Origin of the sequence: Streptomyces lasalocidi, from assembly GCF_005280215.1 — a bacterium.
GTDB classification, from domain to species: Bacteria; Actinomycetota; Actinomycetes; order Streptomycetales; family Streptomycetaceae; genus Streptomyces; species Streptomyces longwoodensis.
Genome location: NZ_SZNQ01000001.1, coordinates 4,013,844 through 4,126,090, shown reverse-complemented (window position 1 = coordinate 4,126,090; position 112,247 = coordinate 4,013,844). Strand labels below are relative to the sequence as shown.

Below are 112,247 nucleotides of genomic sequence, written 5' to 3'. Positions count from 1 at the left end.
GAAGACCGACGGCGTCTTCGGGCGGCGACCCCATCCCCACGGGAACGGTGGATACGACGATGTACGACCAGACACGCGCCCAGCAGCCCGCCGACCGGCCCCCCGGCCCCGCCGGACGCCACGCCCAAGGCCCGGAGCCGCTGCTCCCGTCCGACGAACGGGACAGGATCGTCCGGCGCCTCGGACACGCCGTCAACACCTTCGCGGACGCCCCGAGCGAGGCCCTGGAGGAGGCCGAGAACGCCTTCGACGAAGCCACCAAGGCGCTGCTGAACGCCCTTGCGGCACGTCGTCGCGTCCTGCGCGCCGGCTGGCAGGACCGGGACCCCGAGACGCAGTCCACCGAACTACGGCTCGCGCTACGGGAGTACCGGGAGATCACCGGGCGGCTGCTGCGAGCCTGAACGGATGCCGCGTGCCCCGGGACGCCGGGCGCGGCGGCTGATCACCCTTCCGCCTGCTGGGCGGGGGTGCACCCGGCCCACGACGACGCGTTCCCCGTCTCGGGGACGATCACCCGGCGGGCCCCCGCGCCCACGGGCGCTGATCTCCGTCCACCGGTCAGCGGAGCACCAGAAGTCGGCCGGGAGCGAGAGGCGACGCCTGGCGGGTGTCGGCCGGCAGGCAGCGCCAGCCCCAGGACAGCAGTGCTTCGAGCATGTCCGCATGGTCCCGGTCGACCATCGTGACACCGATCGCCGCTGCGTGATCGCTCAGCAGCCGCTTCTGCAGGCGCCGCGCGAGGTTCCACTCGCGGCCTTGATCGCGGATGCGTACCCGTCGCTCCACCAGGATGTCGGCGATCACGAAGAGCCCGCCGACGGCGGCGACCCGGAGCAGGCTCTCCGAGAGGTACCCGTCGGTGTCCTCCCACCAGGGCCGGTCGCCCCGCACGGGGAAACCGTAGGCGCACGCGGTGAGACCGGTGGCGCCCGAGGGGCCGGCGGTCTCCGCCACGAGCAGCTCGAACCCCGGTCGCCGCATGTGGCCCGCGAGCCGTCGCCGGAACACGGCGGACCGGCCCTGCCCCGAGGCGTCCGAGGCCCGCACCTGGCGGGCAGAGGTGTTCATGTACAGCTCGCCGAGCTCTTGCATGCGGTCGTCGATCTGGCACCGGGTCAACGGACGGACGAACTCGCCCTGCTCGGGTGAGGGCCCCTTGTTCACGGTCATGGGCGAACCTTGCTCCGGGCCGGACGGGCCGGGCCCGGCATCGTCGTTCGCCGAGAACGGCGCCGGCGCGGGAGCCGGCACACGAAGGGCCCTCGGTGCCTTTGAGCGTACGCCCGCCGACCTGGCCGGCACGTTGCTCGGCCCGGGTCAGGGGCCGCTGCCGGTTGTGCGCTGTCCGCTGCGGCTCGGGCGCCCGGGTAGACCGGCGTCTTCAGCCGTTGGCCGGCTCGTAGCGGCCGGTGCGCGGGTTGGCGGTGGTCTGCCAGGGGGCGGTCCCGCCCTGGGTGCGCTGCCCGAACACCGGCTTGGCGCTGAGCACTTCCGTGCTCCGCAGGCCGACGGCCGGGTCGACGGTCCTGCTCTGGTCCACGGTCGAGACGACCCGGCCGTTCTCGTCGAACAGCTTGGCCGACGCTTCTGACGGGCCGATCTCCCCGACCAGCAGGAATACGCTGTGGATCAGCCATCCCGGAACCGTCGGTACCGTGCCACAGGCGGGTGACGGCCGCGGGACCCCTGAAGCCCCGCCCACGGTCGCATATCTGTTGTCGTGACGTGAGAAATTCGGTTCGGGGATCGTGACTATTACTGGGCCGACAACTGGGAAAGAATTACTCAGCGTGCACCTTCCGGGGCGACATGCTACTGTCGGTGTCAGTTGCAGGTGTGGTTGCCAGAAGGTTTTTCCGACGGCTGATCAACACGGCGACACGGAATGCGCACAGGGTGCATTCCTGAAACCGTCTCCGGAGGAGAAACAACATGGCTACTGGCACCGTGAAGTGGTTCAACGCGGAAAAGGGCTTCGGCTTCATCGAGCAGGACGGCGGCGGCGCCGACGTCTTCGCCCACTACTCGAACATCGCCTCCTCGGGCTTCCGTGAGCTGCTCGAAGGCCAGAAGGTGTCGTTCGACATCGCGCAGGGCCAGAAGGGTCTGACCGCGGAGAACATCGTTCCCGCCTGACCCACCCGCGCTCACGCGTACTTGCGAGCCGGGCCCGCACCTTGGGGTGCGGGCCCGGCTCGTTGCCTTTTGCTGCCGGGTGCGGACCTTGGGCCGCCATCCGGTCGCGCCGCGCTGCTACTGCCGCATTGCAGCATTTGCCGCACCAACGACGTGGTTATTGCCGCCGTGGTCATTACCGCCCCGGTTCATTGCCGCATTACCGCCACTCCCGCCATTCCCGCTGCCGCTCCGAAGGAGATCCCCTTGAGGGTGAATGACGACATGACCGTCGAGGTCGCCCTGGCCGTCATGGCGGGGGCCCGGGTCGAGTACCTCACCGTGTGCGACGGGGACGATGAAAGCACGGGGTCCGTCTCACTGGTCCGGCTCGCCGACCTTCGGGAGAGTGCCGCGTACACGGACCGGATCCAGCTGCGCGACCTCCTGGACGGCGGAGTCCTCGCCCCCTCGCACTGACGGCGCCACCGCGTCGCACCGCGTCGCCCCGCGCCGCACCGCGTCGCACAGTGTCGCCCCATGTCCCCCTCCCGCGACTTCTCCCCTGTGAGGCATCATGCGCTGCGTCATCGCCCGGTACCCCTTCGAGCTGACCCGGACCGGGGTGCTCGCCTCCATGAAGGGGGTCAGGCCCGAGCTCATCACCACCGAGTCCGTGACGGTCGGCCGGCGTCGCTACCCCGTCATGCAGGTGGGCCAGGTCCTCACCCGGCAGGACCGGCGCGACTTCACGGCCGGCGAGGTCCTGCGGGCCATGACGCGGCTCGGTTTCACCTGTCACGAGCGGCCCGGAAGCGCGGGCCCCGGGCAAGCGGATGCCCCCGGCGGGGTCTCCGCGCTCACCGCGGCGTCCCGGCTGCTCGGCGGCGCCGGGCCCATGGCCGCATGACACCGGGCGGGTGACCGCCTTCACAGAACCCAGTGGGGCCCTGCCGACGCGCGTCGGCAGGGCCCCACTGTCATGTCCGCGGAGGATCCGGTTCCCCCTCCGCCGAGCGAGTGAAATCTGTCCTTGCCGGTGTAGGTTTTCGCGCCCTGGCGGGGTATGGTTCTTCTCGTAGACAACGGTCGAGCGAGAACCGCCAGACATGAACTGGCGGGTGACTGAAGACGAAGTACCAGGTCAGCAGTCCGTTCGGAAGAAATGGAGGAGCAGACGCCATCAGGATCGCCCGGTCCGAGAACGTTCGGTCCGGGTACCGCAAGACCCCGGAATGGATGGTGGTCCCCGGTCAAGCAGCTGCGATCCCCCGCTCCGCCCTGCCGGGCCGGGTAGCGGAAACAGAAGGTCGGCACCGCACTAGGGCCGACGGATGGTGTTGAATTTCCTTCGGGGCCTTGGTGCCGTACGGCACCAAGGCCCCTCGACGCGTTCGCACAGCGAGGTGACATGACATCGGACCACCCTCTGAATGATCGTCTGGACGACGACGACTATCCGGCGTACACGATGGGCCGGGCAGCCGAGATGCTCGGCACCACTCCGGCGTTCCTGCGTGCCATCGGCGAGGCCCGTCTGATCACGCCGCTCCGTTCGGAGGGTGGACACCGTCGGTACTCCCGCTACCAGCTGCGGATCGCCGCCCGCGCCCGGGAGCTCGTGGACAAGGGGACTCCGATCGAGGCAGCGTGTCGCATCGTCATCCTGGAGGACCAGCTCGAGGAGGCGCAGCGCATCAACGCCGAGTACCGCCGCGCCGCCAGCGGGTCGTCGGCGGGCAGCGCCGGCTCGGGTGCGAGCTCCCGCTGAGAACTGCCCGCCGGCTCGGCCGGCCGTAGGCCGTGAGGACTACCAGCTGACCGCGTCGTCCATCGACTGCTGCCAGTACGTGACCTTCAGCGAGTCGTCGACGTAGACGCCCTGCGCGGGCAGGGACGGCTGGGCCGCCGTGCCGACGCTCCCGTTGCCGGAGCGGCCCTGGAAGTGGACGGTCAGGGACTTCACCGTGTGGCCGTTCGTGCCGCTGCCGTCGGCGGCGGCCAGACTCACCGAGGCGTAGCCGGACTGGCCCGGCTCCAGCGTGACCACCGCCTGCGGCTGCGAGTCCTCGATGACCGGGGGCACGGCCTGGGCCTCGCCGAAGCGGACCGCCGGGTAGCCGTAGAGGAAGCACGTCCGGCTGCCGGTGTTGGTCACGGTGAGCAGCATGTGGTTCACGGGGCGGGTCAGCGGAGCCGCGGTCGTCCTGGTGACCGATCCCTCGCAGGTGACCGGCTTGCGGGACGCACCGGTCCCACTGGACCCACCCGATCCGCCGGACGCGGCGGGTGCCTTCGTCCCGGAGTCCTTGCCCGCCGGGCCGTTCGCCGCCGGTGCCGAGGCGTCCGTCCCCGAGTCCTGGGTGGTGCCGGCCGCGGGCTCGTCCTGCGGCGGCGCGGTGGCGGTGCCGTTCGCGGTCGAGGGGGTCCCGGTCGTCCTGCCCTCGCTCTCGACGCCCGTTCCGTCGTTGCACGCGGTCAGGGAGAGGGCGGCGAGTACGACGGTCGCGGCGGCGCCGACGAGGCGGGCGCGGGGAGTGCGGGCGGTGCGGAAGCTGGACATGTGGCTGAGCCCCTTCGGTGTGCGGGTTGCCGTGGTGATTGGATGACCGAAGCTTGTGCGGCGTTCCGTCCCACCCGCCACGACCAGCGGGCAGTTCGGGACGCTGGAACGGTGAAACAGGCTCTGAGCTGCAGAAATACCGACGTCCTGGAACGCTGTGCTGGGACACGAGGGGACGGGGGAACGGGGTGCCGGGGGCAACGGGGGCAACGGGGGCTGAGGGAACGGAGGCGTTCGCGCGGCTGCTGCGCGAGCTCAAGGACCGCTCGGGGCTGAGCTACGGGGCGCTCGCCAAGCGGATGCACATGAGCACGTCCACGCTGCACCGCTACTGCAACGGCACCGCGGTGCCCGTCGACTACGCACCCGTGGAGCGCCTCGCCCGCGTCTGCAAGGCGACGCCGGACGAGCTGGTGGAGCTGCACCGGCGCTGGATCCTGGCGGACGCGGCGCGCGGGAACAAGGGGGAGCGGGAGCAGCCGGGTGCGGCGGCAGCCGCGGTCACCGGGACGGGGGCGGAGGCGTCCGAAGGGACGGCCGGGACCGGCGACGCGCCCCTCACCGACGCCCCCAGCACCGCCGGCCACACCTCGCACCACCCCACCCACGCCGACCCCGTCGTCTCCGACGTCCCCCGCGACCCCGCCCCGCCACTCCGCCGCCGTCAACGCCGTACCGCCCTGGTCGCCGCCTGTGTCGCCGGTGTCGTCGCGCTCGGGGCCGCCGTGTTCGTCGTTCCTCCGCTGCTGGGCGGCGGGGACGACGACTCGGGCGACCGCCGGGCGGTGGCCGGTGCGACCGCGCCCGGCAGCGAGGCGCCGGACGACGGGAAAGCGACCGCCTCCCCGTCCCCGGGCGCGACGCGGCCCACGCCGTCCCCGTCCGCCTCCCCCACCGCCGCCCGCTCCCGTGCGCCGCAGGACGACGGCGGCGCCGCCCCGCGCGACGACGACCGCGGCACCGCTGCCGTTCCGCTCACCGTCGGGACCCGGCCGTACGTCTACGACAGCCCGTGCAGCCAGCACTTCCTCGTCGACAGCGAACCGGAGCAGGTGGGTCCGCCGGCGGATGAGCAGGACGCCGTGCGCTGGGCGGCCGCGTACGGGGCGGTGTCCTCGGACGAGCAGGAGATCGCGCTCACCGTGCAGGGCACGGGTGAGGACACCGTTGTCCTGGAGGCACTGCACGTGCGGGTCCTGAGCAAGGGCGCGCCGCTCGCCTGGAACGACTACTCGATGGGCGTCGGCTGCGGCGGTGGTGTGGGGACCAAGGTGTTCGACATCGACCTCGACGACGGCAGCCCCACGGTCGGCGTCAGGAACGGCCAGCGCCCCTTCCCCTACAAGGTCAGCGAGTCCGACCCCGAGGTCTTCTACGTCACCGCCCGCACCGCCGCCCACGACGTTCGGTGGGACCTGACCCTGGACTGGTCCAGCGGGAGCCGCCGGGGGACGGTCCACATCGACGACTCCGGGTCGCCGTTCCGCACGAGCGCCGGCGCGGGCCGCCCGGGCTACGACTACCCGCTGGGCGGCGGGGAGTGGATCAAGCGCGAGGGCGGCTGACCGCGGGGCGTTGTCAGTGCCGTCTGCTCTACTTCCCCCAGGGCTTGACCGGGGGTTCGGGGGATCGACATGGGTGTGCTGTGCGACTACTTCCACGCGGCCGACCGTGCGACGGCGGTGGAGCTGGCCATCGGTCCGGACGGCGACTGGCTGAGCGGGACGTCGCTGGAGGACACGGGCGCGGACTGGATCGACGCCAAGGGCATCGACCCGGACGTGGTGCTCGCGCAGCTGGTCGCCTTCGTGGAGGGCGCCGCCTCCGGCGCCTCCGTGAACGGCGGTCCGGCGGACGGGCCCGAGCTGGTCTGGCCCGACGTGCCGTACCCGCGGGGCGGGTTCGAGGAGCCCGGCTCTCCGTGGAACACCGGGCTGATACTCCAGCAACTCCCCGACCGCTGGCGGGACCTGCTCGCCGCGCTTCCCGAGGACGCGGTCCCGGGAGTGGCGGCCCGGTGGTCCGGGATCGAGGAGCTCCGCTTCGCCGATCCGCGCGACGCCGAGGACGCGGTGGTCACCTTCGTACGCCTGGCCGACCGGGCGCGCGCGACGGGGGCCCACTTGTACTGCCGGTGCTGCGTGTGAGGCGGGTCGGCGTCCGTCGAGTTGTTCCCGGAGTTCCCCGGAATTGTCCGTAGTCCGTAACGGACGGATCCTCCCGGGCCCCGCTGTCGTCCTGCCGGGTGGTCGTTCGAACAAACGGGGCAACTGTGGGAAGGCGGGGCGGGCATGGCGCGGCACGGGGGCAGGCGGGGCTGGTACGGCAAGGTCGTCGGTGCGGCGCTCGGGGTGACGCTGGTCGCCGCCGGGGCCTCGGTGTGGGCGGCGCAGGCCGGTGCCGCGGGGGGCGGTCCGTCGAAGGCGGCCGCGTCCGCCACGCCGGTCAGCGAGGTCAAGGCCGTCGACGTGAGCATCGTGCACGCCTCCGACCGGGGCCCGCGGGGCGTCAACATCACCATCGACGACGGGCCCGACCCGCGCTGGACCCCGCAAGTGCTCGACGTGCTGCGGGAGTACGGCGTGAAGGCCACGTTCTGCATGGTGGGCACGCAGGCGCAGGCCCACCCCGACCTGGTGAAGCGGGTCGTCGCCGAGGGGCACCGGCTGTGCGACCACTCGGTGTCGCACGACACCACCATGGACAAGCAGTCCGAGGCGTACCAGAAGCAGCAGGTCCTCGACGCCGAGCGCATGATCACCGAGGCGTCCGGGGGTGTCCGGCCGATGTACTACCGGGCGCCCGGCGGTGCGTTCACGCCGTACAGCCGTACGCTCGCCGCCTCGCGGGGCATGCGCCCGCTGGGCTGGAACGTCGACACCAAGGACTTCGAGCGGCCGGGCACGGACGCCATCGTCGCCACCGTCCAGCGGGAGGTGGCGAACGGGCCGACGCTGCTCTTCCACGACGCGGGCGGCGACCGCTCCCAGACGGTCGAGGCGCTGCGCCGGGTCCTGCCCTGGCTCAAGGACCAGGGCTACTCGTTCGGCTTCCCGGTGCGGTGAGTCGGCGGTGAGCCGGCGGTGAGGCGGACGCGCGCCGGAGCCAGGAACTTATCCGCCGCGTCGCTAGTTTCTACGGTGCTGTAGATCTGACGACCACGCACACACATGGAGTTCTCATGGCCCTGTGGGACCGCATCAAGGAGTCCGCGTCAACGATGCAGACCCAGCTCGTGGCGAAGAAGAACGACCTGAAGAGCGGCGCCTTCCGCGATGCGAGCATGGCGATGTGCGCCCTGGTCGCGGCCGCCGACGGCACGATCGACCCGGCCGAGCGGCAGCGCGTGGCCCAACTGATCGCCACCAACGAGGTGTTGCAGAACTTCGACGCCGACGACCTGCGCCGCCGCTTCGAGGCGAACCTCGACAAGCTCACCGCCGACTTCGCCTTCGGCAAGGTCAGCGTGTTGCAGGAGGTCGCCAAGGCGAAGAAGAAGCCCGCCGAGGCACGGGCCGTGATCCAGATCGGCATCGTCATCGGCGGCGCCGACGGCGACTTCGACAAGACCGAGCAGGCCGTCGTCCGCGAGGCGTGCTTCACGCTCGACCTGCCGCCGCACGAGTTCGACCTCTGACCGGTCCGGCGGCACCCCCTACAAGGGTGTCGCCGCCCGCAGGACGAGGGCCAGCGTGACGGCGGAATTCGCGGACGACATGGCCGACAAGGCCGTCCCCGCGGCCGCCGTCCAGGCCGCGAGACCCACGGCGGTGAACGCCGACGGCCACGCCCGGGTCACCGGGGCCGGGGCGAGGAGCGCGGCGACCCGCCGCGGCACCGGGCCGGGCGCGGCCAGGCCCGCGAGGGTCGGCACCGGCGTGCCCCGGGAGACCAGCGCCGCCCTGCCGATCGCGCGGGCCACGGCGCGGCGGCTGCCGACGGCCTCGGCCGCCGCCTCGTCCGCCCAGCGCTCCGTCGTGTAGGCCACCGCGGCCCGCAGGGGGCGCAGGAACGGGTTGGCGCGGGCGGCCAGCCGCACGGTGAGCAGGTACCGGTGGTGGCGGGCCGTCAGGTGCGCCCGCTCATGGGCGAACAGCGCGCGGCGTTCGGCGGGTTCGAGGTGCGCCAGCAGGGCCGTCGTCACGACGACCCGGCCACGCGGCCCGCCCGGCAGCGCGTACGCGTAGGGCTCGCCGTCGGGCAGCACGGCGACCTCGGTGTCCGGCAGGCCGGCCAGGGCCGCCTGGCCCCGGCGGCGCACCCGCCCATGGCGCCAGAGGGTGCCCGCGCACGCGGCGAGCACCACGAGCAGCGTGGGCACGGCCGCCCGGCCGGCCACCTCGTCGTACGGCACCGCCGCGCGGACCTCGGGGTCGGACCAGCCGTCGGGCAGCGGGTTGCCGGGCAGTTGGGCGGTGCCCACCACCATCAGCAGGGCCAGGCACACCGTGCTGCACGTCGCCATGACGGCGGCCAGCGCGGTCAGCAGCCGGGTGGCCGTGCGGGGGTGCAGGTGCTGCGCGGCGAGCCGGGCGACCGGCCACGCCGTCAGCGGCAGGACCAGCGGGAGGAAGACGAACACGCCCACGCGGCCTCAGTCCTCCCCCTCGGGCCTCGCGCGCTCCAGCAGGTCCCGCAGGAGGCGTTCGTCGCCGGCGTCGAGCGAGGTGACGAAGCTGGCGAGGACCGCCTCCCGGTCGCTCTCCCGGTCGAGCAGCTTGCGCATCTTGTGCGCGGCGAGTCCCGCCCGGTCGGACACCGGCGTCCAGGCGAAGGACCGGCCGGCGCGCTCCCGGGTCACCGCTCCCTTGGCCAGCAGCCGCGTGAGGATGGTGATCACGGTGGTGTAGGCGAGGTCGCCGCCGAGGCGTTCCTGCACCCAGCCCGCCGTCGCCGGGCCGTCGGCCTCCCGCAGGGCGGCCAGGACCAGCCCCTCCAGTTCGCCCTGGGCCCGGCGCCGGGGGCGCTGCCGCCGGTCGCGCCGGGCGGGTTCCCGGTCGTCCGTCACCCTCTCTCCCCTCCGCCGCGCCGCGGTCCCGTGCGGGACCGGTTCCGTGAGCGGTCCATCGTAGGGACCCACGAACGGCCGAGGCGCCGGGAGTGTCGCGGGGAACGCACAGAAATGACTTGGGCGCGAGAGGAAATCTGCCGTGACGCGTGCAGATTGGCTGGTGTGGCGCAGTCGACCGCCCGGCCCACGAGTCGGCCACCGGCGCCGCGCCCGGCGCCAGTTGTGCGGCGTCCGGCCCGGGAAACGGCTCGCCGGGACGGCCGGCCGGGAAGCGCGGGCCCGGAGGGTGCCGTCGGACGCGACGAATATCTCATGCCACCGGTACAGATTTGCGGTGGGTGCGTGGATCAGAATATCCGGGCGCGGGGGAAACGCATGGCCGCGTGCCGGTGACCTGTGTTAGCGTGATAACTGTTGCAGTTTTGGTTGCCAGAGATTCAAGTCTTTGCAGTGCTTTCCGGATTCTTCCGGAGGGGTGATCATCGCGGCGACGCGGATTCCGTAAAGTGCGGAGTCCGGTACTGCCCCCCAAGGGAGATTCAACATGGCATCTGGCACCGTGAAGTGGTTCAACTCGGAAAAGGGCTTCGGCTTCATCGAGCAGGACGGTGGCGGCGCTGACGTGTTCGCCCACTACTCGAACATCGCCACGTCCGGCTTCCGTGAGCTTCAGGAAGGCCAGAAGGTTACCTTCGACGTCACGCAGGGCCAGAAGGGCCCGCAGGCCGAGAACATCGTTCCTGCCTGACGCTGACGCGTACGCGGGCCTCGTGCCCGCGACATCTCATGTGGCTGGGGCCCGCGCTCTCGGGGTGCGGGCCTCCGCTCATTCCCGGATTTTCTTTCGGCTCATTCTTGTGAATCCTCGTGCGGTCGAGCGTCGCGTCACCACGCCCCCGGAGGAATTCCTCGATACGTGCCGCATCGAGGAAGGTTCCCCCATGAACCGCGCCCGCCCCGCGCGTGGCAACCGTTTTCGCTCCCCCGACTCGCACCACCGCGGTTCCCGTCCCACCGCCGGCACCGGACGCCCCAACGGGCGCAAGGGCCAGGGCGACCGGGGCCGCAGCTCGGGCCAGGCCCAGCGCCCGCAGGAATTCGCCCTGCCGGAGACCATCACCCCGCCGCTGCCGCCCGTCGAGGCGTTCGCCGAACTCGACATGCCCCAACGGCTGCTCGCCGCGCTGGACGCCGAGGGCGTCGTCGAGCCGTTCCCCATCCAGGCGGCCACCCTGCCGAACGCGCTGGCCGGCCGGGACGTCCTCGGCCGCGGCCGCACCGGCTCCGGCAAGACGCTGGCCTTCGGGCTGCCCGTCCTCGCCCGGCTCGACGGACAGCGGGCCCAGCCCCGCCAGCCGCTCGCGCTGGTCCTCGTGCCCACCCGCGAGCTCGCCCAGCAGGTGACCGACGCGCTCACCCCGTACGCCCGTGCGCTGCGGCTGCGGCTCGCGACCGTGGTGGGCGGCATGTCGATCGGCCGTCAGGCGGGCGCCCTGCGCGCCGGCGCCGAGGTCGTCGTCGCCACGCCCGGCCGCCTCAAGGACCTCATCGAGCGCGGCGACTGCCGGCTCGACCAGGTCGGCACCACCGTGCTCGACGAGGCCGACCAGATGGCCGACATGGGCTTCATGCCGCAGGTGACCGCGCTGCTCGACCAGGTCGCGCCGGGCGGGCAGCGGCTGCTGTTCTCGGCCACCCTCGACCGGAACATCGACCTGCTGGTGCGCCGCTACCTGCACGACCCGGTCGTGCACTCGGTGGACTCCTCCGCCGGCAGCGTCACCACCATGGATCACCACCTGCTCCACGTGCACGACACGGACAAGCACGCCACGGCCACCGAGATCGCCGCCCGCGAGGGACGCGTGATCATGTTCCTGGACACCAAGCACGCGGTGGACAAGATGGCCAAGCACCTGCTGTCCGTGGGTGTGCGCGCCTCGGCGCTGCACGGCGGCAAGTCCCAGCCGCAGCGCAACCGCACGCTCGCCCAGTTCAAGGACGGCCAGGTCACGGCGCTGGTCGCGACCAACGTCGCCGCCCGCGGCATCCACGTCGAGGGCCTCGACCTGGTCCTGAACGTCGACCCGCCCGGCGACCACAAGGACTACCTGCACCGCGGCGGCCGTACGGCGCGGGCCGGCGAGTCCGGCACCGTCGTCACCCTGGTGCTGCCGCACCAGCGGCGCGCGATGGACCGGCTGATGGCCGACGCCGGCATCACGCCCAGCAGCGCCCGGGTGCGGCCCGGCGAGGCGGAACTCGGCCGCATCACCGGCGCGCGGACCCCGTCCGGCGTGCCCGTCGTCATCCCCGTCCCGGCCCCGGCGGCCCCGTCGGCCGGACAGCGGCGCGCGGGCGCCGGCACCGGGTCGGCGGGCGGGCGCAGCCGCGGCCGGCGGGGCGCGTCGCGTCCCCGGCGCTCCGCGCCGCGGGACGACCGCTGACCCGCCCCCCTGCTCCAGCTCCCCCTCGCGGCCCCGGTCCCGGCCGGGGTCCTTCCTTCCCGTACTCCCGTGGAGGCGTCATGCGCTGTGTCATCGCCCGGTTCCCCTTCGACCTGACCAAGAGCGAGGTCGAGCACTCGATGCGGGACGTCACGCCCGAGCCGGCCGTCGGCACGTGCGTGACCGTCGGGAGTGAGGTCTACCCGGTCAAGCAGGTCGGCGAGATCGTCACCCGGCAGGACCGGCGCGACTTCACCGCCGCCGAGATGCACCGGGCGCTGACCCGGCTCGGCTTCACCTGCCACGACGCCGTGGTCACCCCGGCCGCCGCGCCGGCCGGCGAGGTGTCCGCCGAAGGCTGGGGCTGGTAGCCCTTCCCCCGTGAGGCCCCGGCACCTGGTGGTGCCGGGGCTTCGTCGTGCCACGGCTCACGCGGCGGCTTCGGCCGGGGCGGTCCCGGCGGACGCCGGCTGCTCGACGACGGCGCGGCGGCGGGTCGGCATGCCGAGGGTCGGGTGGGCGACGGCCCAGACCGCGCCCTTGCAGACCAGCTCCTTGTAGACGGCGGCGATGCGTCCGGCCAGGGCGCGCGGGACGGCGCGGTCGTCGGCGGTGACGTACTGGATGAGGCCGTCCTTGCGGCCCAGCGAGACGCACTGGTTGAAGTAGCGCAGCGGGACGTCCTTCCGCTTGCCGCCGGTCAGGCGGGCCGCGATGGCGTCGGCGGCCTGCCAGGCCGAGGGGGTGCCCGAGGCGCACGACATGCGCAGCGGCTTGTCGCCGGGGCCCATCGCCCAGGCCGCGTCGCCGACGGCGTAGACGTCCGGGTGGGAGACCGAGCGCATCGTGCCGTCGACGACGATCCGGCCGGTGTCGGTGACCTCCAGGGTGGTGGCCCGCGCGATCGGGTGGACGGTGAAGCCGGTGGTCCACACGGTCGCGGCGGACGGCAGGACCGTGCCGTCGGCGGTGAGGACCAGGTCGGCCTCGACGCCGACGACCGCGGTGTGCTCGTGCACCGTGACGCCCAGCCGGTCGAGGACCTCCCCCAGGTGCCGGCGGCCCTTGTCGGACAGCCAGTCGCCGAGACCGTCGCGGGCGACGAGGGCGACGTCGAGGTCCGGGCGGGCCTCGGCGATCTCCGTCACGGCCTCCAGGCCGGTCAGGCCGCCGCCCACGACCACGACGGGCCGTCCGGCGTCCAGCGCGGCCAGGTGCTCGCGCAGCCGCAGTGCGCCGGCGCGGCCGGCCAGCTCGTGGGCGTGGTCGGCGGCGCCGGGGACGCCCTGGTCGTCCCAGTGGCTGCCGAGGGCGTAGACGAGGGTGTCGTACGGCAGTTCGTCCGGGCCGTCGGCGGTGGTGAGGGTGACGGCCTTGCGGTCGGCGTCCACGGCGGTGACCCGCGCGACCCGGAGGTCGACACCGGTGCCCTCGAACATCTCGGCGAGCGGCCGGTGCGGGAGGTCGCGGCCGGTGGCGAGCTGGTGCAGCCGCACCCGCTCGACGAAGTCGGGCTCGGCGTTGACGAGGGTCACGGAGACGTCTTCGCGGCGCAGGCGCTTGGCGAGCCGCCCGGCGGCGCTGGCTCCGGCGTATCCGGCTCCGAGGACGACGATGCGGTGCTGCATGTCGGTGCTCCTGTCTGGTCCGTTGTCGGCGGTTCGCCCCTTGAACCGGACGGCGCGCCGATTCCTGACAGCGGAGTGGTGTGAAGCAGGTCACATCGCCGTGGAGCTGCGGTGCGCCGGGCTCAGAAGGCGGTGAGCAGGGGCTCCCCGTGGTCGTCGGCCGCCCAGGCGCGGGTCGCCCGCCCGAGCTTGGCGGGGTTGACCTGGTTGCGGAACGCGGCGATGCCGTCCGGGGTCACCTCCAGGCACATGACGCCGATGACCCGGCCGTCGAGCACGGCGACCAGGGCGGGACCGCCGTTCGCGGTCGTCGCGTACACGTCGGGCGAGCCGCCGACCAGGGCGCGCTTGGCCTTGCCGGGCTTGAACAGGCCCCGCAGGAAGGTCGCCACGGCGAGCGCTCCCCGGAACCCCTTGGCGCGGGCGGGGATCACACCGCCGCCGTCACCGACCGCGACCGCGTCCGCGGTGAGCAGCCGGACCAGCGGCTCGGTCCGGCCGCTGGTCGCTGCGGCGAGGAACTCGTCGACGATCCTCCGGGCCGCGGACTCGTCGATCTCGGCGCGGGCCCGGCCCTCGGCCACGTGCTTCTTGGCGCGGTGGTAGATCTGCTGGCTGGCGGCCTCGGTGAGGTCGAGGATCTCGGCGATCTCCCGGTGCGGGTAGTCGAACGCCTCCCGCAGCACGTACACCGCCCGCTCGTTGGGCGACAGCCGCTCCATCACGGTGAGCACCGCGTACGACACCGACTCGCGCTGTTCGGCGGTGTCGGCGGGGCCGAGCATCGGGTCGCCGGCCAGGAGGGGCTCGGGGAGCCACTCGCCGACGTAGGTCTCGCGCCGGGCGCGGGCCGAGGTGAGCTGGTTCAGGCACAGGTTGGTGAGGACCTTGGTCAGCCACGCCTCGGGTACCTCGATGCGCCCGGGGTCGGCCGCCTGCCAGCGCAGGTACGTCTCCTGCACGACGTCCTCGGCCTCGCTCGCGGACCCGAGCAGCCGGTAGGCGATGGCCTCCAGCCGCCCCCTGGACGCCTCGAACCGTTCCACGTCACCGACGGTCGTCGCCATGGGCGCGATCCTAGTCCGCGCCGGTCGGGGCGGCGCGGGGACCGGGGCCGACGGGGGCGGGGCACCGGTGCGGCGGACCGGTGGGGGACGGCTCACGGGGCGGGCGCCGCCGCGACGCGGTCCCGGCAGGCACCACCCGGTGCGGTCGGCTCTCCCCACGGGTCCCCCGCGGACCCCCCACGGGTCCGTCCGGGGGGCCGGGACGGGACGGACGTTTGGAACCGGCCGGATCGCCCCACTCGTCCCCCGCATCCGCGAGGAGGACAGGACCTTGATGACGAGAACCGTGGGGGTCGAAGAGGAGTACCTCCTGATGGACGCGACCACCGGACTCCTGGCCCCGCACGCGGAGAAGGTGCGCTCCGCGGCCGGCCTGGAGCCCTTCGTCGCGCCGCAGGAGATCCAGGCCGAGCTGCTGCAGGCGCAGGTGGAGGTGGTCACGCCGATCTGCGGCGCGCTGGAGGAGGTCGGCGGCCACCTGCTGCGGCTGCGGCACGCGGTCGCCCAAGCGGCCGCGGCGCACGGCTGCCGCGTGGTGGCGAGCGGCACCCCGCCGCTGCCCAAGGGCGCGCCGGTCACCGTCACCGAACTGCCCCGCTACCGGGCGCTGGAGCGGCAGGCGCCGCAGCTGGTCGCAGAGCAGCTGGTCAACGGCATGCACGTGCACGTGGCGGTGCCCGGCCGGCACGTCGGCGTGCAGGTGCTGAACCGGATCCGCGTGTGGCTGCCGGTGCTCACCGCCATGGCCGCGAACTCACCCCTGTGGGAGGGGCACGACACCGGGTTCGCCAGCTGGCGCACGGTCGTCTTCGACCGCTGGCCGGTCAGCGGCATCCCGCCGGCCTTCGCCGACGACACCGACTACGACCGGCGGATCGGCCGGCTGGTGGAGACCGGCGTGATCGGGGACACCGGGCAGCTGTACTGGCAGGCCCGGCTGTCCGAGCGGTGCCCCACGGTCGAGGTGCGCTGCATGGACGTACAGCTGCGCACCGAGGACGCGGTGATGTTCACCGGGCTGGTGCGCGGCCTGGTGGAGACGGCGGAGCGGGAGGCCGCGGCCGGGCGGCCGGCGCCGGACACCCCGCCGGAGCTGTTGCAGGTGGCCATGTGGCAGGCCGCCCGGCACGGGCTCGGCGCGGAGCTCGTCGACCCGGAGGGGCGGCGCTGCCGGGCGGGCGACGCGGTGTCGATGCTGCTGGAGCACGTGGAGCCGGCGCTGGAGGTCGCCGGTGACACCCGCGAGGTGACGTCCCTGGTGCACCGCCTGTTCCAGGAGGGCACCGGCGCGGACCGGCAGCGCGAGGCGCTGGCCCGGGGCGGTCCGGCGGGGGTGGTCGACCTGGTCACGGACACGGGGGCGTTGCCCTGACGGGGACCGCCCGTGCCCTCACTCCCTGACGTCCACCGTGGTCACCACCCGGGCCAGACCCGGCTTGCGCGGGACCGAGCCGAAACCGAAGCGGACCGGTGGGGTCACGGGGGTGAGGGTGCCGAGGTCGTCGCCCTCGTGGGCCGCCGACGCGGCGGCGATCGCGTGCAGGTCCCGCACCCCGTACCACTCCCGGCGTCCCCCGCCCGCGCTGCCGCGGGTCCGCACGCCGCCCGGCAGCAGCCGGGCCGGTCCGTCGGTCAGGGCGCACCACGCCGGACGTGTCGCGAGCGCCCCCGGCACCGCCCGCAGCAGCAGGCCCAGACCGCCCCGTCGGCCCACGGTGAAGCGCAGGGCGAGGGGTCCCGCCGTGACCGACCAGAGCCGTCCGCCGGCGCCCGCGTCGGCATCGCGACCGCCACCGCCGCCGCCATCGCCGTCTGTGTCCACCTCTACGTCCACGGGCACGATCCGCACCGTGTCGAAGACGTACGTGGCCGCCACGAAGTCGGCGACCTCGCGTGAGGGTGCGAGCAACAGCCGCTCCCCGTCCGGCCGTTCGACCATCACGTCGCTGAACGGGCCGAGCGGCGTCCGGGGCCAGTGCCCCAGCACGACCCGGGTGCCGCCGGAGAAGCCGAGCCCCGCGATCCAGCCGTCGAACCGCAGGCGCCGGCGTCCGCGCTCACCTCGGGCCCGCTGCCGGGCCGACGGGCCGGGACGGACCGAACCGTACATGCCGTACCCCCTCCGAGTAGTGCACCAGCGGTGCCGAGGCGGGCGCGGGCAGGCCGGCCGCCCTGGTCAGGGTCTCCTCCAGCACCTCGACGGACGCCTCGGCGAGCGGCCACGGCTCGTGCTCCACGGGCGTCTCCCACAGCAGGCCGAGCCGGCGGGTGTAGGCGCGCCGGCGGGAGGTGAGCCGACCAGCACCCGCTGCTCGGCTCCGTAGGCCACCACGCCCGCCGGGTTCCCGCCGCCTCCCGGGAGAAACGACGGGCGGGAGCGGAGGACGGTCACCCGGTGCGGACGCGTGGGGACGCCTGCGGACACCTGCGGACCGGCGTGGACGCCCGCGCGCCCCCGGCCCGCGTCAGGCCTGGCGCGGGTTCGGCTTCAGGACCGCGAAGACCGCCTCGCAGGGGTCCGCCAGCCAGGCGATGCGGCCCACCTCGGGCACGTCGGAGGCCGGCATCACCACCGTTCCGCCGTGGCTCCGCACCAGGTCGGCCGAGGCGTCCGCGTCGGCGACGGCGAAGTACGGCACCCAGCGCACGCCCTCCGGCTCGCCCCGGTGCTCGGCCACACCGCCGAACGCCGTCTGCTGCCGGTCGCCCTCGGCCAGGCTGAGCACCCGGTACGTCATCCCCGGCGCCTGCATCACCTCCGAGCGCCAGCCGAACAGCCCGCTGTAGAAGTGGATCGCGGCCTCCGGGTCCTCGGTGTGCAGTTCGACCCACAGCAGCGTGTCGTCCTCGGCCGCCCGCTCCAGGCCCTGGTCGGACTTCAGCACGGCGAACTGCGCGCCCTGCGGGTCGGTGAACTGCGCCATCGAGGAGTCGCCCATGCTCATCGGCTCGGCCCGCACCGTCCCGCCCGCCGCGACCACCGCCCGCGTGGTCGCATCGACGTCGTCGCTGCGGAAGTACGTCATCCACGCCGACCGCGCGCCCCGCTCGGTCAGCCGGCCGACGGCGCCGACCGTCCGGTCGCCCTTGCGGAAGACGCCGTACCCGCTGCTCTCCGGCCCGGCGGTCTCGTACGTCCACCCGAAGACGGCGGAGTAGAAGGCGGCCGCCGTCGCGGTGTCCGGGCTGCCGAGGTCGATCCAGACGGGTGATCCGGTGCGGAAGCGGGTGCCGAGCATGGGGTTCTCCTGCCGGTCGGAAGCGGGGGCGCCCGCCACTATGCCGACGGCGGCGTACGACACGGCCCACCGGGCCCGCGTGGTGCGGGGGTTTCACCCGTGGCGCGGAGCCCGGCGCGGGAACGGACGGCGGGCCGGGCGGCGACGGCGCGTGCGCGGGGCGGGACGGTACGGAGCGGTCCGGCGCGGTCCACGTGAGCCGCCCGGAATCCGCGCAGGAGCGCCACACACGCTGCACACGGCCTGGCGAAAGCCCCGTTAGCGTGACTGGCCGCTCGGCCTCCCGTGCGAGCGTGACCAGGCCGTGGACCCGGTGGGCCCACGACGCAGTCGAACCAGGAAGACCGCAGATGGACTACTGCTCCGCGTGTCGCCGGCACCTCAACGGCGCCCTGGTGTGCCCCGGGTGCGGCGCCTACGCCCCGGACATCGCCCCACCCGGCACGGAGGGCCGCCGGCCGTTCGCGGTGGGGGACGCGGGGGACGCAGGCGGTGCGGCAGGAGGCGACGGCGGCTCCGGGGCGTCCGGACGGCCCGATCGGGCCGACTCCACCGTGCCGGGGCCCATGGGTCCTGCGGGTCCCACGGCTCCCCCACGCCCCCGGGGCGCCTGGGACGACGTGTCGCGGGGGACCGGGTCCGTCCTTCCGCAGTCCTGGCACGAGGACCGGGCGGACGACGCCCACGCGCCGGAGACCGGCGACGTCTCGGACGCGCCGCCCGCCCCGCGGGGCCGGGCCGCGCGGCGCCGTCAGCGGGTGCGCTGGAGGAAGAGCCAGCGCCGGGCCGTGGTGGCGACGGCCGTGGCGCTCGTCGGTGGCGGTCTGACGCTCGCCTCGCTCGACCGGCACGCACCCGACCGCACCCGGGCGGCAGCGGCACCGGACGACCGGGCCATGGGCGCGGCGCGCGCACAGGTGCGGGACGACGACGCGGGCGGTGCGGTGGCGGCCGTACCCGCGGCCTCGGTCTCCGCCCCGGCCCGCACCCTGCCCCGCACGCAGTCACCGGCCGCGGGCACTCCGGCGAGCGCCGCCGGTCCCTCCGCCCCGGGCACCCCTGCCCCCACCGCGGCCCGCCCGGACTCCGCGGCCGAGCCGCGCCCGGTCGGCTCGGACGCCGCCGGTCCGGGGACGGCCACCACCGTGCCGATGACCGGTGAGGCTCCCCGTACGACCCCGGCCGACCAGTCGGCGACGGCCACCGACCCGGCGCCCCAGGCCCCGGCGTCCACCCAGCCGGCGCCCGATCCGGCGGCCACCTCCCCGAGCCGGCCGGACCGGCTCTGCCTGCTGGTGGTGTGCCTGGGCTGAGCCCGCTCCGGATCAGGTGTCGTCGCCTACCCCAGCGCGCGCAGCTCCGCCACGGCCTCGGCCAGGGTGCGCCGGCAGAACGCCAGGTGGTCACCGACGTAGCCGCGCGGGCCGCACTCGACCACGAGGAGCAGGCCCAGGTAGAGGCGGTACAGCGCCAGCCGGTGCCGGACGGCCGGGGTGAAGTCGAGGTGGCCGCCGGCCTCGGTGTACCCGGCGACCAGGTCGCTGTCCGGGCCCGTGTCGCCGCCGAAGGCGAGGGAGACCAGCTCGGCCACCGGGTCGCCCCAGAACGCCCGCTCGTGGTCGATGATCCCGGTGATCCGGGGTGCCCGTGGGCCCTCTCCGCCGCCGGGGACGTCGACGAAGACGTTGCCCGGCCACAGGTCGAAGTGGACCAGGCGGGGCTCGGTGACCTCACCGAGGACGCCCTTGCCCTCGGCGACGAGGGCGCGGATGACGGCGGGCGGCACGTCGAGCGGGGATGTCAGGGGGGCGGCACCGGCGGCGTCTTGGGCATCTGCGGCGTCCTGCAGAAGTGCGTCCACCATCGCCGTGAAGGCCGTCGGCCAGTCGGGCGCCGACAGCGCGGCCTCGGGGGCCGGGTAGCCGAACCGGCCGTCCGGTGCGGTCAGGGTGTGCAACCGGGCGGTGACGGCGCCGAGTTCACGGCGCAGCGCGTCCTGCGTGACCGGCGGCAGGCCGTCGGCCACCTTGTCCCAAGGGGTGCCGTCCAGCACGGAGAGGACCACGAACTCCGGCCCGGAGTAGAGGAGTTCCGGGGTGGGGACCTGCCCGGGCGGGAGGGCCGCGAGGCGGCCGTAGACCATCGCCTCCGTCGCCGTGATGCCGCGTTCGTAGCGCAGCACCGGGGCGTCCGGCGGCGGGGCGAGTTTGACGACGGCGGGACGGCCGTCGTCGAGGACGACCCGGTAGGCGGCGGCGAACCAGCCGTCGGTCAGCTCCGCCTCCACCCGGCACCCGACCCCGGTGGAGGCGCGCAGCAGGGCGTCGAGGTCGGCGGGGGACAGGTGGCGCTTGGTCCGGCTCTGCATGGCGGCCCGCTTTCGGCTTCGGCCGAGACGACGGCGACGACGGCGATGACGGCGATGACGGCGACGGAGATGACGGCCCGGACGGCGACGGCCCCGGACACCGCGCCCGGGAGCGCTCCCACCCTGCCGTCGCCCCGCGGCCCGGTCAAGGGAGGGTGCGTCAGTGGACGGAGAGCCCGCCGTCCACGAACAGGGACTGCCCGGTGACGTAGGCGGAGGCCCGGCTCGCCAGGAAGACCGCGGCCCCGGCGAAGTCCTCCGCGAGGCCGTTGCGGCCGACCATCGTGCGGGCGGCGAGGGCGGCGACCCGCTCGGGGTCGGACGACAGGCGGGCGTTGAGCGGAGTCATCACGAAGCCCGGCACGAGGGTGTTGCTGGTGACGCCGTACGGTGACCACGCCTCGGCCTGGGAGCGGGCCAGCGATTCGAGGCCGCCCTTGGAGACGCCGTAGACGCCGCTCTGCACGAAGGCGCGGTGGGCCTGCTGGGAGCTGATGTGGATGATCCGCCCGAAGCCCCGCTCGGCCATGCCGGGGCCGAACCGCTCGCCGAGCAGGAAGGGCGCCTCCAGGTTGACGGCCAGGGTGGTGTCCCAGACGTCCTCGCCCACCTCGCCCATCGGGGGGCGCAGGTTGACGCCGGCGCTGTTGACGAGGATGTCCGGCTCCCCGAAGGCGGCGGCCGCCTCCTCGGCCGCCGCGCGGACCCCGGCCCGCGTGCCCAGGTCGGCGCTCACCCAGGCCGCACGGGCGCCCAGGGCCTCCAGCTCGCCGACGGCTCGCGCCAGTTCGGCTTCCCTGCGGGCCACGATCACGACCCGCGCCCCGGCCCGCGCCAGCGCCTCGGCCACGGCCCGCCCGATGCCGGAACTGCCCCCGGTCACCAGGGCGACCCGGCCGTCGAGGGAGAACAGTTCGGAGAGGTACGCCTGCGAGGTGGTCATGGCCGCACCCTAGGAGACGCGCGGGGCGGGACGGCACCCGGGGCGGGGGCGGGCCCGGCGCCCCTCAGGGCCTGCTCCCGTCCCCGCCCCCGCCGCCGATGACCACCGTCCGTGCCCAGGCGGGCGGCCCGTCCGGGACGTAGTCGGGGTCGTCCTCGCACCAGGTACCGCCCGGTTCCTGGCGGGGGAAGAGGCCCACCACCGTCCGGCACGGCGGGCGGGTGTCCGGCCAGGGGGTCTGGCCGTCGGTCAGGACCACGACGACGTCCGGGGCGGGCCGGCCGCGCAGTGCCGTCGCGAAGCCGGTGCGCAGGTCCGTGCCGCCGCCGCCCACCAGCGGGATGCCCTCGGCGCGGCACAGCGGGTGCACGCTGCGGGCCGCCGCGTCGCAGGGCACCACGCCGACCTGGTCGCGCCGGCCGCCCACGGCCCGGGAGATGGCGGTGACCTCCAGCAGCGCGCTGCCCAGTTCGGCGTCGCTGACCGAGCCCGAGGTGTCGATGACGACGGCCACCCGCGGCGGTCTGCGCCGCAGGGCGGGCAGGACGACCCCGGACAGCCCGGCCGAGCGCCGGGCCGGGCGGCCGTAGCTGTAGTCGTCGCCGGTGCCCGCCCCGAAGGCGGCCGAGCGGATCGCCGCGCCCAGCAGTTCCCGCCAGGGCTGCGGCGGGTGGAACGCCTCCTCGGCCCACCGCCGCCAGCCCCGCGGCACGTCACCCGGGCGGCCCTTGATGCCCCGGGCGACGCGGAAGCGCACCGCGTCCCGCTCCTGGTCGCTCAGTCCGTCCGCGCCCTCGGGGCCCAGTTCCCATTCGCGCTCCAGGCCGTCGGCGCCGCTGCCGCAGTCCAGCCAGGCGAGGTGCTGGGTGAGCGGCCCGAGCCTGAACCGGCGCAGGTAGTCCTCCATGACCTTGCCCTCAGGCAGCCGCAGGTCGTCCGGCCGGACGGCGCCCTCGGGGCGGGCGAGGCCGTCGCCGTACACGTCGTCGTTGATCTCCAGGTCGGCGGCGATGTTCATGCGCAGCCGCTCCCCCGCGCCGGTCAGCCCCCGCTCGCGGGCCACCCGGTCGCCGCGCCCGTGGTGGTCGCGCAGCAGGTGGGACACCTCGTGCACCCACACCCCGGCCAGTTCCTCCAGGGGCGTGCGGTCCACGAACGCCGGGGAGACGTAGCACCGCCAGTGCCGGTCGACCGCCATCGTCGGCACCCGCCGCGACTCCACGGTGTGCAGCGCGAACAGGGCGGTCGCCAGGTACGGCCGCACGCGGACGGCGTGCAGCCGGGCCGCGTACAGCTTGCCGACGTCGAGGGCGCCGGCGCCGGCCCCCGGGGACGCCTGTTCCCGCTTCACCGGCGGACCCCGGCGCCCGCCGCGCTCGCGCCCGCCGTACGGGCCACCCGGTCCGCCCGCCGTGACAGTGCCACCACGCCCGTCAGCCGCTCGATGGACGGCGGGACGTCCCAGTCCTCGCGGCGCAGGGAGGCGAGGGTGGTGGCGGGGACGACGACCAGGTCGGGGGCGCCGGTCTCGGCCGCGCGCACGAGCAGCGCCCAGGCCGCGTCCCAGCGGTCCCGGCCCGGGCGGCGCCGGACGGCGTCGACCACGCCGTCCAGTACGGCCTGGCGCAGGTCACCGCGCCGGGGCAGCTCGGCGGCGACCGGGTCCGCGAGCAGCGTCTCGGGGTCGGGCAGGTCCATCCGGTCCACGCTCGCCAGCAGTTCGAGCCCCGGACCGTCCCCCACGGTGCCCCTGACCAGCAGTGACAGCACGTCTCGTGACACGTCCGCCGCGGTGGCGAAGGCGACCAGCCGCAGGGTCGACTCCCAGCTGCGCGGCGACGGCCACGGCCCGCCCCGCCGGCCCTCGCCGGACGGCAGCCGGTGCACGAGCTCCGGCCGGGCGGCGAGCAGCCCGCACACCGCCCGCCGCGCGAAGTCCACCGCGTCCGGCAGCCGCCGCGGGTCGAGGCGGGGCAGGGTCGCGCGGGGCCAGGTGCCGCCGAGCCCGCGGACGACGACCTCGGGGTCGTGGACCCACTGCAGGTGCACGAACCGGTTGGCCAGCGGCGGGCTCAGCTCCCAGCCGTCGGCCGCCGAGGACCGCGGGTTGGCGGCGGCCACGATCCGCACGCCCGGCGGCAGCCGCAGCGCACCGATCCGCCGCTCCAGCACCAGCCGCAGCAGCGCCGCCTGCACGGCGGGCGGTGCCGTGGACAGCTCGTCCAGGAACAGCAGCCCCCGCCCGGCCCGCACCAGCCGTACGGCCCAGTCCGGCGGGGCCAGCGGTACGCCCTGCTCGGCCGGGTCGTCCCCGACGACGGGCAGCCCCGAGAAGTCGGACGGCTCGTGCACGCTGGCGATCACCGTGGTCAGCGGCAGCTCCAGCGCCTCGGCGAGCTGCGTCAGCGCGGCGGTCTTCCCGATCCCCGGCTCACCCCACAGCAGGACGGGCAGGTCGGCCGCGACGGCCAGGGTGAGCGCCTCGAGCTGGGTGTCGGGGCGGGGTTCGGTGGCGGTGTCGGCGAGCAGCGCCAACAGGTCCCGGGCGACGTCGAGTTCGGGGGGTTCGGGGGCGGTGGACGACGAGTGGGTGGACGACGGGCGGGCGGACGGCGAGTGGGTGGACGGCGAGTCTGCGGCGGGGGTCGCGTGCGCGGGCATGGGCATGGGCATCACCTTGGGGTCGTGTGGGGGTGACGGACGGCGTCACCCGGGCGGAGAGCGTGGGAAGTGAGGTCGGGGCCGGGGCCCGCTCAGGGAAACCGGTTGGCGTGGCGGGGCCGGAACGGGTGCTCCCGGCTGCGGCGGTGGCCCGGTCCGGCCCGGTCGGGCAGGGGCCCGGGGACGACCGGTGTCCCGGTGGGCCTCGGGTGCGCGCGCCACCCGGTGCGGCTCCCGCCGCCGGGTTCGGCGAGGCCCGCGCGGAACAGCCCGTGGGCGACGCGTCGTTGCGCGGCCGTCTCCAGCTCGTCCCGCAGGGCCCCGTCGGGCAGGTTCGCGCCCGGTCCGAGCAGGTCCTCCACGACGGCCAGCGCACCGGCGAGGTCCCCGTGGTCCAGGCGCTCGCGGATCAGGCCGAGGTCGTCGGGCCTGCGGTGGGCCTCGGCGACGACCCGCAGACAGGGGAGCGGGGTGCCGGTCAGCGCGGCCAGCAGTTCCTCGCGCAGGATCTCCTCGGGCGAGTGGTCCAACGGCACGAGCACGCCGTCCGCAAGCCCGATGCGGTGCCGGTCCCCCCGGCACTCGACGAGCCTCGGTCCACTGGCCCCCGCAGGTGACGGGCCGTCCCCGGCGCCCTGCACCCGCTCCGGTACGAGTGCCGACGCGACCAGCGGGTGCAGCGCACGCGCGTCCAGGAGCCCGGTGCGCAGCAGGTGCAGGTCGGGCAGGACCCAGGTGGCCGCGTCGGGCAGGGCGGGGAGCGCACCGGCGCGGCCGGCGGTCGCCGGGGTCACGCCCCGCAGCACGGGCGCACCGCTCGCGTCGAGACCCACGTCGAGCACCAGCCGACGCCGCCCGCCGAGCCGTACGGCGACGGCACCGCCGCCGCCCCGCCCCTCGGCGCGGAGCACCAGCGCCGCTTCCTCGGCCCACCGGTCGACGGCACACCACCGGTCCGTGGGCAGGAGGCGGGCCAACTCCGGCGGTGGCGCGACCAGCTCGCCGTCGGGTGCGTCGACAGCGCCCGCCCGGGCGGCCAGTTCACCGGCCCGGCGCGCGTCCCACAGGTGTCGGTGCAGGTCCAGCCGGAACCACCGGCTGGGCCGGGGATGGGGATGGCCGCGGGACGGGGACAGGGACGGGTGCGAGGGCGTGGCGGCCGGTCGCCGGTCCTCCGGCCCGTCCCACAGCGCCAGGCTGATCCGCTGCCCCCCGTCCGCCCAGGCCGGTGCGGTGCGGGCGACGAGGTGCACCGGGGACGGGTCGCCGGGGCCGGCGGCGTAGCGGGCCAGGGTGAGGGTGAGGCCGGGACGCAGCAGTCCGTCGGGGGCGATCCGCGGCAGGTGCCAGCGCAGCAGGTCGGGTGCGAGGTGCCGCAGGTCGTCGCGCAGACGGGCGGCGAGGTCGTGGCCGTGGGTGCGAGCGACGGCACGGGGCCGGACGTCGACGTCGACGCCGGCCGCGGCGCAGGCGCCCGCCCAGTCACCGGCACGGCGCCGGGCGGTCGCGGCCTCGATCACGGAGGGCGGCACGGCGAACGCGCGCACGCGCTGCCAGAGGGAGAACCGGGTGTCCCCGTTCGCGGGGGGAGTGGCCGTCACCACTCACCTTGCGCGGACGGGACCCCCATTCCTTGAGCGAAGTGAGTCGTCATCGCCGGCGAGGCTAGCGCCCGGAGTCCGTGGGCCGCCAGGGGTTTTCCCACCCGGTGGCGCCGCGGCCACCGTACCGGCGCGAGCGGGCTCGCCCCCGCCACCGCCACCGCCACCGGCTCAGCCCCCGGCTCAGCCGAGCGGCGCGTCCCGCGGCACGAGCATGACGCGCCGCAGGTTGCACTCCGGGGTGGGCGGCGGCACGGTCGGCTCCTGGCTCGGGCGTCCGGCGGTGGCCTGGGCGGGGACCGCGTCGAGCGGCTGGGCCGGGACGCCCGCGGGGCCCGGACCCTGGTGGGCCTTGAGGGCCATGCTGACCAGGCTCATCAGCAGGTGCTGGTCGGCCTCGCAGTCGAGCCGTACGGTCACCCAGCGGGAGCCGGGCAGCAGACGGATCGCCGTCGAGGCGCGCAGGTCGGCGGCGATGCGCCGGATGGCCCCGCCGGTGAGGTGGAGGTCCACCTCGTGGTCGGTGTGGAAGTGGACGATCTCCGCGCGCGGGGTGCGCAGCGCCCGTCCTGTCCCGCAGGCGGCCGGACCCTCGGTGAGGTCGGGCCAGGCTTCGAGGCGGGCGAGGGCGCGCTGGGCCGGGGTCATGACCCCATCGTCGCGCCCTCATCTCGCGGCCACCGGGGATTGAGGGTTCCGTAACCTGGACGTGAGGTTCGCGGGCGGGCTGCCATGCGGCCCGGTCGTTCATGTCCATGAATTCCGATCACGTACACGTCTCTTGACGTGTTCGGAGCGACGCCCTTACGGTCCCGGAGAAAGCGCTTTCCCATCGTACCGACGCACCCGCTCCAGCGCAGCCGGGAAGCACGGACCGGCGCGCGTTCACGCACCCGAACGCACCACTCCCCGGGGACGCGCGGTCGCACGCCGTCCCCGGCACCGCACGGCACCACCCCCACCCCGCCGTACTCACCACCCCCTGGAGACGAACGATGCACCTGAGACCAGTCATCGCGTCCGTCGGCCTCCTGGCCGGCGCGCTCGTCGCGCTGTCCGGCCCCTCCGCGCAGGCCGCGTCCACGCGCTACGAGGCCGAGAGCTCCCCCGCGGTCTGCAAGGGCACCATCGACTCGGACTGGACGGGCTACTCCGGCTCCGGCTTCTGCAACGGCACCAACTCCACCAGTGGCTACGCCCAGTTCACGGTCAACGCGGCGAGCGCCGGCCCGGCCACGCTCTCCGTCCGCTTCGCCAACGGCTCGACGACGGCGCGCCCGGCCGCGCTGGTCGTCAACGGCACGACGGTGCAGACGCCGTCGTTCGAGGGGACCGGGGCGTGGTCGGCCTGGGTCACCAAGACGCTCACGGTGTCCCTCGACGCGGGCGCCAACACCGTCCGCCTGAACCCGACCACCTCCGGCGGCCTGCCGAACGTCGACTACCTGGACGCGGAGACCAGCGGCACCACCACCCCGCCGCCGACGAGCGGCGCGCTGTACGTGGCGCCGGGCGGCACGGACGGCGCGGCGGGCACCCAGGCGGCGCCCACCACGCTGCCGTCGGCGATCAGCCGGATCGCCCCGGGCGGCACGATCTACCTGCGCGGCGGCACCTACTCCTACGCGTCCACGATCACCGTCCCGGAGGGCAGCAACGGCACCTCCTCGGCGCGGACCACGCTGTCGGCGTACCCGGGTGAGACGCCGGTCCTCGACTTCTCGGCGCAGACGGAGAGTCCGGCCAACCGCGGCCTCCAGCTCAACGCGTCGTACTGGCGGGTGTACGGCCTCGTCGTCCAGCACGCCGGGGACAACGGCATCTACGTCGGCGGCAGCCACAACGTGATCGAGCGGACCGTGACCCGCTACAACCGCGACACCGGCCTTCAGCTGGGCCGGATCGCGTCGACCACGCCGAGCAGCCAGTGGCCGTCCGACAACCTCGTCCTGAGCGCCGAGTCGCACGACAACGCCGACTCCGACGGCGAGGACGCCGACGGCTTCGCGGCCAAGCTCACCACCGGCACCGGGAACGTCTTCCGCTACGCCGTCTCGCACAACAACATCGACGACGGCTGGGACCTGTACACCAAGACCGACACCGGCGCGATCGGCCCCGTGACGGTCGAGTACTCGCTGTCGTACAACAACGGCACGCTCTCCGACGGCACCGTGAACTCCAACGGCGACCGCAACGGCTACAAGCTCGGCGGCGACGGCATCGCGGTCGACCACGTGGTCCGGCACAGCGTCGCCTACCGCAACGGCAAGCACGGGTTCACCTACAACAGCAACCCGGGCGCCATGACCGTGACGAGCAACGTCGGCGTCGACAACGCCCAGCGCAACTTCTCCTGGGACGCCGGCACGTCGGTCTTCCGCTCCAACACCTCCTGCCGCTTCGCGGTCAGCGGCTCCAACGACAAGACCGTCGGCGACGCCGACGCCACCAACCAGTTCTGGACCGGCACCAACGGCTCCCGCTGCACCTCCTACGCGGGCGCCCTCGGCTGGTCCTTCGCCGCGGACGGCCACCTGGTGGTCACCTTCGGCGGCAACCCGGTGACCTTGTGACCCGCTGACCGGGGGCGGGAACGCGTTCCTCCCCTCCGTCGTCCTGACTGGCAGAGATCGACCCGGCTGCGGACAGGAGGACGAGGGGAGTGACCGTGAGGGAGCCGGCCGTACCGGAGGCGGAGTGGGGGAAGTTCCTCCGCGACACCGAGGAGGCCATACGCCGCTCGGCACCGCGCGAGCCGTCGGCCCGCGAGCGCGCGACCGGCGCGGACGTGGACGACGCCGTCGGCGAGGTGTGGTGTCCCGAGGAGCCCCCGGCCGCTCCCGGCTGGCGGCAGCTGGACCCGGCGGCCAGGGTCCGGCGCCTGGCCCGTTTCCTCGGGATGCTCACGGTGCTGCTGGTCCTGCTCACCCTCTTCCGCCACGCGCAGCCCGGCGTGCCCTCCCCCTGAGGCCGCTCGGGGGCTCGGGCCCCGTTCCCCTACGGCGCGACCGGCAGGGTCACCTCGAAGCGGCAGCCGCCGGGGACGTTGCGCACGCCGGCCCGGCCCCGGTGGGCCTCGACGATGCCGCGGACGATCGCCAGGCCCAGGCCCGCCCCGGCGGGCGGGGTGCGGGCGTCGCTGCCGCGCCAGCCGGTGTCGAAGACGCGCGGCAGGTCCTCGGGCGGGATGCCGCCGCAGCCGTCGGTCACCGACAGCACCACGCCGTCCGGAGAGCGTTCGGCGGCCACCGCGACCGTGCCGTCGGCCGGCGTCCGGCGGATCGCGTTGACCAGCAGGTTGCCCAGCACCCGGCTCATCTCCCGGCCGTCGACCTCCACCGGCACCGGCTCCACGTGGGCGCCGACCAGCCGGACGCCGTGCTCCCGGGCGAGCGGGTCGGCCCCCGCGAGGGCGTCGCCGACCAGGTCGTACAGGGAGATCCGGGACGGGCTCAGCGGGAGGGTGCCCGCGTGGATGCGGGACAGCTCGAAGAGGTCGCCGACCATGTCGTTGAGCCGTTCGACCTCGGTGCGGATCTGCTTGAGGTAGCGGTCGGGGTCGGCGGCGACGCCGTCCTCCAGCGCCTCCGACATGGCGCGCAGCCCGGCCAGCGGGGTGCGCAGGTCGTGCGAGATCCAGGCGACCAGTTCCCGCCGGGACGTCTCCAACGCCCGCTCCCGCTCGCGTGATTCGGCGAGCCGGGCGCTGGTGGCGGCCAGTTCGCGGCTGAGCGCGTCCAGTTCGGCGGTGCCGGGCTGGACGGGCGGGGCGAAGGCGCCGCCGTCGCCGAACGAGCGGGCCGCCACCGTGAGGTCACGGCTGCGGGCCACCACCCAGCGGCCCAGCAGCAGCGCGGTGGCCAGCGACACCGCGGCCGCCATGGCGACCACCGTGGTGACGACCTTCAGGTCGTGCGGGGACAGGAACATCGCCCACGCCACGGCCAGCGTTCCGGCGAGCATCGCGACCACCCCGACCGCCGCGACGACGGCGAGCGACGCGGTGAGCGAGCGGCGGCGGGTCCCGCGCAGCACGGCGGCCCCGGCCAGACCGGTCAGGGCGGCGCCGGCGAAGGCGTACAGGGCGATCAGGAGGGTGTCGCGCACGTCTCAGGCCTCCTGCTCGGCGGGCCCGGCGGCGGACGGGTCGAAGCGGTAGCCGACGCCCCACACCGTCTGGATCAGCCGGGGCCGGCCCGGGTCGTCCTCGACCTTGCCGCGCAGCCGCCGTACGTGCACGGTGACCGTCGACAGGTCGCCGAAGTCCCAGCCCCACACCTCGCGCATCAGGTCCTCCCGCCCGTACGCCCGCCCCGGGTGCCGCAGGAAGAACGCCAGCAGGTCGAACTCGCGCAGGGTGAGCGCCAGTTCCGTGCCGTTCTTGGTGGCGCGGCGGGCCGCCGGGTCGATCGTGAGGCCCGCCGCGCCGAGCGGGCCGGTGTCCGCGCGGGGGCGCGTGCGGCGCAGCACCGACTCCACGCGCAGGACCAGTTCGCGGGGGCTGAACGGCTTGGTGACGTAGTCGTCGGCGCCGACCTCCAGGCCCAGGATGCGGTCGTCCTCGTCACCGCGGGCGGTGAGCATGATGACCGGCACCGGGCCGCTGTCCGCGCGCATCCGCCGGCACACCTCCAGGCCGTCCATGCCGGGCAGCATCAGGTCGAGCACCACCAGGTCGGGGCGGTGCCCGGCGGCCCGCGCGAGCGCCGCGGGGCCGTCGCCGGCCCGGTCGACGACGTAGCCGGCGCGGTCCAGGTACCCGGTGACCACCTCGGCGACGGTGGGGTCGTCGTCGACGACCAGGATGCGGGCGGGACGGGCGGGGGTGGGAGCGGCGGCGGAGGCGGCGCCGGCAGGGGTGGGACCGGTGGAGGCGGCACCGGCAGGGGTGGGACCGCCGGGGGCGGGGGCGGTGGGAACGGCACCGGCAGGGGTGGGACCGGCGGGGGCGGGACCGGGTCCGGCCGGCTCCAGCCGCTCGTGGGACTGCTGCATGCCACCAGCCTCGCACCCGGCCCGGCGAGCGGCGCGGGCCCGGCGCCGACGTCCGCGTTCCGTAAGGAGCGGCTGTCCGGAATGCCCTTTTCTCGTTCGTAGGGTGAGAGCGTGACGACGACCCCACCACCGCCGCGAGGCGTCGACGTCGTGCTCCCCTGCCTGAACGAGGCCGAGGCCCTCCCCTGGGTCCTCGCCCGCGTCCCCGCAGGCTGGCGCGCGCTCGTCGTGGACAACGGCTCCACCGACGGCTCGGCCGACCTCGCCCGCGCCCTCGGCGCGACGGTCGTGCACGAGGCCCGGCGCGGCTTCGGCGCCGCCTGCCACGCCGGGCTGACCGCCGCGACCGCCGACGTGGTCTGCTTCTGCGACTGCGACGCCTCCCTCGACCCCGCCCTGCTCGTGCCCTTCGTCGACGAGGTGCGCTCCGGCACGGCCGACCTGGTGCTCGGCCGGCGCCGGCCGCAGTCCCGGCGCGCCTGGCCGCCCCACGCCCGGGCCGGCAACCTCGCCCTCACCCGCCTGCTGCGCCGCCGCACCGGCCTGCGCCTGCACGACCTCGGTCCGCTGCGCGCCGCGCGCCGCGCGCCGCTGCTCGCCCTCGGCCTGACCGACCGGCGCAGCGGCTACCCCCTGCAGATGGTGGTCCGCGCCGCCGACGCGGGCTGGCGGATCACCGAGCACGACGTGCCGTACCGCCCGCGCACCGGCACCTCCAAGGTGACCGGCACCTGGCGGGGCACCTGGCAGGCGGTACGGGACATGAGCGGTGTGCTCGGGGAGGCGCCCCGGCGCTCCGCGGGGCCCGGCGGGGAACACCCGGCCGGGCCCGCCCCGGCACATCCGGCGGACCGCTCATGACGACCGCGCGGGGCGTCCACCCCGCCGCCGCTCCCGCCGTCCCCCTCGCCACCCTCCTGGTCATCGCCAAGGAGCCGCGCCCGGGCCGGGTCAAGACCCGGCTCACCCCGCCGTACTCGCCGCACGAGGCCGCCGCCCTCGCCGAGGCCGCCCTCGCCGACACCCTGCACACCGCGGCCGCCACGCCCGCAGCCCACCGCGTCCTCGTGCTGGACGGCTCCCCCGGCCCGTGGCTGCCGCCCGGCATCGAGGTCGTACGGCAGTGCGGCGGGGGGCTCGACGCCCGCCTCGCCGCCGCGTTCGCGCACCGGCCGGGTCCGGCCCTGCTGATCGGCATGGACACCCCGCAGGTCACCCCCGAGCTGCTGGACGTGGACTTCACCGGCTGCGACGCCTGGTTCGGGCCGGCCGCCGACGGCGGTTTCTGGGCGCTCGGGCTCGCCGACCCCGGCCCGGCGGAGGCGCTGCTGCGGGGCGTGCCGATGTCCACGCCGGAGACCGGCGCCGTCCAGCGCGAGCGGCTGCGGGCGGCGGGACTGCGGGTGCGGGAGCTGCCGTGCCTGCGGGACGTGGACACGGCGGCCGACGCGGCGGAGGTCGCCGCCCTGGCCCCGACGGGCCGCTTCGCGCGGCGGCTCGCCGCGTGCGGGCCGGGGGTGCGGTCGTGAGCGGCGGCTGTACGACGACGGAGGGGGCGGCGTGAGCGGCAGCGGCGGTACGGCGACGGAGGGGGCGGCATGAGCGGCGGCGGCGGTACGGCGACGGAGGTCGCGGCGGCCCACCACCCGCCGACGGGGGAGGCGTTCCCGGGGGTGCCGGGTGTCCCCGGGGCCCCGGGGGCCTGGTCCGCCTCCGACCCGTACGCCACCGCCCTGCGCACCGGGCGCGGGCCGCTGTTCCTGCGCCGGGCCGACGGCTGGCTGCTGCCGCTGGACGTCGAACGCTGGTGCGCGCGGGCGGACGCGGTCGACCGGGCGGTGCTGGACCGGTGCGAGGGCGCGGTGCTGGACGTGGGCTGCGGCCCCGGGCGGCTGGTCGCGGAGCTGGCGGCACGCGGCGGTACCGTGCTCGGCATCGACGTCAGCTCCGCCGCCGTGGCCCGCACCGTGCGGCTCGGCGGGCAGGCGCTGCGCCGTTCCGTGTTCGACCCGCTGCCCGCGGAGGGCCGTTGGGACACGGTGCTGCTGATGGACGGCAACCTCGGCATAGGCGGCGACCCGCGCGCCCTGCTGGAGCGGGTGGGCCAACTGCTGCGCCCCGGGGGGCTGCTGATCGCCGAGACCGCGCCGGTGGACGTGGACGAGCGCACGCACGTGCAGGTGGTCGGCGTCAGCGACGTGGGCCCGACCGAACCGCCCTTTCCGTGGGCGCGGTTGGGGACCGCGGCCCTGCTCCGGTACGCCCCCGGCTGGACTCCGGCCGGTGCGTGGACGGCGGACGACCGCCGGTTCGCGGCCCTGCACAGCGCGGCGGAACCGGCCGACGGACGGGGGGCACGGTGAACGCCGGGCACACGTCGACCGCCGCCGACCCGCGCCTCGCGCACCGCACCCGGCGCCGGGACGCGTACGCCGTCGGCGCGGCCGTGCTGCTCGTGGTCACCGCCGTGCTGGCGGGCCGGCCGATCCAGAACCGGCTGCGGGTGAACTGGCCGCCGCTGCTCGCGTCGTGGGACCCGCACGTCGGCCCCGGCACCCCGGCGGCCGTGGTCCTCGCGGCGGCGGTGGTCGCGTACGGTCCCGTCCTGGCCGCGCGGCTGCGCTGGCCCGCCCTGCTCGCGGCCGCCTGGGCGACGGCGACGGCCTGGATCCTGTCGCTGGCCCTGGTCGACGGCTGGCAGCGCGGCGTGGCGGGCCGGCTCACCACCCGGAACGAATATCTCCGTTCCGTCGGCCGCTTCGACGACATCCCGGCCGCGCTGGCCGGCTTCACCCGGCACATCCTGCTGCACTCGCCCGACAACTGGCCCGCCCACGTCGCCGGTCACCCGCCCGCCTCGACGCTGACGTTCGTGCTCCTCGACCGGGCCGGACTCGGGGGCGGCGGCTGGGCGGCCGGGTGGTGCGTGGTGACCGGCGCGACGGCGGGCGTCGCGGTCCTGGTGGCGGTGCGGGCCCTGGCCGGCGAGACCCTGGCCCGGCGGGCGGCGCCCTTCCTGGTGCTGGCGCCCGCCGCGGTGTGGCAGGGGGTGTCGGCGGACGCGTACTTCGCTGCGGTGGCCGCGTGGGCGGTGGCCTGTCTGGCCCTGGCGGTGACCGGCGGCCCGGCGCGCCGTTCGCTGCCGTGCGCCGCCCTCTCCGGCCTGCTGTTCGGCCTGACCTGCTACCTGTCGTACGGCCTCACCCTGTTCGCGCTGATCGGCGCGGCCGTGGTGGTGCTGGGCCGGCGGGGCGCGCGGGAGCGGCCCGTGCCGCGGGCGGTGCTGTTCCTGGCGGGCCTGGCGGTGGTGCCCACGGCGTTCACGGTGGCCGGCTTCGACTGGTGGGAGGCGTACCGCCTGCTGGTCACCCGGTACTACGAGGGCGCGGGCGGCGTCCGCCCGTACGGCTACTGGGTGTGGGCGAACCTCGCCTGCACGGTGCTGATCACCGGCCCGGCGACGGCGGCGGGCCTGGGCCGCGGCGGTACGGCCCTGCGGCACCCGGTGACGGGCGCCGACCGGCGGCTGGCCCTCCTGGTCGCGGCCGCCCTGGCCGCCCTGCTGGTCGCGGACCTGTCCGGCATGAGCAAGGCCGAGACGGAACGCATCTGGATCCCGTTCGCCCTGTGGCTGCTGCCCTGCTGCGCCTTCCTCACCCGCCCCCGGGCCTGGCTGGCCGCCCAGGCGGCCCTCGCCCTGCTGCTCAACCACGTCCTGCTGACGGGCTGGTGACCCGGACCGAACAGTTGTCCACACCCTGTGGACGAACCGGTGCGACCGCGGACGCCCCGGCCGCCCTCCCGCCCCCGCCGGGTTTCATCCGCGCAGGCGGGGAACCGGGCCCACGCACCGGTTCCGCCCACCGAGGGGCGGGACGTACCCGGGGTGACGGGAGTGAGGGACATGCGGCCGGCGGACGGGGAGCCACCGGAGGACGGCGGCGGCGCGCCCGCCGAGGCGGAGGAGCGGCGCCGCATCGCCGCCGAACTGGCGTCGGCTGCCGAGGGGTTGGAGACGGACGACGACATTCCGGAGGCCCTGTGCCGGGCCTGCGTCCGGCTGCTCCCGGTGAGCGGCGCGTCGGTGACGCTGTCGGGCGGTCCGGGCGTGCAGTCCACGTGGTGCGCGAGCGACCCCACGGCGGCCCGGCTGGCCGAGACCCAGTTCACGCTGGGCGACGGCCCCGGACAGACGGCGCTGGAGCGGGCGGCGCCCGTCCTGGCCGCCGACCTCACGGACGGCCCCGACGTCCGCCGCTGGCCGGTCTTCGCACACCAGGCGGTCGAGCTCGGCGTCCGAGCGGTCTTCTCGCTCCCGCTGGGCGTCGGCGACCAGGCCATCGGCACCGTCGACCTGTTCCGCGACACGGCGGGCCCCCTGGACGCCCCCGCCCTGCGCACCGCCCTCCGGGTCCGCGACGCCCTCACCGCCACCCTGCTCGACCTGCACGCCCGCACACGGCCCCCGGCCCCGGACCACACCGAGGTCCACCAGGCCGTCGGCATGGTGATGACCCAGTTCGACGCCGACGCCCACCAGGCCCTGGACCGCCTCCGCGCCCGCGCCTTCGCCGAGGGCCGCACCCTCACCCAACTGGCCCACGACGTCATCACCCGAAAACTCCGCCTCGCCCCGGCCCCGGACGAGACCCCCGCCGGGGGTGACACGCCCGACACCCCCTGAGCCGGGCCGGATCGGACCCGGACCGGACCAGGGGGCGGGCCCGCTCAGCCCGCCGCGACCGCCGGCGCGGCGGCCGTGGACCTGCGCGCCGCGGGCCGGTCCAGGTGGACCACCACACCGTCGTGGAACCGGTGCACGGCGTCGTCGACGCTGCGGATGAAGCCGGTCTCCGCGTTGCCGCGGGTGCTGCCCATGTTCTTGAAGAGGGACAGCCGGAACCCGGTGATCCGGGCACCGTTCTTCGGCAGCAGGTCCGCCGGCTCGGGGCGCAGCCGCTCCAGGGTGCCGCGCGGCCCGCCGCCGTCGCCCTCGACCAGGGTCTCCACGTGCAGGTCGGCCGGTGCCTCGGCCAGCCGCCGCACGAGCCGCTTGACCCAGTTGAGCGGGTAGCCCTGCTCGGGCGCCGGGACCTCGAGGGAGGTGCGCAGCTTGCCGGTGCGCAGGTCGGCGGCGACCGTCAGGACGCCCGGGGCGCCCTCGATCAGCACCTCCGCGTGCAGCCTCCCGTCCCGGCACAGCTCGTCGGCCATCCGGGCGCGGCGCTCGCCGGGGTCGGTGCCGCGCCGGGCCCGCCGCACCGGCAGCACCTTCTGCCCGAGCTCGCCGCCGAGTCCCAGGCAGACCTGCCGGATCAGCCGCTCCCAGCTCTCGACGACCTCCAGGGCCCGCGGGTCGCCCTGGCACAGGGTCTCGTCGTCGATGCCCTTGCGCACGGGCACCCAGGCGGCGCCCATGTTCTGGAAGCCGTGGCACCCGGAGTTCTCGTGCTGGAGGTAGTGCAGCAGCTCCTGGAGCAGCCAGGCGTGCGCGCTGTTGCCGACGCCCTCGTGGCGGATCAGCATCTGCGCCTGGTGCGCGACCTCGGCCCAGGACAGGTGCCACAGGGCCACCTTGTGCTTGCGGCGGCCGTCGGTCTTCACCTCGACCAGCGGACTGCCCTCCAGGGCCACGTCGTTGGAGAGGGTGACGACGGCCTCGTAGCCGCGGCGGGCGGCGATGTCCATGTACGCCTGCACCTGTTCGGCGCGCAGCGCGTTGCCGTTGGTCTTGGTCTCGACGAGCGCCGTCCAGAGCTTGCCGGCCCGCTCGACGCGGAGGACGCCGTCGGGCCGGCGCGGGGAGTCGCCGTGCGGCAGGGACACCTCGGTGAACGTCTCCATCCGCCCGGCCGGGGCGCCGAATCCCGCCGTGAGGCGCCGGCCGAACTCCGGCACCTGCGCCATCACCGACAGCAGGACCGACGTGGCCCGCGTCTCGCGGTCGCGGTCGCTCTTGAGCGCCGAGACGGGGAAGAGCCGGGCCGGCCGCCAGGACTCGTTCTCCGCGAGGGACGCGCGCGCCGTCTTCGGCAGGGTCACCTTGCGCCGGGCGGTGCGGGGCCGGGCGGCCCTGCGCGGCTCGCCCCCGGCCTCGCCCTGCGGCTCGTCCCGTACGGCGTCCCGCGGCTCACCCTGCGCCTCGGGCCGCCGGGGAGCGGGTACGCCGGGCAGCGGCTCACCGTCCTCCTGCGGGACGAGCGGCGCGGGCGAGGGCGACGCCACCTCGACGGCGCTCTCGACGCCGGTGCCCACAGCCGCCTCACCACCGGCGTCAGCGGCCTCCACGCCGTCCACGCCGTCCACGTTGCCGGCGGCATCGGCAACGTCGGCGCCGTCGTCGATGTCCACCCCGAAGTCCGTCGCCAGCCCGGCCAGACCGGTGTCGTAGCCCTGGCCGACCGCGCGGAACTTCCACTCCTCGCCGCGCCGGTACAGCTCGCCGAAGATGAACGCGCTCACCGACCCGGCGTCGTCGATCGAGAACCGCAGCAGTTCCTCGCCGGACCCGTCGGCCAGCGTCACCCGCAGGTCCTCGAGTTCGCCGAAGCGGGCGCCCTCGTAGCGGCTCGCGGCGATGACCACCCGCTCGATCCCGGCCGGGACGGCGGTCAGGTCGAAGCCGATGCGGTCCTCGCTGCCTTCCCCGGCGGGCTGTTTGCCCAGCAGGTGCACGCTGCCGTCGGCCGCGACCGGGTGGTTGTAGAAGTAGAAGTCCGCGTCGCTGCGGACCTTGCCGCTCCCGTCGAGCAGCAGCACGGACACGTCCGCGTCGCCCTCACCGGTGGGGCTCGCCCACCCGAGGCTCACGAACACCGCGTCGACGTTGTCGCTGAGCGTCGCCAACCCGACGTTGGCGCCCTTGACCATCTCGTACACAAGCCCCCCAAGCAGCCCGACGACGGACGACGACGGCCCCCCGCCCGCCCGCCGTACCACCCGTGTGTGACCCCGCACACACTTCCCACACGGGATCACCATAGTCGGCACCCACCCCTCCCGGTGAACGTCCGCCCCAACAGGCAACCCCCGCCCACCCTTTGTCCCTCTCACAGGATGTTCACAGTCGCGGCCGGGGCGCCTGGGGTGCGTCGTTCGGTCGGCCGGGGGTGTGGGCTGTCCAGTCCGATGCCACTGACCATGGCACTCGCAGACGAGGAACCGATGACCAGTCAGCCAGACCGCAAGGCCCTGACGCGCGCGGCGTTCGCCGCGGCGGCCGTGCTCACCGTCGTCACCGTCGCCGGGGCCGCCCCCGGTGCCGGTGCGGCGCCGGCGAGCCCGGCCGGGACACCGAAGCTCAAGCTGATCGCCGCGTCGAAGGCCGTGACCCTCGACCGGTGGGAGGGGGAACCCGGGATCTACCTCGACCTCGGCACGTACGTCACGGTGGACGGCGCGCCACTGGAACTGAACGTGACGCGCAGGTCGTACAAGGACCCGGTGGTGGCGCGGCAGATCCTGCGCAACGGGACGCGCACCACCAGCAGGACGCTGCCCGCCGGGCTCGTCAAGGACTTCTCCGGGCTGCCGGGCTTCCTGGAGGTGTCCGTGAAGAACGCGGCCGGGCAGGAGGTGACGCGGAGCAAGGGCACCTTCTGCCCCAACAACGCCTCCGGGCGCCTGCGTCCGGACGCCCCGGCCACCTCGCACTACCCGGAGAGCTGCTCCACCAACCCGTTCACCCTGGGCTCGGTGTGGGGTGTCGAGAAGGGCTGGGCGGCCAACTCCAGCACCGTCGACTACGACAAGCCGGTCGACCTGCCCGTCGGCGAGTACACCGCCAAGGTGTCGGTCGCCAAGAAGTACCGCGACCTGTTCGGCATCCCCGACGACCACCCGACCATCAAGGTGACCGTCCGGCAGACCGGTGACGGCGGCTCGGGCGGCGGCACCTCGGGCGGAGGCACCACGGGCGGCGGTACGGCCGGGCAGCGCGCGGCGTCCCCGTCGGCCCCGTCTGCCCCGTCGGACCCGCACGCCCAGCACTCCCAGCACTCCACGGGAGCGGGTCACGCGGGCCACCACTTCGGGCCGCGCGGCGCCGACGCCCCCACCCCGGGCGCCCTGTCCCACGCCCTGGAGGCCCGCGGGCTCGCGCACCACCTCGGTGACGGGCTCGGCCACACCGACGGCTCGCGGGTCGCCCCCGCGCTGAGGGCCGACGGCCGGCGGCCCACCGGCCGCGCGGGCGTCCCCGCGAACGTGCCCAAGCCGGACCTGCGCTCCCTGCCGGCCTGGGACATCGCGGTCACCGACGGCGAGGACGGCGACGTACCCGGCAAGGACTACCTGGCGTTCAGCGCCAACGTCTGGAACGCGGGCCCCGCCCCCCTCGTCGTGGACGGCTTCCGCAAGCCGGGCGCCGACCTGATGGACGCCTACCAGTACTTCTACGACGCCCACGGCAAGCAGGTCGGCTACGCGCCCACCGGCACCATGGAGTGGGACCCGCGCATCGGCCACGAGCACTGGCACTTCACGGACTTCGCCAGCTACCGCCTGCTCAGCGCCGACCGCACCCGCCAGGTGCGCAGCGGCAAGGAGGCGTTCTGCCTCGCCAACACCGACGCCATCGACTACACGGTGCGCAACGCCAACTGGCACCCGTACAACACGGACCTGTCGACCGCCTGCGGCCAGCAGAACTCCATCTCGGTGCGCGAGGTGCTCGACGTCGGCTCCGGTGACACCTACACCCAGTACCGTCCCGGCCAGTCCTTCGACATCTCGGACCTGCCGAACGGCACGTACTACATCGAGGTCAAGGCCAACCCGGCCCACCGCCTCCAGGAGACGGACCTGAAGAACAACGTCTCCCTGCGCAAGGTGGTCCTCGGCGGGACGCCCGGCGCCCGCACGGTGCAGGTCCCGCCGTACGACCTCGTCGACGCGCCGTAGGGAAACGGGCGGGGGCGGGTCCGTCGCGGCTCGCCCCCGCCCTCGACCCGGTTCTCAGGCGCTCGGGTTCACGACCACCCGGGCCGTGTTGTTCCGCGCCTTCGGGTCGAACACGAACGGGGTCGAGGCGCCGCGCTCCGGGTGGGCGACGACCGTGCCGGTCGCGTCCGGGACGACCCGGTCGACGCGCAGTTCGAACGTGTAGTCGGCCTTCAGGCCCGGGTAGGCCGCGGACGGCAGGTAGCAGGTGTAGCGCGTGGCGCCGGCCGACTGCGGCCGGCACAGGTCGGGCACGCCGACCGCGGTCGTCCCCTCGGGGACGGTGAAGTCGACGAGCGCGGGCGCGTCACCGGAGAACACGTGGGCAACCCAGGCCGGTCCGCGGTTGACGAAGCGGAACGTGGCGTCGACGGTCGTGCCGGCCGCCCCGCGCACCTCGGTGCCGCGCACCCGGAAGTCGGCGGTGTTGTCGGCCTGGATGCTCCAGGCGCGGTAGTTGTCCGCGCCGGACAGGTCGGTGGCGCCGCCGCCCGGCTCGACGTCGATGTCGAAACGGTCGTACAGCGCGGCCTCGTTGACGGCGAGCCGGACGTCCCCGGGCAGTTGCACGGTCGCGCCCGGTGCCACGTCCGTGTCGAAGGTGCAGTCCACCTCCTTCATGTACCAGCCGCCCTCCGGGGCCTTGGCCGTGCACTGCGGGAACTGCGTGAGCAGGTCCAGGCCGTACGACGTCGACATGCGCACGGTGAAGCCGTGGGCGGTCTCGTCGCCGGTGTTGGTGACCGCGAACGGCGCGGTGAGCGTCGTGCCCGGGGTGGCGTGGGTGACGTCCTGCGGGGCGGGGACGCCCAGGTCGGGGCCCGAGCCGAGGGTCACGAAGGTCTCCGCGGCGCCCTCCGGGGCGGTCAGCGTGCCGTCGGGGCCGCCGGTCGCGGTGGCCGCGTACTCGATCGTGCCCTGGGCGCCGGCTGCGGCGCCGGGCACTCCGCGCAGCTTGAGCTCCACCTGGGGGCCGGGGCGGGTGGGCACGTCACCGGTGTCGCACACGGCGACCGTGCCGGCGGCGTCGGGCGTGCAGGCGGCGGGCCACTCGACCTCGGCGACCCCGGCCAGGCCGGAGACGTCGACGGTCAGCCGGCCGTCGGTCACGGCGAAGGTGCCGTTGTCGTGGTAGAGGCCGAGGGCCAGCGAACGGTACGGCGCGGTGCCGCCGTCGGGGGCGACGAGGACCGCCTGCTCGTACGGCGCCTGGATCCACAGCTGGTCGCTCTGTGCCTCGTCGGCGACGGCGACCCCGCCGCCGAGTCCGGTGACGACCAGCGCGCCGGCGGCCGAGGCGCACAAGCCGCGGCGCAGCAGGCGCCCGGCGGAGACTGAACTCATGACTTCCCCCAGGGGACGGTGAGGACCCGGTGCGCCAACCCGCACCGGGCGGGAGTTGGACGGCCCGCCCGGAGGGATGGTTGTAAGTCTCTTACCGACTTCTTGATCTTGAGGGGGAGTTCACTGCTCGGGGTGCACGCCCTTGCGGGCGAGCCACGGCAGGGGCGGCACCGCCGATCCGATGTACGGGGTGATGCGCACCTCGAAGTGCAGGTGCGGGCCGGTGACGTTGCCGGTGGCGCCGGACAGGCCGAGGAGCTGTCCGGCGCGCACCTTCTGGCCCTTGCGGACGTCGATGCGCGAGAGGTGGGCGTACTGGGTGAAGTAGCCGTCGCGGTGGCGGACGAGCACCTGGTTGCCGAAGCCGTCGCCGCAGGTGGTGACGCGGACCGTGCCGGGGCCGACCGCGCGCACGGGGGTGCCGGAGCCGACCGCGAAGTCCTGCCCGGTGTGCCGGTGCTTCCAGCGGCGGCCGCGCTCGGCGTACCCGGCGGTGAGCCGGTAGCCCGTGGTGGGCACGGTCCAGGAGGTGCCTTCGCCCGGGAACGGGGCCGGGGCCTGGACCTGGGCCGGGGTGCTGCGCGGGCCGAAGGGGCAGTGCCCGGCCCGGCCGGCGGGGTCGACGGCGACCGGGTCCGCGAGGGCGTGCTCCACCGCCCACAGCAGGTCCCACAGGCGGCTGCGGACGTCCCTGCGGTGCCGTTCGGCGTCGCGCACCTCGCCGGGCGGGGCGTCGGACTCCCGCAGCTCCTCGACGCGGGCGCGGGCCTCCTCGTGGGCGCGGACGTCGCGGGCGACCCGGGTGGCGGTGTGCCCGGCGGGGGCGGCCGCCGCGGGAAAGGCGGCGAGCGCCACGAGCAGGAGGGTCAGCGGGGCGCGGAGTACTCGTCGCATGGTCGGATCGTCGGGCCGTACGGGGGCGTACGGCGGCACGACGGCCCGTACGCGCCGCGGGGTTCCTCCGATCGGCCGAGGGCGGGGGCGGGGGCGGGCGGGGCGTTCAGGGTGCCGTGGTCGTGCGCAGCAGCGCGCGGTACACGGCGGACGAGCGCGGGTTGTCCCGGCAGCGCCAGACGCCGTGCGGGCAGTAGTCGGTGATCGTCTGGTAGAGGGGCCGCTGGGCGACCGTCCACAGCAGCATGCCGCGCACGTACGCCGGGTCGTCACCGTTCTCGAACAGGCCCCACTCCGGGTACGCGAACGGCTTGCCGTGCGCGCGGGCGAACCGGACGTGGTCCCACAGGCCGTACGGCTCGCGCAGCTGCTCCGCGAACGACAGGCCGCGGGGGGCGTCGTAGGCGTCCATGCCGATGACGTCGACGTGGGAGTCGCCGGGGTAGCAGCGCGGCCAGGGGATCGCGTCGCGGCCGCGGGTGGGCGTGAACTCGAAGCGGAAGCGCTGGCCGGGCACGGAGCGCATCGCGTCGACGATGCGCCGCCAGTACGTCGTCCAGGCCGCCGGGTCCGGGGCGCAGCGGTGGGTGTACGTCACGCCGTTCATCTCCCAGCCGAGGACGAGCTCGGTGTCGCCCAGACCGAGATCCACGAGCCGGCGGGCGAGGGCGCGGAAGTGCCCGTCGTAGGCGCCGCGCGCCCCGGCGCGCAGTTCGGTGCGGACGGCGGCGTCGGGGAGGTGGTCCTCGGAGCGCTCCAGCAGCGGCACGTTCAGCACGAACAGCCGGTCCTCGCGGGCCGCACGCCACCGCGCCCACGGCTCCAGGTCCCCGGACGCGCCCTCGATGCCGTGCCACTGGTCCCCGGGCAGGTAGGCCCGCCCGACCCGCGGGCCGGCCACCCCCGCCCAGGCACCGAACCCCCCGGTCCGCCGCGCTCCGTCGCCCCCGTACCCGAGGTAGGCACCGACGGCGGGCGGGGCGCCGGAGACGGGAGGGGGCGGCCCCGGGCTACGGACTCCGCAGCCGAGAGCCCCGGCGAGCAGCACCAGGCACAGGGCGAAAAGCGGAAGAGGACCTCGCACGCGTGCTCAACGCCGCACCGGCCCCCACGGGCACGACGACGCTCACGCCATCCAGAAGAAGACGGCGGTCATGCGCTTGCCCTCCAGGGTGGTGCCGCAGTAACCGGTCGCGCTGTGCACGAGGTTGGCGTGGTAGAGGAGGAGGCGGTTGGGGCGGTGGGGGACGCGGACGTCCTCCTCGAAGGCGTCGGGGGTGACGAAGCGGGTACCGAGGGCGTCGACGAGGCTGGTGTGCGGGGCCTGCACGACGTTGCCGCCGAGCCGCCCGCCGGGCAGCGACTGCCGGTAGAAGCTGGTGCCGCAGTCCTTCGGGGCGCCGGGGTTGAGGTAGAGCACGGCCGCGTACCGGCACAGGGCGCGCGAGTCGGTGTGCGGCCGGGGCGTGCTTTCGCCCGCGCCGACGACCTGCACGCAGTTGTGGTTGAGGGTGCCTCCGCCGGACGCCCGCTGCACCCAGAGCCGGCTCGCCCCGGTCGCCTTCCTCACCAGCCGCTCGACGCGGGCGAGTTCCAGGTCGTCCAGCCCCGGCATGCTGCGCAGCCCGGGCCAGCTCTCCGAGGTGTACGGGTACCCGCGCACCCAGTCGTCCTTGGCGAGACACCGCTCGCGCACCGCGCCGGGGTCGGGCAACACGTCGTCCAGCACCCAGTAGTCACGACCAGGGGTCGGCTTCCGGTACGGCAGCACGGGCAACACGGGGGACGACGGGGCCATGCCCCGAACCTAGGACCGCCCACCCCCACGACTCACCCCCGAGCACCCCCACACCTCCCCAGGATCAGGTCAACGCCTCCCCAACCGGCGCGGGGCGGATACGCTCCTCAGCCACCCCTGACAGAAAACTGTGGATCCGGTCGAGACGACTCGCCTTCTCCTGCGTATCTGTGGGTGTCCGATGAACCCGGCCGGGCAGGAGGCACGGTGCGACTTTCGCGTAACACCCTGGGGACTCTGTTTGTGGGGGGAGCCCTGAGCGTCACCCTCGTCGCACTCGCCTATCCGTCGATGCTCGGGATCAGCACCGTGTCCAGCGCGCCGGACCGGATCATCGCCAACACCCAGTGGGGGCCGCTGACCGAGTCCGACCGGGACTTCGTGGTGAAGGTGCGGGCGGCCGGGCTGTGGGAGTACCCGGTGGGGCAGATGGGCGTGCAGAAGGGCACCAGCAAGGGCGTCATCACGGCCAGCCAGCACCTCATCGACGGGCACTCGGCGCTGGACACCACCTGCCGCAAGATCGCGCCGATGCTGAACATCACCCTGCCCAACATCGCCAGCCCGCAGCAGGTCGGCTTCGTCAACCAGCTCGCCTCCGACGGCAAGGGCCAGCAGTTCGACAAGGACTTCGCCAACATCCTGCGGATGACGCACGGCTCGATCTTCAACACCGTCGCGAAGATCCGCTCCACCACCAAGAACTCGCTGGTCCGCGCGCTCGCCGACCAGGCCAACGACACGGTCCTGGACCACATCACGGTGATGGAGCAGACCGGCCTGGTCGACTTCGACCAGACCCTCTTCCAGCAGACCACGCCGCCGAAGCTGCCCAAGTCCGACCTGACCCCGCCGCCCCCGGCCGCCGGTCAGCCCCCCATCGTGCTCACCCCGCCGCCGACCGCGACGTCCACCCCGGTGGACATCGACCGCCTCGCCGGCGGCCCCGCCCCCGCCCCCGCCCCGACGGTGGGGTGAGCCCCGGCACCACGGGCTATGCCAGCCAGACCGTGGTGTCCGGCGGCAGGACGCCCTCGTCGTCCAGCGGGGTGCTGGCCAGCAGCACCTCGCCCGCCGGCAGGCGTACGGCGTCGGCGCCGAGGTTGGTCACGCACCGCCAGCCCTCGGAACGCGCGAAGGACAGCACCGCGTCCGGCGCGTCCGGCGCCCAGGTCAGCTCCTCGCCCTGCAGCAGCTTGCGCCGCAGCCGCAGCGCCCTGCGGTACAGCTCCAGGGTGGAACCCTCCACCCTGTCCTGGGCCTGGACGGCGTACGCCGCGAAGGACGACGGCTGCGGCAGCCACGCCCCACCCGCGCCGAAGCCGTACGACGGGCCGTCCGTCGTCCACGGCAGCGGCACCCGGCAGCCGTCCCGGCCCTTGCGCACGTGCCCCGTCTGCTCCCACACCGGGTCCTGGAGCACCTCCACCGGCAGGTCGGCGACCTCGGGCAGGCCCAGTTCCTCGCCCTGGTAGAGGTACGCGGACCCGGGCAGCGCCAGCATCAGCAGGGTCGCCGCCCGCGCCCGCCGCAGCCCGGCCCCCGGATCGACGCGCGGGGCATGGCCGTTGGACAGCAGCCAGGTGTTCTCGTCGGTGCCGGGCGGCAGCATGAGCCGGGACGCGTGCCGCACGACGTCGTGGTTGGACAGCACCCAGGTGGCCGACGCCCCGGCCTCGCGCGCGCTGCGCAGCGACCCGGTGATGACCGCGCGCAGCGCCTCCGCGTCCCACGGGGCCTGGAGGTACTCGAAGTTGAACGCCTGGCCGAGTTCGTCCGGGCGGGCGTACAGCGCGCGCCGTTCGACGGGCACCCACGCCTCCGCGACCGCGGTGCGCGGGGGGTCGTAGGAGTCGAGGACGCGGCGCCAGTCGCGGTAGACGGCGTGCACCTCGTCCCGGTCCCAGTAGGGGTGCGTGCCGGGCGGGACCAGGGGCAGGGCCTCCTCGCCGGTGGCGGGCAGCGAGCCGAGGTCGCGCAGCGGCTCGCCGAGGTCCTTCACGAGCGCGTGCGCCACGTCTACGCGGAAGCCGTCCACGCCCCGGTCCGACCAGAACCGCAGCGTGGTGCGGAAGTCCTCGCGGACCTCGTCGTTCGACCAGTCGAGGTCGGGCTGCTCGGCGGCGAACAGGTGCAGGTACCACTGTCCGTCCGGCACCCGCTGCCAGGCGCTGCCGCCGAACACGGACTGCCAGTCGCTGGGCGGGAGTTCGCCGTGCGCGCCGCGCCCGTCGCGGAACACGTACCGCGCCCTGGCCGCCGAGCCGGGCCCGGCGGCCAGGGCCTCCTGGAACCAGACGTGGCGGTGCGAGGTGTGGTTGGGGACCAGGTCGACGACGACCTTGAGCCCGAGCCGGTGCGCCTCGGCGGTGAGCGCGTCGAAGTCGTCGAGGCCGCCCAGGCGCGGGTCGACGTCCCGGTGGTCGATGACGTCGTAGCCGCCGTCGGCGAGCTCGGAGGGGTAGAAGGGGCTGAGCCACAGCGCGTCCACGCCGAGCGCGGCGAGGTGGGCCAGGCGTTCGGTGACGCCCCGCAGGTCGCCCAGGCCGTCCCCGTCGGCGTCGGCGAAGCTGCGCGGGTACACCTGGTAGACGACGGACTGGCGCCACCAGTCGGGGTTCCTCGTGGAGAGATCGGTCACGGGGAAAGGGTGTCCAGCTCGCCGGGAAGGTGAACCCCCCGGGCGCGGCGGCCCGCCGGTTAACCGGTGGTCCCTCCCCGCCCCCCGCGTTACGGTGGCCGCATGCAGCGAGCGCACTCGTCCTCCACGACGACGCCGGAGAAGGTCCCGGCGGCGCGCTGACGCGCGGATTCGACGTCCGAAGCCCCGGGGCGAGTGCCCCGGGGCTTCGCCGTGCCGGGGACTCGCCCCTTCCCCAGCAGGAGGAGCACCCCATGCACGACCACCGCCGCCTCGGCCGTGAGCTGGAGCTGTTCGACACCGACCCGCTGATGGGCGCGGGCCTGCCGTACTGGCTGCCCGCCGGGGCGGTCGTCCGGCACGAGCTGGAGGAGTACGTCCGCGCCGTCGAGCGGGAGGCGGGCTACCGGCACGTGTACTCGCCGGTGCTCGGCAAGCGCGAGCTGTACGAGACCTCCGGGCACTGGGACCACTACCGTGACGACATGTTCCCGCCGATGCGGCCCGGCGGCGGGGGCCCGGACGACGGCTCGGACAGCAGCGCGAGCGGCGGCCCGGAGGAGATCGTCCTGCGGCCCAGCCTCTGCCCCCACCACGCGCTGATCTACCGCTCCCGGTCCCGCAGCCACCGCGAACTCCCGCTGCGCATCGCCGAGCTGGGCGGCATGTACCGGGCGGAGCGGTCCGGCGTGCTGGGCGGGCTGACCCGGGTGCGGGCGATCCAGCTCAACGACGCGCACGTCTTCTGCACCCTCGACCAGGCCGTCGAGGAGGCCCGCGCCGCCCTGGAGCTGATCGGCCGCGCCTACGCCGACCTCGGCATCCGCGCCGCGCGGTACCGGCTGTCGCTGCCGGGTGCGGGCGGCAAGTACGTCGCCGACCCGGCCCTGTGGCGCCGGGCGACCGCGCTCCTGCGGGAGGTGCTGGAGCGGGCGGGTGTGGCCTTCGACGAGGCCGAGGGGGAGGCCGCGTTCTACGGCCCGAAGATCGACGTGCAGATCGAGGACCCGGCCGGCCGGGAGAGCACCCTGTCGACCGTGCAGGTCGACTTCCACCAGCCGGAGCGCTTCGACCTGCACTACGTGGGCGCCGACGGCGCGAGGCACCGGCCGGTGATGGTGCACCGCAGTGTCCTCGGCAGCGTGGAGCGCGCGGTGGCGCACCTGATCGAGCGGCACGGCGGGGCGTTCCCGGTGTGGCTGGCGCCCGTCCAGCTGGTCGTGCTGCCGGTGTCACGGGCGCAGGAGGACGCGGCCCGCGAGCTGGTCCGGCGGGCCGGGGCGGCCGGCCTGCGGGCGGAGCTGAGCCCGGCGGACCAGGGCACCCTGGGCGCCCGCGTCCGGGCGGCCCGGCTGGTCCCGTACCAGGCGGTGATCGGCGCCCGCGAGGCCGAGGCGGACCAGGCGTCCCTGCGCCTGCGCGACGGCCGGCGCCCGGGCCCGCTGCCGACCGCCGCACTGCTCACCCGAGCGGTGCACCGCGCGGCGGCGCGGGGGACCGCCCTGTGGGACGGGGACGCGTGAGCCGTCGGGGAGGCACGAACCACTCGGCCGGGCCGCGGGCTCGGCCGGTGGGGGCCGCCCCCGGCGCCTACGCTCGGAGGTGAGCTGAAGGAGCGTGGCGCCATGGACGGTGCGGAGCCCATTCCGGTGGTCATCGACTGCGACACGGGGGTCGACGACGCCCTCGCGCTGCTGTTCGCCGTCCGGCACCCGGGGCTGGACCTGCGGGCGGTGACCTGTGTCGCCGGGAACACCGACGTCGACGGCGTCGTCCGCAACACGCTGACCGTGCTGGAGCAGGCCGGCGCCCCGCAGGTCCCGGTCGCGCGCGGCGCCGAGCGGCCGCTGATCGAACCGGTGCGGGTGGCCCGGCACGTGCACGGCAGCGACGGCATGGGCGACCTGGGCCTGCCCGCGCCGACCCGCCGGGCGGCCGACACGGACGCGGTGACGCTGCTGCGCCACGCGATCCTGTCCAGCCCCCGCCCGGTCACCCTGGTCCCCACGGCCCCGCTGACGAACATCGCGCTGCTGCTGCGCACCCACCCCGAGGTGGTCCGCAACATCGGGCGGATCGTCTTCATGGGCGGTGCGGTGACCACCGGGAACGCCACGCCCGTCGCCGAGTTCAACGTCTGGCACGACCCGGAGGCGGCCGCGGTGCTGCTCACGGCCGGGGTGCCGATCACGATGTACGGCCTGGACGTGTTCACCCGGGTCGTGGTGCCCGGCGCGGACGTACGGCGGCTGCGCGCGAGTGCGGAACCCGGCGCCCGGCTGGCCGGCGACCTCCTCGCGCACCGTCCGGCCTCCCCCGCCGCGGAGGACGACGCGGGCGGCCTGGGCGACGCGGGCGCGGTCTGCGCGGTGGCGGACCCGCAGGGCATCACCACCGGGCTGCTCCCGGTGGAGGTCTCCCTGGCCCCCGGCCCGACCCGCGGCCAGACGGTCGTGGACCGCCGCCCCCGCCCCGGCGAGTCCGAGATCCACGGCGAGTCGCGCACCCCGGCCCTGGTGGACGTGGCCCTGGACGTCGACGTGGACCGCTACGTGAAGCTGTACCTGGCGACGGTGGAGGGCCCGTAGCGGCACTCGCGGCCCAGCACTCGCGGCCCGGCGCTCAGGCCGTGTCCGCCGGGCGCGGCGTCCAGCGCTGTTCGACCTTGGCGAGCTTCCAGTACGCCACCGCCGCCGCCCACACGACCAGGAACAGGCCCACGATGAGGTAGCCGACGTGGTCGAGGTCGATGTCGGCGATCCAGGTGGTGACCGCGTCGGTCAGGTCGAGCTTCTCGTGCAGGACGCCCACCAGTTCGATGGTGCCGATGACGAAGGCGACGGCGATGGACAGCCCGGTGATGGTGAGGTTGTAGAACACCTTGCGCACCGGGTTGGAGAACGCCCACTGGTAGGCGAAGTTCATGAACGTGCCGTCGAGCGTGTCGAACAGGCTCATCCCGGCCGCGAACAGCAGCGGCAGGCACAGCACCGCGTACCAGGGCAGCCCCGCCGCCGCGCCCGAGCCGGCCATCACCATCAGGGTGATCTCGGTGGCCGTGTCGAAGCCCAGGCCGAAGACGAAGCCGAGCGGGAACATCTGGCCGGGGCGGCTGATGGACTTGGTGAGGCGGCCGAGGATGCGGTTCATGAACCCCCGGGAGTCCAGGTGCTGTTCGAGCGCGCGCTCGTCGTACTCGCCGGCCCGCATCGCCCGGAACACCTTCAGGATGCCCAGCAGGGCCACCAGGTTGAGCGCGGCGATCAGGTAGAGGAACGTCCCCGAGACGGTCGTGCCGACGACGCCGAGGACCTGGTGGGTGCGCGAGTCGTCGTTCATCAGGACGCCCGCGAGGGCGGCGCCGCCCGCGACCAGACCGGCCATCAGCACCACCACGCTGGAGTGGCCGAGCGCGAACCAGAAGCCCACGGACACCGGCCGCTTGCCGTCCGCCATCAGCTTGCGCGTGGTGTTGTCGATCGCGGCGATGTGGTCGGCGTCGAAGGCGTGCCGCATGCCGAGCGTGTACGCGGTGATGCCCAGGCCGATCCCGAACGCCTTGTCGCCGACCTCGTAGTGGGCCGGCACGACCAGCAGGAACAGGATGCCGAACGCCACCACGTGCAGGGCGGCGATCACCGCCATCAGCCCTGCGGTCCGTACGGTGTCCTCGCGTCGCCAGCGGAAGGAGACGGCATCGGTCATGAATTCACGCTCCAGCACCTCGTGGATCACTTCGTGAGCTGCCGTGGCCGGTCTCCTGGCTTACGGGGCTGGTGCGTCCGCCGTTCCTGCCTTCCCGGTCGTACGACCAGTGGCCCGGCGGGTGCCGGACGGAACGGGGACTCCCCGATCACAGTGGCGAGGGCCGCGCCGGTGTTCCACCGGCTTCCCGAGCACCACGGCCCGCCCACCGTAGGGGGCCGCACCCTCCCCTGCATAGCTGCACAGCTACGCAGGTATGCAAGATCACATACGGGCGCCTGCGAGGATGCCCCCATGCATCTCGTACCGGCCGACCGTGCCGACCGCCGCACCATCGACGGTCACCGGGTGTGCGACGCCATCGCCGCGATCGGTGACGCCGGTCGTGTCCGCGCCTGGGCCGACCGCTTCGCCCTGCTCGCCGACCCCAAACGGCTGGCGCTGCTGCTCGCCCTGCACCGGACCGGCCCGCTGGCCGTGTCCGACCTCGCCGTCGCCACCGGCATGAACGACCCGGCCGTGTCCCAGGCGCTGCGCCTGCTGCGGGCGGCGGGCGTGGTGGCCGGCGAGAAGGAGGGCCGCGTGGTGCGCTACCGGGTGGTGGACGCGGAGGTCGCGGGCCTGCTGGGGCACTGCGCGGCGGACGGCTGAGCGCCGGGGCGGCTGACCCGGCGGACGCGGCCGACCCGGCGGTGGCCGAGCGCCGAACGCAGCCGACTCGAGCCCTGCCCCCTGAGCCGGCCGGCAGGCGTGCCCTGCCCCCTGAGCCGGCCGGCAGGCCCCGGCCGGGCACCCGCCCGCAGCAACCTGGGTCACCCGTACGGGCCCACGCGCTGGTCGGGTGGTGCGGCTGGTGGTGCCGTGAGGGAGGTATCCCCGGGACATCCCGACCGGAGGTCCCCGCACCCCCACGGCCCGCCCGCCCAGGAGGCACCCGATGACCGTCGCTCCCGCCCGTGTCCTCCTGCTCGCCGTGGGACTGCTCGGCGCCACCGGCTGCGCGAGCCTCGGGCTGGAGCATCCGCCGACCGCGCCCCGGTCCCTGCCGACCATCGCCTCCCCCTCGGCCGTGGCCTCGCCCAAGGCGCGCACGTCGGGCGACGGCGCGGCGCTCACCGAGGCGCAGGCGCAGGCCGCGCTCATCACCGAGTCCGACCTGGGCGCGCCCTGGTCCGCGACGCGCGGCGCGGCCACCTGGCGGGACGGCATGCTGAAGTCGACCGCGGCCGGCCCGTGCCAGCGCCTGCTGGACGTGCTCTACACCGACGAGCTCCTCGGCGGCCCGCCCCGCGCGGCCGTCGGCCTGGACGACGCCGACACCGGCGCCCAGCTGCGCTACCAGATCGGCGGCCGCACCCCGCAGGACGCGGACCGCGCGCTGGCCTGGCTGGCGACGATGCCGCGGGACTGCGCCCGGTTCTCGGCCCGGGCCGGTCAGGACGTCACCCAGGACGTGCAGGTCTTCGACGCGCCGCTGCCGGAGGTCGGGGACGCGCGCCAGGGCCTGCGGGTGGTCCTCCGGGCGCAGCCGCCGACCGGCGAGCCGACCGTGCTCACGCTGGACGTGGCCGCCGTGCGCGTCGGCGAGGACTCCTTCGCCCTGACCAACGGCGGCCTGGGCGACGTGGCGAACGAGGCCACCCAGGCCGCCGTCCAGGTCGGCGCGCTGCGCCTGGCGGACGTCCGCAAGCAGGGCCGGGCCCAGGTCTGACGCGAGCGCGTCCGGAGGTCTAGCCCGCGTCGAAGCCCTGGCGCAGGCCCACCACCTCGTGGGCCATGTCCATGACCGTGCGGTCCTGGGCGAAGGCGCGGGCGCGCAGGCGGGCCAGGGCCTCGTCGGCGGCGACGCCGAGCTGGGCCATCACCATGCCGACGGCCTGGTACACCTCGTCGTGGTGGGCGATCAGGGCGTGCAGCCAGGTGTCCTCGTCGCGGCGGCCGCCCTGCGCGGGCCGCGTCAGGGCCATCAGCGCCCGGGTCATCTCGTCGGCCACGATGCGGGCCGCGTCCAGGTCGGTGACGTCGAGGGTGCCGGGGGCCTCGCGGTAGAGGTCGAGCGTGCCGACGCACACGGCGCGGTGGCCCAGCGGCAGCGCGTACACGGCGCGGATCCCGGCGGCGGCCGCATGCTGGGCGAACACCGGCCAGCGCAGCGCGTCGCGATCGGCCTCGAGGTCCCAGGCGAACACCGGGGCGCCGGTCGCCGCGGCGGTGAGGCAGGGCCCGTCGCCGAGGGTGGCCTGCACTTCCATGAGGTACTCCACGCGCGGGCTGCTCGCGCTGAGCGGCACGGGCATCCCCTCGGCGCACAGCGACACGCTCGCGCCGGTCACCGGCAGCAGCCGCACCGCGGCGTGGCACAGCCGTCCGGGCGTCTCGGCCGGGTCCGCCCCGCGCACCTCCTCGGCGAGCACCTGGGCGACCCGGTCCCGATCGGACACGGCCCTCACCTCCGTCCGGTACGCGCCTGGGTACCCGTCCGATGTGCGGCAGAAACGACCCTCCGATGGGGACCCGCAGGTCACGCGCGCGAACGTCGGGCCCCGCGCCCGGTACGTGTCGGTCGGGGTGTCCCCCGGTGTGTCACAGGGGCGGCTGGGCCGGGGCCGGGCCGAGGGTGGTGGTGCCGGGGGCCGTGCGGTGGCCCAGGCCCGTTCGGTAGGCGTCGAGGGCGGCCTCGGTGCGGCCGGTGCGGCGCAGCAGGTCGCCGAGCAGGCGGCACAGGTCGGCGAGGTCGCCGGCGGCACCGGCCCGTTCCAGCAGGCTGAGGGCGCGGACGTAGTGCTCCTCGGCGGCCTCGGTGTCGCGGGCGTCCTCCGCGATGATGCCGAGCAGCCGGTGCGCGGCGGCGGAGTGGACCGCGCCGCGCTCGGAGGACAGGTCGCCGAGGACCCGGTGCAGCAGGGCGGCGGCCTCGTCGGACGTGCCGCGCCGGTGCAGCACGTCGGCGAGTTCGACGGCGACCTGGCTGCTGTAGAGGGCGGCGCGCTGGGCGTCGAGCATGCTCTGGGCCTGGCGCAACTCGTCCTCGGCGCGGGCGAGGTCGCCGTTCTGGGCGCAGACGTAGCCGCGCATCCAGTGGCAGTTGGCGAGTTCGGTGCGGAGCTGGAGCTGGCGGTAGAGCTCGCTCGCCTTGGCCAGGGAGGCGTCGGCCTCGGCGATGCGGCCCTCGGCGAGGAGGGTGCGGGCGACGGAGCGGTGCATCCGGGCGACGAGGGCGGGGTCGCCGACCTGCGGGGCGAGGGCGAGGGCGAGTTCGGCGGCCTGGGCGGCGCGGGCGTGGGCGCCCATGTCCATGTACGGGCCGATGGCGGAGGCGTACAGCAGGAGCAGGGCGTCGGGGTCGTGCAGGCCGCCGCGGTTGAGTTCGTCGAGGGTGGACTCCAGCAGGTAGACGGCGTAGCGGAGTTCACCGGCGAGGTAATGGGTGACGGCGCGGCCGCGCAGGGCGGGGACGCGGGCGGGCAGGGGGGCGTCGGCCAGGCGGGCCTCGGCGCGCTCGAAGTGGGCGCGGGCGGTGGTGAGGTCGCCGGTGTCGATGCCGCACTCGCCGAGGCCGAGCAGGGCGGTGGCCTGTTCCTCGACGAGCCCGTGCCGCTCGGCCTCGGCGAGCAGCTCGGCGTACTGGCGGGCGGCGTCCTCGGCGGCGCCGGTGGCCAGGGCGCGCTGGGCCTCGGTGAGGCGTAGGCGCAGGTCGGTGCCGAGGTGGGCGGGGCGGCCGGTGGCCAGTTCCTCGAAGTCGACGCCGAGGCGGCCGGCGATGTGCCGCAGCGCGTCGTCGGAGGGGCGCACGCGGCCGGCCTCCAGGGTGGAGACGTAGGCGGGGGTGTAGGTGGGCTCGGCCAGTTGCCGCTGGGTGAGGCCCTTGTCCACGCGCAGCTTCTGCACGCGGCGGCCGATGACGCCCGGTTCGTCCCGCTCGGCCATGTCCCGCTCCCCAACTCGCAGTGACGCCCTTGCCGTTGGGGTTGGACTGCCCCTAGGTTAAACGACGACTTAACCATGCTTAATACAGGGCTTCACCCCCGCCTGTCGCCCGATTGGTCATCTCCGGCCTGACCATCCGGAGCCGCCGACGTTGCGAGGTAGTCGTGCTCGACCGCGCCACCCCCCGCCACGAACACCCGCCCACCCGTCTCGCCCGCGGCGTCGCCGCGGCGGTGATCGCGGTGGCCACCCTCGTCACGGCCGCGAACGCGGTCCCGGCGAGAGCAACACCCCAGCCGGCCCGGCATCAGCCCCCGGCACCGGTGTCGGGGCCGGCATCGGGGTCGGGGGCGGGCGCGGGGGGCAGCATCATGTCCTTCCGCGAATAGCGCGGCAGCGCCCCGGTGTCGAGCTTCCACGTCCCGATGTCCGTGACGACCGCGAGGGGGGTCCCGTAGGGCTGCTTGCGGAGCCGGTTGCCGTACGCGGGCCGGCCGCCGCAGGTGTCGATGCCCCACTGGTAGGTCCACGTCCCGTCACGGGGGTCGAGGATCAGGTAGTGGGGGATGCCCATGGCGGGGTAGTCGGAGGACTTGTCCCGGTAGTCGTTGTCAGGGTTCGACGGGGACACGATCTCGATGGCCAGGACGATCTCACGGGGGTCCAGGGGATCGTCCGTCTCCATCGCCGCCCGGGGGACCACCAGGACGTCGGGGATCCGCAGCGTGCCGAGCGACTCGTCGTCCGTGTCGGTCGCCTCGGCGACGATCAGCCCGCCGGGCAGCTGCGCGGTGAGCTGATCCCTTGTGTCCACCGCCGTGAGCTGGTGACGCGGATGCGGACTCATCGTCATGACGAGGGTCCCGTCGCTGATCTCTGGGTGGGTGAAGCCCCGCGGCGGCGTGAAGTGGGAACGCAGTTCCCGCAAATGTCGGTAGATCGTCTGCTCGGTCATGACGCGGTCTCCTCCGGGCTTCGCGGACGCCCCTCTGACCTGCTGTGACGACCATGCTAGCCAGGGCGCGGCGGGCGTGCGTGCGTCTCGGGGCACCTCCTTCCGCTCGGGTCGCCGGACCGCGGCGTGTCAGAATCTGCGGGTGTTGATCGGGGTGCTCGGGCCGTTGGTGGTGCGCGGGTCCGCGGGTGGGGCGGTCGAGGTGCCGGGGGCCCGGCTGCGGGGGCTGCTCGTCGCGCTCGCGCTGCGGCCGGGGCAGGTGGTCGCCAAGGGCGCGCTGGTCGACTGGATCTGGGGCGAGCGGCCGCCCGCCGACGCGGTGAACGCCCTGCAACGGCTGGTGTCCCGGTTGCGCAAGCTGCTGCCGGACGGGCTCGTCGAGGGGCGGCCCGACGGCTACCGGCTGGTGGTGGACCCCGAGGCCGTCGACGCCGTCCGCTTCGAACGTCTCCTCGGCGCCGCCCGCTCCCCCGGCGACGACGCCCACGCGCGCGTACGGCTGCTGCGCGAGGCGCTCGACCTGTGGCGGGGCACGGCCCTCCAGGACGTCGGGCTGCGGGACAGCGAGGCGTGCGACGCCGCGGCCGTGCGGCTGGACGCGCTGCGCCTGGCCGCCCAGGAGGAGCGCTACGACGCCGAGCTCGCCCTCGGCCACGGCGCGGAACTGGTTCCCGAACTGACCGACCTGGTGGCCGCGCACCCGGTGCGCGAACGCCTCGTCGCCGCCCTGGTGCGCGCCCTCGCCGCGGCCGGCCGGGACAACGAGGCCCTGCTGGTGTACCAGCGGGCCCGGGAGGCCCTGGCCGACACCCTGGGCGCCGACCCGTCGCCGCAGCTGGCCGCGCTGCACGTCGCCCTGCTGCGGGGCGAGCTGGCGGCACGGCCCGAGGAGCCCGGGCGCGCACACCGGGGCGGGTCCATACCCCGGCACCCGTCCGCACGGCACCCGGAGCAGCCCACCCCCCGCGACCTCCCCCGCACCAACCTCCGCGCCGAACTCACCAGCTTCGTCGGCCGGGACGACGACCTGGCCGCCGTCCGCGCGCTCGTCGCCGGGCACCGGCTCACCACCGTGATCGGTCCGGGCGGCTCGGGCAAGACCCGGCTGGCCACGGAGACCGCGCGGACCCTGCTCGACGGACTGCCCGACGGCGCCTGGCTGGTGGAGCTCGCCGCGACCGCCCCCACCGCGACGGACGGCGACGTGGCCCGGGCCGCGCTCACCGGCCTCGGTCTGCGCGACGCCCTGCTCGGCGGCCCCCCGCACGCGGAGCCGCTGGACCGCCTGGTCGCCGCGGTCCGCGACCGCGAGGCGCTGCTGGTCCTCGACAACTGCGAGCACGTCGTCGAGGCCGCCGCACGCTTCGCCCACCGGCTGCTCGGCGAGTGCCGCCGGCTGCGCATCCTCGCGACGAGCCGCGAACCGCTCGGCATCACCGGCGAGGCCCTGTGGCAGGCCGAGCCGCTGACCCTGCCCCCGGAGGACCCGGACGGCCCGGACGGCGGCGACCCGGACGCCGTCGACGCCTCCCCGGCGGTACGGCTGCTGCGCGACCGCGCCGGGGCGGTGCGCCGGGACCTCACCGCCGACGCCGGCACGCGCGCGGCGCTGGCCCGGATCTGCCGGGCGCTGGACGGCATGCCGCTGGCGATCGAACTGGCCGCGGCCCGGCTGCGCACGATGTCCCCGGAGCAGCTGGCGAGTCGCCTCGACGACCGGTTCCGCCTGCTGACCGGCGGCAGCCGCACCGCGCTGCCCCGGCACCGGACGCTGCGCGCGGTGGTCGACTGGAGCTGGGAGCTGCTGGACGACGCCGAGCGGGCGGTCCTGCGCAGGCTGTCGGTGTTCGCCGGCCCGGCCGCCCTGGACGCGGCGGAACAGGTCTGCGCGGGCGGCCCGGTGGCGGCGGACCAGGTGCTGGAACTGCTCACCGCGCTCACCGAGAAGTCCCTGCTGACCGCCGAGGGCGACGCGGCCCCCCGCTACCGGATGCTCGGCACGATCAAGGAGTACGCCGGGCACCGGCTCGCCGAGGCGGGCGAGGCGGAGCGCACGCGCCGCGCCCACCTGGCCCACTTCACCGAACTCGCCGAGACCGCGGAGCCGCACCTGCGCCGCGCCGGCCAACTCGCCTGGCTGGCCCGGTTGTCGGCCGGGCACGACGACATCGCAGCCGCCCTGCGCGGCGCCCTGGCGGCCGGTGAGTCCCAGGAGGCGATGCGGCTCGCGGCCGGCGCGGGCTGGTACTGGTGGCTCAGCGGCCACAAGGCCGAGGGCGTCGAGCTGCTCACCGCGGCCGCCACCGCGCCGGGCCCGGCGGACGACGAGGTCAGGGCCATGACGTACGCGCTGGTCGTGCTGTTCGTCAGCGGCGGCCGGGGCGACGAGCACCACGCCGAGCGCTGGATCCACGAGGCGTACCGGCTCGCCCGCGGCGGGGGCCGCAGCGACAGCAGCAACAGCGGGAGCCGCTATCCGCTGCTCCGCCTGATCACCCCCCTGGAGCGCCTGCTGCGTGAACCGCACGCGGCGCTGGCCGCGTTCGAGCCGCTGCTCGACGACGAGGACCCCTGGGTGCGCGCGCTGGGCCGCTGGCACTTGGGCAAGATGCGGGTGGCGCTCGGCCGGGGCGGGCCCGAGGCGGAGGCACACCTGGAGGGCGCGGCCGCCGCGTTCCGCGCCCTCGGCGAGCGCTACGGCCTGTCGCTCGCGCTGAGCGAACGGGCGGACCTGGTCGCCGCGCGCGGCGCGTTCGCGGCGGCCTGCGCGCACTACGAGGAGGCGATCGCGGCGGTCACCGAGGTCGGCGCGACCGAGGACGCGATCCGGATGCGGTCGCGCCAGGCGCGGCTGTACCGGCTGCTGGGCGACGGTGACGCCTGCGCGGCCGCCCTCGCCGAGGCCGAACGGCACGCCCGGGGCGTCACCTGGCCGGACGCGCTGATCGACCTGGCGCTGGTGAAGGCGGAACTGGCCCGTGCGGACGGGGACGGCGCCGAGGCGCGCCGCCAGCTCGCGGTCGCGGCGGCCCTGTGGGGCGACGAGGCGGAGCGGGCCGGCGTCCGCGCGGGCACGCACGACCTGCTGGGCTACCTCGCCGAGGACCCGGAGGAGGCCCGCGGGCACCGCGCGGCGGCCTGCGCGGCGGCCGCGGAGGCCGGTCAGCCGCTGGTCGTCGCGCAGGTGCTCGTCGGGGTCGCGGACCTGGCGCTGCGCCGCGGCGACCCCGGCCAGGCCGCGCGGCTGCTCGCGGCGAGCGCGGCGGTACGCGGCCTGCTCGACCGCTCCCACCCGGAAGCGGCCCGCGTGGAGCGGGAGGCACGCGACCGCCTCGGCGACGCGCGGTACGCCGAGACGGCCCGGGAGGGGGAACGGACCCCCTGGCTCGAGCTGGCGGAGGTCACGCTCGCCCCGTGAACGGCGGGCGGCCGCCCGTCACGCGCGCTTCTTGAAGGAGGACACCGCCCACAGGTACCCGACCACGGACAGCCCGGCGCACCAGGCCACCGCCGCGAGCGCGTCACCGCCCGACGGGTGGCCCGCCAGCAGCCCGCGCAGGGTCTCGATGACCGGGGTGAAGGGCTGGTACTCGGCGAACTGCCGCACCCCGGCCCCCATGGTGTCCGCGGGGACGAACGCGCTGCTGAGGAAGGGCAGCATGACCAGCGGCACGCTCGTCAGGCCCGCCGACTCCACGCTCTTCGCGGCGAGCCCCAGCGCGATGGTGAGCCAGCCGGTCGCGAAGCTCAGCAGGATGACGAGTCCGACCACGCCCAGCCAGTCGAGGACGCCCGCCCGCGGGTCGAACCCCATCGCGAACGCCACGCCGACGAGGGCCGCGTTGGCGACCAGGCAGCGCACCGTGGTGACCACGACCTGCCCGGTCAGCACCGCCCCGCGGGAGACGTCCATGACCTTGAAGCGGTTGATGACGCCCTTCGCCATGTCGTCGTGGACGGCCATCGCGGTGGCGCCGAGCCCGTAGGCGACGGCCATCACGAGCATGCCCGGCGTCGCGTAATTGACGTAGGCGCCGCCCACGTCGAACGCGCCGCCGAACACCTTCACGAACAGGAGCATGATCACCACGGGGAACAGCACCGCGTTGAACAGGACCATCGGGTTGCGCCGGGTGTGCGTCAGGTTGCGGCGCAGCATGATCGCGGAGTCGGTCCAGGCCGACGGGACACTGCTCACTTCGCGCTCTCCTCCGCGCTCGGGCGCCCGGTCAGGGCGAGGAAGACGTCGTCGAGGTCCGGCGTGTGCACGGAGAACTCCTGGGCGGCGATCTCGTGTTCGTCGAGCCGGTCCAGCAGGGCCCGCAGCGACTTCACGTTCCCGTCGCCGGGCACCCGCAGGGTCAGTTCCTGGTCGTCGCGCGTGGCCCCGGCCAGCACCCGGGCCGCCGCGTCGAGCGCGTCGCCGTCGGCGAACCGCAGCCGCACGTGGGTGCCGGGGATCTGCCGCTTCAGCTCGTCGGGGGTCCCCTGGGCGACCACGCGGCCCTGGTCGAGCACCGCGATCCGGTCGGCGAGCTGGTCGGCCTCCTCCAGGTACTGGGTGGTGAGGAAGACCGTGGTCCCCTCGGCCACCAGCTCGCGCACGATGCCCCACAGGGTGCGCCGGCTGCGCGGGTCAAGACCGGTCGTGGGCTCGTCGAGGAAGATGATCCGCGGGCCGCCGACCAGCGTCATCGCCAGGTCCAGCTTGCGGCGCATCCCGCCCGAGTACGTCGACACCAGCCGGTCCGCCGACTCCGTCAGGTCGAACCGCTCCAGCAGCCCCCCGAGCACCCGGTCCCGGTCGCGCACCCGCTTCAGGTCCGCCATCAGCCGCAGGTTCTCGCGGCCCGACAGCAGGTCGTCCACCGCGGCGAACTGTCCCGTCACGCCGATCGCCGCACGCACCTCACGGGTGGCGCCGGACACGTCGTGCCCGGCGACCCGTACCGTGCCGGCGTCCGCCGCGACCAGGGTGGTCAGGACGTTCACCGTCGTGGTCTTGCCCGCCCCGTTGGGACCGAGCAGGGAGAAGACCGATCCCTCGGCGACGTCCAGGTCGATGCCGTCGAGCACGACCCTGTCGCCGTACGCCTTGCGCAGTCCCGTGACTGCGATTGCCGAACTCTTCATGCCCCCCAGCGTGTTGGGGAGCCCTGACACGGCACTGTCAGGACGCTGACACGAACCCCACGAACGCGGCGAAGGCCTCCGGCGTGAGCGTGAGGGTGCCGTGGTCGGGGTTCTTGGAGTCGCGGACGGCGACGCGAGTGGGAAGGGCGGCGACTTCGAGGCACTCGCCGCCGGTGTTGCCGCTGTAACTGGACTTACGCCACGCCGGGGTATTGCTGGTGTCCATAGCGTTCCTCCATTACGCGGGTGATCAGTGCCGCCGAATCCTCCACGGAGAGGGCGGACGCCTGCAAGTGAGCGTAACGAAGGGCGGCTTCGCGGACGGTGTCCGGACTGGCCGTCATGTGGCCCGAGATCAAATCCTCGGTGTACACCAAGTCCGGGTGGTCGTCGAAGCGCAGGCTGGTGAACGACCCGATCAGGCTGGCGTGTTCACCCGCCTGGAACGGCAGCACCTGGATGCGGACCCACTTACCGCTGAGGAAGGTCAACAGGTGGGCGAGTTGCTGCCGCATGATTTCGCGGCCCCCGACGGGGCGGTGCAACGCCGCCTCATCGAGGATGATCCACGTCAACGGCGGCTCCTCGCGCGCGAGGATGCGCTGCCGTTCCATGCGCGCGGCCACCAATTCGTCGAGCCGCTCCTGCACACCGGTCGCCAACACCGCGCGGGCATACGCCTCGGTCTGCAGGAGGCCGTAGACCATCTGGGCCTGATACGTGGAGATGTAAGCAGCCTTCGCCTCCAAGTCCGCGAACGCCTGGAACCACGTCGGCAACTGGCTCCGCAGCACCAGCCCCACCAGGCGGGAGAAGAACCCGTCCGTCATCAGCGCCGCGTCCGCCCGTTCGGCGAACTCCCGCGTCGGGACCTTCTTCGCCGTCTCGATCTGGCCGACCAGGGAGCCCGTGCAGAAGATCACGGACCCCAGGTCGGCCAGCCGCATGCCCGCCGCTTCCCGCTTGCGCCGCAGCTCGTAGCCGAAGTAGTCCAACGGCGAGGCGCTCGGGTCGAGTTCACGGATGTTGGCCATGTAGCAGAGCGTAGCCGGACGACTACGCCTGCGTCTGCAAGTCCCGCAACCGTCCCCGTACGTCGTCCAGCGCACCCTCCCGCCGCCCCGGCACCCGGCGCCGCAGCTCGGCGAGGGCGGGGCCGAGCTCGCGGGCGCGGGCGGGGTCGCCGATGCGCCCCCACTGGTGGTGGGCGCGGTCGACGGCGGCCTCCACGGCGGGCGCGTCGGCGGGCTGGCCCGCGGCGAGGCGGGCCTCGGCGACGGTCAGCCAGGTGTGGCAGCTGCGCTCGGCGTCGCCCGCGAACATGGCGAGGTCGGCGCGTACTTCGGCCCAGTGCAGGGCCTGGTCGGACCCGTCGCCGTGGGTGTCGCGTGCCTGCCGCTCCCACTGGGCGGCGAGGTCGTCGGCCTCGCGGTGCCGCCCGTCCTTGACGGCGGCGGAGATGGCGGTGTGCGGATCGGGGGACGCGCCGGGCGCGGACGGCCGGGCGGCGGGAACGGCTGCCGGAGCCCCGGCCGGAACCACCGCACCACCACTGCCCGGTGCGGGTCCCGCGGGCGCGGCCACCGGCTGCTGCCCGGTCCCGGCCGGTACGGGCACCGGCCATTGCTGCTGGGCCGGGACGAGGTGCTGCGGCAGGAGCAGGTCGCCGACCTCCCCGTCCGCGGCCACGCGGGTCACGGCCGCCTGGTGGAGCTGGTCCACCGCCGGACGGCTGCCGCTGCGCAGGATCGTCGCGACCGCCTTCATGTACGTCGGCGCGGCCACCGTCCGCCGGCCCCGGGGCGGCGCGATCCGCCCGTACACGGCGGTCGTGCGCCCGCAGTCGAAGGGGTTGGCGCCGAGCCACTGCCAGGCCTCGGGGTCCGCGTGCAGGTCGGCGACCAGGGTGGTGCTCCCGGGCGGGCGCAGCCGCAGCTCCTCGCGCAGCCAGTGCCAGGGCAGGCCCGTGTAGCGCACGGTGGCGGGCGTGGTGCGGGCGAGCGCGAGGTGCGGCAGCCGCTGGCGCCGGTCCAGCTGGAGCTGGCCGGTGACGAACAGCGTCAGCGGTCCGGGCGCGGTCGCCGCGGCCCGCAGCCGGGTCAGGACGGCCTGTGGCTCCAGGGGATCGGCGAGCTCCACGACGTTCGCCGTGTCGGTCCCCGCGAGCACCGCGGGCGGCACCGCCGCGAGCACGGGCAGCACGGAGGCGGCGTCCACCAGGCGTCCCCGGCCCACGGGCGAGGCCGCCAGCAGCAGCACGGTTCCGGGCATGGTCCCCTCCCCCTTCGATCACGTACGTCAGCACCGTAACCGCTGCGCCTGCAAAGAGGGGCGTCAGGACGGCGAACGTCCCCGTACGGGGGCGTCACGCGCGGTGCGCCGTACCGCGAAGACCGTGGTGTCGTCGGCGAGGTGCCCGCCGCAGTGCCGCAGCGTGCCGTCGCGCACGAACCGCACCAGCCGGGCGGGCTCGGCGAGCCGGGGGTCGCGGGCCACGGCGCGGCCCAGCTCGTCGGCGAGCGGGTAGAAGCAGCCCTGCTCGTCGCGGGCTTCGGTGACCCCGTCGGTGACCATCAGCACCGTCTCCCCGGGGGCGAGCGGCACGCGCCGCACCCGGGGCGGGCCCGGGTCGGCGGTGAGGTCGGCGAGGCCGAGCGGCAGACCGTCGCCCTGCGGGAGGCGGCGCACGGAGCCGTCCGGGCCGACGGCCAGCGGCGCCTCGTGCCCGAAGCCGACCAGGTCGACGTACCCCTCGTCGTCCTCGGGGAAGCCGACCAGGACCGCGGTCGCGAACCGGTCGCCGTCGGACCGGCCGAGCGCCCCGATGTGCGTGCGGTGCCGGCGCATCCGGGTCTCCAGGCGCCGGGCGACGACCGCCAGGTCCGCCTCGTGGTAGCCCGCCTCCCGGAACGTGCCGAGCAGCGCGGCCGCCGCCTCCACCGCGCCGAGCCCCTTGCCCTGCACGTCCCCGACGAGGACCCGGGTGCCGTGCGGGCCGGGCTGGACGTCGTAGAAGTCGCCGCCGACCCGGGCCTCGGCGTCGGCGGCGAGGTACACCGCCGCGTGGTCGAGGCCGCCCCAGGACGGCGGCAGCGGGCGCAGCACGGTGCGGCGCGTGGTGTCGGCGACGTCCATGATGTGCATCAGCCGCTGCTCCCCGCGCACCCGCAGCTCACAGGCCAGCACGGACAGCACGCCGCCCACGGCGACCAGGACGAAGTCGGCGGCCCCGGACTTGTACTGCTCGGCGGCGGCGAAGTCGGTCCCGATGTAGGTGCCGAGCGACAGCACGGAGAAGGCGACCGTCGTCCACACCCCGCACAGCGCGGCGGCGATCGCCGACACGAACACGCACCACGAGACGATCCGGAACCGTCCCGTGGTGTTGAAGTCGACCACCGTGATGGTCACGAGCAGCAGCAGCGGCACCAGCCAGGTGACGCTGTGCCCCCGGAACCGCAGGAGTTGCTGCCGCTGGAGCACGGCCCGGCGCGGGGCCGGGTTCAGGCGCTGCACGACGGCTGTGGCGACGCCCGGCCGGCCCGGGACGTGCGACGGCGCGGGCGGGCGTCCGGCTCGGGCCCTCCGCTTCATGGGCCCAGACAAACACGCCCCGACCGGGCCCGCATCCGCGCCGCCGCCGCCCGAGTTGCCCCCGCTCCGCTGCGGGTGTGCCCTGGAAGCCGGGGCGAGGAGAAGCCAGAGAAGCCAGGAGAAGCCAGGCAGGAGAAGCCAGGAGAGAGAGGAGTGCTCCCATGGCCAACGCCGCACCCACCGCGGGCACGCCCACCGGGATGCACCGGACACCCGACGTCTTCGACGCGAACGTCCACCGGGTCATGGCCGTGGTGACGCCCGTCGCGCTCGGCCTCGTCTACGGCTGGTGGACCGCCGAGATCCGCCGCTCGGGCGGCCCCATCACGGGCTGGAACGTTCTGTTCGGCTTCGTCACGGCCCTCGCGTTCATAGTGCTGTACGTGGCCGTGCGCACCCTGGCCGGGCGCCTGCCCCGCGAACTGCACGCCGCGCTGTGGACGGCGTTCATCGGCTGCGCGTTCGGCTTCATCTACAGCCAGACCGACGCGAGCGTGGGCCGCGCGGTGCTCATGTCGCTCGCGGTCTCGGCGGGCGCGTTCGGGCTGCTCTTCTACCGCTACTACACCCGCGAGGACGCGGCGGGCCACCGCATCCGGTAGCCCCGCCACCCGCCCCGTCACCCCGTCACGCCGCCGTCCTGCGGTACCGCCCCAGGACGGCGGCGCCGGCCCGCTCGGCCGACACGCACTCCAGGTCGGCGTACGGGCCGGTGTCCGGGAAGAGCCGCCGGCCCGCGCCGAGCACGGTGGGGAAGGTCAGCAGCCGGTACTCGTCGACCAGGTCCGCGGCCATCAGCGCACGCACCACGCCGAGGCTCCCGGTGACGACCACGTCGCGCTCCTCGCGCCGCACGGCCTCGACCGGGTGACCGCCGACGATCCCGGAGTTGCCCCATGCCGACGCGTCGGTCAGGGTCCGGGAGACGACCTGCTTGGGAACGGCGTTCATCCGCGCCGCGAAGGGGTCGTCGCGTCCCGGCCAGATCCGCGCGAACAGCTCCCACGTCGTGCGCCCCAGCAGCAGGACCCCCTCGTCGAGGGTGGCGCCCAGCCGGAACTTGTCCCCGGCGACCGCCTCGGGGCCGTGCCGGAAGGCCCAGCCGCCGCCCGGCGTGCCCTGGGAGCCGTCCGGGTCGGACACGAAGCCGTCCAGGGTGATGAACTCGATGACGATGACGCTCATGAGAGGTGTCCCTTCGCTCGGTGCTCACCGGTACGTACCGGCGGCACCGGCCCGGCTCATCGCTCCGGACGGAACGCGTCCCCGCCGGTCCGCGCGGGCAGGCCGAACGCCTCGCCCACCCTCGGGTCGGCGAACACCACGGTGCGGGCGACCCGGCCGCCGGTGACCGTGACCACCTGGAGGGAGTGCAGCCGGTGCCCGCCGCCCGGTTCCGGCGCGTACGCGGCGAGCGCCGGCTGCCCGTTGGCGGTCAGGGGCGTCATCCGCCAGCCCGTGCCGCGCAGGGCGAACACCCGGTCCAGGAACCGGCCGTAGTCGCGGCTGCCGCGGTACCACAGCGGCACCGGCGGCATCTCCAGGACCGCGTCGTCGGTGAGCAGCCGTACCAGCGCGGGGACGTCGGCCGCCTCGAACGCCTGTACGTACCGCTGGACCACCGCGCGCACCTCGGGATCGCCCGGCTCGGCCACCTCGTCCGCGCCGCCCACCTCCGCGACGGCCCCGCGGGCCCGTTGCAGCGCGCTGTTCACGGCCGCGGCCGTCGTCCCCAGCTGCTCGGCGACCTCGGCGGCGGAGAACTGGAGCACCTCCCGCAGCACCAGCACGGCCCGCTGGCGCGGCGGCAGCACCTGGAGCGCCGCCACCAGCGCCAGCCGCAGGTCGGCCCGCACCTCCACGTCGTGGCGCGCGTCCGGGAAGGGCTCCAGCCACGGCACGTCCAGGGCCGGCGCGAGCGGCGCCCCGATGTCCTCGCTCGGCGCGCCCAGGCCGGACGGCAGGGGCCGCCGCGCGCGCCCCTCCAGCGCGGTCAGGCAGGCGTTGGTCGCGATCCGGTACAGCCAGGTCCGCACGGACGCGCGCGTGGCGTCGTACCGGTCGCGGGCCCGCCAGGCGCGCAGCATCGTCTCCTGCACCAGGTCCTCGGCCTCGTGGAAGGAGCCCAGCATGCGGTAGCAGTACGCCACCAACTCGCCCCGGTACGGCTCGAAGTCCACGGGCCCATCATGGCGCACCGGCGACCGGGGAACCCGGCGCGGCAGATGAGCTCCCGGCGCCGGGGCCGCCCACCCGAACGGCCCACGCTCGCTCGCGGCACGCCCTCCGGCGCCGTTGGCTTGAAGGGTGTCGCCCCGTCTGAGGACCGCCTCCTCGGCCGTCCTGATCGCGCTGGCCTGCCTGCTCGTGCCGCTGGGCACGCTGGCGGCCTGGGCGGCGTACGACCTGACGGACACCGACCGCTACGTCACCACGATGGCACCGCTGGCCGCGGACCCGGCGGTGCGGGAGGCCGTCGCGGACTCCGTGGGCGACGGCATCGCCCAGGAGATCGGCGTGAACCGGGTCTTCGCCGAGGACGCGGCCCGCTCCTTCACCGCCACCCCCGCCTTCCGCGCCGCCTGGGACGCGGGCAACCAGGCCGCGCACGCGGCGGTGATGACGGCCCTGCACGACGACACCCGCGCCGGACCCGTGACCGTCGACCTGGCCACGGTCACCACCCCGCTCAAACGCCGCCTCACCGAGGACCACGCCCCGTTCGCCGCCCGCCTCCCGGTCGAGCACCGGCCCGTCGCGGTCCTGCCGCCGGGGGAGCTGGCGGCCCTGAGGAAGGGCTACCACGTGCTGCACACCGCCGGATTCTGGCTGCCGCTCGCGGCCGTGCTCTGCGGCGTCGCCGGGATCACCGTCGCCGCGTGCCGCCGCCGCGCCGTCACCGCGACCGCGCTGGGCACCGCGCTGGGCGGGGCGTTCCTGGGCCTCGCGGTGGCCATCGGGCGCCGCCTCACCCTGGACGACCTGCGCGACCCGGCCCACCGCCCGGCCGCAGCCGCCGTCTACGACGCCCTCACCGCGACCCTGCGCACCGCGTCGTGGCTGCTGCTCGTCCTCGGCCTCACGGCGGCCGCCATCACCTGGCTCACCCGCCGGGCAACCCTCCGCGTCCGCCGCCGCCGAGCCCCCACACCACCCGTCCCGGGCTCCCCAACGGAACCAAGAAGAGCCCGAGCCTGACGAGGCGCGGCGTGCGGCGCGGGTCGACGGCGAGGGCGTCGTAGACGGCGGCGGCGTGCGCGGCCCCGGCGGGGGCCTCCCCAACGCCCGTTCCAGGGCCCACGCGGCGGAGCCGAGGCGAGGCCGAACCTGACGGCGTCCGGTGTCCGGGTCGACGGCGAGGGCGGCGCCCGGGGTCACGGCGCCGCCGTGCGCGGCCCCGGCGGCGGGCGTCCGCAGCGCCCGTCCCAGGGCACCCGCGCGGCGGAGCCGAGGCGAGGCCGAACCTGACGACGCCCGGCGCGCGGTGCCGTCCTCGGCCTGCCGACGGCCACCGTCACCCGGCTCACCCGCCGGACGGGCCCGCCCGGGCGACGGTGGCGAGGGTCCGCGGCGCCCTGACGCCCCCGGCGTGCGGTACCGTCCCTGGTCTGCCGACGGCCACCGTCACCCGGCTCACCCGCCGGGCGGCCCCGCGCGGGCGACGGCGGCCAGGGTTCGCAGCGCTCGTGCCAGGGTTCGTGGCGGAGCCGAGGCTAGGCCGAGTCTGACGGCGTCCGGTGTGCGGTGCGGGTCGACGGCGAAGGCGGTGCCCGGCGTGACGGCGATGCCGTGCGCGGCCGCGGCGGCGGTGAAGGTGTCGGCCCGCCAGGGCGCGGGCAGCTCCCACCAGGCGACGTAGGCGCCGGGGTCGCTGCGCACGCGCAGCCCGTCCAGGTGCTCGCGCACCAGCTCCTGCCGCCGCCGCGCGTCCTCGCGCTTGGCCGCGACCAGCCGCTCCACCGTCCCGTCCCCGAGCCAGCGCACCGCCGCCTCCAGCGCGAACCTCCCCGCGCTCCACCCGCCGGACCGCACGGCGGCGGCGACCGTCTCCACCCGCTCCGGCGGGACCACGAGGAACCCGACGGTCAGACCCGGCGCGACCCGCTTGGACAGCCCGTCCACGACGTGCGCGAGGCCGGGCAGGTGCGCGGCGAGCGGCACGGCCCCGGGCCGCAGGAAGGACCAGATCCGGTCCTCCACGACCGGCAGCCCCAGGTCGCCGATCACCGCGGCGAGTTCGGTCAGCCGTCGCTCGCCCGTGGCGCGCGAGGTCGGGTTGTGCAGCGCCGGCTGGAGGTACAGGGCGGACAGCGCGCCCGAGCGGTGCGCGGCGGCCAGGGCGTCCGGCCGCATCCCCTCCTCGTCCCCGGCGACCGGCACCAGCCGCACCCCCAGCCGCCCGGCGATCTCCTTGACCAGCGGATACGTCAGCTCGTCCACCCCGACCCGCCCCCCGGCCGGCACGAGCGAGCCGAGCGCGGCGGCGATGGCCTGCCGCGCGTTCCCGGTGAACACCACTTGCCCTGGATGGGGCCGCCAGCCGCCCGGGGCGGGGCGTGCGCCGCGCCCGGCGTCCGGGCAGGAGCACACGCCGGGGACCGCGCCCGGCGACGGGCAGGCCCCGCCCCCGGGCTCCGGGCCGGAGCGAACGCGGCGCCCGGCGTCCGGGGAGGAGCACGCGCCACCTCCCGCGCCCCCTCCGGCACCCGCACCCGGAACCGCGAGCAGCGCCGCCACGGCCTCGCGGGCGGCCTTCGTGCCCGTCGCCGGGGCCGGGCGCAGGGCCTCGGTGAGGACGTCGGGGCGCAGCAGCGGGGCGAGCGCGGGGGCCAGCAGCTCCGACTGGCCGGGCACCGAGGGGTAGTTGAGCTCCAGGTTCACCACGTCGCGCGGCCCGCCGCCCTCCACCAGCGCCCGCCCCGCCGGCGCCTCGGGCGCGGCCCGCACGAACGTCCCCCGTCCGACCTCGCCCACGACCAGCCCGCGCCGCACGAGTTCGCCGTAGACCCGCCCGGCGGTGGAGGGCGCGATGCGGTGGCGCCGGGCGAACAGCCGCTGCGGTGGCAGTTGTTGCCCCGGCAGCAGCCGCCCGTCCCGGATGTCACCGGCGATCCGCTCGACGATGCGCCGATAGGACTCCACGCCCGGCCCCCTCACCCTCGCCCCCGCCCACACCCACACCCGCGTCCCCGGCATTGCACCGAGGGCAAAGACGATATTGCACCGAGGAGTTGGCCGCACCTAGGGTCGCTCCCATGACCCCCTTCCTCGCATACGAGGACAAAGGCGCGGATTCCCCCCGGCTTCCCCTTGTCCTGATCCACGGCCACCCCTTCGACCGCACGATGTGGGCCCCGCAGGTGGCCGCGTTCGCGGCGGAACGCCGGGTCGTGGCGCCCGACCTGCGCGGCTACGGCGCGTCCCCGGTCACCCCCGGCCGCACCCCGCTGTCCCGCTTCGCGGAGGACGTCGAGGACCTGCTCGACGCCCTGGGCGTGGACCGCTTCGTCCTGGCCGGCCTGTCCATGGGCGGCCAGATCGCCCTGGAGTGCTACGCCCGCTTCGGCGACCGCGTCCGGGGCCTGGTCCTCGCGGACACCTCGGCGGCGCCCGAGACGAGCGCCGGGAAGGCGGCCCGCGCCGCCATGGCCGACCGGCTGCTCGCCGAGGGTCTGCGCGGCTACGCCGACGAGGTCCTGGAGAAGATGGTCGCCCCGTACGCCGACCCCGAGGTCAAGGCCCACGTCCACCGCATGATGACGGCCACCTCCCCCGAGGGCGCCGCCGCGGCCCTGCGCGGCCGGGCCGAACGCCCCGACTACCGCCCCCTGCTGGCCGAGGTCACCGTCCCGGCACTGGTGGTCGTCGGCGAGGACGACACGTACACCCCGGTCGCCGAGGCCCGCTCCCTGCACGCCGCGCTCCCCGACGCGACCCTCGCGGTGATCCCCCGTACCGCGCACCTGCCGAACCTGGAGTCCCCGGCGGCCTTCGACGAGGCCCTGGCCGCGTTCCTCGCGCGCGTGGAGGCAGCGGACCGGTGACGGGTGCGGCGGGGACCACGGCCCCCGCCGCACGGACGACGTCACACGGACGACGTCACACGGACGACGTCACACGGACGACGTCACACGCGCGACGTCACACGGGAGACGCCTCAGACGCCGACGTCCCGCCCGTCCGCCCGCCACACCGCGACGACCGCGGGACGCACGATCCGGCCGGGCCCGTCGGGCCAGGTGCTCGCGGGCTTCTCCACGGACGCGCCGTCGATCTCGCCCGGGTGCTGCACGGCGACCAGGACGCGCCGGTCCTGCACGATCGGGCCGCAGGTCTCGGCGCCGGTCGGCACGGTCAGGAACTGCTTGAGCTCACCGCGCCGCTCGCCGCGCGTGGCCACACCGAACAGGCCGTCGTGGGAGCCGAGCTGGTTGCCGTCGGTGGAGATCCACAGGTTGCCGTGCGGGTCGAAGGCCACGTTGTCCGGGCAGGAAATGGGGCTGACCTGGTCCTTCGGGAATCCGGCGAAGTAGGTCGCCGGGTCGTCCGGGTCGCCGGCGACCAGGAACAGCGACCAGGCGAAGGTCAGGGACTCCGGCCGGTTGCGGCGCTCGGTCAGCTCCAGGATGTGCCCGTGCTTGTTGGCGGTGCGCGGGTTGGCCTCGTCCGCCTTGGCGTTGGCCCCGACCCCGCGGTTGCTGTTGTTGGTGAGGACGACGTACACCTTGCCGGAGACCGGGTTGGGCTGGATGTCCTCGGGCCGGTCCATCTTGGTGGCGCCGACCTTGTCACCGGCGAGGCGGGTGAAGACGAACACCTCGTCGGCGGTCATGCCCTCGACGTGCGAGACGGCGCCGTCGGCGGTGGCGGTGGCCAGCGGGATCCACGCACCGCTGCCGTCGAACTCGCCGTCGGCGGGCAGCTTGCCCGACCCGTCGATGTCGGCGGCCGGGGAGTCACCGGTGAGCCGGGCGACGTACAGGGTGCCCTCGTCGAGCAGCGAGAGGTTGTGCTCGCGCACGGCGCGGCCCGACCCCTTCTTCATGCGCTTGCTGCTCACGAACTTGTAGAAGTAGTCGAACCGCTCGTCGTCACCGGAGTACACGACGGGCCGCCCGTCGGCGGTCAGCCGCACGGTGGCGGCCTCGTGCTTGAACCGCCCGAGCGCGGTGTGCTTGCGCGGCGTGGACGACGGGTCGTACGGGTCGAACTCGACGACGTACCCGAACCGGTGCACCTCGTTGGGCTCCTGGGCGACGTCGAACCGCTTGTCGAAACGCTCCCACTTGCGCTCGGTGGCGCCGGTGCCGATGCCGTACCGCTTGTCGGTGGGGCGGCTGCTGTTGGCGAAGTACTGGTTGAAGTTCTCCTCGCCGTGCAGGGTCGTGCCCCACGGGGTGGTGCCGCCGGAGCAGTTGTTCAGCGTGCCGAGCACCTTGGTGCCGGTCGGGTCGGCGGAGGTCTTCAGCAGGTCCGACCCGGCGGCGGGCCCGGTGAGCCGGAACTCGGTGGTCGCGGTGACCCGCCGGTTGAGGTGGTGGCGCGGCACGGGGGTGAGCTTGCCGGTACGGCGGTCCTCCTCCACCACGACGGCGGACAGACCGTGCGCCGCCCAGGCGACCTCGACCTGCTGCCGGGTGGGGTCGGCGGCGTCGTAGCCGCGGAACATCAGCACCTCGTCGGTGTACTCGTGGTTGGCGACGAGGAGCTGCCGGTCGCACTCGCCCGGCAGGGGCAGCAGCGCGAGGAAGTCGTTGTTGTACCCGAACTGACCGGCCTGGGCGGCGGCGGTCTGGCGCTCGGGGTCGAAGGCGGGGGCACCGCGCAGGATGGGCTCGCCCCAGCGGATGACGACGTTCTGCCGGTACCCGTCCGGTACGACGACGGCGTCGGTGGTGTTGGGCGCGACGGCGTCGAAACGGAGCCCGCGCGCACCGTCGCCCTTCCGGGCCGGTGCGGCGGAGGCAGCGGGAGCCCCCACGGTCCCCGCCACGGTGCCGGCGGCGGTCGCCACGGTCACGACGGCGGCGGCGCGCATCATCGAACGGCGGCTGAGCGCGCCGGATATGACGTCACCGACGTAGGCGTTGTCGCTGGTGTTGGGGACCTCGTGGAAGCAGGCGTCACCACACCGGAAGCGACAGGTCATGGCGGAACGCCCGCCGGGATGGGCCGCGGACGGCGTCCCGATGATCGGCAGCAGCTTGCGCACTTTGCTCTCCCCTTGCGTGCCCTTGGTATGGACGTGACGCTAGGGGCGCGTCCGAGCGGGGGCGCGGCGCGGCGGTGAACGACGGGTGAATCCCGGGCAGCGGCACGGTTCCTGAGGCCAGGGGGCGGTATTGACACCGACCGCCGCTAACCTTACGTGTCCGTCCTGGCCAGGGATCGACGGCTCACCTCACGCGAAGGGTTGCGCACATGGGCATTCTCACTCTCCTGCGAAACGCGTTCAGCAGGTCACGCAAGGACCGGGGCGCCCAGCCGGAGGATGCGTCCCCTTCCCAGGAGGCAACCCCGACGGCACCGGTCGCGGCCCCCTCGGAGCAGACGCCGGTCGCGGACCCCCCGAAGCAGGCGACGACGTCGGACCCGCCGAAGACGGCGACGATCCCGGAGCCCCGCACGGCGGCGGACGACGAACACGAGCTGGTGGCAGCAGCCTTCGACAACGTCACGGTCCCCAAGCAGGAGTCTCCGACGGCGGAACGGGAGCCCGAGGAGCAGGTGACCGAGGAGAAGCCGGCCACAGCGGAGCCCAGAGGCGAGGAAGAGACCAAGGCCGAGAAGCGCCCGGCTGAGGAGCCGGTGACGGAGGAGCGCCCGGCTGAGGAGCCGGCCGCGGCGGAGCCCAAGGCCGAGGAAGAGCCGGCCGCCGAGGCGGAGCCCGAGGCCGAGGAAAAGGACCAGGCTGAGCACGAGCCCGCCGAGGAGCCGGTCGCGGCGGAGCCGCAGGTGGAGGAGAAGGCCGAGGCCCAGGACGAGCCGCCCGCCGCGACGGAGCCGGCGGAGGACCCGATAGCCGAGGAGCCGAAGGCCGAGGCACAGCCCGAGACCGAGGAGCCCGTCGCTGAGAAGCCGGTGCCCGACGAGCCCGAGGCGGCAGAGCCGAAGACCGAGGAGCCGGTCGCGGCGGAGCCGGAGGCCGAGACGCCGGAGGCCGTCGAGGACGAGCCGACGTCGGACGAGCCCGGGGCCGCCGACGGCGAGGACGCCCCGCAGGGGCCACCCGCACCCGACGACGAAACCAGCACGGGTGGTGCGGGTGGGAACAAGACCGAGGCCGAAGGCGAAGCCGAGGCCGAGCCGCAGCCGGACGAGCCCGGGGCCGCCGACGGCGAGGACGCCCCGCAGGGGCCACCCGCACCCGACGACGAAACCGGCACGGGTGGTGCGGGTGGGAACAAGACCGAGGCCGAAGGCGAAGCCGAGGCCGAGGTACCCGAGCCCCAGAACCCCGTCGCCCACGCCCTCGCCAAGCTCAACAGACAGCACACCCCCGCCAAGATCTACCTCGTCCTCGACCGCTCCGCGAGCATGCGCCCGTACTACAAGGACGGCTCCGCCCAGGCCCTCGCCGACCAGACCCTCGCCCTCGCCGAGCACCTGGACCCCGCCGACACCCCCACCGTCCACGTCGTCTTCTTCTCGACGGAGGTCGACGGCACCACCGACCTCACGCCCACCGACCCCGACCGCGCCACGAAGATCGACGACGTGCACGCCTCCCTCGGCCGCATGGGCCGCACCAGCTACCACGCCGCCGTCGACGCAGTCCTCACGCACCACGAGGCGCAGCACAAGAAGTCCAAGGGCCCCAAGCCCAACGCCCTGGTGATCTTCCAGACGGACGGCGCGCCCGACGCGAAGACCCCCGCCACCCAGGCCCTCACGGACGCCGCGAAGAAGCACCCGGAGGTGTTCTTCTCCTTCGTCGCGTTCGGCGAGCACGACAACAAGGCGTTCGACTACCTCCGCAAGCTGAAGACGGACAACGTGTCGTTCTTCCACGCGGGCCCCACCCCCCGCGAACTGACGGACGCCGAGCTCTACGAGGGCGTCCTCACGAACTGGCGCCCGTAAACACCTGTAAGCGCCCGCAGGAAAACGCACCCAGGCCGCCCGCTTCCCACCCCGTAAAACGGCAAGCGGGCGGCCGACCCATGTCGGCTACCATTTCCAGGTTCGTAAAACAACCCGACCTGGGAGCAGCCCCCGATGGCTCGACACCTCATCACCAGCGCCCTTCCGTACATCAACGGGATCAAGCACCTGGGCAACATGGTGGGGTCCATGCTCCCGGCGGACGTGTACTCCCGCTACCTCCGCCAGCGCGGCCACGACGTCCTCTACATCTGCGCGACGGACGAGCACGGCACCCCCGCCGAGCTGGCCGCCCAGGAGCAGGGCCTGCCGGTGGCGGAGTTCTGCGCCCAGGCCCACGAGCAGCAGAAGGCGATCTACGACGGGTTCAGCCTGGCGTTCGACTACTTCGGCCGCAGCTCCTCCCCGCAGAACCACGAGATCACCCAGGAGATCGCCCGCGAGCTGAAGGCGAACGGCTTCATCGAGGAGCGGGCGATCCGCCAGGTCTACTCGGTGACCGACGGCCGTTTCCTCCCGGACCGCTACATCATCGGCACCTGCCCCCACTGCGGCTACGACAAGGCCCGCGGCGACCAGTGCGAGAACTGCACCCGCGTCCTGGACCCGACGGACCTGATCGAGCCGCGTTCGGCGATCAGCGGCAGCAGCGACCTGGAGGTCCGCGAGACCAAGCACCTCTTCCTCCTCCAGTCGACGCTGGCCGGCGAGGTCGAGGCCTGGGTGGACGAGCGCGCCGACGACTGGCCGGTGCTGGCCTCCTCGATCGCCCGCAAGTGGCTGACGGAGGGCCTGCACGACCGGGCGATCACCCGTGACCTGGACTGGGGCGTCCCGGTCCCCGCGGACACCTGGCCGGACCTGGCGGCCGAGGGCAAGGTCTTCTACGTGTGGTTCGACGCCCCGATCGAGTACATCGGCGCGACGAAGGAGTGGGCGGACCAGGACCCGGAGAACCGCGACTGGCGCTCGTGGTGGTGGGAGTCCGACACGGACGTCCACTACACGCAGTTCATGGGCAAGGACAACGTCCCCTTCCACAGCGTGATGTTCCCGGCGACCCTGCTGGGCACCCGTGCCGCGTGGAAGAAGGTCGACGTCATCAAGGCCTTCAACTGGCTGAACTACTACGGCGGCAAGTTCTCCACCTCGCAGCGCCGGGGCGTGTTCACGCACGACGCGCTCGAGATCCTGCCCGCCGACTACTGGCGCTACTTCATGATGGCCAACGCCCCGGAGTCGGACGACTCGTCGTTCACCTGGGAGCACTTCACGGCCACGGTGAACAAGGACCTCGCCGACACCCTCGGCAACTTCGTCAACCGCGTCCTGTCCTTCTCCCGCAAGCGCTTCGGCGACGCCGTACCCGAGGGCGGCGAGCCGGGCGAGGCGGAGGCGAAGCTCGGCGCGGAGATCGCCCGGCTGCTCGCGGAGTACGAGGAGCAGATGGAGGCCCTCCAGTTCCGCAAGGCGGCGGCGGCGCTGCGCGCCCTGTGGTCGGCCGGCAACTCCTACCTGGAGGAGAAGGCCCCCTGGCTGGAGATCAAGACGAACAAGGACGGCGCGGCCCTCACGCTGCGCACGGCGATGAACCTCATCCACCTGTACGCGGTGGTCTCCGAGCCGTTCATCCCGACCACGTCGGCCGCGATGCGCGCCGCGTTCACGCTGGCGGACGACACCGCGCGCTGGGTCACCGCGGACGAGGCGCAGTCGCTGACGGCGCTCCCGGCCGGTACGCCGTTCACGGTCCCGCCGGTGCTGTTCGCGAAGCTGACGGACGAGGACCTGGAGGGCTACAAGGAGCGCTTCGGCGGCCAGGACGCCTGAGCGCGCAGCGCGTAACCAGCGGGGTGTGGACGCGGACCGCTACGCTCCACACCCCGTGAACGTTCCCGCACCCCACGCACGCCTCCTCGCGGACGTCGGCGCCGCCGGCCTGTCCCACCCGCTGGCCCTGGCCGGCGGCCACGCCCTGGAGGCCCACGGCCTGATCGAGCGCCCGCACGCCAACGTCGACCTGGCCACGGAGGGCCCGGAGCCGATGGAGGAGGTCGCCGCCGCCGTCGAGCGGGCGCTGACCGACCGGGGCCACGAGGTGGCCGTCCGCTCCCTGACCCCGCTGTCGGCGCAGCTCACGGTCACGGACCCGGAAACGGGGGAGACGAGCGAGCTGTCCCTCCACAAGGAGGCCCTGCGGCACCCGCTCGCCGACAGCGACCTCGGGCCGGTACTGGCCCTGGAGGACACGGTGGGCACCAAGATCCGCGCCCTCTACGACCGGGGCGCCGCCGTCGACCTGATCGACGCCCGCGCGGCCGCCGCCCGCTTCGGCTTCCCCGACCTGGAGGAACTGGGCCGCCGCCACGCCCGCGACGCCTTCGACCTGCCCACCCTCCAGTCCCGCCTCACGGGCTCGGACTACTACCCGGACAGCGCGTTCACGGCGTACGGCCTGGACGCCTCCTCCATCCCCGAGCTGCGGGCCTGGGCCCAGCAGTGGTCCGACGACATCGCGGAACGCTTGCTGGAGGAGGGCGCGTCCCCGGACGCGGACCCGGAGCCCTAACGCCCGGCGGCGAGCACCAGGAAGTCGGCCCAGGCCTGCGGCGCGAGGGCGAGCCGGGGGCTGGTGTCGCGGTACTTGGAGTCACGGACGTGGATGGTGCCGGGGGTGTGCGCGACCTCTACGCAGGAGTCACCGTCAGGGCCACTGCTGTAACTGCTCTTGAACCACGTCAGCTCAACGGTGTCCTTGCGGTTCATGTCTCTCCCAGCAGGTGCTCGATCAGCGCCAGCGACTCCCGGGGCGGGAGGGCCTGAGCCCGGATGGTGCCATACCGCAGTTCGAGGATGCGCAGGTGCTTGGGATCGTGGATCGGCCGACCGTTGAAGGCGCCGTCGGAGCGCCCCACAGCGGCTCCGTCCTCGAACTTCAGCAACTCGATCCTGCCGCTCATGCCGGGGTGGGGCGCACTGTCCATCGGCATCACCTGGAGGGAGACGCTCCTCAACCTCCCCACCTCCAGCAAGCGTTCGAATTGCTGCCGCCGGACCATTGTGCCTCCAACCCTGCGGCGGAGCGTTGCCTCTTCCAGGACGAAGCTCAACGCGGGCGCCGGGGAACGTTCGTAGACGGCCTGCCGTGCCGCACGAGCGGCCACTCGACGCTCCAGGTCCTCCGGTGTGTAGGCAGGCAGCCACGACTCCAGCAGCGCCCTGGTGTACTCCGGCGTCTGCAACAGACCCGGGATGTTGCTGCACTCATACACACCGATCTCAACGGCGCGCGCCTCCATGTCCGCCAGATCCCGCACCTTCTTCGGGTAGCGGACCTTGGCCACGTCCTCCTTCATCGCTGCGAGCAGCCCGCCCGCGTCGAGCACCTCGTCCGCCCTGTCCAGGAACTCGGACCGGGGGATGCGCTTCCCGCTCTCGATCTTGTAGACGAGGTCCTCGCCGTACCCCACGGCCCGGCCGAACTCGCCGGCCCGCATGCCGACGGCCTCGCGCCGCAGCTTCACCTGCCGCCCCACGGTGGCGACGACGGCCACGCCCCACTCGTCGTCCGGGTCGACCTCCCACCCGGGCTCGTCGGCCTCGGTCCTCAGACGCCGGACCTCACCGTCCACCGACATGCGCGTTCTCCCCCCGACAGGCCCGGACACCGCCGGACAACGACCGGACAGTCACCGTACGCAAGCACGGTGTCACTCCCCACGGTAGGCGCATCCGGCCACGCTGAGTGACGTGATCCAGAACTTCAGCGTCCTGCTGTCCCCGACCCCGCGCGGCGCCCGTCTCGCCCGCCTGCTGGCCACCGAGCAACTGCGCAGCTGGGGACTGCCCTTGGACCCGGCGCGGCTCATCGTGGCCGAGCTGGCGAACAACGCCGCCACCCACGGCCGCGTACCGGGCCGCAACTTCCGGCTCCTGCTGTACGTGGTCGGCGGGACCCTCCGCATCGAGGTGACGGACACGCGCGGTGACCGGCTCCCGCACCGCCGACCCGCCGACGAGGGGGCCGAAGGCGGCCGGGGCCTGGCGCTGGTGGCCGCGCTGGCCGACCGCTGGGGGGTCGTCCCGGGCCTGCCGCCCCGCAAGACGGTGTGGGCCGAAGTCACCCACCCAGCAAGGCAGTCACCGGAACCTGAGCCCCCACGCGCCGGTCGGACCTGCGCTCCCCAAGAACAACCCACCGGGGAAAAGGCACCCCACCAAACCCCACCCCTCCCTCCCGCCGGACAACGTCACCCCGGCGAGTGAATATGCCCAACTGAGCTGGATTTGCACCCGGTTGCGTGCCCTACGCTCAGCGCCAGCAGCACACGACAACACCAGACATGCGACGGCCCTCGCCGGGACTGCCATCCCAGTGCGAGGGCCTGACCACCGAGGAAGGAAACAGCTTCCCGATGGACACCGAAAACCGTAGCGCGACCACCCCCGCCGAGTCCCGTGTCCCGGCGAAAAACCACCCCGCCGGGTACCGTCCGGCCGGCGTCGTCCACGAACACGTCCGCCACACCGAAAACTTCACGGTGATCGGCAACGACCTGGCGCAGCACCCGGAGCTGTCCCTGCTCGCCATCGGACTGGCCTGCCACATCCAGTCGGTGCGCCCGGGCACGGCCGTCGACATCAAGACCCTCGCGGCCCGCTTCCCCGAGGGCCCGACCCGGATCGCGGCGGCGCTGCGCGAGCTGGAGAAGCACGGGTACCTGCGCCGATGCCGCGAGCGCACCGCGACGGGCCGGATCGTCACCCGCACGGTGTCCTGCAACCGCCCGGGTCACCGGGCCGCCGCGCGCGAGGCGACCCCCCGCAGGCCCGCCCGGCGCACGACCCCCGACGAACCGGCCCCCCGTAAGCGCCTCCCCGCCGTCCCGCAGCCCGCGTACCCGGCCCCCGCCCTCCTCCGCACGGCTGTCGACGTCCTGGCGGGCCTGCGCCGCCACGACCCCCGCCTGCTGCTGTCGGCGACCGACGCGGAACACCTGGCCCCCGGGGTCGCCGCCTGGCTGGAGCGGGACCTCACCCCCACGGCCGTGCGCCAGGCCCTGACCGCGAACCTCCCGCAGGAGCCCCTGACCCGCCCGGCCGCCCTCCTGGCCCACCGCCTGACGGCCCACCTCCCCCCCCCCCCCCCGTTCACCCCTCGCCCCACCCCCCGCCACCCGTTCCAGACCTGCGACGGCTGCGACCGCCCGTTCCGCGCCCCAACCCCCGGCCGCTGCCGCGACTGCCGCCCTGCTCTTCCGGAGGCCGCCTAGCATGGACGTGACGATCCTTGCCCCTGGGCACGAACGACGAGGAGCGAGCGCCATGACCATCGCCCCGGACAACGCGCAGCAGGGCGCCTCCCACCTCTACCGGGCCATGCGCGACTTCGTGGAATCCACGGACGGCACCCTTCCCGGCAAGTTCGAGATCACCAAAGAAGGAATCGTCCTAGACATGATGTCGCCGGTGCGGCCCCACGAACTCACCGCCCTGCGTCTCCGGAAACGCCTGGAGAAGGTGATGCCCGAGGAGATCGTGGCCCACACAGGCGAACCCGACGTCGAGATGGAGCCGGAAGGCATCATGCGCCGCCCCGACATCATGGTGATCGCCGAGGCGGACATGGAGGGGCAGGGGGCCTTCGATCCTCGGACGCTCATCGCCGCCATCGAGGTCGTGTCCCGCTCCAACCCGGACAACGACTGGGTCACCAAGGTGCGCGACTACCCCTTGATCGGCATCCCCGTCTACGCGGTCTTCGACCCCCGTACCGGCACCGGCGCCGTCCTCACCGACATCCACGACACCCCCGCCGGCCCCCGTTACGCCACTCGCAAGGACTTCGTGTACGGCGAGGACGTCACCATCGCCGACTGGACCATCTCCACCCAGGATCTGCCGCGCTACGAGGGAGACGGCGCCGCGTGACTACTTGAGGACGCCCGCGCCCGTCGTCGTCGCCAGCGTCGTCGGGAGGTTCGTCGCCGGTTCGAGGCCCGTCGTCAGGGTCGGGGTCCAGTTGACCGTGGTCTTCAGGTCCTTCGACGAGGCCGCGTTGTAGGCGGCGACCAGGTCGGTGACCGTGCCGTTGACGAGGTTGCCGGAGCCCTTGACCGCGCCCGTGCCGTCGCCGCTGAGCAGCTTGGCGACCTGCACGGACGAGGGGACCTTCCAGTAGTTGTTCTCCGCGACGACCTGGGCCTTGGCGCGGGAGTTGATGCTGTACTGCACCGCGTAGCCGTTGACGGCCGTGACGTCGTAGAAGTTGTCGTAGAGGTGGACCTGGCCGACCCGGGCCAGCGGGGCGCGCTGGACGATGCCCTTCCACACGTTGTGGTGGATCGTCACGCGCAGCTTGCCCGCGGGCTCGCTGTCGCTGCTGCCGATCAGCATCGTCTTGTCGTGGTTGGTGAACTGGTTGTGCGACACGGTCACCAGGTCGGAGCTCTTGGTGATGTCGAGCGCGCCGTCGTGGATCTGGTACTCGCGGCCGAAGTACTTCGGGTTGGCGCTGTCGAAGTGCGGCGCGTCGGTGAACGTGTTGTGGTCCGCCCACACGTGCGTGGCGCCCCGCAGGGTCACCGCGTCGTAGGCGGAGTTCCAGTTGCCGTCGTCGCCGTCGGTCGGGTCCCACTGCGGGAAGCAGTCCTCGGTCGCGGCGAACGTCAGGTTCCGGACGATGACGTCGTCGACGTTCTGGATCTGGAGCGACCCGCCGGTGATCCCGGCGCCGGTGCCGGGCACGCCCACGACGGTGGTGTGGGCGGGCACCTTGAAGACGATCTGCGCGGCCTGCTTCTTCTGCGCGGCGGCCCGCGCGTTCTCCTGCGTGCCGGAGGGCAGCTTGGAACGGCCGTAGGTGGCGGGGTCGTAGGCCTTCAGGTAGGCGCTCAGCGAGTAGCCGGTGCCGGCGGCGTAGTCGGCGCAGGTGAGCTTCCTGCCGCTCGCGTCGGTGTTGGCGTCGATGGTGCCCTTGACCTTGATGACGCGGGGCGTGGTGTCGGACACCGAGCCCAGCGCCTTCACCAGCTCGGCGCGGGTGGAGACGGTGAAGGTGTGGGCCGCGTCGGCCTTGGCCCCGCCGGAGGTGCCCGTACCGGAGGAGGCCCAGCCGTCCTTCGCGGCGAGCGTCTGGTGGTACAGGTCGACGGTCCCGGCGTTCGCGCTGAACACGACGACACCGGCACCCACGCCCGCGGCCACGACGGCGGCGGAGACGACGAGCGCACGGCGGCGGCGGAGGGACCGGCGGTGGGAGGGAGCTGCCACGGGGACTTCCTTAGAGCGGGAGGGAACGGTCGTACTCCTGTCAGTGGCCGCCGCCCGCCCAGGAGTTGCCGCCCGTCGTGATCTTTTTTCCGCCACGGCACCCGGTTCCTCGCGCGTTCCCTCTAGGCTCCGCGAGGGGGTGTGACGTGCGCGCCCCGAGGGGGAGGGGATCCACGGCCATGAACGACCGTCCGCGCAGGGGCGCCCCGCGCTCCGCCGCCGTCCTGCTGGCCGCGCTGCTCGGCGGCGCGCTGCTGCCCGCGGCCCCGGCGGCCGCCGTGCACGACGCGGCACCGGGCGACTTCAACGGCGACGGCTACCGCGACGCCGTGCTGTCGGCACCCGGCGCGAACGTCGCCGGCAAGGAGGGCGCGGGCGCCGTCGTCGTCCTGTACGGCGCGAAGGCGGGGCTGTCGCCGACCCGGCGGGCCGTGATCACCCAGAACTCCGCGGGCGTTCCCGACGCGGCGGAGGCGTCCGACGCGTTCGGCTCGTCCACGGCGACGGCCGACCTCGACCGGGACGGCTACGCGGACCTCGTCGTCGGCACGCCCTACGAGGACACAGCCCTGGGCACGGACGCCGGGTCGGTGACCGTGCTGTGGGGCGGCCCGAACGGGCTGGCCGGCGGCACCGACCTGCCGACGCCGGAGACGGACCCCGCGTTCTACGGACTGGACGTCACCGTGCGCACCGCCGGCACCGGCACCCGCGTCGGGGTGAGCGGCTGGCACGGCACCGTCCTGTTCGACGGCCCGTTCGCCCGCACCGGCCGCTACGGCTCGGTCCACCTCGACCAGAACACCGCCTCGCCGCTGGGCGTCGCCCTCGGCGACTTCGACGGCAACGGCACCACCGACCCGGCCGTCGTCACCGTGGGCCTGAGCGACCTCAGCGGCGGCCAGGTCTACACGACCACCGGGTACCGCAAGGCCCTGAACGGCAACGGGCTGGTCATCGCGAGCGGCGACGTCAACGGCGACGGGTACACCGACCTGGTCGCCGGCGACCCGTGGGACCCCGAGCAGGACGGCGTGGACGGTGCCGTGGGCGGCCGGGTGCTGGTCTGGCGCGGCTCGGCCGCCGGCATCACGCCCGACACGGTGCCCGAGCAGCTGACGCAGAACACGGCCGGTGTCCCGGAGACCAGCGAGAAGGGCGACGCGTTCGGCGCCGCGCTCACGGTGGCCGACCTGAACCGGGACGGACTGGCCGACATCGTGATCGGCGCCCCGTCGGAGACCCTGGGCGGCCAGGTGTACGCGGGCCAGGTGACCGTGGTCCCCGGCCGCCGCACCGGCGCCCTCGGCACCGGCTCGTACCTCTTCAGCCAGGACAGCGCGAACGTGCCGGACGCCTCCGAGACGGACGACCAGTTCGGCACCACGGTCGCCGTCGGGGACGTGGACCGGGACGGCCGGCCCGAGCTGTTCGTCGGCGGCTTCGGTGAGAACGACTACACGGGTGCGGCCTGGGTCTTCCCCGGCGCCACCTCCGGCCCCACGACCACCCGCAGCCGCGTGTTCACGGCAGCCGCGCTCGGCCTGACCCAGCAGGACTCGACCATGCTGGGCGGCACCGGCCTCTCCTTCTGGGCCTGACGGCACCGGGACAGGCCGAAGGGGCGGGAAACGGATCGTTTCCCGCCCCTTCGGCGGAGTCAGGCGCAGTCCTACTTCGGCTGCGGCTTGCGCACCGTCAGGTGGAGCTCCCGCAGGCGGGACTCCTCCAGCTCGGTCGGGGCGCCCATCATCAGGTCCTGCGCGTTGCCGTTGAGCGGGAACGCGATCGTCTCGCGGATGTTGGGCTCGTCCGCGAGGAGCATGACGATGCGGTCCACGCCCGGGGCGATGCCGCCGTGCGGCGGGGCGCCGAAGCGGAACGCGCGCAGCATGCCCGCGAACTCGCGCTCGGTGGTCTCACGGTCGTAGCCCGCGATCTCGAACGCCTTGAGCATGATGTCCGGCTCGTGGTTCCGGATCGCGCCGGAGGACAGCTCGACGCCGTTGCAGACGATGTCGTACTGCCAGGCCAGGATGTCCAGCGGGTCCTGGGTCTCCAGGGCCTCCATGCCGCCCTGGGGCATCGAGAACGGGTTGTGCGAGAAGTCGATCTTGCCGGTCTCCTCGTCCTTCTCGAACATCGGGAAGTCGACGATCCAGCAGAACCGGAAGACGTTCTCCTCGAAGTGGCCGGCCCGCTTGGCGGCCTCGACGCGCACCGCGCCCATGATCTTGGAGACCTCGTCGAACTCGCCCGCGCCGAAGAACACGGCGTGGCCGGCCTCCAGGCCGAGGCGCTCGGTGAGGACCTTGACGTTCTCCTCGGTGAGGAACTTCGCGATCGGGCCGGACAGCTTGCCGTCCTCGGCGACGCGGACCCAGGCCAGGCCCTTGGCGCCCTGCGAGACGGCGAAGTCACCGAGCTGGTCGAAGAACTTGCGGGGCTGGTCCTGGACGGCCGGCACGGGCAGCGCGCGCACGTGCTTCCCGGCGAACGCCTTGAACTCGCTGTTCTCGAACACGTCGGTGAGGTCGACCAGCTCCAGCTGGGCCCGCAGGTCCGGCTTGTCGGAGCCGTACTTGAGCATCGACTCGCGGAACGGGATGCGCGGGAACGGCGAGGTGACGTGCCGGCCGCCGCCGAACTCCTCGAACAGCTCGGTCATGAGCTTCTCGATCGGCTGGAAGACGTCCTCCTGCTCGACGAAGCTCATCTCGACGTCGAGCTGGTAGAACTCGCCCGGCGAGCGGTCGGCGCGGGCGTCCTCGTCGCGGAAGCAGGGCGCGATCTGGAAGTAGCGGTCGAAGCCGGAGATCATCAGCAGCTGCTTGAACTGCTGCGGCGCCTGCGGCAGCGCGTAGAACCGGCCCGGGTGGATGCGGGAGGGCACCACGAAGTCGCGCGCGCCCTCGGGGGAGGTCGCGGTCAGGATCGGGGTGGCCAGCTCGTTGAAGCCGAGCCCGCTCATCTTCTGCCGGATGGCCGAGATGACCTGGGTGCGCAGCATGATGTTGCGGTGCATGCGCTCACGGCGCAGGTCCAGGAAGCGGTACTCCAGGCGCCGCTCCTCGTTGACCCCGTCCTCGGTGTTGATCGTGAACGGCAGCGGGGCGGCCGCGCCCAGCAGCTCGACCTCGCCGACCTCGACCTCGACCTCGCCGGTGGGCAGGTCGGCGTTGATGTTCTCGGCGCCGCGGGAGACGACCTTGCCGTCGACGCGGACGGTCGACTCCTTGGACAGCTTGTCCAGGGCCTCGTAGGCGGGCGTGCCGGGACGGGCCACGAGCTGCGTGATGCCGTAGTGGTCGCGCAGATCGATGAAGAGGATGCCGCCCAGGTCGCGCCGATTGTGCAGCCAGCCACTCAGCCGGACGTCGGTGCCGACGTCAGAAGCGCGGAGCTCGCCGCAGGTGTGGGACCTGTACCGATGCATCGTCGTTCATCCAGTCTTCGCGGATCGGGGTGGAGGTTTCGGCCGGTACCGCCCGGTCGCAGCCGGTTTCGGCCGGTGTTTCACGTGAAACACCCCCCAGCGTACCGGGCGGCCCACCCCCGGCTCTCCTCCGTTACGGCCCGGCGATCACGGCCCGGTAGTGGCGGGTCTCACATCCGTTCGGTGGCACGTCCCGGGACGCTCTTCTTAAAGTGGGGCAATGCGCACTGGTGAGCCCCTGCCCGCCGTGGGTGAGGTTCTCGCCGCCCTCGCGACCGGAGTCTGGCACTGGGACACGTCCACCGGCCTGGTCACGGTCGATGCCGAGGCGGCCCGGCTGCTCGGCCTGCCCGCCGAGGGGACGGTCCTCACCGAGGCCCAGACCCGCGCCCGCCTCCATCCGGTGGACTGGAACGAGATCACCGGCGTCGTGCAGCTCGCCGTCGCCGAGGGCACCCTGGCCGAGGTCCGCATCCGGATCATGGACGAGCACGGCCGGATCATCCGGGTCGTGCGCAGCCGCTCGAAGCCGTCCTTCGACCCCGTGAAGAAGGCGTACGAGCTGATCGGCACGCTCCAGGAGGTCACCGAGCCGGCCCCCGGCACCTCCGCCGGACGTACCGCCGTCACCGGCGACTGGCGGCGCTCGCGGGAGGCGTTCCTGCTGGACGCGGGCCGCGCGCTGGCCGAGGCCCGCTCCACGGAGGAGGTGCTGCGGGTCGCGGCCGGGCTGTCCATGCCGGGGTTCTCCCCGGACGGCCTCGCCGTCTTCGGGGTGGAGGGCGACCGGCTGACGATCATCGGCCACCACGGCCAGCGGCCCGGCGACGAGATGCCGTTCCTGCACATGCCGCTGGAGACCGACTACCCGGCGGCCGAGGTGGTCCGCACCGGCCGCGCGGTCTACCTGTCCAACGTCGAGCAGTACAAGCAGCGCTATCCGCTCACCTGGCCGCTGGCCCAGCAGTTCGGCCGCCACTCCTGGGCCTTCCTGCCGCTGACCGTCGCCGGCCGCACGATGGGCGCCTGGATGGCGGGATTCGCCTACCCGGTGGCGTTCACACCCGACGAGCGCTCGGTGCTGAACACGGTGGCCCGGATGCTGGCACAGGCGCTGTCCCGCGCGGGCGCCGCCGAGACCCAGCGCGAGCTGACCGACGGCCTCCAGCGCACCATGCTGCCCCGCCTGGGCCCCGAGATACCCGGCATGACCCTCGCCGCCCGCTACATACCCACCGGCGGCGGCCTCCAGGTCGGCGGCGACTGGTACGACATGATCCCGCTGCCCGGCGGCTCCCCGTCCGGCGGAGGACGGTTCGCCCTGGTCATCGGCGACGTCCAGGGCCACGACGTGCGGGCCGCCGGGCTGATGGGCCAGCTGCGGATAGCGCTGCGCGCGTACGCCGCCGAGGGCCACCGCCCCGACGCGGTCCTCTCCCGCGCCTCCCGCTTCTTCGCCGCGATCGCCCCCAGCGACGACGACCCCTCCGACCTGCGCTTCGCCACCTGCCTCTACATCGAGGTCGACCCCGCCACCGGAGTCCTGGAGGCCGCCCGCGCGGGCCACCTCGACCCGGCGATCCGGCTGGCCGACGGCACGGTCATCCTGCGCGCCACGGCGGGCGGACCGCCGCTGGGCGTGGACCCGGACTCCGACTACCCCACCACGCGGCTGCTGCTGGAGCCGGGCGAGGCGATGATGCTGTGCACCGACGGCCTCCTGGAGACCGGCGGGCACGACCTCGACACCGGCTGGCAGCGGGTCCGCCGCATCCTGGAGGGACACGACGCCGGCCTGGAGGAACTGGCCGACGCCCTGGTCCAAGCGGTGCATGGCCCCTCCTCCCACCACACCACGGGCCGGCTGACCGATCGCCGCGAGGACGACATCGCGCTGCTCCTGCTGTGCCGGCACGGCGCCGGCTGCCTCGGCCCGGCCGCCCCCGCACGGCCCCGGATGCGCCGCACGATGCTGACGGTGGCGCAGGCCGAGCCCGAGCGGATCGCCGTCGCCCGGCAGCAGCTGCGCGAGCTGCTGCACGACTGGGCCTCGGCCGACCAGGTCGACTCCGCGGTCCTGCTGGTCTCCGAGATGCTGACCAACGTCCTCGTCCACACCGACGCCGACGCGCTGCTGGTCGCCGAGGTGGCGGGTGGGCCGGCCGGGCGGCGGATGCGGGTCGAGGTCAGCGACACCGGCGACGACCTGCCGCACAAGCGCCGCCCCGGCGAGATGGCGTCCTCGGGCCGCGGCCTGCTCCTCATCGAACTCCTCGCCGACACCTGGGGGGTGGCCCCCCGCGGCGAGGGCAAGAGCATCTGGTTCGAGCTGTGCGAGGACGGGCCGGGACAGGACCCGGCGGCCGGGACCGCCTAGCCGGTCTTCCCGGCGGAGGGCTGTTCCGGTCCCCCGGCGCCGTAGCGCTCCCGGAGTTCGTTGACCACGCCGAAGGCCGCCGCCGTGAGCGGGACGGCGAGGAGCATGCCGACGATGCCGGCGACGGACGCGCCGGCCGTGATGGCGAGCAGGACGACCGCCGGGTGCATCTGCACGGTCCGGCTCTGGATGGCCGGCTGCAGGACGTGCCCCTCGAGGACCTGCACGGCCAGCACGACGCCGAGCGCCCACAGCCCGGTGACGAAGCCCCGGTCGGCGAGCGCGACCAGCACGGCGACCGTGCCGGAGATGAAGGCGCCGAGGTAGGGGATGTAGGCGCCGACGAAGACCAGCGCGGCCAGCCCGGCGGCGCCGGGCACGTCGAGGACCAGCAGGCCGATGCCGATGCACAGGGCGTCGATCAGCGCGATGAGCGTCGTACCGCGCATGAAGCCCTCGACGGCGCGGAACGCCCGCCGGGCCATCGCCTCCAGCAGGTCGGCGGTGCCGCTCGGGGCCAGCGAGCGCAGGGCGGCGACCGCGCGGTCGGAGTCGCGCAGGAAGAAGAAGACCAGCAGCAGCGCCAGCACGGCCATCGCGAGGGTCTCGCCGACCACGCTCACCCCGCTGACGACGCCCGACGCGGCCGTCCCGCCGAACTTGCCCAGCAGCTCGCGCCCGTGGGACGTCAGGTCGTCCAGGGAGGTGTCCGCCGTACCGAAGTGCCGCGGGAGCGAGCGCGCCGCGTCCCGCAGCGAGGCGACGATCTGGTCCCCGGTGTCGACGAGCGCGGCGACCACGATGTACAGGGCGCCGCCCACCACGGCGACGACGGCGGCACAGGTCAGCCCGGCCGACAGCGACCGCGGCACCCGTACCCGCATCAGCCGCCGGTGCAGCGGCCGCAGCAGCGCGGTGCCCAGCAGCGCCAGCAGCACGGGCGTGACGGCCGTACGGAACTCCACGCACAGCCGGATCCCGACCCACCCGACACCGCAGACCAGCAGCACCACGACGCACCACGCGGCGAGCCGGCGGACGGGCGGGGGAAGGAGCAGCACACCCCCACCGCACCACGCGGGGGCCCGGCTGTCCCGCCGGACGTGCCACGAGGGTGACGCGACGTCAGATCGGACGCCGCGTCACCCTCGGGGGGACGAACCGGGGACGACCGGGAGGCTCAGGCCTCCGGGCCGCTCTCCGTCATGCCGTGGACGGCCGGGACGGTGCCCAGGCGGCCCTTCTGGAAGTCCTCGAAGGCCTGCATCAGCTCGTCCTTGGTGTTCATCACGAACGGGCCGTAGTGGACCATCGGCTCGCGGATCGGCCGGCCGCCGAGCAGGACGACCTCCAGGTCCGGCGTGTGGGAGTCCTGCTTGTCGTCCGCGCGGACGGTCAGCGAGCCGCCGGCGCCGAAGACGGCGGTCTGGCCGAGGTGGATCGGCCGGCGCTCGGCGCCCACCGAGCCGCGGCCCGCGAGGACGTAGGCGAGGCCGTTGAAGTCCTCGCGCCACGGCAGGGTGATCTCCGCACCCGGCGCGAGGGTCGCGTGGATCATCGTGATCGGCGTGTGCGTGACGCCGGGACCCTGGTGGCCGTCCAGCTCACCGGCGATGACGCGCAGCAGCGCGCCGCCGTCGGGGGAGGTGAGCAGCTGGACCTGGCCGCCGCGGATGTCCTGGTAGCGCGGCGCCATCATCTTGTCCTGGGCGGGGAGGTTCACCCACAGCTGCAGGCCGTGGAAGAGGCCGCCCGACATCACCAGCGACTCCGGCGGGGCCTCGATGTGCAGCAGGCCCGAGCCGGCGGTCATCCACTGGGTGTCGCCGTTGGTGATGGTGCCGCCACCGCCCTGGGAGTCCTGGTGGTCGAAGATCCCGTCGATGATGTAGGTGACGGTCTCGAAGCCGCGGTGCGGGTGCCAGGGGGTGCCCTTGGGCTCGCCCGGCGCGTACTCCACCTCACCCATCTGGTCCATCATGATGAACGGGTCGAGGTGGCGGTAGTGGATCCCCGCGAACGCCCGGCGCACCGGGAAGCCCTCGCCCTCGAAGCCGCTCGGCGCGGTCGTGACGCCGAGCACCGGACGCGCCACGGCATCGGCCGGTGCGGTCACACGGGGCAGCGTCAACGGGTTCTCGACGGTCACTGCAGGCATGTCGGTACCTCCTTGGTACGCCCACTTTAGTTGAGCGTTGAACTTTCTGCCACCCCAGAACAGCGGAAGCCCGGAGGGCATTCCCTCCGGGCTCCCCAGGCACCTGCACGGCGCTAGCCGTACATCCGGCGCATCGCGAAGTCGACCATCTGCTCGACGGCCTTGGCGTCGAAGACCATGCGGTGCTCGCCCTCCATGTCCAGGACGAAGCCGTAGCCGGTCGGCAGGAGGTCGATCACCTCGGCACCGGTGATGACGAAGTACTTGGACTCCTTGCCCGCGTAGCGGCGCAGCTCCTTCAGGGAGCTGAACATCGGGATCACCGGCTGCTGGGTGTTGTGCAGCGCCAGGAAGCCGGGGGTGTCACCGCGCGGGCAGTACACCTTCGACGTGGCGAAGATCTGCTGGAAGTCCTCGGCGGCCATCTGCCCGGTCGTGAACGCGCGCACGGCGTCCGCGAGCGAGGGCGGGGACGGCTCGGGATACAGGGGCGGCTGCTGTCCGTACCCCCCGACACCACCGGGCATGGGCTGCTGCGGCGGGGCGTACTGCTGCTGGGCGCCGCCGCCGTCCATGGGCTGGCCGTATCCGTACATGGGCGCAAGCGTAGCGGTGTGACCTGTCACAGAAACGGGGATGGGGTTGCGACTTATTACCGACGGGTAGCATCATCGGAGCTACTTGTTGGTACGTAAACGTGCGCGAGGATTCCAGTGCCTCGCCGATCTCTCCACTGAGCCGGGAGCCTTCGCCATGGGGCACTACAAGTCGAATCTCCGCGACATCGAGTTCAACCTCTTCGAAGTACTCGGCCGCGACAAGGTCTACGGCACCGGTCCGTTCGAGGAGATGGACGTCGAGACCGCCAAGAGCGTCCTGGAGGAGCTGACCCGCCTCTCCGAGAACGAGCTGGCCGAGTCCTTCGCCGACGCCGACCGCAACCCGCCCGTCTTCGACCCGGAGACCAACACCGCGCCGGTCCCCGCGTCCTTCAAGAAGAGCTACCAGGCCTTCATGGACTCGGAGTACTGGCGCCTCGGCCTGCCCGAGGAGATCGGCGGCACCACCTCGCCCCGCTCCCTGATCTGGGCCTACGCCGAGCTGATCCTGGGCGCCAACCCGGCCGTGTGGATGTACTCCTCCGGCCCCGCGTTCGCCGGCATCCTCTTCGAGGAGGGCAACGAGGTCCAGAAGCACATCGCCTCGATCGCCGTCGAGAAGCAGTGGGGCTCCACGATGGTCCTCACCGAGCCGGACGCCGGCTCGGACGTGGGCGCCGGCCGCACCAAGGCCGTGCAGCAGGAGGACGGCTCCTGGCACATCGAGGGCGTGAAGCGCTTCATCACCTCCGGTGAGCACGACATGTCGGAGAACATCCTCCACTACGTGCTCGCCCGCCCCGAGGGCGCCGGCCCCGGCACCAAGGGCCTGTCCCTCTTCCTCGTCCCGAAGTACCTCTTCGACTTCGAGACCGGCGAGCTGGGCGAGCGCAACGGCGTCTACGCCACCAACGTCGAGCACAAGATGGGCCTGAAGGCCTCCAACACGTGCGAGATGACCTTCGGCGACAAGCACCCCGCCAAGGGCTGGCTGATCGGCGACAAGCACGACGGCATCCGCCAGATGTTCCGCATCATCGAGTTCGCCCGCATGATGGTCGGCACGAAGGCGATCTCCACGCTCTCCACCGGCTACCTCAACGCGCTGGAGTACGCCAAGGAGCGCGTCCAGGGCCCGGACCTGGCCAACTTCATGGACAAGACCGCGCCCAAGGTCACCGTCACCCACCACCCGGACGTGCGCCGCTCGCTGATGACGCAGAAGGCGTACGCGGAGGGCATGCGCGCCCTGGTGATGTACACCGCCTCGATCCAGGACGCCATCCAGCTCAAGGAGGCCGCCGGCGAGGACGCCTCCACCGAGCACGCCCTGAACGACCTGCTCCTGCCCGTCGTCAAGGGCTACGGCTCCGAGAAGGCCTACGAGCAGCTCGCCCAGTCGCTCCAGACCTTCGGCGGCTCCGGCTTCCTCCAGGAGTACCCTATCGAGCAGTACATCCGGGACGCCAAGATCGACACCCTCTACGAGGGCACCACCGCGATCCAGGGCCAGGACTTCTTCTTCCGGAAGATCGTCCGCAACCAGGGCGCCGCGCTCAACTCCCTCGCCGAGGACATCAAGTCGTTCCTGGCGCTGGGCACCGGCGGCGAGGAGCTGGCCGAGTCCCGCGAGCACCTGGCCAAGGCGGCCGTCGAGCTGGAGGCCATCGTCGGCCTGATGCTGACCGACCTCGCGGCCACCGAGCAGGACGTCAAGAACATCTACAAGGTGGGCCTGAACACCACCCGCCTGCTGCTGGCCTCCGGCGACGTCATCGTCGGCTACCTGCTGCTCAAGGGCGCCGCGATCGCCGCCGAGAAGCTGCAGACGGCCTCCGCGAAGGACCAGGCGTTCTACACCGGCAAGATCGCCGCGGCGAAGTTCTTCGCGGCCTCGGTCCTGCCCGGCGTCACCCTGGCCCGCAAGGTGGCCTCCGGCGTCGACCTGGACATCATGGAGCTCGACGAGGCGGCGTTCTAGGTCGCGGACACGGTCCAGGTCCCACCGGACCTCTGAGGACGCAAGGGACACACCTTTCGCCACCTCCACACCGTCCTCACGAGGGCCCGCTCCCGGCAAGGGGGAGCGGGCCCTCGTCCGTCGTTAAGGTGAATGCCATGAGCCAACCCTCCCGCTTCGACCGCGGCCACACCGACGACCTGATGTCCTTCCTCGCGGCCGGCCCGTCGCCGTACCACGCCGTGGCCACCGCCGCGGAGCGGCTGGAGAAGGCCGGGTTCCGGCACCTGGCCGAGACCGACGCCTGGGACGGCACGAGCGGCGGGAAGTACGTGCTGCGCGGCGGCGCGATCGTGGCCTGGTACGTCCCCGAGGGCGCCGACCCGCACACCCCCTTCCGGATCGTCGGCGCGCACACCGACTCCCCCAACCTGCGCGTCAAGCCGCTCCCCGACACCGGCGCGCACGGCTGGCGCCAGGTGGCCGTGGAGATCTACGGCGGCCCGCTGCTGAACTCCTGGCTGGACCGGGACCTCGGACTGGCGGGCCGGCTCACCCTCCGCGACGGGTCCAGCCGCCTGGTGAACGTCGACCGGCCCCTGCTGCGCGTCCCGCAGCTCGCGATCCACCTCGACCGCACGGTCGCCTCCGAGGGCCTCAAGCTGGACAAGCAGCGCCACCTCCAGCCCGTGTGGGGCCTCGGCCACGACGTGCGCGACGGCGACCTGATCGCCTTCCTGGAAGAGGAGAACGGCCTCGAACGGGGCTCCGTCACCGGCTGGGACCTGATGACGCACCCCGTCGAACGCCCCGCCTACCTCGGCCGCGACGGGGAGTTCGTCGCGGGCCCGCGCATGGACAACCTGCTCTCCGTGCACGCCGGTACGGCGGCGCTGGCCGCGGTGGCCGGCGGCCCGGGCGCGGCGGACCTGCCGTACATCCCGGTCCTCGCGGCCTTCGACCACGAGGAGAACGGCTCCCAGTCGGACACCGGCGCCGACGGGCCGCTGCTGGGCGGCGTGCTGGAGCGCTCGGTGTTCGCGCGCGGCGGCTCCTACGAGGACCGGGCCCGCGCCTTCGCGGGCACCGTCTGCCTGTCCTCGGACACCGGCCACGCCGTGCACCCCAACTACGCCGAGCGGCACGACCCGACGCACCACCCGCGGGTCAACGGCGGACCGATCCTGAAGGTCAACGTCAACAACCGCTACGCCACCGACGGTTCGGGCCGGGCCGTGTTCGCCGCGGCCTGCGAGAAGGCGGACGTGCCCTTCCAGTCGTTCGTCTCCAACAACTCCATGCCCTGCGGCACGACCATCGGCCCGATCACCGCGGCCCGCCACGGCATCCGCACCGTCGACATCGGCGTGGCGATCCTCTCCATGCACAGCGCCCGCGAGTTGTGCGGCGACCGCGACCCGTACCTGCTGGCCAACGCCCTGGCGGCGTTCCTGGAGGGCTAGCCGCCCGGCCCGGAACCCCCCTGCGCCGCATGGGGGTTGACAACGGGGGTACCCGACTGTCCGGACCGGAAGGACCGGACCGGACAGGGAGGCGACACTCATGGGCCTCGGCGGGTGCATCATCCTCATCGCCGTGGGAGCCATTCTCACGTTCGCGACCGACTGGCACATGCAGGGGGTCAACCTCGACCTGGTCGGCGTCATCCTGATGATCGTCGGCCTGATCGGGGTGACGACCTTCAGCAGCATCGCGCGCCGCAGGCGCGTCATGGTGCCCCCCACCACGACGACCGTCGTCGAGGAGGAGCGCCACCACCACCACGGCCCCGGCGGCTACAACGACGGCTACGGCGTCTGACCCACGGTCAGCACGACAGCGCAGGCCGGTTCTTCAGGCCGTTCCGTCCATCCCCGCCAGGACCAGCGGCAGCCGGTCCGCCCCGCCCTCGGTGAGGCGGACCGGAACCCCCCAGTCCTGCTGGTGCACATGGCAGGCCGGGTAGGGGTTGTCCGGGTCGTCGTCACAGCTCGCGGCCGTCGCCGAGACGTGCAGGACGCCCTCCGGCACCGCCGGGTTCAGCTCCAGCCCGCGCACCAGGCCGCTGTCCGCGCCCTCGCCCTCCAGCAGCAGCTCCGGCGGCGTGGCGGACACCAGCAGCCGGGTCGAGGGGCCGTACCGGGTGTCCAGCTTCTGGCCCGCCGGCGCCTGGAAGACCACCTCCAGTGCGAGCGGACCCGGCGCGACCTCCGTCGCCTCCCGCTGCGTGCGGTGGGCGACGCCCTCCACCCGCACCGCCTCCTCCGGCAGGCGCAGCCGCGTCAGCCGGTGCCGGGCCGACTCGACCACCACGAGGTCGTCGCCCACCAGCACCGCGTCACTGGGCTCGCGCAGGTCCGTGGCGAGCGTGCTCACCCCACCCGTGGCCGGGTCGTAGCGCCGCAGCGCGTGGTTGTACGTGTCGCTCACCGCGACCGAGCCGTCCGGCAGCACGGTGACCCCCAGCGGATGCTGGAACAGGGCCTGCCCCGCCGGGCCGTCACGGTGGCCGAAGTCGAACAGGCCGGTGCCCACCGCGGTGTGGACGAGGCCGGCCCGGTCCACCCAGCGCAGCGCCGACGTCTCCGAGTCGGCGACCCACAGCCGCTCCCCGTCGGCCGACACGGCCAGCCCCGAGGGCTGCGCGAACCACGCCTCGGCGACCGGGCCGTCCACCAGCCCCTCGTTGGTCGTCCCCGCCGCCACCCGCACCGTCTCGTCGGCCGGGTCGTACGCCCACAGCTGGTGCACGCCGGCCATGGCGATCCACACCCGCCCGTCGAAGACCGCCACGTCCCACGGGGAGGACAGGTCGGTCCCCCGGGCCGGCCCGGACGTCGGGGAGCCCCGCCACCACTGCCGGCCGGTCCCCGCCAGGGTCGTCACCGCAACGGAGCCGAGGTCGAGGCGGCGCAGGGCGTGGTTGACGGTGTCGGCGACCACCACGCCGGCGTCGTCGAGCAGGGCCAGTCCCTGCGGCTCGTTGAACGACGCCTCCCCGGGCCCGCCGTCGGCGAACCCGCGCTCCCCGGACCCGATGCGCCGCAACACCGTCTCGCCGTCCTCCGCGAGCTCCACCAGCTGGTGCCGGGTGGTGTCGCTGACCAGGAACGTCCCGCCCGGCAGCACGAGCGCCCTGCCCGGGAAGCGCAGCGCGGTCGGCTCCGGCTCCGGCGCCACGTACGGGCCGTCGCCCCGGCGCAGGGTGCCCTTGGCCCCGTGCTCGGCCTCCAGCTCCGTGACCAGCCGCTCGATGGCGTGCACATGGCCCTCACCGGCGTGCTGGGCGACCACGTACCCCTCGGGGTCGATCACCACCAGCGTGGGCCACGCCCGTACCGCGTACTGCTTCCAGGTGGCGAGCTCCGGGTCGTCCAGCACGGGGTGCGCGACGCCGTACCGCTCGACGGCGTCCACGACGGCCCCGTGCTCCGCCTCGTGCACGAACTTCGGCGAGTGCACCCCGACGACGACCAGCGTGTCCCGGTGCCGCTCCTCCAGCCCGCGCAGCTCGTCGAGGACGTGCAGGCAGTTGATGCAGCAGAACGTCCAGAAATCCAGGACGACCACGCGTCCACGCAGGTCGGCGAGGGTGTACGGGCGACCGCCGGTGTTCAGCCAGCCACCCTTGCCGACCAGCTCGGGGGCGCGCACCCGGACACGGCGAGGAGCACGGCGCGGAGGTGAGTCGCTCATGTGTCCAGGGTGCCAGGCGGGGGGCGGGGTCAGGGCAGTGCGTGGCCCGTCGTCGCGTCCACGTGGGACGGGACCTCGTCGTGGCGGTCGCCGACCGAGAAGGTGCCGGAGGGCTCGAACACCAGGATGTCGGTGGGGACGGGGGCGTACGGCTTGTGCTCGGTGCCGCGCGGCACGGTGAGCAGGGAGCCGCGGGTGAGGACCACCGTGCGCTCCCCGGCCGGCTCGCGCAGGGCGATGTGCAGTTCGCCGTCGAGGACCAGGAAGAACTCGTCGGTGTGGTCGTGGACGTGCCAGACGTGCTCGCCCTCCACGTGGGCGACGCGCACGTCGTAGTCGTTGACGGTGGTGACGATGCGGGGGCTCCACCGCTGGGTGAAGGAGGCAAGGACGGCGTCGAGGGAAAGGGGCTCGGGGGTTCGCTCAGGGATCCGTTCGGTCGTCATGCCCGTCATCCTCGGGGGTGACGGCGGGGCGGGCGAGTGCTAGGAATCGCACATGCCGCAAGGATCCTCGCAGCCCGCGCCGCGCTCGCCGGCCTCCGCTCCGGACCGCAGGTCCCCCGCGCCGCACCGGGTCGCCGTGATCGTCGACGAGGGGACCAACCCCTTCGAAGTCGGCGTCGCCACCGAGCTGTTCGGGCTGCCCCGGCCGGAACTCGGGCTGCCGGTCCCGCTGTACGAGGTGACGCTGTGCACGCCCACGCGCGAGGTGCGCATGAACCACGGCTTCTTCACGCTGACCGGCGCCGCCCCGCTGGACGCCGTGGACGACGCCGACACCCTGGTCGTGCCCGGACGCCCCGACAACGTCGTACCGCGCCGCCCGGACGTCCTCGACGCCATCCGGCGCACCCACGCGCGCGGGGCGCGTGTCCTGGGCCTGTGCACCGGGAGCTTCGCGCTCGCCGAGGCGGGGCTGCTCGACGGGCGGCGGGCCACGACCCACTGGATGTGGGCCGACACCTTCCGGCGACTGCACCCCCGGGTGCGGCTGGAGCCCGACGTGCTCTACGTCGACGAGGGCGAGATCCTCACCGCCGCGGGCAGCGCCGCCGCACTCGACCTCGGGCTGTACGTCGTGCGGCGCGACCACGGCGCGGAGGTGGCGGGCGCGGTGTCCCGGCGCCTGGTGTTCGCGGCGCACCGCGACGGCGGGCAGCGGCAGTTCGTGGAACGGCCCCTGCCCGACGTACGGGACGAGTCGCTCGGGCCGCTGCTGGCGTGGGCGCAGGAGCGGCTGGCGGAGCCCCTGACGGTGGCCGACCTCGCCACGCGCGCGGCGGTGTCCCCGGCGACGCTGCACCGCCGCTTCCGCACCCAGCTGGGCACGACCCCGCTGGCGTGGCTCACCGGGGAGCGCGTGGCGCTCGCGTGCCGGCTCATCGAGCGCGGTGAGCGACGGCTGGACGTCGTCGCCGCCCGGTGCGGCCTGGGCACCGCCGCCAACCTGCGCACCCGGCTGCGGCGCGAGACCGGGCTCAGCCCGTCGGCCTACCGGCGGCGTTTCGGGGCCGGTGCCGGGGAAGCGGTCATGTCATGAGATTCCTCGTACGCGACCGGCTCCTCGGCATCGGTGACGACTACTGGATCGAGGACGACCGGGGCAACAAGGTGTTCCTCGTCGACGGCAAGGCCATGCGGGTGCGGGACACCTTCGAGCTGAAGGACACCCAGGGGCGCGTGCTCGTCGACATCCACCAGAAGATGTTCGCGCTGCGCGACACCATGGTGATCGAGCGGGAGGGGGAGCCGCTGGCCACCGTGCGCCGCAAACGGCTGTCCCTGCTGCGCAACCACTACCGCGTCACGCTGGTCGACGGCACGGTCCTCGACGTCAGCGGCAAGATCATGGACCGGGAGTTCGCCGTCGAGTACGACGGTGAGCTGCTGGCCGTCGTCTCCCGGCGCTGGCTGCACGTGCGCGAGACCTACGGCGTCGACGTGGTCCGCGACGACGCCGACCCGGCGCTGCTGATCGCGGTGACGGTGTGCGTGATCCACCTGGCGGAGAAGGAACGCGAGGACGACTGAGGGGCCGGACCGGGGCGGGCCGGGCTTTCAGAAGCCCGTCGGCGGCTCCAGGCCCAGGACCCTGTCCTTCAGGGCGGGGAACTGGTCCCTGGTGGCCGCGACCCGCGCCGGGTCGAACTCCACGGTGAGGACCTGCTCGCCGGGCCCCGCCTCCGCCAGGACCTCCCCCCACGGGTCCACCACGATCGAGTGACCCGCCTGGGGAACTCCGGCGTGCGTCCCGGCCGTTCCGCACGCGAGCACGAACGCCTGGTTCTCCACCGCTCGCGCCCGGGCCAGCAGCGTCCAGTGCGCCCGGCGGCGCTCCGGCCAGCCCGCCGCGACGACCAGGGTCTCGGCGCCGTGCGCGACGAGACCGCGGAAGAGTTCGGGGAAGCGGAGGTCGTAGCAGGTCGCCACGCCGAGCGTGGTACCCGGCAGACGGACCGTCACCAGCTCGCGCCCGGCGCCCATCAGCACCGCCTCGCCCCGGTCGAAGCCGAAGCGGTGGATCTTGCGGTAGGCGGCGGCCAGGTCGCCGGAGGGGGAGAAGACCAGCGAGGTGTTGTAGAGCGGGCCCTCGGGGTCGCGTTCCGGGATCGAGCCCGCGTGCAGCCACACGCCCGCGTCGCTCGCCGCCTTGGCCATCAGCTCGTACGTCGGCCCCTCCAGCGGCTCGGCCTCCGCGGCGAACGCCTCGTAGGCGAACGCCCCGGTCGTCCACAGCTCCGGCAGCACGACCAGGTCGGCCACGCCCGCCTGCGCACGGACCAGCGAGGCCGTCCGCCGCCGCCGGGCCTCGGCCGATTCGCCCTCGTCCACGGCGATCTGGATCAAAGAGGCGCGCACACTACCACCGTCCTGGCATTCGAGTCGTCCACACGGGCCTACGATCGTCACACGAAAGCACTGCCGGGGTGCCTCACAGCAGCGTAACTTGGGGGCACTCCGGCTGGAGCGCAGCCGACAGCCGGGGAGGCTCAAGACACCCGCCGAGCAGCCACTTCCCGCTGGCAACGCCGTCAACCTGCCGTGTACCGACCGCCGAGGGGTCCCGTTCCGTGAGTCTGCATCCCACCCTCCAGCCCTACGCCGACGCCTGGACCCACTCCATCGAAGCGATATCCGAGCTGGTGCAGCACCTGGCGGAGGCCGACTGGAACCGGCGCACCCCCTGCCCCGGCTGGTCGGTGCGCGACATCGTGTCGCACGTGATCGGGCTCGACAGCGAGATGTACGGCGACCCCCGCCCCATCCACTCCCTGCCGCGGGACCTCTTCCACGTCACCAACGAGCACCAGCGCTACATGGAGATGCAGGTCGACGTCCGCCGGCACCACACCTCGCCGGAGATGACGTCCGAGCTGGAGCTCATGGTCATCCGCCGCAACCGCCAGCTGCGCAACGAGTCGCGCGACCCCGGGACCAAGGTGCGCGGCCCGCTCGGCGCCGAGCTCACCCTCGAAGAGTCCATGCGCTCCCACGCGTTCAACGTCTGGGTGCACGAGCAGGACCTGCGCGCCTCCCTCGGCCTGCCCGGCAACCTCGACTCCCCCGGCGCGTACGTCGCCCGTGACGTGCTCCTCGACGAGCTGCCCCGGGTCGCCGAGCGCGCCGACGCGCCCCGCAGCTCCGCGATCGTCTTCGACGTGCACGGCCCGGTCGAGTTCCTGCGCACCGTCCGGGTCGACATCCAGGGCCGCGGCACGGTGGAGACGGTGCCGGCCCTCGGCCCCGCCGCCTCCTTCTCCCTGGACTGGGAGACCTTCGTGCGGCTGGCCTGCGGGCGGGTCGGCCCGGACGCCGTCGCCGACCGCGTCAAGGCCGAGGGGGACACGGCCCTGACGACGGCGATCCTGCGCAACTTCGCGGTCACGCCGTAGGCATCGACCACAACCAGGAACCAGCGCGCTCTGTCATGACCGACACCCCCGCTCCCGACACCCCCGTCGAGAACGCCGCCGCCGACGCCCCGCCCCGGCTCGGGCGGCTCGTCTTCCACGGGCCGCTGTCCGAGCGGCGGGCCGGTGACCTCGTGCGGCGGCTCGCCGCGGGTGCGCCCCGGACCGTGCTCGACCTGGGCTGCGGCTGGGGGGAGTTGCTGCTGCGGGTGCTGGAGGCCGTACCGGGGGCGCGGGGCGTCGGCGTGGACCTGAACGCCGAGGACCTGCGGCGCGGCCGGCGGGCGGCCGGGGAGCGCGGGCTCGCGGACCGGGTGGCGTTCGTCGAGGAGTCCGCCGTGGGCACCCGGCGCGGCCCCGCCGACCTGGTGCTGTGCGTCGGGTCCAGCCAGGCGCTCGGTGCGCAGGAGCCGCCCGGGCACCTGGCCGAGGCGGTGGGCGAGCTGCGGCGGCTGGTCGCCGACGGGGGGCGGGTGCTGCTCGGCGAGGGGTTCTGGGAGCGCCCGCCGACCGCGCGCGAGCTGGCCGGGATGTGGCCGGGCGCCTCGGCCGACGACCATCCCGACCTGTCCCGGCTGCTCGACCTGGCCGTGGAGGCCGGCTTCCGCCCCGAGTGGGTGGAGACGGCGGACCGCGACGAGTGGGAGGCGTTCGAGTCGGGCTACCAGGCGGACGCGGAGGTCTGGCTGGCCACGCACCCCGGCCACCCGCTGGCCGCCGCGACGCGCGAGCGTCTGGACCGCCACCGGCACCAGTGGATGCACTACCGGGGCGTCCTGGGGCTCGCGTACCTCACGCTCGTGCCGGTGACGCGCACCCCGCCGCGCCCTGACGGGGCGCACGGGGCTACCGGGTCTGATGGGGCTGACGGCGCCGGCGGGGGCTGACGGGGGCCTCACGCCGGGACGTGCACCGTCTCCACCCGGCTCGCCACCAGCCGCTCCCGCTCGCGGCGGGCCGCCCGGCGGCGCAGGCGCAGGATCTGGGTGACGCCGAGGGCCTGGAGGACGAAGACGGCGGAGAAGGCGACGGTGTAGTCGTCGCCGGTGGCGTCCAGCAGCACGCCGATCGCGAACAGCGTCGTCATGGAGGCGACGAAACCGCCCATGTTGGTGATGCCGGACGCGGTGCCCTGACGCTCGGGCGGGTTGGCCGGGCGGGCGAAGTCGAAGCCGATCATCGACGCCGGGCCGCAGGCGCCCAGCACCGCGCACAGGACCACCAGCAGCCACATCGGGGCGTGGTCGGCCGGGTAGAGCAGCGTGGCCGCCCACAGCACCGCGGTCGCCGCGACCGTGCCGAGCGCGAGCGGGAGCCGAGCCTCGTGGTGCCGGGCGATGATCTGGCCGTAGACCAGTCCGACGAGCATGTTGGACAGCACGACCAGGGTGAGCAGGCCGCCCGCCGTGGCCCGGGACAGCCCCTGCGCCTCGACCAGGAACGGCAGGCCCCACAGCAGCAGGAACACCATCGCCGGGAACTGGGTGGTGAAGTGCACCCACAGACCCAGCCGGGTCCCCGGCTCCCGCCAGGAGGCGGCGATCTGCCGGCGCACGTAGGCCGAGCCCTGGTGCGGGAACGGCTCGGGGGCGTGGCCCTCGGGGTGGTCCTTGAGGAACAGCAGCAGCAGGACGAACACCACCACACCGGCGAGCGCGCTGCCCGCGAAGGCCGGCGTCCAGCCGACGCCGTGCAGCAGGCGGGCCAGGACGAGGGTGGAGACCAGGTTGCCCGCCATGCCGGCGAGCCCGGCCAGCTGGGCGATCAGCGGCCCGCGCCGGGCGGGGAACCAGCGCGTGCCGAGCCGCAGCACGCTGATGAACGTCATGGCGTCGCCGCAGCCCAGCAGCGCCCGCGAGGCGAGCGCCGTGCCGTACGACGGGGAGAACGCGAAGCCGAGCTGCCCGGCCGTGAACAGCACGACGCCGATGGCCAGCACCCGCTTGGTGCCGAGCCGGTCCACCAGGAGGCCGACGGGTATCTGCATGCCCGCGTAGACCAGCAGCTGGAGGATGGAGAACGTCGACAGGGCCGAGGCGTTCACGTGGAAGCGGTCGGCGGCGTCGAGGCCGGCCACCCCGAGCGACGTACGGAAGATCACGGCGACGAAGTAGACGGAGACGCCGATCACCCAGACGGTGATCGCGCGCCGGCCGCCGGGCGGGTCACCCGGGAGGGTGGAGTTGCGCGGGGTGCTCACCGGACCTCACCCCGGGCCAGGTGCGAGAACCAGCCCACGTGCCGGTGCACGACCCCGACCGCCGCCTCGGCGTCCCCGGCGCGCAGCGCCTCCAGGATCTCCTGGTGCTCGGCGAGCGTCTTGGCGACGCGGTCGGGGTGGGAGTGCATGATCGCCACGCCCATCCGCAGCTGGCGGTCGCGCAGCTGGTCGTAGAGACGGGAGAGGATCTCGTTGCCCCCGCTGCGCACGATCTCGGCGTGGAAGCAGCGGTCGGTGACGGCGGCCCCCGCCAGGTCGCCGGCGGCGGCCTGCTCGCGCTGGCGGGCCAGCAGCTCCTCCAGACGCTCGACGAGCCCGGCCGGGGCGGGGACGGCCTTGCGCGCCGCGTGCTCCTCGACGAGCAGCCGGGTCTCCACGACGTCCGCGATCTCCTGGGCGGAGACCGGCAGGACCAGGGCGCCCTTCTTGGGGTAGAGCCGGATCAGGCCCTCGACCTCCAGGCGCAGCAGGGCCTCCCGGACGGGGGTGCGGGAGACGCCGGTGGCCTCGGCGAGTTCGCCCTCGGTGAGCAGCGTGCCGCCCTCGTACCGGCGGTCCAGGACGCCCTGCTTGACGTGGCTGTAGACGCGGTCGGCGGCGGGGGGCCGCTTGCCCCGGGGAACGCTCGGGCGCGGGGCCGGGGTGCGGGTGGGCACGGGTGGGGCGGAAGGCATGCGAACAGGATAGATACAACACGTACCCATGCGGTACGGCCGTCCACCATGCGGACCCGGGCGCCCTACGGCGTCCCCCGGACCGGTGACGGCGGGAATTCCCCGCAGCGGACGCACAACCATCTGTGCTACTTACGTGTCTCGTACGTGCGGCCCCACCTTCTTTCCCCTTTCAACTCGGCCGCACATCAGGGGCATTCGACGTAATCGGGGTATTTCAGTTGATAACCGCAACCCAGGGCATCCGAGTCCGCCGAGCCGCAGCCGTCGCCATCACGACCGGCGCGATGTTCGCGACCGTTGCCCTCACCGCGGCGCCTGCGCAGGCCGTCAGCACGCCCACCATCGCCGCCAAGACCGGCTTCGTGATGAACAACGCGAACGGTGGGCAGCTGTACGCGAAGGGCGCCAACACCAGGCTCTCCACCGGCTCCACCACCAAGATCATGACTGCCAAGGTCGTGCTCTCGCAGGCGAACCTGAACCTGGACACCAAGGTCACCATCCAGAAGGCCTACAGCGACTACATCGTGGCCAACAACGCCTCGTCGGCCCGCCTCATCGTGGGTGACAAGGTGACCGTGCGTCAGCTGCTGTACGGGCTGATGCTGCCGTCCGGCTGCGACGCCGCCTACGCCCTCGCCGACAAGTTCGGCAGCGGCACGACGCGGGCCGCGCGGGTGAAGAACTTCATCGGCAAGATGAACACCACCGCCAGGTCGCTGGGCATGACCAACACCCACTTCGACTCCTTCGACGGCATCGGCAACGGGTCCAACTACTCCACCGCCAAGGACCTGACCAAGCTGGCCAGCAACGCGCTGAAGAGCGCGAACTTCCGCGCGATCGTCAAGACCAAGGCGTACACGGCCAAGACGATCACCCGGACCGGGTCCACCCGCACCATGGGCACCTGGACCAACACCAACACGCTGCTGAGCAGCTACAGCGGCACCATCGGCGTGAAGACGGGCTCCGGTCCCGAGGCGAAGTACTGCCTGGTCTTCGCCGCGACCCGCGGCGGCAAGACCGTCGTCGGCACGGTCCTCGCCTCCACGTCGACCACCCAGCGCGCCACCGACGCCACGCGCCTGCTCAACTACGGCTTCGCCCGGCTGGGCTGACGTCGCACACACCGGGAGCCGGCCGGCCGGGCCGGCTCCCCGCACCGAGCACTCGGGCCCGCCGTGATCCACACGGCGGGCCCGAACGGTTTTCCGCGCGCGGTGTGCGCGCCGGGCGGTCAGGCCCAGGTGATCAGCCGCTTGGGCTGCTCCAGGACCGCCGCCACGTCCGCCAGCACCTTGGAGCCCAGCTCGCCGTCGACCAGGCGGTGGTCGAAGCTCAGCGCCAGCGTGGTGACCTGACGGGGCTTCACCTTGCCCTTGTGGACCCACGGCTGGAGCTTGATCGCGCCGACCGCGAGGATCGCGGACTCGCCGGGGTTGAGGATCGGCGTGCCGGTGTCGACACCGAAGACGCCGACGTTGGTGATGGTGAGCGTGCCGCCCTGCATCGCCGCCGGCGAGGTCTTCCCCTCGCGCGCCGTCGCCACCAGCTCGCCCAGCGCCTCGGCGAGCTGCGGCAGCGTCTTGTCGTGCGCGTCCTTGATGTTCGGCACGATCAGACCGCGCGGGGTGGCCGCCGCGATGCCCAGGTTCACGTAGTGCTTGAGGACGATCTCCTGCGCGGCCTCGTCCCAGGAGGCGTTGATCCCCGGGTTGCGCTTGACGGCGACCAGCAGGGCCTTGGCGATCAGCAGGAGCGGGTTCACCCGCAGGCCCTGCAGGTCCTTGTCCTGCTTGAGCTCGTCGACGAGCTTCATGGTGCGCGTGACGTCGACCGTCACGAACTCCGTGACGTGCGGCGCCGTGAACGCCGAGCCGACCATCGCCTGCGCGGTGGCCTTGCGCACGCCCTTGACCGGGACGCGGGTCTCGCGCGCCCCGTCGTACGACACCGCGGCCGGGGCCGCGACACCGGCGGGGCGGGCGGCCGGGGCGGGCGCGGCCGGCTCCACGGGCGCGGGGGCCTGCTGCGGGGCCGCCGCCGCGTGGACGTCCTCGCGGGTGATGATGCCCTCGGGGCCGGTCGGGGTGACCGCCGCCAGGTCGACGCCCAGGTCCTTGGCCAGCTTGCGCACCGGCGGCTTGGCCAGCGGGCGGGGCCGGTCGACGGCCGCGGGGGCGCCCCCGTGGCCGTTCAGCTCGGACTGCAGCGCCTGGGCCGCCGGGGCGGCCGGGGCCGCCGCGGCGGGCGTCTCCGGGCCCTTGCGGGGGCGGCGCTTGGTGGAGGTGGTAGCCACGCCGTAGCCGACGAGGACCGGCTGGCGGCCGGACCCGACGGACGGGGCCTCCTGCGGTGCGGGAGCGGCCGCGGCGGGTGCCTCGGCGGGAGTCTCCGCCACGGGGGCCGCCTCGGCCGGCGCGGCGCCGCCGGAGACGTCCACCGTGATGATCGGTGTGCCCACGTCCACCGTGGTGCCCTCGGGGAAGCGCAGCTCGCGCACCACGCCGTCGTAGGGGATGGGCAGCTCGACGGCCGCCTTGGCGGTCTCGACCTCGCACACCACCTGGCCGTCGGTGACGGTGTCACCGGGCTGGACGTACCACTTGAGGATCTCGGCCTCGGTGAGTCCCTCGCCCACGTCGGGCATCTTGAACTCGCGCACGGACGCTTCGGTCATCGTCGTCACGACCCTCTCCTCAGTACGCCAGGGCACGGTCGACGGCGTCGAGCACCCGGTCCAGCCCCGGCAGGTACTCCTCCTCCAGGCGCGCCGGCGGGTACGGGGCGTGGTAGCCGCCGACCCGGAGCACCGGGGCCTCCAGGTGGTAGAAGCAGCGCTCGGTGATGCGCGCGGCGATCTCCGCGCCCGAGCCGAAGAACACCGGCGCCTCGTGCACCACGACCAGCCGACGGGTCTTCTCGACCGACGCCTGGACGGTGTCGAAGTCCAGCGGGGAGATGGTGCGCAGGTCGAGGACCTCCAGGCTCCTGCCCTCCTCGGCGGCCGCGTCCGCGACCTCCTGGCAGAGCTTGACCATCGGGCCGTAGGCGACGAGCGTGAGGTCGGTGCCCTCGCGCACCACCCGCGCCTTGTGCAGCGGGCCGGGGATGGCCTCGGCGGAGACCTCGCCCTTGTCCCAGTAGCGCCGCTTGGGCTCGAAGTAGATCACCGGGTCGTCGCTCTGGATGGCCTGCTGCATCATCCAGTAGGCGTCCGACGCGTTCGACGGGCTGACCACCTTCAGGCCCGACACGTGCGCGAAGAGCGACTCGGGGGACTCCGAGTGGTGCTCGACCGCGCCGATGCCGCCGCCGTAGGGGATGCGCACGACGACCGGGAGCTTGACCTTGCCCAGCGAGCGCGCGTGCATCTTCGCGAGCTGCGTGACGATCTGGTCGTAGGCCGGGAAGACGAAGCCGTCGAACTGGATCTCCACCACCGGCCGGTAGCCGCGCAGCGCCAGGCCGATCGCGGTGCCGACGATGCCCGACTCGGCGAGCGGGGTGTCGATGACACGGTCCTCGCCGAAGTCCTTCTGCAGTCCGTCGGTCACCCGGAAGACACCGCCGAGCTTGCCGACGTCCTCACCCATGATGAGGACCTTGGGGTCCTCCTCCAGGGCACGGCGCAGCGACTCGTTGATCGCCTTGGCCAGGGGAAGGTTCTTCGCTGTCACGTCCGCTGCCATGTCAGACCCCCTCGACGTCCGCGAACGACGCCTGGTAGGCGGCGAACTGGGCGCGCTCCTCGTCGACGAGCGCGTGCCCGTCCGCGTACACGTTCTCGAAGATGGCGAAGTGGTCCGGGTCCTGCATGGCGCGGACCGCTTCGCGCACTCGCCTGCCCAACGCCTCGGACTCGGTCTCGAGTTCCGCGAAGAATCCCTCGTCCGTGTGGTGTACGGACTCCAGGTACCGGCGCAGGCGCAGGATCGGGTCCTTGGCCTCCCAGGCCGCGCGCTCGTCGTCGTGCCGGTAGCGCGTGGGGTCGTCGGAGGTGGTGTGGGCGCCCATGCGGTACGTCCACGCCTCGATCAGGGCGGGACCCTCGCCGCGCCGGGCCCGCTCCAGCGCCCAGCGGGTGACCGCGAGCGAGGCCAGCACGTCGTTGCCGTCGACGCGGACGCCGGGGAAGCCGAAGCCCTGGGCGCGCTGGTAGAGCGGCACACGGGTCTGCTTCTCGTTGGACTCGGAGATCGCCCACTGGTTGTTCTGGCAGAAGAACACCACCGGGGCGTTGTAGACCGCGGCGAAGTTGAACGCCTCGCTGACGTCGCCCTGGCTGGAGGCGCCGTCGCCGAAGTAGGCGATCACCGCGCTGTCCGCGCCGTCCTTGGTGATCCCCATCGCGTAGCCCGTGGCGTGCAGCGCCTGGGAGCCGATGACGATCGTGTAGAGGTGGAAGTTGTTCTCGTTGGGGTCCCAGCCGCCGTTGTTCACGCCGCGGAACATGCCCAGCAGGTTGGTCGGGTCGACGCCGCGACACCAGGCGACGCCGTGCTCGCGGTAGGTGGGGAAGACGTAGTCGTCCTCGCGGGTGGCCCGGCCGGAGCCGATCTGGGCGGCCTCCTGGCCCAGCAGGGACGCCCACAGGCCCAGCTCGCCCTGGCGCTGCAGGGCCGTGGCCTCGGCGTCGAATCGGCGGGTGAGCACCATGTCGCGGTACAGGCCGCGCAGCTCCTCCGGGGTGATGCCGTCGACGTAGCGGTCGTACTCGGCGTTCTTCACCCGCTCGCCCTCGGGCGTCAGCAGCTGGACGAGCTCGGGCTCAGCGGCCGCCGTGCGGGCGGTCGTGCGAGCGGTGGCGCGCTTGGTGCCGGTGGTGCCGGCCGCCTTGGTGCCGGTGGTGCCGGCCTTGCTCCCGGCGCTGCGTCGCGGCTGTCGCGCGGCAGTGCTCTCCACGGTCACGTGTGCTCCTCCGTCGGTCCGGCCCCCGGGGTTGCCGGGAACCAGTGCGGCTCACCTGTTTTCCGACATCCGGGCACGGGGTGGGTGCCGCTCGGCCGGGAACAGGCGTGACAGGTGCCCCGGCGAGCGCCCTGCAACAGTCACGTTACCCAGTGCTCCACATTTCTGTGAAACCCCTCCTGACCTGCGTTTTTGCTTGGATTTCCAAGTAAATCCGCAGAGCCGGGAAGGACGCTGGTCACAGCCTTGCAGGAGGCCGGAGCAACGGCACGTTATCCCGCTCACCCAGGTCACGGGAAGAGTCCTCTGTGAGATGGGTCCCGTGGACGAAACCGGAAAAGTCAGGTTTTCCACCGGGCTCGGGGTCCGATCGGGGCGTGGCAGGGGGCGCCGCGGGGGCCGAAACGCGACACGCGCGCGTGGCGGGCCGGGTGGCCCCACGCGCGCGTGCCGGAGGAGAGCGGGTTCAGCCGGTCGTGCTGCCGGCGTCGGTGCCGGCGTTGGTGCCGGCGTTCGCGGCGCCGTCGGTCGTCCCGCCGTTCGTGGTGGTGCCGCCGTCGGTGGTGCCACCGTCGCCGGTCCCCCCGTCGGTCGTCCCGCCGGTCGTGCCCGGGTCGCTCGACTGGTCGCCGCTCGGCTCGCTCGACGGCGCGGAGGACGTGTCGTCGCTGGGCTCGCTCGACTGGGAGTACGACGGCTTGTAGGAGGGCTTGTACGACGGCGAATAGTGCGAGCCGGAGTTGGAACCGGAGTCCTCATCGGAGGAGCCGCCGGTGGACCGGTCGGTCGACTCGTCGCTCGGCGTCGGGCTGGACGACTCCCGGGTGGCGCTCGGCGAGGTCGTCGGCGACTTCGTCGTGCCGCCCTTCGCGCCGCCGCCGCCCGCGTTGTTCAGCGCCAGGGCCACGCCCGCGACGACGGCGATCACCGCGAGGACCACCAGCACCCACAGCTTGCCGCGCCCGCTGCCCTTGTTGCCGTGGCCCTCGAAGCCGCCCTCGTCGCCGTTGCCGTACCCGCCGACCAGGATCGGCTGGGGGATCTGCGAGGTGCCGTCGGCGGTGCCCGGGTGGGCCATGACGGCGGTCGCCGCGAACCCGGCTCCGGCCGCCGCGGCCGGGGTGGCGTCGACGGGACCGGTGTTCCAGGTGCCGGTGTGGCCGCCCTGGTCGTACAGCATCTGCAGCGCGTACTGCACCATGCCGCGCATCTCCTCGGCCGTCTGGAACCGGTCGTCGGGTTCCTTGGCCAGGGAGCGCATGACTAGGCCGTCGAGCTCCGGCGGGCAGGTGCCCTCCGCGACCGACGACGGCGGCGTCGGGATGTCCTGCACGTGCTGGTAGACCACCGACAGCGGGGTCTCGCCCACGAACGGCGGGCGCAGCGCGAGGAGTTCGTACAGCAGACAGCCGGTGGCGTACAGGTCGGAGCGGTGGTCGACGGCCTTGCCGAGGGCCTGCTCGGGCGACAGGTACTGCGGGGTGCCCATCACCATGCCGGTCTGCGTCATGGTCGTCGACGCGCCGTGCAGGGCGCGCGCGATGCCGAAGTCCATGACCTTCACGGCGCCGTTGTGGGTGATGATCACGTTGGCCGGTTTGATGTCGCGGTGCACGATGCCGTGCTGGTGCGAGTAGGCCAGCGCCTCCAGCACGCCGGAGACGATGATCAGGGCCTGCTCGGGGCCCGGCGCCTCGGCGTTGAGGAGCAGGTCGCGGATCGTGCGCCCCTCGACCAGCTCCATGACGATGTACGGCACGCTCTGGCCGCCCACCACGTCCTCGCCGGAGTCGTACACGGCGACGATGGCGTGGTGGTTGAGCCCGGCCACCGACTGGGCCTCACGCGTGAAGCGGGCCTTGGACACCGGGTCCTCGGCGAGGTCGGCGCGCAGCAGCTTGACCGCGACGGTGCGGCCCAGCCGTACGTCCTCGGCCGCGAACACCTCGGCCATGCCGCCCCGCCCGAGCCTGCCGGTCAGCCGGTACCGGCCGTCGCCGACGAGCCCGCCGTTGCCCCACTGCTCCGGCGCGTCCGACATGCCGCCGCCAGTCGCCTCGGGGTCGGACGGGCCCTGAGAGCGCTGCTGCTGTGCCATCAGTCCTCGCCGTCGTTTCTGCCCGCGGTGCGCGCGGTGTTGTCACGGTCTCCGTCGGCCACGCTACAGCCTCCGCGCAAGCCGCCGGACCGGGTCGTCCGGGGTTACCGGACCGAGACGGACCGGACATGAAACCTCCAGCGGCTCTCCACGTGCAAATCCTGTGTGCCGGACGTAGGCCCGCTGTAACGCTTGCGCGACGCTTCTTTCGCGTACGGTCACGGAACGGGCACCGAGCTTGACGTGTCGGTGCCCTCGGGCAGACTTGGCCGGTAATGACACTTTCGATCATTGCCCGCGCCGTCCGCACCGCCGACGGCGCAGGCCATGACAGTCGGGCCGGCGCCGGAAGGCCGATGGGGGACGCGAAGAGATGAGCCAGGACGGCGCACACGGCCGGTACACGGGGCGGGCGCTCGCCGGCGGCCGTTACCAGCTGCGCGACTTGCTCGGCGAGGGCGGCATGGCCTCGGTGCACCTGGCGTACGACGCCGTGCTGGACCGGCAGGTCGCCATCAAGACGCTGCACACCGAGCTCGGCCGTGAACAAGCCTTCCGCGAGCGGTTCCGGCGCGAGGCGCAGGCCGTGGCGAAGCTCACCCACACCAACATCGTCTCCGTCTTCGACACCGGCGAGGACGACGTCGACGGCATGACGACGCCGTACATCGTCATGGAGTACGTCGAGGGCCGCCCGCTCGGCTCGGTCCTGGACGAGGACCTGCGGCAGTTCGGCGCGATGCCCGCCGACCAGGCCCTGAAGGTCACCGCCGACGTGCTCGCGGCGCTGGAGATCAGCCACGAGATGGGGCTGGTGCACCGCGACATCAAGCCGGGCAACGTGATGGTGACCAAGCGCGGCGTCGTCAAGGTGATGGACTTCGGCATCGCGCGCGCGATGCAGTCGGGTGTCACCTCGATGACCCAGACCGGCATGGTCGTCGGCACCCCGCAGTACCTCTCGCCCGAGCAGGCGCTCGGCCGGGGCGTGGACGCCCGCTCCGACCTGTACTCGGTCGGCATCATGCTGTTCCAACTGGTGACCGGGCGGCTGCCGTTCGACGCCGATTCACCGCTCGCGATCGCGTACGCGCACGTGCAGGAGGAGCCGGTCGCGCCCTCCTCGATCAACCGCGCGCTGCCCCCGGCGGTGGACGCGCTGGTCGCCCGCGCGCTGAAGAAGAACCCCAACGAACGCTTCCCCACCGCCGTCGCCATGCGCGACGAGTGCCTGCGGGTCGCCGCCTCCTTCCAGGCCGCCCCGCCGAGCATCGTCCCGGGCGCGCCGACGCAGAGCGGCTCCGGCGTCGGCTCCGCGGTGTTCCCGCCGGTCGGCCAGGGCACCCCGCCGGTGGGCGCCGTGCAGACGCCGTACCAGCCGCAGACCCCGGCGCCCAACCCGTACAGCACCCCGCAGCCCTCGACGCCCGCGCCGTCGTACGGCTACCCGCAGCAGGGCGGCTACCAGACGCCCCCGTCCTACGGCGCCCAGCAGCCCACCTACAACCTCACCCCGCAGCACCCGGCCCCGGCGCCCTCCGGGGGCGGCGGGAAGAGCAACCGGCCGGTGATCATCGGCTCGGTGCTGGTCGCGGTGGTGGCGGTCGGCGCGCTGATCGCCGCGCTGATGGCGAACGCGGGCGGCGACGACGACAAGGGCGGCGGCAGCGGCGGCAGCGCCTCGGCGTCCGCCACCTCCTCGCACGCGGCGGGGTACCGCGGGCCGGACACCTCCAAGACGATCGACGCGAGCGAGTGCAAGGAGCCGGAGGAGTCGTACAACGACCCCAGCAAGATCCGGGTGCCGAGCTTCAAGTTCAAGTACGTCAAGTCGGTCAAGGAGTGCTTCCAGGCATCCGGCTGGACGTGGAAGATCACGCCCGTCGACGAGAACACCTACGGCGACGGCACGGTGATGGACCAGTTCCCGTCCGCGGGGACCGACGTCGACCCGAAGAGCATGCCGCAGATCGAGCTGAAGGTGTCCACGGGCAACCCGGCGTCCTGAGCCGCGAACGGCGCGGACCGCAAGGAACAGACCAGAAGGAGGGGCCCGGCGACGTCGCCGGGCCCCTCGTGTGTGGTCGGTCGGGTGTCGGGCGTCGGGCTACAGGTAGGGGCCGCCCGAACGGCCGCCCGCACGGGGGTCGTCCGCGCCCTCCGGCACGGCTCCCGGCGGCAGCGCCCGGCGCATCTGCTCCAACTGGGCCCGCGCGGCCATCTGCTGGGCGAACAGCGTGGTCTGGATGCCGTGGAACAGGCCCTCCAGCCAGCCCACCAACTGGGCCTGCGCGATCCGCAGTTCCGCGTCCGAGGGCGTCGCCTCCTCGTTGAACGGCAGGGACAGCCGCTCCAGCTCCTCGACGAGTTCCGGTGCGAGGCCGTCCTCCAGCTCCTTCACGGAGCTGGCGTGGATCTCCTTGAGGCGGGCGCGGCTCGCCTCGTCGAGGGGAGCGGCGCGCACCTCCTCCAGCAGCTGCTTGATCATGCTGCCGATCCGCATGACCTTGGCCGGCTGCTCCACCTGCTCCGTCACCGGGGTCTCGCGGGAGTCCTCGTCTGCGTCCATGCCGCCGAGCGCCATGCCGTCCTGGCCCACGACCAGGATCCTCTGGGCGTTCTCCGGCGACCCTTCGTTCCTCGGCATCTCCATGCCGCCATTGTCCCCCACGCCCCCACCCGATCACGGTGCCGCCCCCCGTGACAGGAGATCCACTGTCGCCGCCGCGTCCGGAGGGGACGGACGGGTGCACCGGAAATGCCGTGTTCATCCCAGCATGTGACGCTTGTCCCCGTGACGGCATGGTGGCGTGCGGGGTGTGTGACGGGGGCGGTGCTGCTCGCGTGCGGAACGGTCGGCGCGTTCGACACGCCGCACGAGGGCGGTACGGCGGTGTCGGCCGCCTCGGCGACTCCCCCGGCCGGGGCGGACGCCGGGACGGGTACGGCCACCGGTGCGGCGGTCGAGCACGGCTCCGGGGGCGACGGCGATCCGGGGTCCGGCTCCCACCAGGGCGGCGATCACCAGGCAGCGGGCGGCCGTCACGACCAGGACGTGCCGGACGGCCGGGGGACCGGCCAGGCCCACGGCGACCACCCCGGGTCGGGGCCCGGCTCCGGACACGCGTCCCCGCAGGGGTCCCCCTCGGCCTCCGCGACGGGAGCGGACGGCGGGCGCCGTGCCGGGTCCGCGTCCGCGTCCGCGTCGCCCCGGGAGCCCGAGCGGGCCGGGAGCCGGGCGGGGGAA

At 73.9% G+C, this 112,247-nt stretch carries 103 protein-coding genes, 1 pseudogene and 1 riboswitch (1 of these 105 only partly in view); of the genes and pseudogenes, 49 read left to right on the top strand and 55 right to left on the bottom strand.

The annotated features are described in order from the left end of the window. Positions 1-59 precede the first annotated feature (59 nt). Positions 60-404, top strand: a complete 345-nt coding sequence (locus tag E4U91_RS18510) for a hypothetical protein (RefSeq protein ID WP_137307893.1) — start codon at positions 60-62, stop codon at positions 402-404. Between the two features lie 157 nt (positions 405-561). Here E4U91_RS18510 and E4U91_RS18505 read toward each other — a convergent pair whose 3' ends face one another. Both E4U91_RS18505 and E4U91_RS38125 read right to left on the bottom strand, forming a co-directional pair. After that, the gene (locus tag E4U91_RS18505; RefSeq protein WP_137307892.1) at positions 562-1,173 is read right to left on the bottom strand and encodes a hypothetical protein; all 612 of its coding nucleotides are present in this window, start codon (positions 1,171-1,173) and stop codon (positions 562-564) included. Between the two features lie 211 nt (positions 1,174-1,384). Continuing rightward, entirely contained in the window at positions 1,385-1,543 is a 159-nt protein-coding gene (locus E4U91_RS38125) for a hypothetical protein (protein ID WP_168218134.1), read from the bottom strand. 392 nt (positions 1,544-1,935) lie between these two features. Here E4U91_RS38125 and E4U91_RS18500 point away from each other — a divergent pair, with 392 nt between their 5' ends. The 4 genes from E4U91_RS18500 (at position 1,936) to E4U91_RS18485 (ending at position 3,889) form a co-directional block, all read left to right on the top strand. Then, positions 1,936-2,139 (top strand): cold-shock protein, encoded by a 204-nt coding sequence (locus E4U91_RS18500; RefSeq protein WP_067242263.1) that lies wholly within the window; start codon positions 1,936-1,938, stop codon positions 2,137-2,139. Between the two features lie 264 nt (positions 2,140-2,403). Beyond that, entirely contained in the window at positions 2,404-2,598 is a 195-nt protein-coding gene (locus E4U91_RS18495) for a CBS domain-containing protein (RefSeq protein WP_241678861.1), read from the top strand. A gap of 97 nt (positions 2,599-2,695) precedes the next feature. Next, positions 2,696-3,028: an SCO5918 family protein gene (locus E4U91_RS18490; RefSeq protein WP_137307891.1), complete on the top strand. Its 333-nt coding sequence runs from the start codon at positions 2,696-2,698 to the stop codon at positions 3,026-3,028. A gap of 501 nt (positions 3,029-3,529) precedes the next feature. Then, positions 3,530-3,889 carry a MerR family transcriptional regulator gene (locus E4U91_RS18485; RefSeq protein WP_137307890.1) on the top strand — a complete coding sequence of 120 codons (360 nt, stop codon included), beginning with the start codon at positions 3,530-3,532 and terminating at the stop codon, positions 3,887-3,889. Between the two features lie 39 nt (positions 3,890-3,928). Here the strand turns inward: E4U91_RS18485 and E4U91_RS18480 are convergent, their stop codons facing one another. Next, on the bottom strand, positions 3,929-4,681 hold the full coding sequence (locus E4U91_RS18480; RefSeq protein WP_137307889.1) for a DUF4232 domain-containing protein: 753 nt from the start codon (positions 4,679-4,681) through the stop codon (positions 3,929-3,931). Positions 4,682-4,869: 188 nt separating this feature from the next. Here E4U91_RS18480 and E4U91_RS18475 point away from each other — a divergent pair, with 188 nt between their 5' ends. The 4 genes from E4U91_RS18475 (at position 4,870) to E4U91_RS18460 (ending at position 8,318) form a co-directional block, all read left to right on the top strand. Then, on the top strand, positions 4,870-6,246 hold the full coding sequence (locus E4U91_RS18475) for a transcriptional regulator (protein ID WP_137307888.1): 1,377 nt from the start codon (positions 4,870-4,872) through the stop codon (positions 6,244-6,246). A gap of 69 nt (positions 6,247-6,315) precedes the next feature. Then, on the top strand, positions 6,316-6,828 hold the full coding sequence (locus tag E4U91_RS18470; RefSeq protein WP_137307887.1) for a P-loop NTPase family protein: 513 nt from the start codon (positions 6,316-6,318) through the stop codon (positions 6,826-6,828). A gap of 144 nt (positions 6,829-6,972) precedes the next feature. Next, positions 6,973-7,746: a polysaccharide deacetylase family protein gene (locus E4U91_RS18465; RefSeq protein ID WP_137307886.1), complete on the top strand. Its 774-nt coding sequence runs from the start codon at positions 6,973-6,975 to the stop codon at positions 7,744-7,746. Between the two features lie 116 nt (positions 7,747-7,862). Beyond that, positions 7,863-8,318 (top strand): tellurite resistance TerB family protein, encoded by a 456-nt coding sequence (locus tag E4U91_RS18460; RefSeq protein WP_067242240.1) that lies wholly within the window; start codon positions 7,863-7,865, stop codon positions 8,316-8,318. A gap of 18 nt (positions 8,319-8,336) precedes the next feature. Here the strand turns inward: E4U91_RS18460 and E4U91_RS18455 are convergent, their stop codons facing one another. Further along, entirely contained in the window at positions 8,337-9,269 is a 933-nt protein-coding gene (locus E4U91_RS18455) for a M56 family metallopeptidase (protein ID WP_137307885.1), read from the bottom strand. A gap of 6 nt (positions 9,270-9,275) precedes the next feature. After that, on the bottom strand, positions 9,276-9,689 hold the full coding sequence (locus E4U91_RS18450; RefSeq protein WP_137307884.1) for a BlaI/MecI/CopY family transcriptional regulator: 414 nt from the start codon (positions 9,687-9,689) through the stop codon (positions 9,276-9,278). Between the two features lie 547 nt (positions 9,690-10,236). On the opposite strand from E4U91_RS18450, the gene E4U91_RS18445 reads away from it, so the two are divergent. The 3 genes from E4U91_RS18445 to E4U91_RS18435 all read left to right on the top strand — a co-directional run bounded on the left by E4U91_RS18445 (position 10,237) and on the right by E4U91_RS18435 (position 12,510). Beyond that, positions 10,237-10,440 (top strand): cold-shock protein, encoded by a 204-nt coding sequence (locus tag E4U91_RS18445; RefSeq protein WP_030379203.1) that lies wholly within the window; start codon positions 10,237-10,239, stop codon positions 10,438-10,440. 193 nt (positions 10,441-10,633) lie between these two features. Further along, positions 10,634-12,139 carry a DEAD/DEAH box helicase gene (locus E4U91_RS18440; RefSeq protein ID WP_137307883.1) on the top strand — a complete coding sequence of 502 codons (1,506 nt, stop codon included), beginning with the start codon at positions 10,634-10,636 and terminating at the stop codon, positions 12,137-12,139. 80 nt (positions 12,140-12,219) lie between these two features. Next, positions 12,220-12,510, top strand: a complete 291-nt coding sequence (locus E4U91_RS18435) for an SCO5918 family protein (RefSeq protein WP_137307882.1) — start codon at positions 12,220-12,222, stop codon at positions 12,508-12,510. A 57-nt stretch (positions 12,511-12,567) separates the two neighbouring features. Here E4U91_RS18435 and E4U91_RS18430 read toward each other — a convergent pair whose 3' ends face one another. Together E4U91_RS18430 and sigJ are read right to left on the bottom strand one after the other, a co-directional pair. Continuing rightward, the gene (locus E4U91_RS18430) at positions 12,568-13,767 is read right to left on the bottom strand and encodes an NAD(P)/FAD-dependent oxidoreductase (protein WP_137307881.1); all 1,200 of its coding nucleotides are present in this window, start codon (positions 13,765-13,767) and stop codon (positions 12,568-12,570) included. A gap of 122 nt (positions 13,768-13,889) precedes the next feature. After that, positions 13,890-14,834, bottom strand: a complete 945-nt coding sequence (sigJ, locus tag E4U91_RS18425) for an RNA polymerase sigma factor SigJ (RefSeq protein WP_137307880.1) — start codon at positions 14,832-14,834, stop codon at positions 13,890-13,892. 274 nt (positions 14,835-15,108) lie between these two features. Here sigJ and E4U91_RS18420 point away from each other — a divergent pair, with 274 nt between their 5' ends. Further along, a complete protein-coding gene (locus tag E4U91_RS18420) occupies positions 15,109-16,206 on the top strand; it encodes a carboxylate-amine ligase (protein ID WP_137307879.1) in 1,098 nt (365 codons plus the stop codon). Between the two features lie 18 nt (positions 16,207-16,224). Here the strand turns inward: E4U91_RS18420 and E4U91_RS18415 are convergent, their stop codons facing one another. From E4U91_RS18415 to E4U91_RS18405, 3 genes and pseudogenes are all read right to left on the bottom strand, one after another. Then, on the bottom strand, positions 16,225-16,944 hold the full coding sequence (locus E4U91_RS18415; protein WP_241678623.1) for a hypothetical protein: 720 nt from the start codon (positions 16,942-16,944) through the stop codon (positions 16,225-16,227). Further along, a pseudogene (locus E4U91_RS18410) lies at positions 16,892-17,119 on the bottom strand (DUF2071 domain-containing protein); the annotation flags it as partial. The pseudogene E4U91_RS18410 and the gene E4U91_RS18415, both read right to left, overlap by 53 nt. A 180-nt stretch (positions 17,120-17,299) precedes the next feature. Next, a complete protein-coding gene (locus E4U91_RS18405; protein WP_137307878.1) occupies positions 17,300-18,073 on the bottom strand; it encodes a VOC family protein in 774 nt (257 codons plus the stop codon). 350 nt (positions 18,074-18,423) lie between these two features. Between E4U91_RS18405 and E4U91_RS38120 the strand changes: the two genes are divergently transcribed. After that, complete coding sequence (locus E4U91_RS38120) at positions 18,424-19,386, top strand: SCO2400 family protein (RefSeq protein ID WP_168218133.1); 963 nt, start codon at positions 18,424-18,426, stop codon at positions 19,384-19,386. Between the two features lie 26 nt (positions 19,387-19,412). Here the strand turns inward: E4U91_RS38120 and E4U91_RS18395 are convergent, their stop codons facing one another. The 6 genes from E4U91_RS18395 to E4U91_RS18370 all read right to left on the bottom strand — a co-directional run bounded on the left by E4U91_RS18395 (position 19,413) and on the right by E4U91_RS18370 (position 26,294). After that, entirely contained in the window at positions 19,413-20,441 is a 1,029-nt protein-coding gene (locus tag E4U91_RS18395; RefSeq protein WP_137307876.1) for a phosphotransferase family protein, read from the bottom strand. A gap of 160 nt (positions 20,442-20,601) precedes the next feature. Then, positions 20,602-21,384: an SDR family NAD(P)-dependent oxidoreductase gene (locus E4U91_RS18390; protein ID WP_137307875.1), complete on the bottom strand. Its 783-nt coding sequence runs from the start codon at positions 21,382-21,384 to the stop codon at positions 20,602-20,604. Positions 21,385-21,448: 64 nt separating this feature from the next. Continuing rightward, on the bottom strand, positions 21,449-22,735 hold the full coding sequence (locus E4U91_RS18385; protein WP_168218132.1) for a vWA domain-containing protein: 1,287 nt from the start codon (positions 22,733-22,735) through the stop codon (positions 21,449-21,451). Further along, complete coding sequence (locus tag E4U91_RS18380; protein WP_422070903.1) at positions 22,732-24,051, bottom strand: AAA family ATPase; 1,320 nt, start codon at positions 24,049-24,051, stop codon at positions 22,732-22,734. Before E4U91_RS18380 ends, E4U91_RS18385 begins: the two co-directional genes overlap by 4 nt. A gap of 86 nt (positions 24,052-24,137) precedes the next feature. Further along, positions 24,138-25,649: a hypothetical protein gene (locus E4U91_RS18375; RefSeq protein ID WP_422070902.1), complete on the bottom strand. Its 1,512-nt coding sequence runs from the start codon at positions 25,647-25,649 to the stop codon at positions 24,138-24,140. 180 nt (positions 25,650-25,829) lie between these two features. Then, on the bottom strand, positions 25,830-26,294 hold the full coding sequence (locus E4U91_RS18370) for a luciferase domain-containing protein (protein ID WP_137307871.1): 465 nt from the start codon (positions 26,292-26,294) through the stop codon (positions 25,830-25,832). 347 nt (positions 26,295-26,641) lie between these two features. Between E4U91_RS18370 and E4U91_RS18365 the strand changes: the two genes are divergently transcribed. Then, complete coding sequence (locus tag E4U91_RS18365) at positions 26,642-28,222, top strand: carbohydrate-binding protein (RefSeq protein ID WP_137307870.1); 1,581 nt, start codon at positions 26,642-26,644, stop codon at positions 28,220-28,222. Positions 28,223-28,311: 89 nt separating this feature from the next. Next, entirely contained in the window at positions 28,312-28,617 is a 306-nt protein-coding gene (locus tag E4U91_RS18360; RefSeq protein ID WP_137307869.1) for a hypothetical protein, read from the top strand. A 29-nt stretch (positions 28,618-28,646) separates the two neighbouring features. Here the strand turns inward: E4U91_RS18360 and E4U91_RS18355 are convergent, their stop codons facing one another. Further along, entirely contained in the window at positions 28,647-29,756 is a 1,110-nt protein-coding gene (locus E4U91_RS18355) for a sensor histidine kinase (protein WP_137307868.1), read from the bottom strand. A gap of 3 nt (positions 29,757-29,759) precedes the next feature. Beyond that, the gene (locus tag E4U91_RS18350) at positions 29,760-30,644 is read right to left on the bottom strand and encodes a response regulator transcription factor (RefSeq protein ID WP_137307867.1); all 885 of its coding nucleotides are present in this window, start codon (positions 30,642-30,644) and stop codon (positions 29,760-29,762) included. 111 nt (positions 30,645-30,755) lie between these two features. Here E4U91_RS18350 and E4U91_RS18345 point away from each other — a divergent pair, with 111 nt between their 5' ends. The 5 genes from E4U91_RS18345 to E4U91_RS18325 all read left to right on the top strand — a co-directional run bounded on the left by E4U91_RS18345 (position 30,756) and on the right by E4U91_RS18325 (position 35,328). Further along, positions 30,756-31,505: a glycosyltransferase family 2 protein gene (locus E4U91_RS18345; RefSeq protein WP_241678622.1), complete on the top strand. Its 750-nt coding sequence runs from the start codon at positions 30,756-30,758 to the stop codon at positions 31,503-31,505. Beyond that, the gene (locus E4U91_RS18340; protein ID WP_137307866.1) at positions 31,502-32,173 is read left to right on the top strand and encodes a TIGR04282 family arsenosugar biosynthesis glycosyltransferase; all 672 of its coding nucleotides are present in this window, start codon (positions 31,502-31,504) and stop codon (positions 32,171-32,173) included. Before E4U91_RS18345 ends, E4U91_RS18340 begins: the two co-directional genes overlap by 4 nt. Positions 32,174-32,242: 69 nt before the next feature. Then, positions 32,243-33,007, top strand: coding sequence for a class I SAM-dependent methyltransferase (locus E4U91_RS18335; RefSeq protein ID WP_137307865.1), 765 nt, complete (start codon positions 32,243-32,245; stop codon positions 33,005-33,007). Then, the gene (locus E4U91_RS18330; RefSeq protein ID WP_422070901.1) at positions 33,004-34,377 is read left to right on the top strand and encodes a hypothetical protein; all 1,374 of its coding nucleotides are present in this window, start codon (positions 33,004-33,006) and stop codon (positions 34,375-34,377) included. The genes E4U91_RS18335 and E4U91_RS18330 overlap by 4 nt, the downstream gene beginning before the upstream one ends. Positions 34,378-34,548: 171 nt before the next feature. Then, the gene (locus E4U91_RS18325) at positions 34,549-35,328 is read left to right on the top strand and encodes a GAF and ANTAR domain-containing protein (RefSeq protein ID WP_137307864.1); all 780 of its coding nucleotides are present in this window, start codon (positions 34,549-34,551) and stop codon (positions 35,326-35,328) included. Positions 35,329-35,372: 44 nt separating this feature from the next. On the opposite strand, the gene E4U91_RS18320 is transcribed toward E4U91_RS18325, so the two are convergent. Beyond that, positions 35,373-37,514 (bottom strand): TerD family protein, encoded by a 2,142-nt coding sequence (locus E4U91_RS18320; protein WP_174867935.1) that lies wholly within the window; start codon positions 37,512-37,514, stop codon positions 35,373-35,375. 294 nt (positions 37,515-37,808) lie between these two features. Between E4U91_RS18320 and E4U91_RS18315 the strand changes: the two genes are divergently transcribed. Next, a complete protein-coding gene (locus E4U91_RS18315; RefSeq protein ID WP_137307862.1) occupies positions 37,809-39,545 on the top strand; it encodes a lysyl oxidase family protein in 1,737 nt (578 codons plus the stop codon). Between the two features lie 54 nt (positions 39,546-39,599). Here the strand turns inward: E4U91_RS18315 and E4U91_RS18310 are convergent, their stop codons facing one another. From E4U91_RS18310 to E4U91_RS18295, 4 genes are all read right to left on the bottom strand, one after another. After that, entirely contained in the window at positions 39,600-40,928 is a 1,329-nt protein-coding gene (locus E4U91_RS18310; RefSeq protein ID WP_174867820.1) for a COG1361 family protein, read from the bottom strand. A 120-nt stretch (positions 40,929-41,048) separates the two neighbouring features. Beyond that, on the bottom strand, positions 41,049-41,822 hold the full coding sequence (locus tag E4U91_RS18305; protein WP_137307861.1) for a M23 family metallopeptidase: 774 nt from the start codon (positions 41,820-41,822) through the stop codon (positions 41,049-41,051). Positions 41,823-41,928: 106 nt separating this feature from the next. After that, complete coding sequence (locus tag E4U91_RS18300) at positions 41,929-42,906, bottom strand: glycoside hydrolase family 26 protein (protein ID WP_137307860.1); 978 nt, start codon at positions 42,904-42,906, stop codon at positions 41,929-41,931. Positions 42,907-42,948: 42 nt separating this feature from the next. Next, positions 42,949-43,620, bottom strand: coding sequence for a DUF6445 family protein (locus E4U91_RS18295; protein ID WP_137307859.1), 672 nt, complete (start codon positions 43,618-43,620; stop codon positions 42,949-42,951). A gap of 243 nt (positions 43,621-43,863) precedes the next feature. On the opposite strand from E4U91_RS18295, the gene E4U91_RS18290 reads away from it, so the two are divergent. Further along, a complete protein-coding gene (locus E4U91_RS18290) occupies positions 43,864-44,598 on the top strand; it encodes a DUF4142 domain-containing protein (RefSeq protein WP_137307858.1) in 735 nt (244 codons plus the stop codon). Between the two features lie 16 nt (positions 44,599-44,614). Here E4U91_RS18290 and E4U91_RS18285 read toward each other — a convergent pair whose 3' ends face one another. Further along, positions 44,615-46,261: a glycoside hydrolase family 13 protein gene (locus tag E4U91_RS18285; RefSeq protein WP_137307857.1), complete on the bottom strand. Its 1,647-nt coding sequence runs from the start codon at positions 46,259-46,261 to the stop codon at positions 44,615-44,617. A 158-nt stretch (positions 46,262-46,419) separates the two neighbouring features. On the opposite strand from E4U91_RS18285, the gene thrS reads away from it, so the two are divergent. Both thrS and E4U91_RS18275 read left to right on the top strand, forming a co-directional pair. Then, positions 46,420-47,784, top strand: coding sequence for a threonine--tRNA ligase (gene thrS / locus E4U91_RS18280; RefSeq protein WP_422070938.1), 1,365 nt, complete (start codon positions 46,420-46,422; stop codon positions 47,782-47,784). 102 nt (positions 47,785-47,886) lie between these two features. Continuing rightward, on the top strand, positions 47,887-48,849 hold the full coding sequence (locus E4U91_RS18275; RefSeq protein WP_137307855.1) for a nucleoside hydrolase: 963 nt from the start codon (positions 47,887-47,889) through the stop codon (positions 48,847-48,849). A gap of 34 nt (positions 48,850-48,883) precedes the next feature. Here E4U91_RS18275 and nicT read toward each other — a convergent pair whose 3' ends face one another. After that, positions 48,884-49,966: a Nickel transporter NicT gene (gene nicT, locus E4U91_RS18270; protein WP_174867819.1), complete on the bottom strand. Its 1,083-nt coding sequence runs from the start codon at positions 49,964-49,966 to the stop codon at positions 48,884-48,886. Between the two features lie 28 nt (positions 49,967-49,994). Continuing rightward, positions 49,995-50,180, bottom strand: a riboswitch (cobalamin riboswitch). 80 nt (positions 50,181-50,260) lie between these two features. Between nicT and E4U91_RS18265 the strand changes: the two genes are divergently transcribed. Together E4U91_RS18265 and E4U91_RS18260 are read left to right on the top strand one after the other, a co-directional pair. After that, positions 50,261-50,617 carry an ArsR/SmtB family transcription factor gene (locus E4U91_RS18265; protein WP_137307853.1) on the top strand — a complete coding sequence of 119 codons (357 nt, stop codon included), beginning with the start codon at positions 50,261-50,263 and terminating at the stop codon, positions 50,615-50,617. 286 nt (positions 50,618-50,903) lie between these two features. Beyond that, positions 50,904-51,677, top strand: coding sequence for a hypothetical protein (locus tag E4U91_RS18260; protein ID WP_137307852.1), 774 nt, complete (start codon positions 50,904-50,906; stop codon positions 51,675-51,677). Between the two features lie 19 nt (positions 51,678-51,696). On the opposite strand, the gene E4U91_RS18255 is transcribed toward E4U91_RS18260, so the two are convergent. From E4U91_RS18255 to E4U91_RS18240, 3 genes are all read right to left on the bottom strand, one after another. Then, complete coding sequence (locus tag E4U91_RS18255; RefSeq protein ID WP_241678621.1) at positions 51,697-52,407, bottom strand: GAF and ANTAR domain-containing protein; 711 nt, start codon at positions 52,405-52,407, stop codon at positions 51,697-51,699. A gap of 142 nt (positions 52,408-52,549) precedes the next feature. Then, entirely contained in the window at positions 52,550-53,893 is a 1,344-nt protein-coding gene (locus E4U91_RS18250) for a helix-turn-helix domain-containing protein (protein WP_137307850.1), read from the bottom strand. 307 nt (positions 53,894-54,200) lie between these two features. Beyond that, a complete protein-coding gene (locus E4U91_RS18240) occupies positions 54,201-54,848 on the bottom strand; it encodes a Uma2 family endonuclease (RefSeq protein ID WP_137307848.1) in 648 nt (215 codons plus the stop codon). 142 nt (positions 54,849-54,990) lie between these two features. Between E4U91_RS18240 and E4U91_RS18235 the strand changes: the two genes are divergently transcribed. Beyond that, positions 54,991-58,266: an AfsR/SARP family transcriptional regulator gene (locus E4U91_RS18235; protein ID WP_137307847.1), complete on the top strand. Its 3,276-nt coding sequence runs from the start codon at positions 54,991-54,993 to the stop codon at positions 58,264-58,266. Positions 58,267-58,284: 18 nt separating this feature from the next. Here E4U91_RS18235 and E4U91_RS18230 read toward each other — a convergent pair whose 3' ends face one another. The 6 genes from E4U91_RS18230 to E4U91_RS18205 all read right to left on the bottom strand — a co-directional run bounded on the left by E4U91_RS18230 (position 58,285) and on the right by E4U91_RS18205 (position 63,575). After that, entirely contained in the window at positions 58,285-59,046 is a 762-nt protein-coding gene (locus E4U91_RS18230; protein WP_137307846.1) for an ABC transporter permease, read from the bottom strand. Continuing rightward, positions 59,043-59,981 (bottom strand): ATP-binding cassette domain-containing protein, encoded by a 939-nt coding sequence (locus E4U91_RS18225; protein WP_137307845.1) that lies wholly within the window; start codon positions 59,979-59,981, stop codon positions 59,043-59,045. Before E4U91_RS18225 ends, E4U91_RS18230 begins: the two co-directional genes overlap by 4 nt. A 37-nt stretch (positions 59,982-60,018) precedes the next feature. Next, complete coding sequence (locus E4U91_RS18220) at positions 60,019-60,207, bottom strand: DUF397 domain-containing protein (RefSeq protein WP_137307844.1); 189 nt, start codon at positions 60,205-60,207, stop codon at positions 60,019-60,021. Beyond that, positions 60,176-61,015, bottom strand: a complete 840-nt coding sequence (locus tag E4U91_RS18215) for a helix-turn-helix domain-containing protein (protein ID WP_137307843.1) — start codon at positions 61,013-61,015, stop codon at positions 60,176-60,178. Before E4U91_RS18215 ends, E4U91_RS18220 begins: the two co-directional genes overlap by 32 nt. A 22-nt stretch (positions 61,016-61,037) precedes the next feature. Beyond that, positions 61,038-62,252 carry a hypothetical protein gene (locus tag E4U91_RS18210; protein WP_137307842.1) on the bottom strand — a complete coding sequence of 405 codons (1,215 nt, stop codon included), beginning with the start codon at positions 62,250-62,252 and terminating at the stop codon, positions 61,038-61,040. Positions 62,253-62,315: 63 nt separating this feature from the next. Then, complete coding sequence (locus E4U91_RS18205; RefSeq protein WP_137307841.1) at positions 62,316-63,575, bottom strand: PP2C family protein-serine/threonine phosphatase; 1,260 nt, start codon at positions 63,573-63,575, stop codon at positions 62,316-62,318. A gap of 161 nt (positions 63,576-63,736) precedes the next feature. Between E4U91_RS18205 and E4U91_RS18200 the strand changes: the two genes are divergently transcribed. Then, a complete protein-coding gene (locus E4U91_RS18200) occupies positions 63,737-64,177 on the top strand; it encodes a hypothetical protein (RefSeq protein ID WP_137307840.1) in 441 nt (146 codons plus the stop codon). Positions 64,178-64,202: 25 nt separating this feature from the next. Here the strand turns inward: E4U91_RS18200 and E4U91_RS18195 are convergent, their stop codons facing one another. Together E4U91_RS18195 and E4U91_RS18190 are read right to left on the bottom strand one after the other, a co-directional pair. Beyond that, positions 64,203-64,760: a dihydrofolate reductase family protein gene (locus E4U91_RS18195; RefSeq protein ID WP_137307839.1), complete on the bottom strand. Its 558-nt coding sequence runs from the start codon at positions 64,758-64,760 to the stop codon at positions 64,203-64,205. 56 nt (positions 64,761-64,816) lie between these two features. Continuing rightward, positions 64,817-65,755: a sigma-70 family RNA polymerase sigma factor gene (locus E4U91_RS18190; protein ID WP_137307838.1), complete on the bottom strand. Its 939-nt coding sequence runs from the start codon at positions 65,753-65,755 to the stop codon at positions 64,817-64,819. 127 nt (positions 65,756-65,882) lie between these two features. Between E4U91_RS18190 and E4U91_RS18185 the strand changes: the two genes are divergently transcribed. Next, on the top strand, positions 65,883-66,773 hold the full coding sequence (locus E4U91_RS18185) for a hypothetical protein (protein ID WP_137307837.1): 891 nt from the start codon (positions 65,883-65,885) through the stop codon (positions 66,771-66,773). 435 nt (positions 66,774-67,208) lie between these two features. Here the strand turns inward: E4U91_RS18185 and E4U91_RS18180 are convergent, their stop codons facing one another. Beyond that, on the bottom strand, positions 67,209-68,717 hold the full coding sequence (locus E4U91_RS18180; protein WP_241678620.1) for an aminotransferase-like domain-containing protein: 1,509 nt from the start codon (positions 68,715-68,717) through the stop codon (positions 67,209-67,211). Positions 68,718-68,830: 113 nt separating this feature from the next. On the opposite strand from E4U91_RS18180, the gene E4U91_RS18170 reads away from it, so the two are divergent. After that, the gene (locus tag E4U91_RS18170; RefSeq protein ID WP_137307836.1) at positions 68,831-69,619 is read left to right on the top strand and encodes an alpha/beta fold hydrolase; all 789 of its coding nucleotides are present in this window, start codon (positions 68,831-68,833) and stop codon (positions 69,617-69,619) included. 113 nt (positions 69,620-69,732) lie between these two features. Here the strand turns inward: E4U91_RS18170 and E4U91_RS18165 are convergent, their stop codons facing one another. After that, positions 69,733-71,787: a PhoX family protein gene (locus tag E4U91_RS18165; protein ID WP_137307835.1), complete on the bottom strand. Its 2,055-nt coding sequence runs from the start codon at positions 71,785-71,787 to the stop codon at positions 69,733-69,735. Between the two features lie 209 nt (positions 71,788-71,996). Here E4U91_RS18165 and E4U91_RS18160 point away from each other — a divergent pair, with 209 nt between their 5' ends. From E4U91_RS18160 to E4U91_RS18150, 3 genes are all read left to right on the top strand, one after another. After that, a complete protein-coding gene (locus tag E4U91_RS18160; protein WP_137307834.1) occupies positions 71,997-73,658 on the top strand; it encodes a VWA domain-containing protein in 1,662 nt (553 codons plus the stop codon). 135 nt (positions 73,659-73,793) lie between these two features. Continuing rightward, positions 73,794-75,509: a methionine--tRNA ligase gene (gene metG, locus E4U91_RS18155; RefSeq protein ID WP_137307833.1), complete on the top strand. Its 1,716-nt coding sequence runs from the start codon at positions 73,794-73,796 to the stop codon at positions 75,507-75,509. A 55-nt stretch (positions 75,510-75,564) separates the two neighbouring features. Then, on the top strand, positions 75,565-76,248 hold the full coding sequence (locus tag E4U91_RS18150) for a nucleotidyl transferase AbiEii/AbiGii toxin family protein (protein WP_137307832.1): 684 nt from the start codon (positions 75,565-75,567) through the stop codon (positions 76,246-76,248). Here E4U91_RS18150 and E4U91_RS18145 read toward each other — a convergent pair. Both E4U91_RS18145 and E4U91_RS18140 read right to left on the bottom strand, forming a co-directional pair. After that, a complete protein-coding gene (locus E4U91_RS18145; protein WP_137307831.1) occupies positions 76,245-76,445 on the bottom strand; it encodes a DUF397 domain-containing protein in 201 nt (66 codons plus the stop codon). The two genes, E4U91_RS18150 and E4U91_RS18145, sit on opposite strands and share 4 nt — an antisense overlap. Further along, positions 76,442-77,317, bottom strand: coding sequence for a helix-turn-helix domain-containing protein (locus tag E4U91_RS18140; protein WP_137307830.1), 876 nt, complete (start codon positions 77,315-77,317; stop codon positions 76,442-76,444). Before E4U91_RS18140 ends, E4U91_RS18145 begins: the two co-directional genes overlap by 4 nt. Before the next feature lie 112 nt (positions 77,318-77,429). Here E4U91_RS18140 and E4U91_RS18135 point away from each other — a divergent pair, with 112 nt between their 5' ends. From E4U91_RS18135 to E4U91_RS18125, 3 genes are all read left to right on the top strand, one after another. Beyond that, positions 77,430-77,945 (top strand): ATP-binding protein, encoded by a 516-nt coding sequence (locus E4U91_RS18135; protein ID WP_137307829.1) that lies wholly within the window; start codon positions 77,430-77,432, stop codon positions 77,943-77,945. A 149-nt stretch (positions 77,946-78,094) separates the two neighbouring features. After that, positions 78,095-78,952 (top strand): helix-turn-helix domain-containing protein, encoded by an 858-nt coding sequence (locus E4U91_RS18130; RefSeq protein ID WP_137307828.1) that lies wholly within the window; start codon positions 78,095-78,097, stop codon positions 78,950-78,952. A gap of 52 nt (positions 78,953-79,004) precedes the next feature. Then, the gene (locus tag E4U91_RS18125) at positions 79,005-79,610 is read left to right on the top strand and encodes a Uma2 family endonuclease (RefSeq protein ID WP_137307827.1); all 606 of its coding nucleotides are present in this window, start codon (positions 79,005-79,007) and stop codon (positions 79,608-79,610) included. Here E4U91_RS18125 and E4U91_RS18120 read toward each other — a convergent pair whose 3' ends face one another. Further along, positions 79,611-80,951 (bottom strand): pectate lyase family protein, encoded by a 1,341-nt coding sequence (locus E4U91_RS18120; RefSeq protein WP_137307826.1) that lies wholly within the window; start codon positions 80,949-80,951, stop codon positions 79,611-79,613. It abuts the gene before it with no gap. A gap of 179 nt (positions 80,952-81,130) precedes the next feature. Here E4U91_RS18120 and E4U91_RS18115 point away from each other — a divergent pair, with 179 nt between their 5' ends. Continuing rightward, positions 81,131-82,552, top strand: a complete 1,422-nt coding sequence (locus E4U91_RS18115) for an FG-GAP-like repeat-containing protein (RefSeq protein ID WP_137307825.1) — start codon at positions 81,131-81,133, stop codon at positions 82,550-82,552. Between the two features lie 71 nt (positions 82,553-82,623). On the opposite strand, the gene aspS is transcribed toward E4U91_RS18115, so the two are convergent. Further along, positions 82,624-84,387 carry an aspartate--tRNA ligase gene (gene aspS / locus E4U91_RS18110; RefSeq protein WP_137307824.1) on the bottom strand — a complete coding sequence of 588 codons (1,764 nt, stop codon included), beginning with the start codon at positions 84,385-84,387 and terminating at the stop codon, positions 82,624-82,626. 220 nt (positions 84,388-84,607) lie between these two features. Between aspS and E4U91_RS18105 the strand changes: the two genes are divergently transcribed. Beyond that, a complete protein-coding gene (locus E4U91_RS18105; RefSeq protein WP_137307823.1) occupies positions 84,608-86,764 on the top strand; it encodes a SpoIIE family protein phosphatase in 2,157 nt (718 codons plus the stop codon). On the opposite strand, the gene E4U91_RS18100 is transcribed toward E4U91_RS18105, so the two are convergent. The 3 genes from E4U91_RS18100 to E4U91_RS18090 form a co-directional block, all read right to left on the bottom strand. Further along, positions 86,761-87,825, bottom strand: a complete 1,065-nt coding sequence (locus E4U91_RS18100) for an AI-2E family transporter (protein ID WP_137307822.1) — start codon at positions 87,823-87,825, stop codon at positions 86,761-86,763. The two genes, E4U91_RS18105 and E4U91_RS18100, sit on opposite strands and share 4 nt — an antisense overlap. A gap of 119 nt (positions 87,826-87,944) precedes the next feature. Next, positions 87,945-88,922 carry a pirin family protein gene (locus E4U91_RS18095; protein WP_137307821.1) on the bottom strand — a complete coding sequence of 326 codons (978 nt, stop codon included), beginning with the start codon at positions 88,920-88,922 and terminating at the stop codon, positions 87,945-87,947. A 113-nt stretch (positions 88,923-89,035) separates the two neighbouring features. Continuing rightward, a complete protein-coding gene (locus E4U91_RS18090; RefSeq protein WP_067242110.1) occupies positions 89,036-89,518 on the bottom strand; it encodes an SseB family protein in 483 nt (160 codons plus the stop codon). A gap of 157 nt (positions 89,519-89,675) precedes the next feature. On the opposite strand from E4U91_RS18090, the gene E4U91_RS18085 reads away from it, so the two are divergent. The 3 genes from E4U91_RS18085 (at position 89,676) to E4U91_RS18075 (ending at position 93,302) form a co-directional block, all read left to right on the top strand. Next, positions 89,676-91,502 (top strand): acyl-CoA dehydrogenase, encoded by a 1,827-nt coding sequence (locus E4U91_RS18085; RefSeq protein ID WP_137307820.1) that lies wholly within the window; start codon positions 89,676-89,678, stop codon positions 91,500-91,502. A gap of 137 nt (positions 91,503-91,639) precedes the next feature. Beyond that, positions 91,640-92,944 (top strand): M18 family aminopeptidase, encoded by a 1,305-nt coding sequence (locus tag E4U91_RS18080; protein WP_137307819.1) that lies wholly within the window; start codon positions 91,640-91,642, stop codon positions 92,942-92,944. A gap of 100 nt (positions 92,945-93,044) precedes the next feature. After that, positions 93,045-93,302, top strand: a complete 258-nt coding sequence (locus E4U91_RS18075; RefSeq protein WP_137307818.1) for a DUF6458 family protein — start codon at positions 93,045-93,047, stop codon at positions 93,300-93,302. A gap of 33 nt (positions 93,303-93,335) precedes the next feature. Here E4U91_RS18075 and E4U91_RS18070 read toward each other — a convergent pair whose 3' ends face one another. Then, positions 93,336-95,177, bottom strand: a complete 1,842-nt coding sequence (locus E4U91_RS18070) for an NHL domain-containing thioredoxin family protein (RefSeq protein ID WP_137307817.1) — start codon at positions 95,175-95,177, stop codon at positions 93,336-93,338. Positions 95,178-95,206: 29 nt separating this feature from the next. Next, positions 95,207-95,623, bottom strand: a complete 417-nt coding sequence (locus E4U91_RS18065) for a cupin domain-containing protein (protein ID WP_137307816.1) — start codon at positions 95,621-95,623, stop codon at positions 95,207-95,209. Positions 95,624-95,675: 52 nt separating this feature from the next. Between E4U91_RS18065 and E4U91_RS18060 the strand changes: the two genes are divergently transcribed. After that, positions 95,676-96,719, top strand: a complete 1,044-nt coding sequence (locus E4U91_RS18060) for a GlxA family transcriptional regulator (RefSeq protein ID WP_137307815.1) — start codon at positions 95,676-95,678, stop codon at positions 96,717-96,719. After that, positions 96,716-97,210, top strand: a complete 495-nt coding sequence (locus E4U91_RS18055; protein WP_137307814.1) for an LURP-one-related/scramblase family protein — start codon at positions 96,716-96,718, stop codon at positions 97,208-97,210. Before E4U91_RS18060 ends, E4U91_RS18055 begins: the two co-directional genes overlap by 4 nt. A 27-nt stretch (positions 97,211-97,237) precedes the next feature. Here the strand turns inward: E4U91_RS18055 and E4U91_RS18050 are convergent, their stop codons facing one another. After that, positions 97,238-98,038, bottom strand: a complete 801-nt coding sequence (locus tag E4U91_RS18050; RefSeq protein WP_137307813.1) for a carbon-nitrogen family hydrolase — start codon at positions 98,036-98,038, stop codon at positions 97,238-97,240. A 212-nt stretch (positions 98,039-98,250) separates the two neighbouring features. Between E4U91_RS18050 and E4U91_RS18045 the strand changes: the two genes are divergently transcribed. Next, a complete protein-coding gene (locus tag E4U91_RS18045; RefSeq protein ID WP_137307812.1) occupies positions 98,251-99,072 on the top strand; it encodes a maleylpyruvate isomerase family mycothiol-dependent enzyme in 822 nt (273 codons plus the stop codon). A gap of 35 nt (positions 99,073-99,107) precedes the next feature. Further along, positions 99,108-99,977 carry an SAM-dependent methyltransferase gene (locus E4U91_RS18040; RefSeq protein ID WP_137307811.1) on the top strand — a complete coding sequence of 290 codons (870 nt, stop codon included), beginning with the start codon at positions 99,108-99,110 and terminating at the stop codon, positions 99,975-99,977. 8 nt (positions 99,978-99,985) lie between these two features. Here E4U91_RS18040 and E4U91_RS18035 read toward each other — a convergent pair whose 3' ends face one another. Beyond that, positions 99,986-101,290: an MFS transporter gene (locus E4U91_RS18035; RefSeq protein WP_137307810.1), complete on the bottom strand. Its 1,305-nt coding sequence runs from the start codon at positions 101,288-101,290 to the stop codon at positions 99,986-99,988. Further along, a complete protein-coding gene (locus E4U91_RS18030) occupies positions 101,287-101,985 on the bottom strand; it encodes a GntR family transcriptional regulator (RefSeq protein WP_241678619.1) in 699 nt (232 codons plus the stop codon). The genes E4U91_RS18035 and E4U91_RS18030 overlap by 4 nt, the downstream gene beginning before the upstream one ends. Positions 101,986-102,206: 221 nt before the next feature. Between E4U91_RS18030 and E4U91_RS18025 the strand changes: the two genes are divergently transcribed. Next, positions 102,207-103,109: a D-alanyl-D-alanine carboxypeptidase family protein gene (locus E4U91_RS18025; RefSeq protein ID WP_174867817.1), complete on the top strand. Its 903-nt coding sequence runs from the start codon at positions 102,207-102,209 to the stop codon at positions 103,107-103,109. Positions 103,110-103,228: 119 nt separating this feature from the next. Here E4U91_RS18025 and E4U91_RS18020 read toward each other — a convergent pair whose 3' ends face one another. The 4 genes from E4U91_RS18020 to E4U91_RS18005 all read right to left on the bottom strand — a co-directional run bounded on the left by E4U91_RS18020 (position 103,229) and on the right by E4U91_RS18005 (position 109,000). Beyond that, the gene (locus tag E4U91_RS18020) at positions 103,229-104,680 is read right to left on the bottom strand and encodes a dihydrolipoamide acetyltransferase family protein (RefSeq protein WP_137307808.1); all 1,452 of its coding nucleotides are present in this window, start codon (positions 104,678-104,680) and stop codon (positions 103,229-103,231) included. Positions 104,681-104,690: 10 nt separating this feature from the next. Continuing rightward, entirely contained in the window at positions 104,691-105,683 is a 993-nt protein-coding gene (locus tag E4U91_RS18015; RefSeq protein ID WP_137307807.1) for an alpha-ketoacid dehydrogenase subunit beta, read from the bottom strand. 1 nt (position 105,684) lies between these two features. After that, positions 105,685-106,902, bottom strand: coding sequence for a pyruvate dehydrogenase (acetyl-transferring) E1 component subunit alpha (gene pdhA / locus E4U91_RS18010; RefSeq protein ID WP_137307806.1), 1,218 nt, complete (start codon positions 106,900-106,902; stop codon positions 105,685-105,687). Between the two features lie 466 nt (positions 106,903-107,368). Further along, positions 107,369-109,000 (bottom strand): protein kinase domain-containing protein, encoded by a 1,632-nt coding sequence (locus tag E4U91_RS18005; RefSeq protein WP_137307805.1) that lies wholly within the window; start codon positions 108,998-109,000, stop codon positions 107,369-107,371. 373 nt (positions 109,001-109,373) lie between these two features. Between E4U91_RS18005 and E4U91_RS18000 the strand changes: the two genes are divergently transcribed. Then, positions 109,374-111,008, top strand: coding sequence for a Stk1 family PASTA domain-containing Ser/Thr kinase (locus E4U91_RS18000; protein ID WP_137307804.1), 1,635 nt, complete (start codon positions 109,374-109,376; stop codon positions 111,006-111,008). Positions 111,009-111,107: 99 nt separating this feature from the next. Here the strand turns inward: E4U91_RS18000 and E4U91_RS17995 are convergent, their stop codons facing one another. After that, positions 111,108-111,653, bottom strand: coding sequence for a bacterial proteasome activator family protein (locus tag E4U91_RS17995; RefSeq protein ID WP_137307803.1), 546 nt, complete (start codon positions 111,651-111,653; stop codon positions 111,108-111,110). 141 nt (positions 111,654-111,794) lie between these two features. Between E4U91_RS17995 and E4U91_RS17990 the strand changes: the two genes are divergently transcribed. Next, positions 111,795-112,247, top strand: partial view of a hypothetical protein gene (locus E4U91_RS17990; RefSeq protein ID WP_137307802.1) — the 5' portion only. The gene runs 330 nt beyond the window's last position; only the first 453 of its 783 coding nucleotides appear in the window; the start codon lies at positions 111,795-111,797; its stop codon lies beyond the right edge, outside the window.

Excerpts from the sequence above, each read along its gene's own strand:
- E4U91_RS18510 (WP_137307893.1), top strand. The coding sequence starts at position 60 with ATGTACGACCAGACACGCGCCCAGCAGCCCGCCGACCGGCCCCCCGGC.
- E4U91_RS18505 (WP_137307892.1), bottom strand. The coding sequence starts at position 1,173 with ATGACCGTGAACAAGGGGCCCTCACCCGAGCAGGGCGAGTTCGTCCGT.
- E4U91_RS18500 (WP_067242263.1), top strand. The coding sequence starts at position 1,936 with ATGGCTACTGGCACCGTGAAGTGGTTCAACGCGGAAAAGGGCTTCGGC.
- E4U91_RS18495 (WP_241678861.1), top strand. The coding sequence starts at position 2,404 with ATGACCGTCGAGGTCGCCCTGGCCGTCATGGCGGGGGCCCGGGTCGAG.
- E4U91_RS18490 (WP_137307891.1), top strand. The coding sequence starts at position 2,696 with ATGCGCTGCGTCATCGCCCGGTACCCCTTCGAGCTGACCCGGACCGGG.
- E4U91_RS18485 (WP_137307890.1), top strand. The coding sequence starts at position 3,530 with ATGACATCGGACCACCCTCTGAATGATCGTCTGGACGACGACGACTAT.
- E4U91_RS18480 (WP_137307889.1), bottom strand. The coding sequence starts at position 4,681 with ATGTCCAGCTTCCGCACCGCCCGCACTCCCCGCGCCCGCCTCGTCGGC.
- E4U91_RS18470 (WP_137307887.1), top strand. The coding sequence starts at position 6,316 with ATGGGTGTGCTGTGCGACTACTTCCACGCGGCCGACCGTGCGACGGCG.
- E4U91_RS18465 (WP_137307886.1), top strand. The coding sequence starts at position 6,973 with ATGGCGCGGCACGGGGGCAGGCGGGGCTGGTACGGCAAGGTCGTCGGT.
- E4U91_RS18460 (WP_067242240.1), top strand. The coding sequence starts at position 7,863 with ATGGCCCTGTGGGACCGCATCAAGGAGTCCGCGTCAACGATGCAGACC.
- E4U91_RS18445 (WP_030379203.1), top strand. The coding sequence starts at position 10,237 with ATGGCATCTGGCACCGTGAAGTGGTTCAACTCGGAAAAGGGCTTCGGC.
- E4U91_RS18440 (WP_137307883.1), top strand. The coding sequence starts at position 10,634 with ATGAACCGCGCCCGCCCCGCGCGTGGCAACCGTTTTCGCTCCCCCGAC.
- E4U91_RS18435 (WP_137307882.1), top strand. The coding sequence starts at position 12,220 with ATGCGCTGTGTCATCGCCCGGTTCCCCTTCGACCTGACCAAGAGCGAG.
- E4U91_RS18430 (WP_137307881.1), bottom strand. The coding sequence starts at position 13,767 with ATGCAGCACCGCATCGTCGTCCTCGGAGCCGGATACGCCGGAGCCAGC.
- sigJ (WP_137307880.1), bottom strand. The coding sequence starts at position 14,834 with ATGGCGACGACCGTCGGTGACGTGGAACGGTTCGAGGCGTCCAGGGGG.
- E4U91_RS18420 (WP_137307879.1), top strand. The coding sequence starts at position 15,109 with ATGACGAGAACCGTGGGGGTCGAAGAGGAGTACCTCCTGATGGACGCG.
- E4U91_RS18415 (WP_241678623.1), bottom strand. The coding sequence starts at position 16,944 with ATGTACGGTTCGGTCCGTCCCGGCCCGTCGGCCCGGCAGCGGGCCCGA.
- E4U91_RS18405 (WP_137307878.1), bottom strand. The coding sequence starts at position 18,073 with ATGCTCGGCACCCGCTTCCGCACCGGATCACCCGTCTGGATCGACCTC.
- E4U91_RS38120 (WP_168218133.1), top strand. The coding sequence starts at position 18,424 with ATGGACTACTGCTCCGCGTGTCGCCGGCACCTCAACGGCGCCCTGGTG.
- E4U91_RS18395 (WP_137307876.1), bottom strand. The coding sequence starts at position 20,441 with ATGCAGAGCCGGACCAAGCGCCACCTGTCCCCCGCCGACCTCGACGCC.
- E4U91_RS18390 (WP_137307875.1), bottom strand. The coding sequence starts at position 21,384 with ATGACCACCTCGCAGGCGTACCTCTCCGAACTGTTCTCCCTCGACGGC.
- E4U91_RS18380 (WP_422070903.1), bottom strand. The coding sequence starts at position 24,051 with ATGCCCATGCCCGCGCACGCGACCCCCGCCGCAGACTCGCCGTCCACC.
- E4U91_RS18370 (WP_137307871.1), bottom strand. The coding sequence starts at position 26,294 with ATGACCCCGGCCCAGCGCGCCCTCGCCCGCCTCGAAGCCTGGCCCGAC.
- E4U91_RS18365 (WP_137307870.1), top strand. The coding sequence starts at position 26,642 with ATGCACCTGAGACCAGTCATCGCGTCCGTCGGCCTCCTGGCCGGCGCG.
- E4U91_RS18350 (WP_137307867.1), bottom strand. The coding sequence starts at position 30,644 with ATGCAGCAGTCCCACGAGCGGCTGGAGCCGGCCGGACCCGGTCCCGCC.
- E4U91_RS18340 (WP_137307866.1), top strand. The coding sequence starts at position 31,502 with ATGACGACCGCGCGGGGCGTCCACCCCGCCGCCGCTCCCGCCGTCCCC.
- E4U91_RS18335 (WP_137307865.1), top strand. The coding sequence starts at position 32,243 with ATGAGCGGCGGCGGCGGTACGGCGACGGAGGTCGCGGCGGCCCACCAC.
- E4U91_RS18325 (WP_137307864.1), top strand. The coding sequence starts at position 34,549 with ATGCGGCCGGCGGACGGGGAGCCACCGGAGGACGGCGGCGGCGCGCCC.
- E4U91_RS18320 (WP_174867935.1), bottom strand. The coding sequence starts at position 37,514 with ATGGTCAAGGGCGCCAACGTCGGGTTGGCGACGCTCAGCGACAACGTC.
- E4U91_RS18315 (WP_137307862.1), top strand. The coding sequence starts at position 37,809 with ATGACCAGTCAGCCAGACCGCAAGGCCCTGACGCGCGCGGCGTTCGCC.
- E4U91_RS18310 (WP_174867820.1), bottom strand. The coding sequence starts at position 40,928 with ATGAGTTCAGTCTCCGCCGGGCGCCTGCTGCGCCGCGGCTTGTGCGCC.
- E4U91_RS18305 (WP_137307861.1), bottom strand. The coding sequence starts at position 41,822 with ATGCGACGAGTACTCCGCGCCCCGCTGACCCTCCTGCTCGTGGCGCTC.
- E4U91_RS18295 (WP_137307859.1), bottom strand. The coding sequence starts at position 43,620 with ATGGCCCCGTCGTCCCCCGTGTTGCCCGTGCTGCCGTACCGGAAGCCG.
- E4U91_RS18275 (WP_137307855.1), top strand. The coding sequence starts at position 47,887 with ATGGACGGTGCGGAGCCCATTCCGGTGGTCATCGACTGCGACACGGGG.
- nicT (WP_174867819.1), bottom strand. The coding sequence starts at position 49,966 with ATGACCGATGCCGTCTCCTTCCGCTGGCGACGCGAGGACACCGTACGG.
- E4U91_RS18265 (WP_137307853.1), top strand. The coding sequence starts at position 50,261 with ATGCATCTCGTACCGGCCGACCGTGCCGACCGCCGCACCATCGACGGT.
- E4U91_RS18260 (WP_137307852.1), top strand. The coding sequence starts at position 50,904 with ATGACCGTCGCTCCCGCCCGTGTCCTCCTGCTCGCCGTGGGACTGCTC.
- E4U91_RS18250 (WP_137307850.1), bottom strand. The coding sequence starts at position 53,893 with ATGGCCGAGCGGGACGAACCGGGCGTCATCGGCCGCCGCGTGCAGAAG.
- E4U91_RS18240 (WP_137307848.1), bottom strand. The coding sequence starts at position 54,848 with ATGACCGAGCAGACGATCTACCGACATTTGCGGGAACTGCGTTCCCAC.
- E4U91_RS18225 (WP_137307845.1), bottom strand. The coding sequence starts at position 59,981 with ATGAAGAGTTCGGCAATCGCAGTCACGGGACTGCGCAAGGCGTACGGC.
- E4U91_RS18220 (WP_137307844.1), bottom strand. The coding sequence starts at position 60,207 with ATGGACACCAGCAATACCCCGGCGTGGCGTAAGTCCAGTTACAGCGGC.
- E4U91_RS18215 (WP_137307843.1), bottom strand. The coding sequence starts at position 61,015 with ATGGCCAACATCCGTGAACTCGACCCGAGCGCCTCGCCGTTGGACTAC.
- E4U91_RS18210 (WP_137307842.1), bottom strand. The coding sequence starts at position 62,252 with ATGCCCGGAACCGTGCTGCTGCTGGCGGCCTCGCCCGTGGGCCGGGGA.
- E4U91_RS18205 (WP_137307841.1), bottom strand. The coding sequence starts at position 63,575 with ATGAAGCGGAGGGCCCGAGCCGGACGCCCGCCCGCGCCGTCGCACGTC.
- E4U91_RS18200 (WP_137307840.1), top strand. The coding sequence starts at position 63,737 with ATGGCCAACGCCGCACCCACCGCGGGCACGCCCACCGGGATGCACCGG.
- E4U91_RS18195 (WP_137307839.1), bottom strand. The coding sequence starts at position 64,760 with ATGAGCGTCATCGTCATCGAGTTCATCACCCTGGACGGCTTCGTGTCC.
- E4U91_RS18170 (WP_137307836.1), top strand. The coding sequence starts at position 68,831 with ATGACCCCCTTCCTCGCATACGAGGACAAAGGCGCGGATTCCCCCCGG.
- E4U91_RS18160 (WP_137307834.1), top strand. The coding sequence starts at position 71,997 with ATGGGCATTCTCACTCTCCTGCGAAACGCGTTCAGCAGGTCACGCAAG.
- metG (WP_137307833.1), top strand. The coding sequence starts at position 73,794 with ATGGCTCGACACCTCATCACCAGCGCCCTTCCGTACATCAACGGGATC.
- E4U91_RS18145 (WP_137307831.1), bottom strand. The coding sequence starts at position 76,445 with ATGAACCGCAAGGACACCGTTGAGCTGACGTGGTTCAAGAGCAGTTAC.
- E4U91_RS18140 (WP_137307830.1), bottom strand. The coding sequence starts at position 77,317 with ATGTCGGTGGACGGTGAGGTCCGGCGTCTGAGGACCGAGGCCGACGAG.
- E4U91_RS18130 (WP_137307828.1), top strand. The coding sequence starts at position 78,095 with ATGGACACCGAAAACCGTAGCGCGACCACCCCCGCCGAGTCCCGTGTC.
- E4U91_RS18125 (WP_137307827.1), top strand. The coding sequence starts at position 79,005 with ATGACCATCGCCCCGGACAACGCGCAGCAGGGCGCCTCCCACCTCTAC.
- E4U91_RS18115 (WP_137307825.1), top strand. The coding sequence starts at position 81,131 with ATGAACGACCGTCCGCGCAGGGGCGCCCCGCGCTCCGCCGCCGTCCTG.
- aspS (WP_137307824.1), bottom strand. The coding sequence starts at position 84,387 with ATGCATCGGTACAGGTCCCACACCTGCGGCGAGCTCCGCGCTTCTGAC.
- E4U91_RS18105 (WP_137307823.1), top strand. The coding sequence starts at position 84,608 with ATGCGCACTGGTGAGCCCCTGCCCGCCGTGGGTGAGGTTCTCGCCGCC.
- E4U91_RS18095 (WP_137307821.1), bottom strand. The coding sequence starts at position 88,922 with ATGCCTGCAGTGACCGTCGAGAACCCGTTGACGCTGCCCCGTGTGACC.
- E4U91_RS18090 (WP_067242110.1), bottom strand. The coding sequence starts at position 89,518 with ATGTACGGATACGGCCAGCCCATGGACGGCGGCGGCGCCCAGCAGCAG.
- E4U91_RS18085 (WP_137307820.1), top strand. The coding sequence starts at position 89,676 with ATGGGGCACTACAAGTCGAATCTCCGCGACATCGAGTTCAACCTCTTC.
- E4U91_RS18080 (WP_137307819.1), top strand. The coding sequence starts at position 91,640 with ATGAGCCAACCCTCCCGCTTCGACCGCGGCCACACCGACGACCTGATG.
- E4U91_RS18075 (WP_137307818.1), top strand. The coding sequence starts at position 93,045 with ATGGGCCTCGGCGGGTGCATCATCCTCATCGCCGTGGGAGCCATTCTC.
- E4U91_RS18070 (WP_137307817.1), bottom strand. The coding sequence starts at position 95,177 with ATGAGCGACTCACCTCCGCGCCGTGCTCCTCGCCGTGTCCGGGTGCGC.
- E4U91_RS18065 (WP_137307816.1), bottom strand. The coding sequence starts at position 95,623 with ATGACGACCGAACGGATCCCTGAGCGAACCCCCGAGCCCCTTTCCCTC.
- E4U91_RS18060 (WP_137307815.1), top strand. The coding sequence starts at position 95,676 with ATGCCGCAAGGATCCTCGCAGCCCGCGCCGCGCTCGCCGGCCTCCGCT.
- E4U91_RS18055 (WP_137307814.1), top strand. The coding sequence starts at position 96,716 with ATGAGATTCCTCGTACGCGACCGGCTCCTCGGCATCGGTGACGACTAC.
- E4U91_RS18040 (WP_137307811.1), top strand. The coding sequence starts at position 99,108 with ATGACCGACACCCCCGCTCCCGACACCCCCGTCGAGAACGCCGCCGCC.
- E4U91_RS18030 (WP_241678619.1), bottom strand. The coding sequence starts at position 101,985 with ATGCCTTCCGCCCCACCCGTGCCCACCCGCACCCCGGCCCCGCGCCCG.
- E4U91_RS18015 (WP_137307807.1), bottom strand. The coding sequence starts at position 105,683 with ATGGCAGCGGACGTGACAGCGAAGAACCTTCCCCTGGCCAAGGCGATC.
- E4U91_RS18005 (WP_137307805.1), bottom strand. The coding sequence starts at position 109,000 with ATGGCACAGCAGCAGCGCTCTCAGGGCCCGTCCGACCCCGAGGCGACT.
- E4U91_RS18000 (WP_137307804.1), top strand. The coding sequence starts at position 109,374 with ATGAGCCAGGACGGCGCACACGGCCGGTACACGGGGCGGGCGCTCGCC.
- E4U91_RS17995 (WP_137307803.1), bottom strand. The coding sequence starts at position 111,653 with ATGGAGATGCCGAGGAACGAAGGGTCGCCGGAGAACGCCCAGAGGATC.